Consider the following 114827-nt stretch of genomic DNA (forward strand, 5'->3'; position numbering starts at 1 on the left):
CGTCAAGGGATTCAATCCATTCCGCGGTTTCTTCCGGGTCACGGTCCGGCAGCTGGCTGGTCAGCCCGCTGAGGATGGGGGACATGTCTTCGCCTGCAGCCATCGCAGCCTCGTTTCATCGATAAAGAGTTAAAGAGCAGAAAGACTAAAGGTTGTGGCAGGGCCGCCGGAGCCGGATCTGTCCGGACCTGCAGCGGCGCATCCGCAGTGCGGCGCGTGGGCGCTGCGCGGGCGGTTTAGCTGCCCCGGTAACTGGAAAAGGAGTACGGGCTCAGCAGCAGCGGGACGTGGTAGTGGGCCTGGCCGCTGTCGACACTGAAGGTGAGCAGGACTTCGGGAAAGAACGACGGCGTTTTGTGCCGGGCGAAGTAGTCCGCAGTGGTGAACTCGAGGCGGTAGGTGCCGGAGGGCAGCGCTTCCGGTCCGAGGTTCTTGACGCGTCCGTCGGCATCCGTTTGACCGTCGGCCAGATGCGTCCAGGTGTCGTCCTGCAGGGAACTCAGACGGACGGGTACCCCGGCTGCCGGTTTCCCGGCTGCCGTGTCCAGGACGTGCGTGGTGATGTATGAGGTTGTCATTGGGAGAGTGTTCCTTCCAACCAGTGGACTGTGGTGTGGTGCAGCTGCTGCTCAGTGATGCGGCTGGCCTCATTGAAGCCGCGGAGCAGTGTTGCTGCCCTGTGGGGTTTCCGGGGTTGCGAAGGAAGTCCTGGCCACCGGTTCCATAAACTTTCACAAGGCGGAATTAAGATTCCATTGTGTGTAATAGTGAAACCTATGCCCTTGGACGTGTCAATTCTGTGAACTGCGTGGGCGTTAATGCCGCCGGTGGTCCTGAGGGGAGAGCTTCGGGCCGTAGGCCTGTTTGCGGAAACCTGTCAGCATAATCAGCCGTACTACCCGCTGACGGTGCCCGCGCCACGGTTCGAGCAGCTCCAGCATCCCGGCGTCGTCGGTCCGCTGCCCGGTGAGGGCGGCTCCCACATACGCCGCGAGGTGAAAGTCTCCAACTGACACGTCATCGGGGGAGCCGTGCGTGCGCTGCAGGATCTCGGCGGCACTCCACGGACCGATGCCGGGAAGGGACTGCAGCTTCGCGGACACCTCCGGGCCCAGCGGCTGCGCTGCCAGGCGTTCCAATCCCGAGGCCGCGGAACACGCGCGCAGCACGGTCCGGGAACGGGAGGAGTCGACGCCGGCGCGGTGCCAGTCCCAGCTGGGAATCCTGCGCCAGCCCGCGGCATCAGGCGCAATCATCAGGCCCGCAGGCGCCGGTCCCGGAGCAGGGGTGCCAAAGCGCTGAACCAGATACCGCCAGGCATGCGTGGCCTCCATGATGGTTACCTTCTGTTCCAGCACCACCGGGACCAGCGACTCGATGATCCGCCCGGTGCTGGGCAGCCTGATACCGGGGTGCCGCCGTCGTGCGTCCTGCAGCCCGTGCGGCAGGGTAGCCAGGAACCCTGGCTCGTCGAACCCGCTCCAGTCATCGAATTCCCCCAGCAGCGCGGGAACTGTTTCCAGCGCCTCGGCCGCGCCCGGACCCCAGGCCTGCGCCGCCACGCGGGCACCGGCGAGCAGGGGGCCAGGCTGCTGCGCCAGCCGCAGTGTCACCGGACCGGTTGGCATCCGGAACGCCAGCCAGGCCTCGCCCGCCGAGATGCGGACGGTCGGGTCGCCGCGGCCGTGGGCCACCACACGCAGGGTGCCGGCGAGGTCCAGCGGGCGGGAGAACTCATACTCTGCGCTCAGGGCTTTAGCCGGACCGGAGACAGGGGCCGCTCCGGGCCGGAAAGGGACGGGGCCCCTTCGGCCTGCCGAGGCAGCTGCGGTACCGGAGGACATGCAACCATGCTCGCACGGTCTGGAACCGCTTTTCTGTTCCCCGGCAACCGGCGGCGGGATGTCTGCACGCCAAGCGGCAGTTCGTTTACTACGCCGTGTTCAGCGCCACCTGATCCGGGCAGGCTTAGCCAGTAACGTGGAGCCCATGAAGTATGCCAACACTGTCCTGGACCTGATCGGCAACACCCCGCTGGTGAAACTCCACCACGTCACCGAAGGCATCGCGGCCACGGTGCTGGTGAAACTGGAGTACCTCAACCCCGGGGGGTCCATCAAGGACCGGATCGCAGTCCGGATGATTGAAGCCGCGGAAGCAGAGGGCAAACTCAAGCCCGGCGGAACCGTGATCGAACCGACCAGCGGCAACACCGGCGTCGGCCTGGCCCTGGTTGCCCAGCAAAAGGGCTACAAATGCATCTTCGTGACCCCGGACAAGGTGGGCGTGGAAAAGCGCGACGTGCTCCGGGCCTACGGCGCCGAAGTGGTGGTCACCCCCACCTCGGTCGCCCCGGACAGCCCCGATTCCTACTACGGTGTCTCCGACCGGCTGGTCCGCGAAATCGAGGGCGCCTACAAGCCGGACCAGTTCTCCAACCCGGCAGCACCGGCCAGCCACTACGAATCCACCGGCCCGGAAATCTGGAAGGACACCGATGGACAGGTCACCCACTTCGTGGCCGGAGCGGGCACCGGCGGGACCATCACCGGAACCGGCCGCTACCTGAAGGAAGTCTCCGCTGACCGTCCCACCGGTCCGGTCAAGGTCATCGCCGCGGACCCCGAAGGCTCGGTGTACTCCGGCGGCACCGGCCGTCCGTACTTCGTGGAGGGCGTCGGAGAGGACATGTGGCCGGGCAACTATGATCCGTCGGTTCCGGACGAGGTCATTGCCGTCAACGACGCCGCGTCCTTCGCCATGACCCGCCGGCTTGCCCGGGAAGAAGGCCTGCTGGTGGGCGGTTCCTCCGGCATGGCAGTGGTGGCCGCGCTGCAGGCTGCAAAGGACCTGGGACCGGACGACGTCGTCGTCGTCCTGCTGCCGGACAGCGGCCGCGGCTACATGGGCAAGATCTTCAATGACACCTGGATGAAGTCCTACGGCTTCCTTGCCGGGAACGAAGAGGAAGCTTCGGTCCGCGATGTGCTGGCCACCAAGACCGGCGGCCTGCCGGATCTGGTCCACACCCATCCGGGTGAGAGCGTGCTGGACGCCATTGGGATCCTCAATGAGTACGGAGTCTCCTACCTCCCGGTGCTGTCCCAGGAACCGCCGGTGGTCCTGGGCGAAGTTGCCGGTTCCGTGGATGAGCGTTCCCTGACCGAAAAACTGTTCCGCGGGGAGGCCAAGCCCACCGACCCCATCAGCGCGCACCTGGGGGAGAAGCTGCCGCTGATCGGCGCCGGGGAATCCGTGGCCGCCGCCAGGGAACGGCTGCAGGAAAACGATGCCCTGATGGTGACCCAGGACGGAGCTCCCGTCGGCATCCTCACCCGCCACGATCTGCTGTCCTATCTCAGCGCCTAGCGCCGCCCCACCCGACCTACACCGCCGTTAGCGGCACCAGGAGGAAAATCATGAGCACAGGCTTCAACACGCGGGCGATCCACGCCGGGCAGTCCCCGGACCCCACCACCGGGGCCGTGATCCCGGCGCTCTACCAGAGCACCACCTATGCCCAGGACGGGATCGGCGGGCTGCGGAACGGGTACGAGTACGGCCGCGGCACCAACCCGACCCGGGACGCGCTGCAGGAACAGCTGGCAGCCCTCGAGGGCGGACGCCACGCGTTCTCCTTCAGCTCCGGACTGGCTGCCGAGGATTCCCTGATCCGCGCCCTGCTGGTTCCCGGAGACCACATCGTCCTCGGTAACGACGCCTATGGCGGCACCTACCGGCTGATCAACCGGGTCCTCTCACCCTGGGGCATTACCAACGCTGCCGTGGACATGTCCGACTCCGCCGCGCTCCAGGCCGCGATCGCCGGCGGAAACACCAAAATGGTCTGGCTTGAAACGCCGTCCAACCCGATGATGAAGATTTCCGACATCGCCGCCATCGCCGAGGCCGCGCACAGCGCCGGCGCCCTGCTCGTCGTCGACAACACCTTCGCCTCGCCCTACCTGCAGCAGCCCCTGGCCCTCGGCGCCGACATCGTGGTGCATTCCACCACCAAGTACATCGGCGGACACTCCGACGCTGTGGGCGGCGCGGTGATCCTGAACGACGACGCCGCCGCGGAGAAGCTCGGATTCATCCAGTTCGCCGTCGGTGCGGTTTCGGCGCCGATGGAAGCCTGGCTGACCACGCGCGGCTTGAAGACGCTCGGTGTGCGGATGGACCGCCATTCCGCCAACGCCATGGCCGTGGCCACGTGGCTGCTGGATCAGCCCGCCGTGGAATCGGTGCTGTACCCGGGGCTCAAAGACCACCCCGGACACGACCTGGCCAAGGCCCAGATGAAGGACTTCGGCGGTATGGTCTCCGTGTCCTTCAAGGGTGGTGAAGCAGCCGCCCGCAAGGTGGCCGAGTCCACCAAGGTCTTCACCCTGGCCGAATCGCTGGGCGGAGTGGAATCGCTGATGAACTATCCGGCGGAAATGACCCACGCCTCGGTCAAGGGCACCGAGCTGGCCGTACCGGAGAACCTGCTGCGGCTTTCGGTCGGTATTGAGGACCTTGAAGACCTCATCGCTGACCTGGAGCAGGCGCTGGGCCAGCTCTAAGCACCTCAGCGCCGGCCGGTAAGCCGGCGCTTCGGGGCCTTTGGATCCCTGGCGGCGAAGTAGCGGCCGCTCGACGGCAGCCACAGCAGCGCGGCGCAGGCCAGCAGCAGGACACCCAGGGCCATCAGGGACGGGCCGCGGAAGAGCAGCGGAACTCCGGCAATCAGGCCCAGCGTGGTCAGGGTTTCCCGGCTGCTGCGCTTGCCATGGCGGAGCCGGAGCGCGTAGAACGCGGTCAGCACGCCCAGGGCGACGCCGAGGACCCCCAGGGTCAGCAGCCCCTGGCTGTCCTGCCGCTGGGTCTGGGCCGTGAAGAGAAACGAGCCGCCGGCCAGGGCCAGAACGACGGCGGATACCAGCCACGCCAGGAACGCGAGCCGCATGCTCCCGGGCATCGGCATTGTGGAACTGCTCAAGTAGGTCTCCTTATATAGCGTCGGGTCCGCTGCGCGGCACAGGTTCTGCCGGCGCATCCCGCCCGGTTCTACGCAGTTCTAACGGTAACCTCACGCAGCCTCAGGAGTGGACGGCTGGCCCGGCAGGCAGGCGAATCCCGGGAGCGGCCCGGTTAATTTGCGTCGGATCAGCGGTGCAGGCGTGTCCGCGCCGGTAGAGTGACCCTCGCTCGCATGCCCGACGGCGGCGGTGCAGGAGGGAGTGCCGATGGCCGGGTTTTGGCGTTCGCGGGTGGCCGCTGCTGCTCTGGTTCTCGGCGCGGGCGCGGCCGCCGCAGGCCTTCTGCTCCTGGCGCTGGACCTGGCCCCGCGGGACGGGCTGGACTTCACGGTTTACGTGACCGGCGGACAGAGCGTCATCGATGCCAGCGGGGAACTGTATTCGGTGAGTGTGCCGAACGGCGCCAACCCGGGCTTGATGTTCACTTATCCGCCCGCAGCGGCCCTGCTGTTTGTGCTCTTTGCGCCCTTCGGACCGAAGGCCGGTGCGGATATTTTCTTCGGGATGTCGCTGGTGCTCACGGCGCTGACCGCGTTGTGGCTGGTGAGCCACTTCAGCGGCAAACACAGTGCCCGGGCTGTCCTTCGTGATTTTTGGCTGCGCCCGGCAGCGGTGCTGGCCTTCGGGCTGGTGGCAGCACTCGGTCCCTGGCGGGAAACCCTGGCCTTTGGGCAGATCAACATTCTCCTGTTTGCCCTGGTGGTACTGGACTTCCTGGAGCGCCGGCCGGGCTGGCCGCGCGGCCTGCTCACCGGAGTGGCCGCCGGCATCAAGCTGACGCCGCTGGCGTTCGCCTTCTATTACCTGGTCCGCGGCGACTGGCGCGGACTGCGGAACATGGCCTTTGGTTTCCTGGCCACCTTCGGCCTGGGATTCCTGATTCTCCCGCGGGAGTCCAAAATCTACTGGGGAGAACTACTGCCGGACACCTCACGGGTCGGCGGAGGAGCGTACGTGGACAACCTCTCCATCCGCGGAGCACTGCTGCACTTCATGGGTCCGCAGGCCGAGGTGACGCCGTACTGGCTGCTGCTGAGCCTGGCAGCGGCTGCGGCCGCCGGCGTCGTTATCCGGCTGGCGGTCCTGAACGGATCGGACCTGCTGGCACTCGCCGCGGCGGCCCTGCTGATGCTGCTGATTTCGCCGGTCTCCTGGTCCCACCACTGGGTGTGGGTGGCCGTGTTCCTCCCGCTCCTTGGTGCCGGAGTGTTCGGCCTTCCCGCCGGCCGGCGGGGTCTGCGGATCACCGGCTGGGTACTGCTCTGTGCCTCGGTGACCATCTTCTACTTTTCTCCCAAAACACTGGCGCAGGCTTTTGGTGCACTGGACCTGAATGCGCAGGAACCCGTGCTGTGGCTGATGGTCTCCAGCGCCGGGGTGTTCTGCGCAGCCGGGATGCTCGCCTGGTGGTTTACGCTGCTTTGGCCGGGGCGGCCCAAGGGGTGGTGGCGCACCACGCATGTCGTGAACCGGGTCCTCACCCAACCGTCCTAGACTGATGCCCATGAGCACCGGAACCCTGCTGGCGGCCTGCCGGCTCCATGCACTGCTGCCCACCACTGACGCCACGGGTGTGACAGCCATTGATAAGCGTGCCGTCGAGGGCCCGGTGCAGGTGCATGCTCTGGGGCTGACTGCAGACCTGCAGGCGGACCGCAAGCACCACGGCGGTGAATCCAAGGCCCTCTACGCCTATTCGCAGGAAGACGCCGCGTACTGGGAAGCGGAACTTGGGGAAGCCGTGCCGCCGGGCCGGTTCGGTGAGAACCTGCGGATCGCCGGGCTGGACGCTTCCCGTGCGGTGGTGGGGGAGCGCTGGCAGATCGGAGCCGGCGTCGTCCTGGAGGTGACCTGCCCGCGGACGCCCTGCCGGAATTTCGCGCAGTACATGAACCAGCCCCGCTGGGTGGCCCGGTTCGCGGCCGCTGGACGGCTGGGAACCTACCTGCGGGTGATCAAGCGCGGCACCATTCAGGCAGGCGACACGATCAACGTCATCCACCGGCCCGAACATGGGGTGACCGTCGCCGACGTATTTACCGGCCCCACACCCCGGCAGCGGGAACTGCTGCAGGAAGCCGGTGCCGCGGGGGCCTATCTCTCACCGGAGATCCGGAAGGTGCTGGCACGCAAGCCGGCGGTCCCGGCCGCCGGGTAAAGGCCAGCGGGGAGCCGTGCCTGGAGGGGGCAAGCCCCGTCATTCCGGGGATTCTCCGCCCTGTGCCGGACCTCACGGTACTTCCGGCTGGTCCTGGGGCCGGGATGCCGTACACTTGAAGAGTCCCCCACTCCGGTATTCCCTGTTTTTCCTGCGGGCAAAGTTCCTGCAGGTATACGTTGTGTTGGGGCCCGCATTTCACATGCGGGCAGATTCATCTCCTGGGAGCGCCGGCAAAGAAATCGTCATACCGAGCTGAAGTCGCAATCCAGTGACACCGGCCCACAGCTGTGACGGAGAGTCCTGCCTGGGATTGCAACAGTGCCCGGACTTATGTACCCGCAGCCGCAAAGACCGGCTGCCCGGCCCCACTGATGAGGATATATTTCCCGTGCCTGAGAACGCCCAAGACACTGTAGAAGCACCCGTTGAAGCTGAAGAAGCCAACGAGGTTTTGTTCACCGATTTCAACCTTGATGCCCGCGTCCTCGCTGCCCTGACCGACGTCGGCTACAAGACGCCGTCGCCGATCCAGGCAGCCACCATTCCGGTCCTGCTTGAAGGCCGCGACGTCGTCGGCCTGGCCCAGACCGGTACCGGCAAGACCGCAGCGTTCGCTGTTCCTGCCCTCTCCCGCATGGCTGAGCTGGCCGAGGTCAACGGACCCACCAAGGACACCCAGATCTTGGTCCTGGCTCCGACCCGCGAGCTGGCCCTGCAGGTAGCCGAGGCCTTCACCTCCTACGCCGCGCACATGGACGACTTCACCGTCCTTCCCGTCTACGGCGGTTCCCCGTACGGTCCCCAGCTGGCTGGCCTGCGCCGCGGTGCCCAGGTTGTTGTCGGTACCCCGGGCCGCGTCATTGACCACATCTCCAAGGGCTCGCTGGACCTGTCCAACCTGCAGTACCTGGTCCTGGATGAAGCCGACGAGATGCTGCGCATGGGCTTCGCCGAAGACGTGGAGCAGATTCTCTCCAGCACGCCGGATGAGAAGCAGGTTGCCCTCTTCTCCGCCACCATGCCGGGAGCGATCCGCAAGATCGCCAAGAAGTACCTGAACAATCCCGCCGAAATCACGGTCAAGTCCAAGACCACCACCGGCGTCAACACCCGTCAGCGCTATGTGCAGGTCATGGGCCCGCACAAGCTCGATGCCATGTCCCGCATCCTCGAGACCGAGGACTTTGACGGCGTCATCGCCTTCGTCCGCACCAAGATGGCCACCGAGGACCTCGCCGACAAGCTGAAGTCCCGCGGCTACAAGGCTGCCGCCATTAACGGTGACATCCCGCAGCAGCAGCGTGAGCGCACTGTCGAGGCACTGCGCGACGGCAAGATCGACATCCTGGTCGCCACCGACGTCGCCGCCCGCGGCCTGGACGTCGAGCGCATCAGCCACGTCTTCAACTACGACATCCCGCACGACACCGAGTCCTACGTGCACCGCATCGGCCGCACCGGCCGTGCAGGCCGCAGCGGTGACGCGATCCTGTTCATGACCCCGCGCGAGAAGTACCTGCTGCGCGCCATCGAGAAGGCCACCCGCCAGCCCGTTGAGCACATGCAGCTGCCCGGCATTGACGTTGTCAACGCCAAGCGTCTGGCCAAGTTCTCCGACCGCATCACGGAGACCATGAAGTCTGAAGACCTCTCGGTCTTCCGCGAACTGGTCACCAAGTACATCGCGGAGCACGACGTTCCTGCCGAGGAAGTCGCCGCAGCCCTGGTTGTTATGGCCCAGGCCGGCCGCCCGCTGCTGATGGAAGAAATTCCGCAGGCACCGGCCCGCCAGCGGGAGCGCTCCGAAGGCCGGAACGACGGCTTCGGTTCCCGCGGCCCGACGCGCCCGCTGACCGAAGGCAACGCAACGTACCGCATCGCCGTCGGCCGCCGCCAGCGCGTAATGCCCGGTTCGATTGTCGGCGCCATCGCCAACGAGGGCGGCCTGTCCTCCGCGCAGATCGGCGGCATCGACATCCGCGCCGACCACACCCTGGTGGAACTGCCTGCAGATCTGTCCAAGGACCAGCTGCGTGCCCTGTCCCGCACCCGGATCGGCGGCGAGCTGATTCACCTGGAACTGGACAACGGACGCCGTCCCGCCCGTGAAGGCGGCTCCAGCGACCGCGCCGACCGTGGTTACAAGAAGGATTTCAAGAAGCGTGACGGCGAGCGGTCCTTCGGTGACCGCGGCTCCGACCGCCCGTACAAGAAGAAGTTCGACGGCGACCGCAGCTTCAGCAAGCCGGCCGGCGCCGGTGCCCGCAAGCCGCGTTTCCGCGACTAACCAGAACCGGCACGCATAGTGCCTGATAACAAGAAGGGCGCACCCCGCGGGGTGCGCCCTTCCTGTCGTTGGTGGCTCAGCCCTGCCGTTAGCGGTCGGTCCTGTCTCTACTGGCTCAGCGGCTGCTGGCTGGGGCACTGCGTGCCTGCCGGCTGACTGCCCGGCGCTGACGCCAAAGGTACAGGAACCAGGTCAGGGAGCCGGCGAGCGGGAAGCCGAGGATTCCCAGCAGGCACAGCAGCTTCACCGCCGGCTCGAGGTGCTTTTGGCGTGAGAGGGAAACGACGGCGGCCACCGCCAGGAGCGCGTAGGCCACGCCTAGAAATATCATCAGGGCCTCGTGACCGGTGGGAAGAACCGGATTGGTGCCTTCCATCGTCTGAGCCTTTCGCTGGATTCAACTGGTGGGCACCAGTCTGGCATACCCAGCGGAGGCCGTGCTCAGGCCACCGGGCCGGCTGGCCCGGCAGGGCCGTGGCGCAGGTGCAGGACATCCTGTGCCAATGCAGCCAGGTCCCTGAGGGTGGTTTCCTGCTCGCCGGTGAAACTGCGGGACTGCCGGTCCATGATGCACAGGGTGCCGATGGCCAGGCCATCGGCGTTGTGCAGCGGCACGCCGGCATAAAATCCGAACCCGGGCGAAGCGGCTACCAGGGGATTGGCAGCGGTCCGCGGGTCCTTCTTCACATCATCCACAATGAACGGTGCGTTCTGCCGCACGGTGACCGGGCACAGGGAATCCGCGAGTTTCGCCGAGCCGCGGTTTGTACCGCTGCCGGAGACGGTCCAGACCCGTTCCGCGCCCACGATGGAGACTGCCGCCACGGGGACGTTGAGCACCCGTGCGGTCAGCGCCGTCAGCCGGTCCAGCACCGGGTCCCGCACCCACCCGGCCACATCCAGTTCGTCCACGGCGCGGGCGCGTTCGGTATCCTCTGCGGTTTCGGCGCTGCGCCGTCCCCGGCCGGCTGCGGCGAGGCCCGGCATGGCTTCGGACACCTCGTGGGCGGTGGGCCGTTCCGCCGGGTCCAGTGCGGTCATCGCGCGAAGGAGCGCCACCCAGCCTGGGCCGAGCGATTCCGGAATCTCCGGACCCCGGAACAATCTCGCCAGGGCACTTTCGACGGCTATTCCGGGGAAGGCGCGCGCGCCGGTGAGGCACCGCAGCAACACCAGGCCCAGCGAATACACGTCGCTGGGCGGACCCACTGCTTCGGACCGCACCTGTTCCGGACTCATGAACCCCGCGGTGCCGGTGAACTCATCGGCTTGTGGGCGCGGGTCGCCTGCCATCTGGGCGACGCCGAAGTCGGTGAGCTTGGCCCGCAGCCTGGTTTCGTCAGCCCGGTAGTCGAACAGGAGGATATTGGCGGGCTTGATATCGCGGTGCACGATGCCGCCCTGATGCATATAGTCCAGACCGATGGCGAGGTCGTATCCCAGATTCGCCACCTGGCGCGGGGGCAGCGTCCCCTGGGAGAGCCGCCGGCTGAGGTCCGAGCCCTGCACCAGCTCCATGGCCAGCCAGACGATCGAAGTGCCGGAAGGGGAGACTTCTGTTCCGGCATCGAACAGGGTAATCAGGCTGTGATGGCTCAGGCGGGCCAGGACCTTCGCTTCGGCTTCGTTGCGCCGGCGCTCCTCCTCGGTCCGGGCCAGCGATGCGATCAGTTTGACGGCGACGTCGCGGTCCAGCAGTTCGTCGACGGCGCGGTGCACCACGCCCATGGAACCGGAGCCGATTTGTTCCTCCAGCCGGTATCTGCCGCCGACCACCGTCCCGGGCTTCATTTGCCTCGGCATCCGCGAACACGCTCCTGTGTGATTCTCATCCGTCCGGCAGGGAAGCCGCGGGCAGGAAACCCAGTTGTTTCCCGCTCTGGAGTTTATGTCCCGCACCACGCTTCATCTGCCAGGACAGGCCGCTGACCTGCGAATTCAGTGTTGTCAGTCACAATGTGGCGGTTTGGCCCGAATCGATTTCGTGATGCGGAGAAAGTGCTGGTAGAGTTTTATGTCGTTGCCCCGGTAGGGGGCGATGCCCCGATAGCTCAGTGGTAGAGCGCCATCTTGGTAAGATGGAGGTCCCGGGATCGATTCCCGGTCGGGGCTCTCAATGGGAGAGTCCGCGTTTCCAAGCCTGTTGTTCGCAAGGGCCAGGTATGCGGACTTCACTCATTTATGGCGGTGTAGCTCAGTTGGTTAGAGCGCACGACTCATAATCGTGAGGTCGGGAGATCGAGCCTCCCCACCGCTACAGATTGACCCTCGGAGTATATCTCCGAGGGTCATTTTGTTTGTTGAGCCTGGTGTGAGCTGCCGCAACACGGTCCGGACAGATGGCCAGGGGACCCGCAGCAGGCAGGACGGCTTGTAGGATCGCTTGGGAGAAGAGCACGCCGTCCCGATCAATCGCACCGAGCACGGAACGAAAGATGCAGACCCGATGACTGAAAACCTGCCCGACCCGGAGCATCCGGAGAACCTGCTCACCCGGCGCGGCCGGCGGGCAGCTCGTTTAGCCGCACAGACCGAAGATCAGGCGCCGGGCGAAGACGGGACGCGAACTGACGCGGCGGCCGCCAACGCTGCGGAGAGGCCCGAAACTATCCCGGCCGGCCATGCCGGCGGGAGGACTGCCCCGGACAGTACGGCACACGACAGCTCAGCCCGGGACGGCGCCCCCGACACTACAACCGGGGACGAGGACGGCGCAGCTGCTGCACTGCCGGCCGCAACCGGACGGCGTAGCCGGGTAATCCTGGAGCCAGCGGAAGCGGAACCTCTCCGCGAATTGCGGGAATGGACACAGGCGCCGGCAGTCGTCCAGGAAACCCGCGGGGAGACGGAGCCCGGCTCCCAGGCAGCGCAGGCCGGTGCCGGAAGGGCCGTGGCAGGCAGCGCATCAAGGACAACTGAAAGCGATACGAACATCTCTACCGAGCACCACACCCCTGCGGAAGATACCGACTCCGCGCAGACTTCCGGCGGGGAACCGCTGACCGAACAGGATTCGGGGCAACAGCCGGGGGAGCAGGACCAGGTGCCCGCACCCGAAACACGCACCAACATCTGGGATGGCCCGGAACCGGCAACGGCAGGGATGTCCCGGATCCCGCTGCTCAGCGATCTCCCGGCATCCGCTTTTCCCGCCGTGCTTCCTCAGCCGCCGGCCGATCCGCCACTGACCTCCGGCGAACTCCCGCTGATTGAGAATCCACCGTCCGGCGAAGGCCTGCGGCTGGACGCAGGGTCCGGCGATGACACTACGCTGGACGGCGGCGCCCCCGTAGCCGGTGCCGAAACCCCGGTACATGGTGTCGAGGCCCCGGCAGAGGGCGGCGAACCCCCGGCAAAGGGCGGTGAAGCTCCCACCGAGGCAGGTTCCGGGCGCAGCATGACTGGTGTTCCGGCTCTGCCTCCGGTCCCTGCGGAGATGCCGTCGGACCTGCGCGAACGCACCCGCCTCGCCGTCCGCGGCGAACCGAACGACGTCCGCCGGGCAACCTTCCTGGATACGGGGACAGCCAAGATACCTGCAGCGCGTGGTTTCCGCGGATTCCTGGCCTCCATGGGCCTGCGGATTGCCCCCTCTGCAAAGGAGCTCGCCGAACGGCGGGATATCCGGATGGTCAGCCAGCACTGGCCGGGCCCGCGGACCATCTCCGTGGTGAACGGCAAGGGCGGGGCCAACAAGACGCCAACCACGGTGATGCTTGCCGCGCTGTTTGCGCGCAACGGCGGCGGGCCGGTTCTGGCGTGGGATAACAACGAGACCCGCGGAACCCTGGGCTGGCGCACGGAACAGGCGCAGCATGATTCCACGGTCATGGACCTGCTCCCGGAAACCGGGCTGCTGCTCTCACCCGAGGCCCAGTCTGCGATGCTCGCGCGGTTTGTGCACCACCAGACCGACGATAAATATGATGTCCTCCGGTCCAATCCGAATGTCCTGGCCTCCGAGCAGAAGGTCACCCGGGCAGACTTCGATGTCCTGCACGAAGTGGCCTCGAAATATTTCCGGTTGAACATTGTGGATTCAGGCAATGATGAAAGCGCCGAGCGGTGGCTGCGGATGATCGATCACACCGATCAGCTGGTGATCGCCACGACCACCGTCGAAGAGCACGCCGAGGCCGGTGCCCTCCTGCTTGAAGCCCTCCAGGAGCGCGGTGGGCGCTCCGCCGAGCTGGCGCGCGGCGCCGTCGTTATTGTGTCCCAGGCGGACCGTAACGGTACCGAAGCCCAGGCCCGGAGGGTCGCCGAGGCGTTCAAGGTGCTGGCCCGCGCAGCGGTCACCATTCCCTACGATCCGGCGCTGGTCAAGGGGCAGATCCGCTACGCGTCGCTGCGGCCGGCTACTCAGCGGGCCTGGCTGAAGGCCGCCGCCGCCGTTGCCGGAGGGCTGTAGCAAAAGGTTAGTTCGTCAGCTTGCTTAGTATTGCCTCTTTTTCCTAGGGTAGGAATCAGCGGTGGTTCAGACCGGACCGCCAGACCCACGAACGGAGGCACAATGTCAGCTCATGATATTTCCGGCAAGAAGGTCGCTTTCCTGCTCACGGACGGCGTGGAGCAGATTGAACTTACCAGCCCCTGGGACGCGGTGAAGGATGCGGGCGGCGAACCCGTGCTCGTCTCGCCGGCCAGTGGCACCCTTCAGGGTTTCAACGGCGTGGACAAGGCAGATACGTTCACCGTTGACCTGGACGTTGCCAAGGCCAATGCAGCGGACTTCGACGCGCTGGTGCTTCCGGGTGGCGTGATTAATGCCGACTATCTGCGGGTGAACGAAGACGCCCGCCGGTTCGCACGTGACTTCTTTGCAGCGGGAAAGCCTGTCGCGGCGATCTGCCATGGACCGTGGCTGCTGATCGACGCGGGCGTGGTGAAGGGCCGGGACCTGACGTCCTTCCACACCCTGGCTACCGACCTGCGCAACGCGGGAGCGAACTGGACCGACGAGGAAGTAGTTGTGGACCAGGGTCTGGTCACCAGCCGCACCCCCGATGATCTCCCCGCCTTCAATGACAAGGTGGTCGAGGAGATTTCCGAAGGCCAGCACGCCGGCCAGCACGCCTAGCGTCCCCGCCCCTGTACCGCCCCGGCTGCCGCACGGCAGCCGGGGCGGCCTGCTGAGACGAAGGCGGATAACGAGGTGCGGCGCCGTAAGCCGAGGCGCTGATTAGCCCCGCGTCAGGACTTTGGCATGGTCCGCCCGCTCGAGCAGCCGCGACGTGGTGTAGCCGATGACGAGGCCCCAAAACGCCGGGTGGATGTTAAAAAGACTCATGCCGGAGATGGTCACGACAAATGTCACTAAGGACCCGAAGGTAAACGCCGTAGCGAAAGCAGTAATAAACGCCTGCTGCAGAGCCCGCAGCATAGCAATGCCCCCAAGGACCAGGACGAATTCCGTGGGCGTGGCGAGCATGATCCGGGTGAGGGCGGGCGCCAGAAGAGCGCAGAATATAGCCAAAACGCCAAACACTACGGCAGACGTGTACTGGCGCTCCCGGCTTCCCGAGGAGGTCATCAGGGCGTTAGTCGGGCCGGTGAGGCAGGCCGAAACGGCGCCGCAGCCGGCGTTGAACAGAGAAAATACACCGGAAACGACGGCGCAGGCATTGACCGGCGGCTTGTGTCCGGCCGCGCGGAGGACAGCAACGCCCTGGCCATTTTGAACGAACAACACGGTGACGGCCAGGGGTACAACCAGTTCGAGCTGGGCAGCCCAGGTGAATTCGGGCGCGGTGAAGACCGGGGCGGCCAGAATCGCTCCCTCTGCCAGTCGGTCAAACTGACCACTTGCCGCCACGGCTAAGCAACCAACCACAAGTGTGCCGAGTACTGGTGGAAGGATCCGGCCAAGGAAGGGCACCGCAGTGAGCACCATGAAGGCGGCCACCATAGGGCCAGCCACCCCCGGGTTGGCCTGGGCTGAGGTGATGATATCGGTGCCGAATTTCAGGAAAACAGCTGCCACCATCGCCATAACGATCGGCATAGGGACGGCTGCCATGATCCGGCGCACCACGCCGGTGGCACCCAGCGCCAGGATGAGAATGCCCGAGGTGAAAAACGCTCCGACCACCTCCGGAAAGGAGAGATGCTGCAGCGACGGGCCCAGGAGGACGGTGCCGGGAATAGACCAGGCGAAGCCTAGTGGTTGGCGGTAGAGGAGCGACATGCACAGGGTGGCGGCCCCGCCGGAGAAAAGGATGCCAAATACCCATGATGCGAGCTGACTCTGGGTGAGTCCTCCCGCTGTGCCAACGGCGAGCGTGACCGCTATGGGGCCGGAAGCGGTAAAGATAAAGCCAATCAACCCGTTGGAAACATAGGGAAGGCCCAGGTCGCGGAGGATCCGACGCACGCCCGCGCCGCGAACCTCCGGACGTTCCAGCAGTGGTTGGGAAGCGGGCCCCGCAGTGGTCCCCGGGCGGGTAATGGCTGGAGGGTCATGGTGGAATTTGTGCATTCTGGCTCCTGGCATCGGGCGCAACAACCTAGAAGCGCTCCGGAATTTGTATCCGGAGCGCCTTCGGTATCGGAGTGCAGGCTCCGGCACCGTCTCTGAGCGGTGATTCTTATTTGTGCTCGCCTTCCTTGGCGAGGACGTAGTTGTAGACCACTTCTTCGCCGGCCGGACCGTCTGTGCGGGGCAGGGGATCAAGCATGAGCTCAGGCTTGACTGCCGAGGCGATGTCGTCTGCGTTGTGGGGATCGCCGGGGAAGTACAGCTGCTGGGTTACGGGCTGGTACCCGGGCGCGGAGACCTTGATGTGGATGTGCGCGGGGCGCCAGGCATGCCACCCCGCCGCGCTGATCAGCTGGCCGCAGGCTCCGTCAGTGGGAATCTGGTAGGGCGCCGGACGCATCGTATTGATTTCGAAGCGGCCGTCGTCATCCGCCTTAACAGTGGCGCGGAAGAGCCAGTCGGGGAGCCCCGGGGCGTACTGCGAGTAGAAGCCGGCGCTGTCCGCGTGCCAGATCTCTACCTGGGCATTCTTGATCGGGTTGCCTTCTGTGTCCGTGAAGCGGCCGCTGAACAGCAAAGGGGTGCCCTCTTCACCGTCGCGCATCTCCACGGTGGCCGGTGTTTGGAGCACGGGGGAGTCCGGAACGTAGTACGGTCCTTCGATAGTGCCCACGGTTCCGGGACGGTCCTGCGAGTTGACATCCTCCACTGTGTGTTCCAGCCACACATCAAGGAACAGCGGCCACTCCCCGTCTGTCCCCACCTTGATGAGCCAGGCTTTGAGTGCGTTGTATTCCTCGTAGGTGACTTCGTGTTCTACGACGAGGTCATTAGCAGCTTTGATGAGTGCTCCCGCCAGCAGACTCACCCGCTCCTTCGGCACATCCAGCCGCGCCAGCTTGCCCGAAGCGGTGAACCGTTCAGTCGCCTTGGATCCGGCTTCGACTGCAGTGCCTTCGTTCTCGCTGCGGACGTCCGTGTGCGTCTCAGTCATGTTGATCTCCATACTCCTTATGTGAACTGGGGGTCAGGAAAAGGCCCTGTACCCGTTGCGATCCCCTGTTGACCGCCGTCGCTGCGGCACTCCGGCGGCTTGTGATGCCTGTCTCATCGTAGGGTCCGAATAAGGACGCTACAAATATCGATTAGGCCGGTTTTTTGTCACGGCGCTTACATAAAGACACCCTTGGTCAACCCTAGGGTTTTACCTGATGTGAGAGCCGTCACGATAGGGAAGAGTTGCCTGGCGAACGTCCTTCGGGGCACCGCGGGTTGGCTTGGACTTCCCGCTCATCCGTCCAGCACTCTCCAATGAAGGAGCCGCCATGACCGAGAACCTGAACCATGTCCGGGAGGTCCTTGCCGACGCAGTGGTTGACGATCGCGAGAACGGAGTCATCCGGGCTAAACGCGAGATTTTCACCGATCAAGAGATTTTCGAACTTGAGATGAAGCACATCTTCGAAGGTAACTGGGTATACCTCGCTCACGAGTCCCAGATCCCTAATGTGGGGGACTACTTCACCACCACGATCGGCCGGACTCCCGTAGTGATTACCCGTGGCAAGGACGGGAACCTCAACTGCATCGTCAATGCCTGCTCCCACCGCGGCGCGATGCTGTGCCGCCGTAAGACGGACAACCGCACGACTTTCACCTGCCCGTTTCACGGCTGGACGTTCAAGAACTCGGGCGAGCTTCTCAAGGTCAAGGACTCCCGCAACGCCGGCTATCCGGAGACCTTCAACAAGGAGGGTTCCCATGACCTCACTAAGGTTGCCCGCTTTGACTCCTACCGCGGTTTCCTCTTTGGCTCCCTGAAAGCGGAGGTCCTCCCGCTCGAGGAGCACCTGGGTGATGCCACTAAAGTGATTGACTCCATCGTGGACCAGTCTCCGGAAGGGCTCGAGGTACTGCGCGGGTCCTCCACCTACACCTACGACGGCAACTGGAAGGTACAGGCAGAGAACGGCGCGGACGGTTACCACGTGACCGCCGTGCACTGGAACTACGCTGCCACGACCGCACGCCGCGGGGCCGGCGACTCCGCCAATACGACCAAAGCCATGGATGCCGGCAAATGGGGCAAGGTGAAGGGCGGCTTCTATTCCTACGACCACGGACACCTGCTGTTGTGGCAGGAATGGACCAATCCGGAGGACCGCCCCCTGTGGGACCGCCGTGATGAGCTGGTGGCGAAGTACGGCGAGGAGATGTCCAACTTCATGATCAACATCTCTCGGAACCTCTGCCTGTATCCGAATGTCTACATCATGGACCAGTTCTCCTCGCAGATCCGTCACTTCCGCCCCATTTCCGCGGACCAGACCGAGGTAACGATCTACTGCATCGCACCCAAGGGCGAATCGCCGGAGAACCGGTCCAAGCGCATCCGCCAGTATGAGGACTTCTTCAACGCCACCGGCATGGCAACTCCCGACGACCTTGAGGAGTTCAGGTCCTGCAATAAGACCTACTGGGCAACCTCGGCGCCCTGGAACGACATGACCCGTGGCTCCACCCATGAGATTGCAGGTCCCGACGAACAGGCCCAGTCGCTGGGGATGACCAAGGTTATAGCCTCCGGCGTACGCACTGAGGACGAGGGGCTCTACCCGATCCAGCACCGGTACTGGAAGGAAGTCATGGACCAGGCACTGGCAGAGGAGCAGGCTCCGAAAGCCGTGCCCGCCACCGCCTGACCGAGACCACCTGGAACCAGAGAGAGACCACCACCAATGACCAACCTGAGAACGCCGGCGGCGGTAAAGACCGCTGATGAGATTGCCACCTTGGAAACTGTCCGGGCCTTCCTGTACAAAGAAGCCCGCCTGCTCGATGACCGCCAGTTTGATGAGTGGCTCCAGTGCTACCACCCCGATTCCGAATTCTGGATGCCTGCATGGGACGTCGACGACCGGTTGACCGAGGACCCGCAGAAAGAAATCTCACTCATCTATTACGACAACCGCGGCGGCATCGAGGACCGCGTTTTCCGGATCAAGACGGACCGCTCCTCAGCCACCTCCCTCCCGGAGCCCCGCACCGGGCACAACATCACAGACGTAGAAATTCTGGAGCACGACGGCGGCCGGGTGAAAGTTCGCTTCAACTGGTTCACCTTGTACTTCCGCTACAACACCACGGACACGTACTTCGGGAGCAGTTTCTACACGATTGATCTCACCGGCAGGGAACCGGTGATCATGCAGAAAAAGGTAGTGCTAAAGAACGACTACATCCACCACGTGGTGGACGTCTACATGGTCTGACGGCCGCACCCCGGTGCCAGGCGCATCACTGGCACCAGTCTTGACCATTTCGAATCACGTGCCCAAACGAGGCATGTCCGCATTTTTCCGGGTCGCGAAGACGCGCCCCAGCCAGGAGGAAATTATGGGCCACAAAGTAGCCCTCAGCTTTGAGGATGGCGTCACCAAAGTCATCAAGGTCGGTGACTATGAGACGGTGATGGACGCTGCGTACAAGGCACGCATCAACATTCCATCGGACTGCCGCGACGGTGCGTGCGGCACCTGCAAGGCCTTTTGCGATTCCGGCTCGTTCGATCCGGGGGACTTCATCGAGGACGCGATGACTGAGGAGGAGCTCGACAAGGGCTACATGCTCACCTGCCAGGCGGTTCCGGAGTCTGATCTGGCCATTCAGATCCCTGCCACCTCGGAATCCGCCAAAACCTCAGCCAGCGTCTTCACCGCCACCGTGAAGGAACTCACCAAACACTCGGAAACCACGGTTTCCTTCACCCTTGAGGTTGAAAACAGGGATGCGCTGGCGTTCCTTCCTGGCCAATACGTCAACCTCAAGGTTCCCGGAACCGATGCGGAACGATCATATTCGTTCAGCAGCGGCCCCGAGGTGAAGGATGCATCGTTCATGGTGCGGGTAACCCCACAGGGCGCCATGTCCGAATACTTGCGCGACCGGGCGGCTGTGGGTGACACCATCGAGTTCACGGGTCCCTACGGGTCATTCTTCCTGCGTGAGCCCAAACGTCCTCTGCTGCTCCTGGCAGGGGGAACCGGTCTCGCGCCGCTCCTGTCCATCCTCGAAAAGCTATCGGAGAACCCGCCGCCGTCACCAGTCCACCTGATCTACGGTCTGACCCGCGAGGCCGACATTGCCGGCCTTGACTGGCTGCGGGAATATGAGGCGAAGGTGCCCGGCTTTACCTGGGACTACATTGCTTCCGAACCCGGTACCTCCGCTCCCCACACGGGCTATGTCACACAGATCATTGAGCCCTCGCACCTGAACGACGGCGACGTTGACATTTATCTGTGCGGACCGCCTCCCATGGTCAACGCCGTTTCCAAATGGCTCGACGCTGAAGGCATCACGCCCGCCAACTACTACTTCGAGCGGTTCGCGCCCAAGGATGCCACGGGTGGGGACGCCGAAACCGGTGCGCCGGCACCCGTAGAGAGAATCCAGGCCGAAGGCGACACCATGAGCCGCGGTGAGGCTCTCTCTTCGCTGGAAACCGGCCGGCTGGAATTCGGCAAGGAGGACAGCTTCGCCCAGCTGGACGCCCGTATGGGCCTCGAGCTTGCAGTGAGCGAATTGATGCTGGGCCGCCTCAGCGAGGAGCAGCTGCACCAGTTCCGGCGGCTCGCCGAAGCCACCACACCATCGGTAACTTCCGGCAGCATTCAGCAACCGGATGAATTCGCACGAACCAACGAAGAGTTCCACGAATACCTCTTTACGATCTGCGAAAATCCCATGCTGCTTGAGTCCTACCGCCGGCTCGACGTCCACGCGCAGATGGCTGCCGCCCTTGAGGAGGGCAGTCCTATCTTCGAACGGGTCACCGAGGACCACCTTGCTCTCGTTGCCGGTTTTGAGCGCCTGGACAAGGAGCGGGTGAGGGAGATCATCATGGGTCACGCACGCGACGCTAAGGAAACCATGGCCGGAGCGATCGTCGCCAAGGTCGCCGGCTGATGGTGCGGCCGTACGCAGGACAGTTCCTTACTCCCGGCCGCTACGCAGGAAAAGTAGCGCTGGTGACCGGTGCCGCCCAGGGAATCGGCCGGAAGGTGGCCGAGCGGATCAGTGCCGAGGGTGGTGCCGTGGTCCTCGTGGACCGTGCGGAGCTGGTCCATGAAGTGGCGCAGGGGATCCTGGAGGCTGAGCAGGATTCCGGTTCAGGAGGCTCCGCGACCTCGGTGACTGCAGATCTGGAGACGTTTACCGGAGCCCAGCAGGCAGTTGAGGCGGCGCTGGCCGCCCACGGCCGGGTCGACGTGCTGGTCAACAACGTTGGCGGGACCATTTGGGCCCGCCCCTACGAAGAGTACGACGAGGACAAGATCGAACGCGAGATCCGCCGCTCGCTTTTTCCAACTCTGTGGATGTGCCGAGCCGTGCTGCCGGCCATGCTGCAACAGGGCTCAGGTACCATCGTCAACGTTTCCTCGGTAGCCACCCGCGGGCTGCACCGCGTGCCGTACGCGGCGGCAAAAGGAGGCGTCAACGCTTTGACTCAGTCGTTGGCGATGGAGGTGGGTGGACGCGGCATCCGTGTGGTGGCTACAGCACCCGGCGGAACCGAGGCGCCACCACGCAAGGTCAAGCGAGGGCCAGAGGCCGAATCGGCCCGGGAAAAGGCCTGGTACCAGGTGATTGTTGACCAAAGCGTTGATTCGTCCTTTTTGAAGCGCTACGCGACCTTGGACGAACAAGCCGCTCCAATCGTCTTCCTCGGATCCGACGAAGCGTCCTACCTGACCGGAAGCATTCTTCCAGTCGCTGGCGGGGACCTGGGCTGAAGGCCTCCGCTGGCGGGCACCGGGCGAGTGCGGGCAGCCGGCTCCGGTAAAGTTGCGGCCATGACAGCGGCCTCAAAACACGGTGAAGTGGAGGGGGACCTGTCTCTTGTTGGGCGGTCAGGGGTCTTTGAGAACCTCTCGGAGATTCTTCGCTCAGCCCGGAAAGGCGTGGTCCGCGCAGTTGTGATTACCGGGCCATCCGGGTCCGGGAAGACGGCAGTGCTCGAGCACTTTCTTGAGCACTGCCGCACGGCTGCCCGCGGCGTGCGCGTCTTGTCCGCCATGGGCGACGACTGGGAGGCGCAGTTTGCCCTCGCGGGCTACTCCCAGCTGATGCGCACGTTACCCTTGCGCTCGGTCAGGAATCACGACGTCGGACTGGCTTTGCGTTCCTGCCCCGTCGCCGGCCTTACTCCCGCCCAGGTGCTCAAATACGCCGCCACCCTCAGCGCCCACCTCGAAGGACTGGAGCCTCATGGCAGCGTAGTTGTGGCCGTCGATGACGTCCACAAGCTCGATGTGGAAAGCCTGCGTATCCTTACCTTCGTTATGCGCCGGCTGCACGGAAAACGGATAATGTTCGTGCTCACGCTCAACCCCCATGACGCCGGACTTGTCCCCGCGGGCGCCCTGGACTTTCTGACGAGTCACAGGGTGGACACCATCGCGCTGACTCCGCTCACCCCGGAGGAGGTGCAGGATCTAGCCCGCAGGACCGCCGGCGTTGAGCTCGGCGCGAGCGCCGCCCACAGCCTGGTCCAGCACACCGGAGGGCTTGCGCGAGCGATCGTGGAGCTGCTCCAGGAACTGCCGGCGGAAACCTGGCAGACGTGGTTTCACTCTCTGCCGCCGACGTCCCGTGTGCGTGCCCGGGTGCGCAGTCTGATGGGCGCAGCGTCTCCGGTGCTGGTTGCCGTCGCTGAGGCGGCGTCTGTGCTTGGGCCCACGGCAAGCCTGGCCGACGTCGCTCTGGTCAGCGGCGTGGAGACGGTCATTCCGGCCCTGGATGAGGGACATCGCGCTGGGCTGTTGAGTCTGGCTGTTGACCAAGCACGTTCTTCGCTCACGTTCTATGAGCCAGGCACCGCCGAGGCCATCTACGAACAAATCGTTCCCAGCCGGCGAATTGCTCTCCACCGTCTGGCCGCAAAAACCGTGCAGACCGAGGCTGAACGGTTGGGCCACCGTGCCTCCGCCACACCCGGAGCGGACGAGTCGCTGGCGAAAGAGCTGGAGGAATTCGCCCGCCGTCAGGCCTTGATCGGCGCGTGGCAGGATGCCTCGACAGCCTTGTTTGCGGCTTCGCGGCTTTCTCTGGACATCCGGTCCCGGAATGACAGGCTGCTGAGGGCGGTGGACGCGCTGGTGGGATCCGGGAACATCTCCCAGGCCCAAATGTGGGCTGCGGCAGTGGACGCCCTGGACCCTTCTCCTCTTCGCTCGTCCGTGCTGGGCTATCTTTCCACCACGTCGGGACAGAACAACAGCGCCCGGAAGCACCTTGACGTGGCCTGGCGCACTTCCAGTCTGCATCGTGATCCGACAACCGCGGCGCAGGTGGCACAGCGCTTCGTCCTGCACGGAGTAGCGTCCTGGGACGGCCCGCTGATGACCACCTGGGCAGAAAAGGCGATGGGATTAACGCAGCCGGGAACCCCCGCTCACATTGAATCAGAGGCCATTTACGGTCTGGGCTTGTATGCCCAGGGCCGGTTGGCCGATGCAGAGACCTCATACCGCCGGGCCTTCGAACATGCCGCAGAGAACGCCCAGAAGCAGCGCGTACAGATGGGAGCCGGCTGGCTGGCACTGCGCCTTGACAACGCTGAGGCAGCCCTTGCGAACTTTGAGGCAGCGGCTCCCACAGAACACCGCGGCGGATCTATGCGGATTTCCTTGTGGGCCGAGGCCTGGCTGGCGCGGACTCACCTGGTGCTGGGTAACTGGGATGCAGCAGCGGACACTGTGGCCCGGGCATCCGTGCGCCTCGAGACCTCGCGAATGCCGCTGATCCGCCCCCTGCTCTACTGGACGGCGGCCGAACTCTGGTCCATGCGGGGAGACTGGGACCGGGCACGGTACTACGTTTCCCAGGCCGCAGTGCAGCCCGGGACGTACCGCGCCATGCAGGTGCCGGCGAGCCTTGCCCTGGCACGCTTCCACGAGGCAAGAGCGGACTACGAAGGCGCTTTGGCTGTCCTCCAGCCTCTGGCGGAGTTGGACCCGTGGACCGAGAACCGGGTGTCCTTTTGGCCGTGGCAGGACACCTATATCAATGCCCTTGTGATGACGGACCAGCTCGACGCCGCCGAATCGTTCCTCACGAAGTTTGAAGCAATGCCTCGCGAGCGCGAAGTGCCCTCGGATATGGCGCGGATAGCGTGGGCGAGGGGCAGGCTTGTGGCCGCGCAGGGAGACGCTGACAGCGCCCGGGAACATTTCGAGGCGTCGCTGGGCTATTTGCGGGGACTCAATCGGCCGTACCTGCGGGCACGAGTGGGTTTTGCCTTCGGTCAAAGCATGCGCCGGGCGGGGAAACGGGGCCTGGCGTCATCGGTCCTGCGCGCCGCACGGAACCTGTACGATTCCCTGGGCGCGGCCACCTACGTGGAACGGTGCGACCGTGAGCTTAAGGCAACAGGCCTCGACGTCGGGAACGTGCGGGACGTCGCAGACCCCCTGCTCTCCGCTCTCAGCGAGCGCCACTTTCAGCTAACGGCCCAGGAAAGAGCCGTCGCCGAGCTGGTAGCGGGTGGAGCCACCAACAAGGAGGTTGCCCGGGCGCTGTTCCTTGCCGAAAAAACGGTGCAGTATCACTTGACCCGGCTCTACCGGAAGATGGGAATCCGCTCCCGGAGTGAGCTTGCGGGCGTTTATCACTCAAAGGCGTGACAGGCAGCGGCTGGTCCTCAGACCGGCTCAGCCCCGGGCGCTTACTTGATGTCAGAGGGGTGTTTGGCGAGGGGCACCACGGAAATCTGCATGTAGGGAAACAACGGCAGGTTCTGCAGGATCTCATGGAGTTCGTCGTGCGAATCGACGTCCAGTATTGAGTAGTTGGCGTACTTCCCCGCCACGCGCCAGATCTCCGGCCACTTACCCGAGCGCTGCAGTTGCTGCGAGTAGGCCTTCTCCGTGGCCTTGATCTCCGCCGCTTCGCGGGCCGGCATGTCGACGGGCAGGTTTACGTCCATGTGGACCAGGTACTTCATGAGTTCCCTTTCGGTGGATGGGGAGGGTTAGCGGTCTGTGCGGTAGTGCGAGAGTTTTTCTTCGTCAACAGCCGTACCTGCACCGGAGCCCTCAGGAACACGGATGCGTCCTCCCGTGATGACCAAAGGCTCTGCCAGCAGATCATCGGCCATGTCCAGGTAGTTGGAAAGCTCCGCTGCGCGCTTGGCTGTGTGGGCGAATGCAGCACCAAAGGTCACCGAGGCAGCGGTGCCGACCTGGGTGTCGATCTGGTTGCCGATATAAACATCGATCCCCATTCCCTCCGCCATCCCAACGATTTTGGCCGCCTCAGTGAAGCCGGAGCGGGCTGTTTTCACGGCAAGAAGATTCGCCCCGCCGGTCAGGATCTCGCGGGCAGCTTCACCGAGGTTGGCGGCGGACTCGTCGGCTGCGATGGGGATGGGAGAGTTCGCTGCCAGGCGGCGGCGGCCGAGGACCTCACGGGCATCGTCCGGCTCCTCCAGGAACTGCAACCCTAAATCCGCCGTCCGGCGAAGTACCTCGGCAGCCTCCACAGCGGACCAGCCCCGGTTGGCGTCCATGTAGAGCTCAGCTTCTTCCCCAAGGCCCTCACGCAAAACCCGGGCGGCCTCGACGTCGAGGTGAAGCGGGCGGCGGCCGGTCTTGAGTTTGAACGTGTTGATGCCGTGCTTCTCACGGAATTCCAAGGCCAGCGCCAGCAGCTCCGGCGCTGGCTTGAATCCGAGCATATGGGAGACGCGCAGAGAATCTGTGTACCCGCCCAGCAGCTTGGTCACCGGCTGTCCAAGCACTTTACCTATAACGTCCCAGAGAGCAATATCCACAGCTCCCTTGGCCGTCTGGTTGTGAACTGTCCGGTACAGAATTGCCTGGACCTTTTCGCGGTCAAAAATGTCAACGCCAATGAGCTGCGGGGCAAAAATGTCCTCCACCACCGCGATGATCGATTTCTGGGTCTCCCCGTACGTGTAGGGACGCGGTGGAGTATCTGCCGTGCCCACCAGCCCTTCGTCCGTACGGAGCCTGATGAGCACATGGTCGGCTTCGTGCACGGAGCCGGATGCGAAGTGCAGCGGGTGACGGTAGGGAATCGTATAGGGAATCGCTTCTATGGCTGCGATCTTCATGGGTGGGAAGGCCTTTCATCGTTGGAAAACGGCGCGGAGGCGGCCGGCTCCGGGGGATCGGCAGTTGCGGAAATCACAACGTCGAGAAAGTTCTGCAGCAGCGCTGACTGATGGCCGCGCAGCCAGGCGACAGCGAGTTCGACATCGGGGACGTTTTCAATCTCCCGGTAGGCCACGCCCTCAAGCTGGAAGGCTTGGACGCTGGATGGCATAACGGCCACCCCGCCCCCTGCTGCTACAAAGGCCAACATCGTTGATGTCTCACCAACCACCTGGGCGATGCGTGGTTGGAAGCCCGCCTCGCGGCAGAGGTCCGAGGTGGTGCGGTGGAGCACAGATTCCGGTCCGTAGGCGATAAAATCCTGGTCCTGCAGCTCGTTCATGGCCACCGGTCCAACCCCGGCCAGGGCACTGAGCGAAGGGATCGCGGCGACGAGCGGTTCCCTGGTCACAGTCCGGTAGTCGATGTCCGGTGAGACCACGGGGGGACGCAGCAAGGCGGCGTCCAGCGTGCCGTCCCTCAGACCCGCTTCCATGAACGGTGTGAGCATCTCGCCGTGCAGCGAAAGGGAGAGGCCGGGTAGGACCTGCTTGGCCTGTCGGACGATTCGGGGCATAACACCGTAAGTTGCCGAGCCGGAGAAACCTACCCGCAAAACGCCGGTGGCGCCCCGCCCGACCTGATAGACATCGGCCTGAAGCGTGGCTACGTCGTTTATGATCTGCCGTCCGCGGTCCAGCAGCAGCTGGCCCGCGGCTGTCAGATCCACTCTGCGGGTGGTCCGGTTCAGTAACCGGACTCCAAGCTGTTCCTCCAACTGGCGGATTTGCTGGGAGAGAGGTGGCTGTGCCATATGCAGGCGCTTGGCTGCGCGGCCGAAGTGTCTCTCCTCGGCAACCGCGATGAAATAGTTCAACTGGCGGATGTCCATCGCGGCACTATCCTTCCCTAGGTGGCCTTCTGGCCCGGCAATTGATTCGAATCCTAACCACAATAAGCCCTAATAGAACATTTCACATATCTAATAGGTCTGAGTGGTCAACCTCTGTGACTTGAGATCATGGGCCCAGTTATTCATATATTTAGAATATGAATAAGCGCGTTTAGATGCTGGCCCGCATCTGAACGCCTCGATAGGCTGGGGAGATGATAAACCGCGCACGCCTCCATTCAGATCTGTCCCGATTGAGAAGGGAAACGGACATGTTGCTGGCCACGGCGACTTCCCTGTCCGAGGACGAAATGGCCTGCCCTTCTCTCTGCGAGGGGTGGACCCGTGCAGATGTCCTGGCCCACATCGCCGGTGGCAGCCGCACCCTGACACAGCTCGTAGACGAGGCTGTTTACGGCAGGGGGAACACCGTGAGCACCCCAGGACAGGCCCAGTCCCCAGCAGCCTCTAACCTCGCTGGCCTGCCCCGGGTGGATCTTCTGGAAGAACTCCGCGGGTCCGCCGAGGCTTTCGCTCAACAGGCCGAGCGGCTGGGCGGGGAACTCGCTGCGCCGGAAGTGCGGGTGGACGGTAAATCGATTCCGTCCACGTCCATCGTGGCGCTTCGGATTTCCGAGGTGGTTGTGCATCACCACGACCTCGACACCGCCTGGACCATCGAGGAGGCCGACCCGGATTCACTATTGAACGCGCTTGAGGCCGTAGTGCGGGTGCTGCGCGCCAAGGGTGCTCCGGGGATGACATTGGTCACCGAGGAGCGCGACGAGTGGACAATCGGCAATGGCGGCCAGCGCATTCTGTCCGACCGAGAGGGCCTGCTGCAGTGGCTGGCCCGCGGGGACTCACAGCATATAGAGGTGGAAGGTCCGGTACCGGCTCTGCCATCCTGGTGATCGGCGGAAACTGAGCGGAATTCTCCAGGCACTGTGCAGGTTGTCCAAGACCCTTGGACAGGAAGTCCACACGCTTTCCCGGTCCGCTGCCTAGGGTGGAGGCAGCCTGGGAGCCAGCCTCCCAGCCATAGTGAAGGGGAGCCACCCAGTGCCCAGCGACGAACCCGGACCGCATGACTCTGTATCGGACGAGCCCGGGTTGAATCACCCCGCCTTGAACGACCCCGCCTTGCGGACCGGGCAGCGCCCCCTCGCAGGAATACTGGTAGCCGATTTCTCCCGCATCCTCGCCGGGCCGCTGTGCACCATGACCCTGGCAGACCTGGGGGCACGGGTGATCAAGGTGGAGCGTCCCGGCACCGGCGATGACACACGCAGCTGGGGCCCGCCCTGGTCCGGGGCGGGAGCAGGAGCCACGTATTTCGAATCCGTGAACCGGAATAAGGAATCAGTGTGCCTGGACCTGGGGGACGACGGCGATCTGCGCCTGGCGAAGGAACTCGCCCTCCGTGCGGATGTCCTGGTGGAGAACTTCAAGCCCGGCGGCCTCGCCCGGATGGGGCTGGGCTATCACGAACTCAGCGCCGCCAACCCCGGTTTGATCTACGTCTCCATCTCCGGTTTCGGTGCCGAAGGCGGACGGACCCTGCCCGGCTACGACTTTGTGGTCCAGGCCCTCGGCGGGCTGATGAGCATCACCGGGGAGGCCGACGGTCCTCCGATGAAGGCCGGGGTGGCCCTGGTGGACGTACTGACAGCCAAGGACGCTGCCATTGCCGTCCTGGCCGCGCTGCAGGCCCGCCGCGACTCCGGCCGTGGCAGCCACATCCAGGTGAACCTGCTCTCCAGCCTGCAGGGAGCGTTGGTGAACCAGGCCCAGGCCTACCTCGGTGCCGGGATAGTGCCCGCCAGGATGGGTAACGCACATCCCTCGATCGTGCCGTACGAGCTGCTGGGCTGCGCCGACGGGCCGCTGGCCGTCGCCTGTGGAAACGACACCCAGTTTGTCCGGCTCGCCGCGGAGCTGGGTGCTCCGGAACTGGCCGCAGACCCGCGCTTTGCCACGAACAGTGCCCGCGTGGAGCGCAGGGAGGTTTTGATTCCCCGGCTCGAGGAACTATTGGGAACCGCGCCTGCCGCGGTGTGGCAGCAGCGCCTGGCCGGCGCCGGAGTCCCTGCCGGCCGGGTCTCCAGAATCGATGAAGGCATCGACTACGCCGAGTCCCTGGGTCTGGAACCCACCATTGAAGTCCGGGATTCTTCCGGACAGTCCGCCGGACGGCAGATCCGGCATCCTGCTCTCTGGGATCCGCCCCTGGCACCCCGCGCCGAGGCGCCGCCGCGGCTCGGCGAGCACACCGGGGATGTGGTGGCCTGGCTGCAGGACGGCATGGAAGGGGCCGCGGAAGACAAGGCGGCGGAGGAGGCAGTACCGGGCTGGCACCGATAAGGAGAAGGCCCTCTACCGGCTACCGTCCGTACTGACGCAGCTCCAGCCACAGGGGTGCGGAGACATCGGGATCGTCCAGGTCCACACCCAGCAGCGACACGGCGATGCTGATGCGGTGCCGGAGCGAATTGCGGTGCACGCCCAAAGCACGCGAGGTGTTCTCCCAATGTCCCCGGTGCCGGAGGTACTCGGCCACCGTGCCCACCAAATCAGCCCGGGGGTACTGCGCCAGCTTCTGCACCCAAACCTGGGCGCCGGCATGGTGCGGATTTCCGGTGCCGGCCAGCATGCCCGGGGGTGCCTGGGTCACCGAGCGGCGCAGCCCAGGCACCAGCCCGGCCACTTCACCCAGGGAAACCGGTTCACTGACGGCGCCGGCCAGCCCGGGAACCACTTCCGCCGGCAGGACCGCGGATTCTGCGCTGTGGATGCCGGCAGCTGACGTGTCCTGGGGGAGCAGCACATAAAGCAGGCCGTCGCGCTCATGCCGCAGGAGGCTGGAGAGCAGATCGCGGGGGAGCGGGGGTACCCCGGCCTCGGGAACCAGCGCCAAGGCACCCCGAAGCAGATCCGCGGCATCGGCGTCGTCCGCCGGAAGCGCCAGGACCCGGACCCGCCCGGGCAGCTGCGCCAGCCCCACGTCCTCAGCGAGGAGACGGGCAGCTTCCGGGTGCCCGTGCAGCAGCAGCTTGGCTACCGCCGAGCCGAGGGCGGAGGTGGTGCCGGAGGCGGCTTCCCGCTGCCTGCCTTTCAACGCCAGGAGGGTGCAGGCAGTCAGGATCACCTGGCGGTCTGCCGCGGTGAGCTTCCGCCCGGGCCCGACGGCAAGGAAGCCATGAATCCGTTCGTTCCGTCCGTTCTTTCCGCCCGACGGAATCGGATATTCGACAACGGCCTGCCCGTGGATTTCAAACGTGGCCGCAGAATGCGTGCCGGTCCGGTTCAGCCGGATGGTTTCCGTCCGGAGCTGGGGCAGGAGCGCCCCGGTGCTTTCCGGCCAGTACCTGGCCGGTCCCGCGTCCGCCGGCAGGAAGGCGGCCCAGCCACCCAGCGCCTGGGCCAGGCCGCGGACGACGGCGGAGGTTCCGTCCGGACGCATGGTTGCCTGCGCGAGGGTGGTTTGTGTGCCGAGGCTGCCCAGCAGGTCGGCCTGCCCGCTGCGGGCTGTGAGGCCCCAGAAAGCGCGGGATACCTGCTGGAACGGCACGCCGTCGGGCACTGCCAGCAGATTGATTCCAGCTTCATCACAGGCCTGGATAAGCTGCGCGGGAACCTGCTCCAGCCAGGGGCCGAGTCCGATGCCCAGGGCATGGATCCCCTTGGCGTGGAGCCGGGCCACATAGCCGGCTGCCGCCGAGGATGAACCGCCAAGCGGTATACCCGTAGTTAGCAGGAGCTCGCCACCCTCCAGATAGGGTGTGGGATCTTCCAGCTCGGACACGTGGACGCCGGTGAGCTGGCGGGGCGGGAGTGCCCGCCGGCTGACCGGCACCAGGCTGGGCCCTAAGGCCGTGCTGAGCTCCGTGAGTGAAACCATAGGACAAATCATCCGTCATTGGCGTCCATCTTGGCTGGAATGTTCAATGACGCATGTCGCACGCGGACGTAGCGTATCCGCATGACCGACACTGCATCCCTCACCGGGGAAACCCTTGAACCCGCTGATCTCATCGACTTCGATTCCCTGCTCCGCGGTGAGGAACTGGTCCTCCGGTCCGCTGTCCGGGACTTCGTGGATGAGCAGATCCGTCCCCACATCGCCGGCTGGTACGAGGCCGCACACTTTCCGCTGGAAATCGTCCCCGAGCTGGGCAAGCTTGGGCTGCTGGGCATGCACCTGCACGGTTATGGCTGCGCCGGCCGCACCGCCGTGGAATACGGGGTTGCCGGTGCGGAACTGGAAGCCGGTGATTCCGGGCTGCGGACGTTCGTCTCCGTCCAGGGATCCTTGGCTATGAGTGCCATCGCCAAGTGGGGTTCCGAGGAACAGAAGACCCGCTGGCTGCCCGGAATGGCCGCAGGCGAAATCATCGGCTGTTTCGGACTCACGGAACCCACCGCCGGTTCCGACCCGTCCGCTATGAAGACCTTCGCCCGCCGGGACGGCGGCGATTGGGTGCTGAACGGAACAAAGCGCTGGATCGGACTGGCCAATGTCGCAGACGTGGCCGTGATCTGGGCGCAGACCGAGGAAGGGATCCGCGGATTCCTGGTCCCCACAGGTTCCAGAGGTTTCACCGCCACACCGATCGCGCCGAAACTCTCCATGCGGGCCAGCATCCAGTGCGAGATTGAGCTGACCGACGTCCGCGTCCCGGCCGAGGCCCGGCTGCCGGACGCGCAGGGACTGCGCGGTCCCTTCTCCTGCCTCAACGAAGCCCGCTACGGCATCATCTGGGGGGCCATGGGAGCTGCCCGGGATTCCTTCGAGGCAGCCCTGGCATATTCCAAGGCCCGGCTGCAGTTCGACAAGCCCCTGGCGGGCTATCAGCTCACTCAGCAGAAGCTGGTGGACATGGCTCTGGAGATCAATAAAGGGTTCCTGCTGGCCCTGCACCTCGGCCGGCTGAAGGACGCCGGAACACTGCAGAACCACCAGATTTCCGTTGGCAAGCTCAACAATGTTCGGGAAGCGATCGCCATCGCCCGGGAAGCCCGGACGATCCTCGGCGGCAACGGCATCACGCTGGAGTACTCGCCGCTGCGCCACGCGAACAACCTGGAATCCGTCCGCACTTATGAAGGAACCGACGAGGTGCACACCCTGATCCTGGGTCAGCGGCTCACCGGCCTTCCCGCGTTCCGCTGACAGGCGCGGCAGCCGGCGGCAGCGGGTGGGGTACCGTAAAAACACCTCCCGCCCCTGTTCCTGTCCAGGAGTCCGTGCACGTATGACCGTCCGCTTCCATGAGTGAATCCAGTTACCTCTGTTCCGGCCCAGCCTGGGACGCCGGCGGCGCGGTGCTTCGGCTCCAGGCCCCCGACGGTACGCAGCATCCGCTGCGGCTGGACGCCGGGACCGAACTGCGCTTCCGGATCCAGCCCGGGGCACCGCGGTACTGCCTGGGCTATGACCAGGTGCAGGAGACCGGCCGGGTCTCCCATCCCTGCCCGGCGCAGGCCCCGGCTGAACGCGGTTACCAGTGCGGGCGCTGCTTCGCCCGGGATGAGAGCCGCCTGGTGCACAACAGCCACCGCGGCGGGCCGCTTCCTGCCGGGCTGCGGAACTATCTTGCCCGCCCGCAGTGGCTGTACATCGCCACCTTTGCCGACGGCACCACCAAGGTGGGGACCGCCGCGGACCAGCGCCGGATCCTGCGCCTGACGGAACAGGGCGCCCTTGCAGCCCAGTATGTTGCCAGGGCCGTGGACGGGCTGCGGGTCCGTGTCCTGGAAGATGCCCTGTCTTCCGGGCTGGGCCTCACCCAGGCCGTCCGGGCCGGGGCTAAATGTGCGTCCCTGGCAGCGCCGCTTCCTGCAGCGGCCATCACTGACATCAATACCGGCCACGCGGAGGCCGCCCGCGCGCTGCTCTTCACGCTGGATCCCGCAGGCTTCGAGGTCGTCAAGGATTCCTGGTCCCGTCCAGCGGCCTTCGATGCCGTGCTGGAACAGCACGGTGCGGGGATCTACCCGCTGCCGCTGACCACCGGCGAACACGGTCTGCTGATCCGCGGCATGCTGGGGAGCACTGCACTGGTGGCGGCCGGCGATGCGGAGCTTTGTTTCCTGGCCGACCTCACCCAGCTCAAAGGCCGGCGGCTGGAACTGGGCCGGTTCAGCAGCACACTGCCGGCCCTGCAGGAGCCGCTCTTCTAAACCGGGTCCTGGCGGCATCCCCCTGCGGTGCCCGCCACGGCGTTTCGGCAGGGCCAGGGCCCCGACTGTATTCTGAAACCATGCTTAACACCCCCTGGGAAACCGGATCCCCTCTGTACCGCCGGCTGGTCGTCACCGCACTCTCCGTGACGGGCGCCGGAATCCTGATGGTCCTCCTCGGGGCTGTGACCAACCAGCAGATCATTATGTACCTCGCCCTGCCGGTGATTGTGGTGGGCATGAGCGCACACCTCAGCGGTATGGTGGTGCGAGCCCGCGACGCCAAACGCCGGATGAAGGGATCCAAATGAGCATCAACCCCGACCTGCAGGGCCGCAGCTACCCGGCGGGGGAGCCTTACCAGGTGGGGCGGGAGAAAATCCGTGAGTTTGCCCGCGCCGTGAAAGCGGTTCATCCCGCGCACTTTGAGACCGATGCTGCCCAGAAGCTCGGCTACGCGGACCTGATCGCCCCGCCGACCTTCGCGATCATCGTGGCCCAGCAGGCGGATGCCCAGCTGATCAATGACCCCGGGGCAGGCATCGATTTTTCGCGCGTGGTCCACGCCGACCAGCGCTTCACACATCTCCGGCCCATTGTGGCCGGCGATGAACTCGTGGCCGAACTGCATGTTGATTCCGTGCGTGCCATGGGTGATGGCGCCCTGATCAGCACCCGCGCTGAAATCTCCACAGTGGAGGGCGAAAAGGTCGCAACCACCGTCTCATCCATCCTCGTCCGGGGAGAAGGCCAGTAACCATGTCCATTGCACTTAGCGAACTGACAGTCGGCCAGGTCATCGGCAGCACCACCATCGAGATCAGCCGGGCGGACCTGGTCCGTTATGCCGGTGCCTCCGGCGACTTTAACCCGATCCACTGGAACGAGCGGTTCGCCCGGTCCGTGGAACTCCCCGGGGTGATTGCCCACGGTATGTTCACCATGGGTGCGGCTGTCCAGCTGGTCACCGACTGGATTGGCGATCCCGGGGCCGTACTGGATTATCAGACCCGCTTCACCCGCCCGGTCACCGTTGAGGACATCGATGGTTCCCCCGGCGCCGTCGTCGACGTCACCGGTACCATCGGTGCCGTTGACGCTGACAATTCCACTGCACGCGTGGACCTGACGGTCACCTTTAACGGGCAAAAGGTCCTGGTCAAGGCGCAGGCGGTTGTCCGGATCTGGTGAGCGCACTGACGACTTTGCAGCTGGCATCCCTGACTACTTCCCGTGTGGGCGGACCCGCACGGCGTTACCTGTTCGCCGAAACGGCTGACGAACTGATCGGCCTGGTCCGGGCAGCGGACGAGGCCTCCGAACCGCTCCTGCTGGTGGGCGGGGGCTCCAATCTGCTGATTTCCGACGCCGGCTTTGACGGAGCGGTGGTGCACGTCGGGAACCGCGGCGTGAGCATCCGGGGCGGCAGGGCCGGAACTGCAATCGTCGAGGCGCAGGCGGGCCACCCCTGGGATGAGCTCGTCGCCCAGACCGTGGCCGAAGGGTACTCCGGACTGGAAGCGCTTTCCGGCATCCCGGGCCTGGCCGGCGCGACGCCGGTGCAGAACGTGGGTGCCTACGGGGCCGACGTTTCACACAGCATCGTCTCCGTGCAGACCTGGGACCGCGAAACCCGGCAGCAGCGCCGCTTCGGAGCGGCGGAACTGGAATTTGGGTACCGCGATTCGCTCCTGAAGCGCACCACCGTGAACGGCTCCCCCCGGTATGTGGTGCTCAGCGTGGAGTTCTCCCTCACCCAGGGCAGGGCCAGTGCACCGATCCGTTACGCCGAACTGGCCCGGGCCCTGGGTGTGGACGTCGGGGACACGGCCGACGCCGCAGATGTGCGCCGTGAGGTGCTCCGGCTGCGCGCGGGCAAGGGGATGGTCCTGAACCCCGCAGATCCCGACACCTTCAGCACGGGTTCCTTCTTTACCAACCCGATCCTCCCGGCCCCGGATGCGGACAAGCTCCCCGCCGAAGCCCCGCGGTATCCCGTCGCCGAGCCAGGCATGGTCAAGCTCAGTGCCGCCTGGCTGATCGAGTACGCCGGCTTCGGCAAGGGCTTCGGCTTGCCGGGGCAGCCCGGCAGCGCGATCGCGGACGGGCGGGCCTCGCTGTCCGCCAAACACACACTCGCGGTGACCAACCGGGGGGATGCATCAGCGCAGGATCTGCTGGCGATCGCGCGGGCGGTGGCCGACGGCGTCGAGCAGGCGTTCGGTATCCGGCTGCAGCCGGAGCCGCTGCTCATCAACTGCGCCCTCTAACTTACCTGCGTCAAGCGGCCGTCCGGCTCACCGGACGGCCGCTTTTTGCTGTCCGGAACGCTGAGACAGCTGGCTCGATTTAAACTTAGACCTCAGAATAGTTAGACTTCCTAAGTATGAGCTTCGATGAATCCCTCGATCTGTCCCGGCAGCTGCGTCCCATGCTGCCCCGGCTCTACCATCTGAGCCGCCGGCGGCTTCCGGGCTGGGACATGACCGCCTCGCAGTCCTCCACGATGACCACCCTGGTGGACCGCGGACCGCTGCGGATGGGGGAGCTGGCGGGCCTGGAGGGTGTTCAGCTCCCGTCCGCCACCTCCGTAGTCAACGGCCTCGTCAAACTGGGCCTGGTGGAGCGCCGGGCTGATCCGGCAGACCGCCGGGCCGTGGTGATTGACCTGACTGAAAAGGGCCGGAAGCAGGTACAGGAACTGGTGACCCGGCGGAACCACGCCTTTGCCCTGCTGCTGGAGCGTCTGCCGGCGCCAGACCGCCGGCTGCTGGAGAGCGCTGTCCCGGCTATTGGGCGTCTGCTGGCACTGGGTCCGGGGCCGGACGGAGACAGTTCCGTGCTCCCGGATGACGAAGCGAACTAAGTACGTAACCGGAAAGGCACACAGAGACATGAGTAAAGCTGCAGCCGTGCAGGGCCAGCCGGCCCACCCCCGGCTCACAGATGCGCTGCGGGGGCAGCCGAAGACGGTCTGGGTAACTGCCTTTGCCGCCGTGATCGCGTTTATGGGCATTGGCCTGGTTGATCCGATCCTGAACACCATCACCGAAGAGCTTGGCGCATCGCCCACCCAGACCACCCTGCTCTTCGGCTCCTATCTCGGAGTCCAGGTTGTGGCCATGCTGGTCACCGGCGTGATGTCCTACCGCTTAGGCGCCAAACGGACCCTGATTACCGGCCTGGTGCTGATCGTTGTGGCCGCCGGGGCCTGCGCCCTGGTGAACAGCATCGAAGCGCTGGTCTGGCTCCGGGCCCTCTGGGGACTGGGCAACGCCTTCTTCATCGCTACCGCTCTCTCGGTCATTGTTGGTGCGGCTGCCGGCGGGCAGGCCGGGGCGATCCTGCTGTACGAGGCAGCGCTCGGCGTCGGACTCGCCGTCGGCCCGCTGCTGGGCGCAGCACTGGGCACAATTTCCTGGCGCGGCCCCTTCGCCGGCACCGCCGTCCTGATGGCCCTCGGAGTGATCCTCTGCGCCACCATGCTGGCCAAGGATCGAGGGAAGACCGAACGCCAGCGGATCCGGCTCATTGACCCCCTCCTGGCGCTGCGCAACCGCAACCTGCTCCTGACCTCGCTGGGCTCTGCCTTCTACACAGCAGCATTCTTCGCCATTATCGCGTGGGCGCCGTTCGTTCTGGAGGAAGGTGCGTTCTACGTCGGTTTCGTCTTCTTCGGCTGGGGCCTGTGCGTGGCGGTCTCCGGTGTGGTCCTGGCGCCTAAGGTGGCCCGCCGGTTCGGGGAACGCGGCGGCGCGGTTCTGGCCGTGCTGGTGTACGCCGTGGTCCTGCTCGCCATGGCGGTGGGCAACAAGACCGTGGTTGTCATCGGGATCATCGTGTCCGGCATCTTCTCCGGCATCCTGAACACCCTCTTCACCGGGACCGCCATGAGTTCGGGAACCGGCCCCCGCGCCGTTAACAGTGCCGGCTATAACTTCCTGCGCTGGTTCGGCGGTGCAGTGTCCGCCGTTCTGGTGGGGCATCTGGCCGGGTGGCTGGGTATGCGGGCACCCTTCTGGGCGGGCGCCATCTGCTGTGCCGCAGCCGCCGGACTGCTGCTCCTGCGGCAGGAAGCCGGCGACCCGGATCCGCACACCGTGCCGGAGGAAGCCGCCGCCATCGGCGCCGACTGACCACCGGCCCGCCGGGAAACACAAACGCGGCCGTTTGGAATTCCAAACGGCCGCTTTTGTATTTTGTGGAGCTAGAGGTTGCCGGTGGCGATGCGCAGCATCCGGCGCAGCGGCTCGGCCGCACCCCAGAGAAGCTGATCGCCGACCGTGAAGGCGCTGATGTACTGCGGACCCATTTCCAGCTTGCGGATCCGGCCCACCGGAATGTCCAGGGTGCCGGTGACCGCCACGGGGGTCAGCTCGGCCATGGTGGCTTCCTTGGTGTTCGGAACCACCTTCGCCCACTCGTTATCGGCGTCGATGATCCGTTCAATCTCGCCGATGGACAGGTCCTCGGTGAGCTTCAGGGTCAGTGCCTGGGAGTGGGAGCGCATGGCACCAATCCGCACACAGAGGCCGTCGAACGGAATCCGTGCGGCTTCGGCGGTGTGGCGGCCGAGGATCTTGTTGGTTTCCGCGCCGCCCTTCCACTCTTCCTTGGACTGGCCGTTGCCGAGGTCCGCGTCGATCCAGGGGATGACCGAACCGGCCAGCGGAACACCGAACTGGGAAGAATCCATCGACGGATCCTTCTGCTGGGCCAGGACCGCCCGGTCAATTTCCAGGATGGCCGACGCCGGATCGGCCAGGTTGGCTGCCACGGCGGAGTTCAGGGTGCCGAACTGGTTCAGCAGTTCCCGCATGTGGCGGGCGCCGCCGCCGGAGGCCGCCTGGTAGGTCATGGAGGTGCCCCACTCAACGAGACCGTTGCGGAACAGTCCGCCCAGGCCCATGAGCATGCAGGACACCGTGCAGTTGCCGCCCACAAAGTTCTTCACGCCGCGGGCCAGGCCCGCATCAATGACGTCGCGGTTGACCGGGTCCAGCACGATGATGGAGCTGTCGTCCATGCGCAGCGTCGAAGCGGCATCGATCCACAGCCCGTCCCAGCCGGCGTCGCGCAGCTTGGGGTAGACCTCGGCGGTGTAGTCGCCGCCCTGCGTGGTGACAATAATCGGCAGCTTGGCCAGCGTCTCAATGTCGTACGCGTCTTCCAGGGCGCCGGCACCCTGGGCGAAGGCCGGTGCCTTGCCGCCCGCGTTGGAGGTGGAGAAGAAGACGGGGTTAATCAGGTCGAAATCGCCTTCATCCTGCATGCGCTGCATAAGGACGGAACCGACCATACCCCGCCAGCCGACGAAGCCCGCGGTGGGAACAGAGGTAGCTGCTGATGTCATGGGATTCAGTCTAAGCCAGTGGCTGGCTGCTGTCCTGATCGGTTACGCCGCGGTTCCGGGTCCACAGCGCGATCCGGTACTGCAGGCCATTGGCGGAGGTATACCAGTCCTGGGCCGGGCTGACGGCGGTGAAGGTCCAGTCCGGACCCAGCCGGGGAGCATAGCTGTCCCCTTCGGTCTCCGTGTTGATCACCGTGACAATGGCAACATCGGCCAGCGGTTCAGCCGCCGCATACAGCTGCGATCCGCCCACGATCCAGATCCGGCTGCTTCCCTCACTGCCCTCGGCGGCTTCCAGTGCTGCTTCGAGCGAAGAGACGACGACGGCGCCCTGCGGGCCGAGCTCGGCTGCCAGATCCGGACGGGAGGAGATCACGATGTTGGTGCGGCCGGGCAGCGGCCTGAAGGCCGCCGGGAACGATTCCCAGGTGCGCCGGCCCATGATCACCGGATGCCCCTGGGTGGTGGCCTTGAAATGGGCCAGATCTTCGGGCAGGTGCCAGGGCATACCGCCGTCCCTGCCAATCACGCCGTCCCCGGTCTGCGCCCAGATCATGCCGACCAGCGGCACTCCGGAGGTACCGAACCCGCGGGCGGCCAGGGCCTCATCGAGGTCCAGTCCAGGCTTCCCCGGATCGCCGGCAGGGTAGTAGCGGGTGGAATCGGTGGAGTTATTCTTCTCGTTCAAGGCGAATGCCCTTTCACACGGCGATGGGTGCTTTGATACCGGGGTGGTGCTGGTAGTCCAGCACCTCGAAGTCCTCGAGCTCGTAGTCGAAAATGCTGGCCGGCTTCCGCCGCAGCCGCAGCCGGGGGTAGGGGAACGGTGCGCGGGACAGCTGCTCGGCGACCTGGTCTGTGTGGTTGTCGTAGATGTGGACGTCGCCCCCGGTCCAGACGAACTCACCGGGTTCCAGGCCGACCTGCTGCGCCACCATGAGGGTCAGCAGGGCGTAGGAGGCAATGTTGAAGGGGACGCCCAGGAAGGTGTCGGCGGAGCGCTGGTAGAGCTGGCAGGAGAGCCTGCCGTCCGCGACGTAGAACTGGAACATCGCGTGGCACGGCGGCAGCGCCATGTTCTCGACTTCGGCCGGATTCCAGGCGGTGACGATGTGCCGGCGTGAGTCCGGGTTGTTTTTGAGTCCTTCGATCAGCTTCGCGATCTGATCGATCTGTCCGCCGTCCGGAGCCGGCCAGGAGCGCCACTGGACGCCGTACACCGGCCCCAGCTCGCCGTCGTCGTCCGCCCACTCATTCCAGATGCTGACGCCGCGTTCCTGCAGCCAGCGGACGTTGGAATCCCCCCGCAGGAACCACAGCAGTTCCAGGGCAACGGACTTGAAATGCACCCGCTTGGTGGTGATCAGCGGGAAGGATTCGCTGAGGTCGAAGCGCAGCTGACGGCCGAAGACGCTGCGGGTGCCGGTGCCGGTGCGGTCGGATTTTTGGGTTCCGTTGGCCAGGATGTCACGGAGCAGATCTTCGTACGGTGTGGGAATGGTGGTCACTGCTCCAGTGTAGTGGCCGTGGGCGCTTCATCCCCGGGCGAAGAGCGCATGGCAGTCCCCATCAGGTGCAGCAATGCAGGGCCGCTGATGCCGTGCCGGCGCGCGAGTGTGACCAGATTCTCGACGGCGGCGGTGAGTTCCGGCGGTATGGCGTGCGCGGGTGCGGCGTCCGGGCGCGGCGGGGCGATGACCGTGCCCCGCCGGCGCATGGCGGTGACGGTGCCTTCGGCTTCGAGTTCTTTGTACGCCCGGGCCACGGTGCCCGGTGCGACGCCGAGGTCCGCCGCCAGCATCCGGATGGTGGGAAGGCGGTCGCCGGGGGAGAGGACGCCGGACGCAGCGAGGGCACTGACCTGCCCGCGGATCTGTTCGTACGGAGGGACGGGCGACTCCAGATCCACACTGATGCGGGCACTCATGTCCGTTGTGCCGGTGGGAGCTCCGCCCGGTCGGCATATCCGGGCAGATCCGGAAAGTGGGACGGGCCGAACTGCCGCAGCGCAATGACCAGAGCTGCCAGCAGCCACAGCCAGGCACCGGGTCCCAGCTGCTGCAGCAGCGGGCCCAGCCAGGTCAGCGGCGGCTCGAGTCCGGCATCACTCCCGAAAGTGCTGGCCCAGGGCCGGTGCGCATAGATGTTGAAGATTGAAATCCCGACGGCGGCTACGCTGACGGCCGCCGTGGTCCGGGCCGCCCGAAAGAGGGAGATCCGGCGCAGGCGCAGGTCCACAGCGTGATCGTGTGCGGGGAATGCGGGACGCTCCGCCGCACGGCGGGAGAGGAAATCGGTCAGAACCGGGAGCAGCAGCACCAGGATGGCCGCGGCCAGAGAAAAGCGCCAATCGAAAAACGGGTCGGGGGCAGGAAAATCGGCGGGTGGGGTGGACGGCGGTGTTCGTGCACCGTAGGCCTGAGCGGCGGCGTCGGCGTTGAACGCCCGTGCGGCAGCATCGACCGAAGGGCCGAGCAGTGCAGAGCCCAGCTGGATCAGCAGGACGGCGGCGGCTGCGGCCGTGCCGGTCCAGGCCAGCCAGCGCGGCGGGCGGATAAATGCCAGGTCATCAGGGTCGAGTGCGCCGGCTGTCCCGGCTGTCCCGACAGCCCCGTCAGCTCCGGCGCCGAGGCGCACCGTGCGGCGGGAAATTGAACTCTCAGCCAGGAAACACAGCAGGAGGAACACCAGCGCGGCAGCTGCGACGGCCAGCAGTGCACCGGTCCGGTCCTGCCAGTTCAGGGCGAAGATGGCTGTTCCCACCGCACCGGCCGTGATGGGGCCAGCCAGGGTAAGGCGCAGACTGGTGGCCAGGGACTTGACCGCCAGCGGGGACTGCGGCGGAGCTTCCGCGGACTCCAGCAGGTCGTCCTCTGGGACCGCGGGCAGCGGCACCCGCGGTGCGCGTTTCAACAGGGCGAGGGTGCCCAAAAAGAGAACAGGCAGGGTGATGGTTTCCAGCACACCCCCAGGAGTGTTGGGGTCGCCGGGATATGCGGAAAGAAACCTGCCTGCTGACGAGGAGAGAGCGATCAGGAGGGCAGCGGCTACCCGCATCACACGGTGGGCAGAGGCGCGGCGCAGAGCTGCATCCGCCGCCTGGGAGGTACCGGGAACCATGGGGCGCACGGAGACGAGTTTAAGGATCCCCGCAGTGGCGCCGGCAGTCAGCAGGAACCAGGGCAGCCAGCCGGCCATGAAGTCCTGGATGCGCGTGCCGGCGGGAGCCAGGGACACGACCGTGCCCAGCAGCAGGAGGTCAAGGACCAGGAAGGCCAGGGCGACGCAGGACATATACCGGGGCAGGAGGGTGCGTAGGCCGCGGTGCTGCAGGACGGCGGTGCGGACCGTGCCATGCGGGCGCGGCCAGGTCAGTTCGCCGACGGCGAGCACGGCGAGTGCGAAGACGGTGGGAGTTCCGAGCTGCAGCAGGGCCGACGCCCAGCTGAAGTGGCCGTTCCACCACAGCTCGCCGCCCACTTCTGCGAGTGCCGGTTGCAGGACGCCGGGGAGCCAGAGGGCCGTCGCCAACGCCACGATTCCGATCCGGCGGGCATACTTTTGCGCGGCCTCGGTGACCGTCCGGGCATCCGTTCCCGGTTTTGGCCGGACGGACAGCACCATCAGGGTGAGGACAACCGCCCAGAACAGCAGGCTGCCGAGCGTGGATAAAACAACCGCTGCCATAAGAGTCCCCCGGAGTTATGGATCGAATGTACCGAGTATTTTGATACATAACTCCGGGGGTCAAGGCTTTTGGGAGAACGCCTCAGAGCGCGCCGCCGGCCGCCTCCGGGGCACCGGCATCCTCGCCGCCGTCGCCCACGCGCTCGCGGGCCATGAAGTTCTCCAGATCGAACAGGTTGTCCGCCCGGCGGGCCACGGTCAGCAGCGTGCTCATCGAGGCAACTTCCTCCACCTGCTCCTTGAGGAACCACAGCATAAACTGCTCGCCGAGGGCGTCACCCTCGGCACGGGCTGCCGCGAAGAGGGCCTCGATCTGGGAGGTCACCTGCTTCTCCTGGGCCAGGGCCAGGGCGATCGGCTCCACCACGTCAGTGAAGTCGTTCTTGACCGGCTCAATCCCGGGGATCCGGACGGGCAGGTCCCGGTCCAGCATGTACTGGACCAGCATCATCGCGTGGTTCCGCTCTTCCACTGACTGCGCGTAGAAGTGGCGGGCCAGCTGCGGAAGGTCTTCGCCATCGAAGTACACGGCCATGGCCACGTACTGCTGCGAGGCATTGAATTCGTTACCGATCTGGGCTTCAAGAAGTTCAGTGAATTTGCTCATGCCGCTAACAATATGCGCGCTGACCTGCGCAGAAAAGGACGGATAGGCTTAGCTCGCCAAGGCTAGGCTAAGCATCCCCGCGCGGCATCATGACCGCCGGGCGGTGCTTGGCCGGTACCGTCTCAGTCGTCGAAGGGCCGGTACCGCTCCAGCGAGACGATGCGCCCCGGATGGCGCCGGCTGACGTGGCAGATCACGGCCTCACCCGGAACCAGATACGGATCCTTGTCCGGAAGCTGGGCGGACATTGCGTCGGCCATGTGCGAAGCAAGGACCTCGAAGACCAGGGGGAGTACCGGCCGGTGGGTGCACAGGGCCACAGGCTTGGCCTTCTCGAACAGATTGTCGACGGCGGCGCGGGCCTTGCCGGGCTTGCGCTTGGCACTGAGCTCGGTCAGGGCGTCCACCGTCTTGAACTTCGGCTTGCGCGCATTCACGTAGGGACCCATCGTCTGGACGCAGCGAAGCCAGGGGCTCGTGACCACCCGGTCAGGGCTCCAGGCCACCAGCAGCCGGGCCACTGCCTTGGCCTGGCGCTGGCCCGTGGCCGCGAGCGGACGTTCGCCTTCCGCCCTGGCCCATGAGGAACGCGGCTTGGCTTTCGCATGGCGGACCACGATCAGCGGCCAGGTAGCCAGGTCGTCCGCCTCGTACGCGGCAACCAATGATTCCAGCGGCAGCCGGTCGGTGGGGTTGGTCAGCAGCTCGGAGGCCTCGTCAGGGGTGCACCAGCGGACGCCGTCGACCTCCTTGCCGTCCGGCCGGGGCTTAGCCGACTCGACGTGGGCGGCCCAGTAGTGCACGGCTTTCAGGCCGGACGTTACTGGGTACCGGGTTTGGGGCAGGGGGATGCCCAACCGGATCTGGAGCCCGATTTCCTCCCGCACTTCCCGCACGGCGCATTCCGGAACTGTTTCTCCGGAATCGAGTTTCCCCTTCGGGAAAGACCAGTCGTCGTAGCGCGGCCGGTGGATCAGCAGGACCTCCAGCTGGTCACCCTGGATCCGCCAGCAGATCGCTCCAGCGGCCACGACCCTCGGCTCCCCGGAGAGATCCAGGGCATAGGGCGTCTCGCCCAGCAGCAGGGCAGCGGTTTCCTCCGGGGCATCCCTGCCCTCCTCTGGCAGGAAGAGCGCCGGAGGTAAGGGCGCGGACCCCTCGGTTGACCGCGCATCATCCGTGGCGCCGTGCATCAACGGCGGACCAGCGCACGCTGGCGCGAACGGGAAGCCAGCAGCCAGGACTGCACGTCCTCAAGCGGGTTACCGTCCCCGTCCTTATGGTGCCGGGTCCAGATGCCGCTGGCATCCAGATGCCAGCTGGCAGTGCCGGGATCGAGATAACGGTCCATCAGCTCGATCAGATTGGTGATGTCGTCCGGTGACCCCAGCTGCACCAGCGCTTCGACGCGGCGGTCGAGGTTGCGGTGCATCATGTCCGCGGATCCGATGAAGACCACCGGGTCCCCGCCGTTGGCAAAAGCGAACACCCGGGAATGCTCCAGGAACCGGCCCAGGACGGACCGGACCGTGATGTTCTCGCTCAGTCCCGGAACCCCCGGGCGGACGGAACAGATACCGCGGACGATCACGTCAACCTGGACACCGGCCTGGGAGGCGCGGTACAGGGAATCAATGATCGCCTCATCCACCATGGAGTTGACCTTGATGATCACCCGGCCGGGAAGACCGGCCTTCTTGTTGGCGATCTCCCGTTCGATCCGGTCGATCAGACCGGACCGGACAGACCGGGGCGCCACCAGGAGGCGCTTGAACGTGGACTTGGGTGCATAGCCGGAGAGCTGGTTGAAGAGCTTGGTCAGGTCCTCTCCCACCTGGTCATTGGCGGTAAGCAGTCCCAGATCCTCGTAATAGCGGGCGGTGCGCGGGTGGTAGTTGCCGGTGCCGATGTGGCAATAGCGGCGCAGGCCGTCCACTTCCTGGCGTACCACCAGGGAGAGCTTGCAATGCGTCTTGAGGCCCACGATGCCGTAGACCACGTGCACGCCGGCCTGTTCCAGTTTCCGCGCCCAGGAGATGTTGGCCTGCTCATCGAACCGGGCCTTGATCTCCACCAGGGCCAGGACCTGCTTGCCCGACTCCGCGGCGTCGATCAGCGCATCGACAATGGGCGAGTCGCCGGAGGTGCGGTACAGGGTCTGCTTGATGGCCTGCACCCGGGGATCAGCGGCCGCCTGCTCCAGGAAGGCCTGCACCGAGGTGGAGAAGGAATCATAGGGGTGGTGCAGCAGGATGTCGCGCCGGCGCATGGCGGCGAAGACATCGGCGGGCTTGGAGGTCTCTGATTCCTTCAGATGCAGCGAGGTATGCGGAACCTGCTTGGGATAGTGCAGATCGGGCCGGTCGATCCGGCTGATCGGGCTGAGGCCACGCAGGTCCAGCGGCGCCGGCAGGGTGTAGACCTCGTCCTCTTCGACACCAAGTTCGCGCACCAGGAGTTCGCGGACGCCCGGGTTGATGTCCGGGGTGACTTCCAACCGGACCGGCGGGCCGAACCGGCGGCGCAGGAGTTCCTTCTCCAGCGCCTGGAGCAGGTTCTCGGCGTCGTCCTCTTCAACTTCGAGGTCCTCGTTGCGGGTGACGCGGAAGGTGTAGTGCTCCACCACGTCCATGCCGGGGAAGAGCTGGTCCAGGTGCTCGGCAATCATGTCTTCCAGCGGGATGAACCTGGCCGTGCGTCCCGCAACGTTCCCGGCGCGGGGACCGTCCACGGAAATCAGCCGCGGCAGCTGGTCCGGCACCTTGACCCGGGCAAAGAAGTCCTTGCCGCTGACCGGGTTGCGGACCACCACGGCAAGATTCAGCGACAGGCCGGAGATATAGGGGAAGGGATGCGCCGGATCTACCGCCAGAGGAGTGAGGATCGGGAAGACCTTCGCCGCGAACTGCCGGTGCAGCTGGGCCTTCGAAGCGTCGTCGAGTTCCTTCCAGCTGACCAGGTGGATGTTCTCCTCCGCCAGCGCGGGGCGGATCTGCCGGGCGAAGACCTCCGCATGCCGCTGCTGCAGCCGGTAGCCGGCCTGGGTGATCTCTTCCAGCTGTTCAATGGGGCTGAGCCCGGCAGCGGAGGGTACCGCCAAACCGGTGGCGATGCGGCGCTTCAGTCCGGCCACCCGGACCATAAAGAACTCATCGAGGTTGGACGCGAAGATCGAGAGGAAGCTGACGCGCTCCAGCAGGTAGAGCTCCGGATCCTCGGCCAGTTCCAGGACCCGGGCGTTGAAGTGCAGCCAGCTGATCTCCCGGTCCAGGAAACGGTCCGGGGTGATGTCACCGCTGGGCAGCAGTGCCGGACCGAAATCGGGGATATCGATGCGGTCCTGCGTGGCCCGCGGCGCGGGCATCGCTTCGGCAGAACCGAAGGACAACCGCGTGCTGGCTACGGTTTCGGAATCCATAGTGTTTCTCCCTGGCTGTTCTGGCGGGCCGCTCCATCGTCCGGAACCGGAGTGCCGTGCGCGGCCAACATTCTCAACATTACAAGCCGCAGACCGCTATTCGGCTGCGTACATCACGTCCACGTCCCAGCGGACGAAACCGAGCCGCCGGTACAGGGCGACGGCGGGGGCGTTGTCTGCGTCCACGTAAAGCATCACGGCCCGCAGACCTGCCTGCCGGAGGTGTTCGATTCCGGCCAGGGTGAGCGCCTTGCCCAGCCCGAGGCCCTGCGCTTCGGGGGTTACGCCCACCACGTACACCTCGCCCATGGCCGGGTGGCTGCCGCTGCGGGGATGGACCTTGGTCCAGTGGAATCCCAGCAGGGCGCCGTCGGATTCGCGCACAGCCAGCAGGAACCCGGCGGGATCAAACCAGTCCTCGGCCATGCGGGCCTCCAGATCGGCGCGGGTCATTGCTCCCTGTTCCGGGTGGTGGGCGAACGCTGCGGCGTTGGCCTGCAGCCACGCATCTTCGTCGCGGCCGGGCTCGAAGGCCCGGATTACTACCCCCTCGGGCAGCGCCGGTGCAGGAAGGTCCTTTTCCAGGGCCTCGTGGGAGAGGCGCATCCGCCACAGTTCGCGGACCGGCCGGTAACCGAAGCGGGCGGCCAGCTCGACGGCGGCCTCATGGTTGCCGTGGGACCAGGCCTTGACGCCCCGGCCGGTGTCCTCCTGCACGGCCCGCGCCAGCGCGGTGCCCACGCCCTGGTTCCGGTAGTTCGGGTGGACCACGAGTTCCAGCACCCCGGCCCCGGGATCGCCCGGCGGGGAACTGAGGACGGCGACGCCGGCCAGGGCCTGGGCCGTGGAAGGATCGGAATGCTCCTCGAGGGCGAGGGTTGAATACACCCGGAGCTGGTCCGGATCAGCGTCGGGGGAGCGCAGGTCAACGAGGGTCTGCTCCGAAAGGGGAGGATTCCCGTCAGCTTCAGCGGCTGCGTCCGCCAGCTCCCGGATGCCGCGGAGCGCAGCTTGGTCCGGAGCGCCGCGGGTGGTGAGGATAGGCCATCTGGTCAGGGGGTTCTCGCTCATTGAAGAAGCCTAACCGCCAAAGGGGCCGGGCGGGGGAACGCTTCAGTTCTCCTGGCGCGCTGCGGCCGGCTGATCCTCCGGGGAACGGGTGCGGGTAAACCGATAGCCCACGTTGCGCACTGTCCCGATGAGATTTTCATGGTCCGGCCCGAGCTTCGCCCGCAGGCGCCGCACATGCACGTCAACGGTGCGTGTGCCCCCGTAGTAGTCGTACCCCCAGACTTCATGGAGGAGCTGGTCCCGGGTGAACACCCGTCCGGGGTGCTGGGCGAGGTATTTGAGGAGTTCAAACTCCTTGTACGTCAGGTTCAGTGCCGTGCCGCTGACCCGGGCGGTGTAGCTGGCCTCGTCAATCACCACACCGGAGGCATGGATCTCGGTGCTGGCCGCTCCGGACGCTGCCTGGGTGCGGGAGACGGCGAGCCGGAGGCGGGCTTCGAGTTCCGCCGGTCCGGCACTGTCCAGCACGACGTCGTCCGCGAGCCAGTTCGCTGCCACCGCGGCCATACCGCCCTCGGTCAGGACCAGGATCAGGGGGGTATCGAGTCCGGTTGCTTTCAGCAGCTGGGTGAGGGAGCGCGCGCCGATCAGGTCCTTCCGGGCATCCACCAGCACCACGTCACACGGATCAATGTCCAGCAGTGCGGTCGGTTCCGCGGGCACCACATGGACCTTGTGGTTGAGCAGTTCCAATGCGGGCAGGATCTCAACTGACGCCCCGGAGCTGTTGGTGAGAAGCAGAATGTGCGGCATAGGTCCTCCGAAAGTTGGGCGCACATCGTCGGGCACGTTATCCATCCGGTCCTCAGCGGCCGAAGAGTGGTGAAAGTATATCCACGGATTCGCGCTCAGGCCGTAGCTTTTATCAGCACCGCGTAATAAGGCAGTATGGCTAGGGTGAAACTTTGGAGCATTGCGGTGCCTGCGGCTGCTGCCCTGATCGGCATCGTGGTGGCTTCGTACATATCGGTCGAGGCCACAGCCATAGTTACCGGGGTGGCTGCGGCGCTCGCGGGATTCGGCTGGCCGTACCTGCTGGGCGTTCCGGCCCGGAAAACCCAGGGCGGTGTCCTGGCGTTTGTGGGTGCCGGCTCAGTGGCCGCCGCTTACCTGGCCCCCGCCACCTCCATGCTGACCTGGCTGCCGGCGTTCACCGCCGTCGGGGTCGGCGCCGTCTTCCTGATCCAGCTGCTGCGCGGCACCGGACAGGCTCACCGGCTGGAATCCACCATCGGCGTGATCGGCGGTGCCCTGATCTCGGGAATGGCCTCGGGTTGGGTGGCCGCTGACCGGCTGCCCGCCCCGGAAGGCTCCTACGGGCTGATTACCGCCAGCGGCGCAGCTATTTTCAGTGCCATCCTGGTTTCCCTGATCCCGCTGCCGGACCGGATCACCGCACCCTTCGCCGTCGTCGCCGGCGCTATTGCGGGCGGAGCTGCCGCGGCGCTGGTGCCCGGACTGCCGGTCATTGCCGGCGGAATTATCGGCGCCGTCTGCGCCGGAGTTATTGCTGCCGTCCGCCGGCTCGCATTGACCAGAGACAACGCTCCCGGGCTCCTGGGTGTGCTTTCGGCGGGGCTCGCTCCGGTCCTTGCGCTCGGCACGGCCGTCTACTTTGCCGGACGCCTGCTCATCCCCTAGGTATCCGGCGGGCCTGTCCCCGGCGGGCGTCACAGGAGACAAAGCGTGCGGTGAGCGGGTTAGGATGTAGGCATGTCGCTTGTAGCTCTCGAAATCTTTTTCATCGTCCTCCTGGGTATCACCGGCCTGGCAATGGCCGGCTTTGCAGGCCTCGTGGTCGCGCGCCTGTACAAAGGTCAGAAGTAACCTCTCACCGGCGTATTACCCGTAATCCAAGGGAAGGGCCCCTGCCATGCCAATGGAGATCCCCACAGATCTGACTCCCGGACTGGTTCCGCTGTCCTGGCTCCTTGGAGTCTGGGAAGGCTCCGGCCGGCTCGGCGAAGGCGAAGCCGGGTCCGAGCATTTCAAGCAGCGGGTTACGTTCACGCAGAACGGTCTGCCGTACCTGCAGTACTCGGCGGAAAGCTGGTTGACGGACGAGGAAGGCACCGTCCTGCGGCCCCTGGCTGTGGAGACCGGTTTCTGGGCCCTGGACCGGCCCCTGAACGACGCCGACGGCGGCCCCGGCCTGGTTCCCGCGGACATTGTGCCTGCCCTGCGCAGTGCCGATGAAGTCGAAGCGCTGCGCAATGCCGACGGCGGGTTCGACATCACGGTAACGATCGTGCACCCCGGCGGGATCGCCGAGCTGTACTACGGGCAGATCAAAGGCCCCCAGATCCAGCTGTCCACCGACTTGGTGATGCGCGGGGTCAACTCTAAGGAATACACCGCCGCGACGCGCATTTACGGACTCGTCAACGGTGACCTGTACTGGCGGTGGGATGTTGCCGCGGAGGGCAAAGCCCTGGAAGCGCATGCCTCAGCCATCCTGAAAAAGCAGCCTTAGCCGGCCTTCGCGCCGCCCGGGGACGGGCGGCGTGCTGCGCGCCGGAATACTCTTCGACGCTTAGGACGTTGCACCTAACATGAGCCCCAAAAGTCCCTTGCTTGCCCGCGCCGGAGCCGTTGAAGCCGGCGGACTCGATTCCGGAACCGCCGCCCACTATGGTGACCCGCTGCGGGAGCAGCGGGCGCTGGCCAGGGGAGAGGCCATAACCGACCTGTCCAGCCGCGGCGTTGTGACCGTCTCCGGCCCCGACCGCCTGAGCTGGCTCAATACGCTGTCTTCACAGAAACTCCTTTCCCTGGCGCCCGGGGAAAGCACTGAACTGCTGCTCCTGAGCGTGCAGGGCCGGATCGAGCACGACGCGCGGGTGCTCGATGACGGTGAACGCACCTGGCTCATCGTCGAAGGAACCGATGCGCCTGCCCTGGCCGCGTGGCTGACCAGCATGAAGTTCACCCTCCGCGTCGAGGTCCAGGACGTCACCGACGACTGGGCCGTCGCAGGCTCCGTCGCCCCGGTCCCGGCCTGGGCGGAATATCTGGTGTGGACGGATCCGTGGCCCCAGGTCTCTCCCGGCGGTTACTCCTACGCGGAGACCGAAACGGCAGACCACCCCGGGCTTGACCGGCCGTGGCACGAATACCTTATACTGCGCTCCAGTCTGGAACAGGCAGTGGAGGCCTCCGGCCGGGCCCTCGCCGGGGCAATGGCGGCTGAAGCCCTGCGTATCTCTGCCTGGCGGCCCCGACTGGGTGCTGAAACCGATGACAAGGTGATTCCGCATGAACTGGATCTGATCCGGACCGCCGTTCATCTGGATAAGGGCTGTTACAAGGGGCAGGAGACAATTGCCCGGGTGCATAACCTGGGCCGCCCGCCGCGCCGGCTGGTGTTCCTGCAGCTGGACGGCTCCCAGCACACCATGCCCGCCGCCGGCAGCCGGATCCTCTTCGGCGAACGCGAGGTGGGGCGGGTTACGTCCGTGGCGCAGCACTATGAGATGGGCGCGGTTGCCCTGGGCCTCCTCAAGCGCTCCGTGGACCCCACTGCTGAGCTGGTGGTGGACGACGACGGCGAGCTGTACGCCGCAGCACAGGAACTGATTGTGTCCCCCGGTGCAGGACAGGCAGTGGGCCGGCAGACCGGCTTCCTGCGGGCGCCGCGGGTGGAAAGGAAGAACTAATGACTGAATTGCCCGGCGGTACCCAGGACGCGCAGTCCGCTGCCGACCAGGAGACCCTTGAACTGGCTGAGCGGCTCTTTGACGCGGCCCGCGCCGGTGATACGGAGCTGCTCCGCACCTATGTCAGCGCAGGCGTTCCGGTGACGCTCACCAATGGTGCGGGGGATTCGCTGCTGATGCTCGCGGCCTATCACGGACATGCCGGGACCACGGCGCTGCTGGTTGAGTTGGGTGCGGACGTTAATACCCTCAACGACCGGGGGCAGTCTCCGCTGGCCGGTGCGGTGTTCAAAGGCTACGCGGACGTGGTCCGTGTCCTGGCGGCAGCGGGAGCGGATCCCGACGCCGGGAATCCCTCAGCCCGGGCCGCCGCCGCCTACTTCCAGCGCACCGAACTGCTGGACCTCTTCGCCTGATCTCAGCCTTCGAGGACGGTTGGCCGGGGCAGCCGGGCACCCCGGTTGGCGGGCTCGGCCCGTCAGGCTCTGGCGCTGCCGGCTGCGGTCCGGTGCTCGGGTGAGCAAACCGCGGGGCGGTCAGGCAGACAGGGCGACTGAGGTCCGGATTCCTGCCGGGACGAATCCCGCACCGGCTGCCGTGCGGGCAGCGCCCACATTGTTGAATGGTGCCCGCCACTGCGGAATCAGACCAGCTGCCATGGCGTCTTCAACGGCTATGGCACTGATGTAGCTGCCCAGGCCCCGCGTCCGGTGATCGGGTGCCGTGAGTGCGCCCATATCCGCCAGAATGCCGTCCCTGATGCTGTAGCCCGCACCTGCGAGCGGGGCCGGGTATTCCGGATTCGCGTCATCCATGAGCAGGAACAGTGCCTCCCGCCCGCTGAGTTTTGCTTCCAGCACATCATCCGGGGGACAGAGCCGCTCCAAGGCTTCCGCGTACCGGGGATCTTCGGCAACGGCGAGTTCACTGGCGGGCACCTCGGGATAAAAATCCGCGTAGTAAAGGTGTTCCGTGCCGGATCCGCGGCCGCCGTGGTCCGCCGAGAGCCGCATCAGTGCCGCGCCGCTGCTGAGCTCGGCAGCACTTTTGGACCTGACCTGCCGGACCGCCCAGGCGGGACCGGAGAACACCTCGCGGCCAAAGAGCCGGACAAAGGAAACTTCGCTGGCTTCCTCCTGGACATCGTAGATCCGCTCATGTCTGTCCGCGGCTGCCAGCGCGTCATCGTCAAGACCGAGCCTGCGGGACCAGGCCAGCTGGATGATGGAAATGGTGCTCGTGTCTAGCTGCATGGGCTTCAACCTACAGGGGGTGACGGAGGTCGGCGCAAGCCTCAGGGGCCATTTATTAGGCCGCCTAACCGAAAAGAATTGCTGCTTCCTCGTAGCGGCGCTCAGGAACGGTTTTGAGGTTGCCCAGTGCCTTCTCGAATCCGACCCGGACAATGTCAGTGCCGTGAAGGGAGACCATGGTGCCCCACAGACCTTCCACCACCGAATCGACGGCAGCCATTCCCAGCCGGGTGGCCAGCACCCGGTCAAACGCGGTGGGAACACCGCCGCGCTGGATATGGCCCAGGACCGTGGCCCGGGTTTCGATGCCGGTCCGTGCCTCGATTTCCGGGGCCAGCAGCTCGCCGATCCCGCCGAGCCGCGGCCGGCCGAAGGCGTCCAGCCCGCGTTCGGAATGCGGCGCTTCCATGTCGGTGGTCACGAAACCTTCCGCCACGACCACCAGGGGTGCGCGGCCACGCTCGTGTGCCTCGTTGACCCACTGGGCTATCTGGTCCAGGCTGACCGGCTTTTCCGGGATCAGGATGGCGTGCGCGCCGGCGGCCATTCCCGAGTGGAGCGCGATCCAGCCGACGTGGCGGCCCATCACTTCGGCCACCATGCACCGGTGGTGGGACTCTCCCGTGGTGCGGAGCCGGTCGATTGCCTCGGTTGCGATCTGCACGGCGGTGTCGAAGCCGAAGGTGAAGTCCGTCGCATCGAGGTCGTTGTCGACGGTCTTGGGCACGCCCACGATATGAAGTCCGGCGTCGGTCAGCCGCTGGGCGGCTGCGAGGGTGCCTTCGCCGCCGATGGCGATGACGGCGTCGATCCCCAGCCGGTCCAGGGTCGCCTTGATCTTCTCCGGCCCGCCGTTCGGTCCTTCGAACGGGTTGGTGCGGGAAGTGCCCAGGATAGTGCCGCCCTGCTTGGAGATACCGCGGACCCGGGTACGGGGCAGGTCAATGATGTCGCCGTCGACCACACCCCGCCAGCCGTCAAGAAACCCTACGAACTCCACGTCGTGCGTTTTGATGCCGTTGAGCACCGCTCCGCGGATAACCGCGTTGAGCCCGGGGCAGTCGCCCCCGCTGGTGAGAATGCCGATCTTCATAGAGTGACCCCTGGATCTGGTAGGTGAGCGGCGGCCTCCTACGATTCTAGTCACGAGTGGGCTGCGCGCCGTCACGTTCGCCGGGCCGGGAGCGCCGGGGCGGCGGAATCTGCCGGCCCCGGCACGGCATCAGCTGCCGGTGAACCGTTCCAGGACGATTTTTCCGTCCGTAGTGGGCAGCAGCAGCCAGGCGACCAGATAGGTTCCGACACCAATGAAGGGCAGCAGGAAGCTCAGCAGCACGGCAATGCGCACCAGGGACACATCCCAGCCGAACTTCTGTGCGATTCCGGCGCAGATGCCGGCGATCCAGCCGCCGCGTGCCCGCTTGATCGGTGACGAGCGGAGTGCGTTGTAGAACTTTTCCATGGGGTTACTCTGCCTGCTTTCCCTAAAGTTGGCGATAGATGAGCTGTGCTGATGGCTCAAGGGGTCCGGCTCCGGCCCCGGCCCAGGACGGAGATCAGGCCGCCAATGACCAGTGCGGCCCCGGCTCCGATCAGTACGCCCAGGAGGACCATGCCCGCATCGAGCCGGATTCCGGTGAGCTGGACGGTCAGGAACAGTCCGCCCAGGGCCGCGAGGACCAGTCCCCAGACTATGGTGCCGACCCGCAGCGGGCGGCGCTCCGGCTCCGGAACGTACACATCGTCAGAAGGCGACGGCGTGTAGCTCCCGGCCGGGTCGGCGCCGGGGCTGCGGTTATCCCTGACTTCCCAAGATTCCCTGGATTCACTCATCAGTCGAGGCTGCTTTCGTTTGTGGTGACCAGGACGTTGCTGGCGACACCCTTGATGTGGATGATGATCTGGTTTCCGGAAGCCGTCTCGTTCAGCTCCCGCTCCTGCGGGCCTACCCACAGGCCGCCGGCCGAGCGTACGCTGCCGCCGTTTTCCAGTTCGATGTTGCCGAGCGCCATTTCACTGACAACCGAGACCCGGACATTGTCCGGGACGAGGATGACGAGGTTTCCGGCGGCAATGCTCACCGGGACCACCACGTCGCGGTCCTTTACATCTGCCGCCAGGCTGCGGAGATCGAGGTTTCCGCCCGCCGCGGCCATGGAGTAGCCGTCCTCCGCGGAACCTGCCTGACCGGCGTTCCAGTCGACGTCGTTGGCAACGACCACGTTCCGGTAGGCGTAGTTTCCGCCGAAGAGCAGCGCGGCAATCAGGGAAACCACGGCGAGGCCGCCGGCGATTCCGGAGGACCGGCCCGCAGCGCCCAGGCCGACGATGCCGACCCCCAGCACCACGGCGGCGCCGGCCAGTGCGACGGCCGCGGGCGACCCGAAGTCATAGATGCCCGCGTAGTCCAGTGCGAGCAGGACTCCGGCGGTAAGCAGTGCCATGCCGCTGATGAGGGCAGACCAGGACGCCGGCGCCGAGGTTGACGGCTTGGCGGTTTTCGGTGCGGGCGGTGGGAACTGCAGATAAGCTCCGCCGAACTCGCGCTCCGGTCCCCTTGACGAAGTGCCATACGCATGGGCTCCGCCCGGCGCGGGCAGCGGCATGGTGGGAGCATCCGGACCGGGGTAGCCGGCGGCATTGAACGTGCCGGGGTGCTCCTGGGAGCCAGCGGTATGTGCATTGAAGCCGGTATTGCTTTCCCCCGGGTGTCCTCCCACCGGGGGCGGAGCCTGCTGTGATCCCGGATAGGGCTGCTGCTGGTGCGCCGCCGAACCGGCTGACCGCGTGTTGCTGCGGGTGGTCGCCCAGTAGACGCACAGAATAATGGCCGCGATCCAGAACAGTCCCCAGAAGATTCCGTTCAGCCAGCCGTCCTCGGCCCAGAACGTAAGCCCCGGGGCGCCGAAGCCGAGGATGGAAAACGTCAACGCGCCGGTCATTCCGGAACTCCAGGTGCCCCGGATCGCCTCGTCAAGGTGGATCCGGCCACCGGGCTCGGGCAGCAGTGCCCAGGCCACACCATAGAAGACAACACCCACGCCGAAGAGCGAGAGCAGGATGACCAGCCCACGGACCAGGGTGGGGTCAAGACCGGTGCGCTGGGCGATTCCGCCGGCAACGCCGCCGATCCAGCGCTGCGGTGAGCGTCGGATTCCCAGTTGGCGGACCCAGGCAAAGAATGAGTTGTCCCCGGTGTCGCGGCGGAAGGGTTCCTGGCCGTGTGGGTCCTGCGGTGGAAGGTGCTGCGTGGGTCCCGTGGTGGCGGGCTGCCCGTCTGTGGGCTCAGAAGGATGCGGGTTCATGTTTCCAGTGTTCCGCGTGGGGCCGCTCAGGCGCATCGGGGATTCCCCTGAGGGACCCCTGAACCTTCCCCTGATACCGCGTGCAGGCTTTCGCACGGGTAGCAGTTTTGCCCTCCGGCCGTGTTTGGATTGTGACATGAGACCTCCCCTGCTCCGCTCCCCGGACCGGGTGGTGGCCGGTGTCTGTTCCGGACTGGCCACCCACCTGGGTATGCCGGTGCGTACGGTCCGCGTGCTGATGGCGCTGCTGTCACTGCTCGCCGGTGCCGGCGTCCTGCTTTATGCCTGGCTCTGGATCATGGTGCCGACCACGGAGGAGGATGCGGCGTCGGGTGAACGGAATCCGCGCAGTGTTGCGGAGAACTTTGCCAGGTACCTGCAGGAGGAACAGTCCGGCCGGACTGCGCCGGGAAAACCAGCCATTGGTACGCGCGAGATCCTGATCGGACTGATGCTGCTGCTGGCGGCGGCCGCCGTCGTGGCGCAGCGGCTGGGCGCGGAAATCAACCTTGGGCTGCTCCTGCCGTTTGCGGCGATCGCGGCAGGCGCCGTCCTGGCCTGGTCCCAGCTGGACGCCACCCGGCGGGCGGGCCTGGTGGCCGGTGCCGGTGCGGACCGCAAATCCGGCCTTACCCGGCTGATCATCGGCCTGCTGCTGGTGATCGCCGGCTTCCTGCTGATTGTTTCCGGGTCCATCACCTGGGATGTCCTGATGGCCGCGGTGCTGGCCGCCCTGGCTGTCCTGGCCGGCGTCGCGCTGGTCCTGGCCCCCTGGGGCGTGAAGTACTGGCGTGCGTTCCAGGCGGAGCGGGCCGGCCGGATCCGGCAGACCGAACGGGCTGAAATTGCCGCGCACCTGCACGATTCCGTGCTCCAGACCCTGGCCCTGATCCAGAACCGTGCCGGGTCCGAGTCTGAGGTCATCAAGCTTGCCCGTGCCCAGGAACGTGAACTGCGGCAGTGGCTCTATGCGGATCCGGAGAAGGGCACCGGCACCCTGGCCGATGCGCTGAAAGGCGTGGCCGCGGAGGTCGAAGATTCATTCGGCCATCCGGTGGATTTCGTGGCCGTCGGCACGGCGGAACTGACGGTGCAGAGCTCGGCGCTGGTGCAGGCGGCCCGCGCGGCACTGTTCAACGCTGCGCAGCACGCAGGGGGCCAGATTTCCCTGTATCTGGAATGCCGCCCGGATGCCGCGGAGGTTTTTGTCCGGGACCGGGGGAGCGGATTCGATCAGGACGCTGTTCCGGAGGACCGGCTGGGACTCCGGGAATCAATCGTCGGCCGGATGCAGCGGCACGGCGGCACAGCGGGAGTAAAGAGCAGCAGTGCGGGCACCGAGATACATTTGGCGCTGCCCCTGGCCGGAGCGGACGCACAGGCACGGCCTGAACGGGAAACGGAGAACAAGTGAGCAGTGCAGTACCGCCCCTTGAGGCAGCCCAGACTATTTCGGTGGTTGTGGTTGATGACCACGCCATTTTCCGGTCGGGGCTCAAAGCGGACCTGGACGGCCGGATCAACGTCCTGGCCGAGGCGGCAGCCGTCGAAACGGCGGTTGCCGCGATCCGGCAGGCCCGCCCGCAGGTCGTCCTGCTGGACGTCCACCTGCCCGGCGGATCCGGCGGCGGGGGAGCGGAAGTAATTGCCGGCTGCGCCGACCTGCTGGGCTCGACCCGGTTCCTTGCGCTGAGCGTCTCCGACGCCGCGGAAGACGTGGTTACGGTCATCCGCGCCGGAGCCCGCGGCTACGTCACCAAAACCATCTCCGGTGCGGAGATTTCCGATGCCGTGGTCCGGGTTGCCGGAGGCGATGCGGTGTTCTCCCCGCGGCTCGCCGGATTCGTCCTCGACGCCTTTGGGGCATCCACGACGGTCAGCGTGGACGACGAACTTGACCGGCTGTCGGCCCGCGAACGCGAGGTGATGCGGCTGATCGCCCGCGGCTACAGCTACAAGGAAGTCGCGAAGGAGCTGTTTATCTCCGTCAAGACCGTGGAAACCCATGTCTCCGCGGTCCTGCGGAAGCTGCAGCTCTCCTCCCGGCACGAACTCACCAGGTGGGCTGCAGCCCGCAGGCTCCTCTAAGCGGCGCGGGTTACTTCTTCGCCTGGCCCAGGAAGTCCTTGAGCCGGTCCATGCCGGTCTTGAGGTCCTCATCACCCAGGGCATAGGACAGCCGCAGGAATCCGGACGGGCCAAAGGCTTCGCCCGGTACGACGGCGACTTCCACGGTATCCAGGATCATCGCCGCCAGCTCGGCGGACGTCTGCGGACGCAGCGGGCCGGCAGCGCCCGGGAATTCCCGCCCCAGCAGCCCGCGCACGTCGGCGTAGGCGTAGAACGCTCCCTCGGGCATGGGGCAGTTGACCCCGTCGATGGAATTCAGGGCCTCAACCATGGCCTTCCGGCGGCGGTCAAAGGCCGTTTTCATGTCGTCCACGGCCGTCAGGGGGCCGGAAACGGCGGCCAGGGCGGCCATCTGCGAGACGTTCGAAACGTTGGAGGAGAGGTGGGACTGCAGGTTGGTGGCCGCCTTGATGACGTCCGGGGCGGCGATCATCCATCCCACCCGCCAGCCGGTCATGGCGTAGGTCTTGGCCACACCGTTGAGGATGACAACCTTGTCGCCCAGTTCCGGACAGCGGGTGGCAATCGAGGTGAAGGGCACGCCGTCGTAGGTCAGGTGCTCATAGATCTCATCTGTCACGACGAACAAGCCGTGATCCGCTGCCCACATGCCGATCTCTGCGACCTCGTCCGCCGGGTAGACCGCACCGGTGGGGTTGGAAGGTGAAACGAACAGCAGCACCTTCGTCTTTTCGGTCAGCGCGGCGTCGAGCTGTGAAACGGTCACCATGTAGCCCTGCTCAGGACCGGCGAAGACCTCGACGGGAACACCGCCGGCCAGCCGGATGGCTTCGGGGTAGGTGGTCCAGTACGGGGAGGGGACGAGAACCTCGTCCCCGGGGTTGAGCAGGGTGGCGAAGGCTTCGTAGACGGCCTGCTTGCCGCCGTTGGTGACCAGCACCTGGGACGGGTCAATGCTGTAGCCGGAGTCCCGGAGCGTCTTTTCCGCGATTGCCTTCTTCAGCTCCGGCAGCCCGGCGGCGGGGGAGTACCGGTGGAACCGCGGATCCTTGGCTGCCGCGACGGCCGCGTCCACGATGTAGCCCGGCGTCGGGAAGTCAGGCTCGCCGGCGCCGAAACCGATGACCGGACGGCCGGCGGCCTTCAGGGCCTTGGCCTTCGCGTCGACGGCTAGGGTGGCGGACTCCGCAATCGAAGCAATGCGTTCTGAGATTCGGCCGTTGGAAGGCATGGCGTTCCCGTCTGATTTGGTGCGGCTGGCTTGTGGCAGCCCCGGAACGAGGCTTTTGTAAGGCAACGTTTACGTCCCTTTATGGAAGCCAAGCTTAGGCGTGCAGGAGTCACATTTCAGTCTTTTACACTCCCACAGTGCGGTGCGTCCTGCGGATACAGGCGCTCCGGAGCAGGCGCAGCGGGTGCCTCCGGCGGGCCGGTTCGACTCAGGGCAAAAGATTGCGTAGACTTGATCCTCGGTGTTGATCTCTCGATGCTGGTTTATGCCCACGTCCGGTTAGGTCGGAAGCGCAGAAGCCGGTAAAGTGGGACACTCCCAAAGGGTAGTGGCGCAATTGGTAGCGCAGCGGTCTCCAAAACCGCAGGTTGCAGGTTCGAGTCCTGTCTGCCCTGCGCATGACGTCGGTTTCGCCGTCTAACGCAGTCCTTCATGAAGCAGCAGTTCCCCGGCACGCGCTGCGGGACTGTGAACCGAACAGATGAGTGAGGCGAAAGGTGACCGAGACAGCTGCCAGCAGCTCCAAGGGACACCCCTCAGGCAAGTCGCCTAAGAAGCGCGGCTTCTTCGGCGGTATCGCCCTCTTCCTCCGTCAGGTCATTGCCGAACTGAAGAAGGTGGTGACGCCCACCCGCAAGGAGCTGCTGAGGTACACCATCGTTGTTATGGCCTTTGTGGTCGTCATGATGATCATCGTGTCGGTTCTGGACTTTGTCTTTGGTACTGGCGCACTGTGGATCTTCGGTTCGGGCAGCGGCGAAAGCTAGCCCGGCGGCGTTTCATCCGCAGCTGCGGTGGTTATGCCGAAGAACTGAGCTAGTGACAAACCCAAGAGAGCTCTGAAGAAGAAAGCAGGAATCTACGTGTCCGAGCAAGAACTCGAATCACAGATCAATGAAGAAACCGCTGATCTGGATGCCGAGGAGCAGGTTACCGAAGCAGACGCCGCGGCGGCTGACGGTGACGCATCGGCCGAAGATGCGGTAGAAGCCCCTGTCGAGGAAGCTTCAGCCGACGACGACGCGGAAGCCGCGCCTGCCGATGAGCCCGAAGAAGACCCCGTTGCAGCCTTCAAGGCAAAACTGCGCCGCCAGGAGGGTGACTGGTACGTCATCCACTCCTACGCTGGCTACGAGAACCGCGTCAAGGCGAACCTCGAGACCCGCATCCAGACCCTGGACATGGAAGAGAATATCTTCGAAATCCAGGTTCCGATGGAGGAAGTCGTCGAGATCAAGAACACCACCCGCAAGATCGTCAACCGTGTGCGCATTCCGGGCTACGTCCTGGTCCGCATGGAACTGACGGATGCTTCCTGGGGCGTTGTCCGCCACACCCCCGGTGTCACCGGCTTCGTGGGCAACGCACACAACCCGGTCCCGCTGAGCCTGGACGAGGTTTTCTCCATGCTTGAGCACACCGTGGTCTCGCCGAAGACTGCCGGCGGTGCCCCCGCCAAGGCAGCCCAGTCCGAGATTGCCGTGGACTTCGAGGTTGGCGAATCCGTCACCGTCAACGAGGGACCGTTCGAGACCCTCCCCGCGACGATCTCCGAGATCAAGCCGGAATCCCAGCAGCTCGTGGTCCTGGTGACCATCTTCGAGCGCGAGACTCCGGTAACGCTCTCCTTCGGCCAGGTCACGAAGATTCAGTAACCAAACTTCGCTGCCCCAGGACCGCTTTATCCTGGCCGGCAGCGTACGGCCGCCACGCCATGGCGGCCACCACCCGGATGGACGCTCCTGTTCTTCGGGAACATAATTTAGAGAAGGACCCTTTCATGGCCCCCAAGAAAAAGGTCACCGGCCTTATCAAGCTGCAGATCAATGCAGGTGCCGCCAACCCGGCTCCTCCGATCGGTCCTGCCCTTGGCCAGCACGGTGTCAACATCATGGAATTCTGCAAGGCGTACAACGCTGCAACAGAATCCCAGCGCGGCAACGTTATCCCGGTCGAAATCACGGTCTACGAAGACCGCTCCTTCACCTTCATCACCAAGACGCCTCCGGCTGCTGAGCTGATCAAGAAGGCTGCCGGCGTCGCCAAGGGCTCGGGCACCCCGCACACCGTCAAGGTTGCGAAGCTGACCCAGGCACAGGTGGAAGAGATCGCCACCCAGAAGATGGACGACCTGAACGCCAATGACGTGCAGGCTGCAGCGAAGATCATCGCCGGCACCGCCCGCTCCATGGGCATCACTGTCGAAGGCTAATCAAGCACCACCCGCACGGGTCCGCCCGGGCAAAACCAAAACATCATCGCTGTACCATCCCGACGGGACGGACAGCACGTGGCAGGGCCGAGCGCGGTCCGACAGACCACAACTGCACAAGGAGAAAAAGCAGATGGCAAAGCGCAGCAAAGCATATGAAGCCGCTGTAGCTAAGATCGACGCGGACAAGCTGTACGCGCCGGTTGAAGCTGTAGCACTGGCGAAGGAAACCAACCCGTCCAAGACGGATGCGACCGTTGAGGTTGCCTTCCGCCTCGGCGTTGACCCCCGCAAGGCTGATCAGATGATCCGCGGCACGGTCAACCTTCCCAACGGCACGGGCAAGACCGCCCGCGTCCTCGTCTTCGCCACCGGTGAGAAGGCTGAAGCAGCCATCGCTGCCGGCGCCGACTTCGTTGGTTCTGACGACATGATCGAAAAGGTCGCAGCAGGCTGGACCGACTTCGACGCAGCCGTGGCTACGCCGGACCTCATGGGCAAGGTCGGCCGCCTGGGCCGCGTGCTCGGCCCGCGTAACCTCATGCCGAACCCGAAGACCGGTACGGTTACCCCGAACGTTGCCAAGGCAGTGTCCGACATCAAGGGTGGCAAGATCGACTTCCGCGTCGACAAGCACTCCAACCTGCACTTCATCATCGGTAAGACCTCCTTCGATGCGCAGAAGCTGGCCGAAAACTACGCCGCTGCCCTCGAAGAGGTTCTCCGCCTGAAGCCGTCCGCTGCCAAGGGCCGCTACATCCAGAAGGCCACCGTGACCACGACCTTCGGCCCCGGCATCGCCGTGGACCCGAACGTCACCAAGGTCCTCGCCGACGCATAGCATTTCTTTCAGGCCCAGGCCTGGATAAAAAGCGGCCGCAGCATTTGCTGCGGCCGCTTTCGCATGCCCGGAACGAGCGGAACGCAGGCGTGGAACGCATGGAACGAAGGCTCGGAACGCGGGCGCCGTGAAGCGCCGGAGCTGCCGGGGGGCTTCGGACACGTGACAGGGCGGGGGCGCCGGCAGCAGGATTGGTTCATGGATTTCCAGCCGCATCCAGTGCGCCAGAGCCCCGTCCCCCGCCACCTGGGAGAGGAGGGCACCGAGGGGTTCCTCGCCGTCGCCCGGCTGGTGAACGAACGAAACCGCCGGTTCTGGGGCAATTCGGACTTTGAGGAATCCCCCGAGGCTCAGCTGGCGGTGATGCAGCCCCGAAAAGCGGGCCGGAGGGTGATCCTGCTCCCGGAAGGACCGGACCCAGCTGGCGCAGCAGTGCTCATTGTTCCGCTCACGGATAACACCCATGCGGTGTGGGTGGACGTGATGGTGGACCCGGCGGCCCGCGGTGCCGGGCTGGGCCGCAGCCTGCTCCGGGCCGCTGAAGAGTATGCCGCCGCACTGGGCCGCAGGGTACTGGATGGCGAAACGGAGCACCGGTTTGCCGGCCCCGGTGCGGGAGCGGACGCCAGCGGTGAAACGGGTGCTGAACCAGCCGGCGGAACCGGCGGCGAAGTGCTTCGTCCGGCCACGGGGACGGGGCAGATCCCGGCAGACGCCCCGGCCCGGTTTGCCCGGGCTGCCGGGTTTGTGCTGGAGCAGGTGGAGCGGATCAGCCTCCTCCCGCTGGCCGGCGGTACGGACTTCACCGCACAGCTGGCCCAGGCGGCGGCCGCGGCCGGGGACGGCTATGGACTGGAAACCTGGACCGGGCGGTGCCCGGATGCTCTTGTCAGCGACTATGCGATTCTCAAACAGCGCATGAGCACCGATGCGCCCATGGGGGACCTGGAGTGGGAAGAGGAAGCGTGGGACGTGGCGCGCGTACGCGAAAGCGAGGCCACCCAGGCAGCGGCCGGAGTGGATCTGCTCTGCTGTGCGGTCCGGGACCTTTCCACCGGCGCCCTGGCAGGCCACACCGTGCTCTGGGTGCAGCGGGAGCAGCCCGGGGCAGCCATGCAGGATGACACGCTGGTCCTCCGCCCGCACCGCGGGCACAGGCTTGGCATGCTGCTCAAGGCAGCCAACCTGCAGCGGCTGCAGCGGGAACGGCCGCAGGTTCGGCGTATCTACACCTGGAACGCCGAGGAGAACACGCACATGCTCCGTATTAACGAAGCCCTGGGATTCCGCGCCACGGCCTGGGGCGGGCAGTGGCAGCGGCGCCTGGCTCCGGCGAACTGAGGCGAACTAACCGGAGAGCGCACTTGAGGGGAGCCTGGAACGCACGACGTTGGTGGATACCGCCGCGGACCAGGGGCTGCGCCGGCGATTTGGTCTCCGGGGGATTCTCCCCTAAGCTTGAACTACCAAAGACCGTCGGTCGATGTGCATTCAATCCCACCGTTTGGCTGAACCATCAGTCTTCCACGTGTGGAACCCGGTTGGAGAATCATCCGAAAGTCCCTTTATTGGGCGGCCTGCGCAGGTGAACGAACTGAACTCCGGACCATGGTCCGTTGAGTAAAGCCCCGTGCATCTGCCCGGGGCGTTTTTTATGTTCGGGACCCGATCCACCGGCACTATTTCCCCGGAAGGAGGGTTATGGCAACGCCAACAAAGGTGTCAGCAGTCGAAGAGATCGCCAATGATTTCAAGGAATCGACCGCTGCTGTCCTAACCGAATACCGCGGGCTCACCGTTGCACAGCTCAAGGAGCTGCGCCGTTCGCTCGGCCAGGACACCAAGTACTCGGTCGTCAAGAACACCCTGACGGGCATTGCAGCTAAGGAAGCCGGCATCGATGCATTCGATGGCCAGCTCTCCGGCCCCACTGCAATTGCCTTCATCAAGGGTGACGCAGTTGCGGCTGCAAAGAGCCTGACGGATTTTGCCAAGACCAACCCGCAGCTTGTCATCAAGACCGGTGTCTTCGAGGGCAACAACCTCGATGCAGCCGGTGTTGCTGCCCTTGCTGCGCTTGAATCCCGTGAGTTCCAGCTTGCACGTGTCGCCGGTGTCCTCAAGGCTCCGATGTCCATGCTGGCCCGCACGGCAGATGCACTGCGTATGAAGCTCGAAGAGGAGAGCGGCGCTCCCGCTGCTCCCGCTGCAGAAGAGGCCCCGGCCGCTGCAGAAGAAGCTCCTGCCGCAGAAGCAGCCACCGAAGAGTAGAACCTCTTCTCATCCAATCTCCGGTGCCTGCGAGCACCAACTATAGGAAGGACGCCACATCATGGCGAAGCTCACCAACGAAGAGCTCATTGAGGCTTTCAAGGAACTGTCCATCATCGAGCTCTCCGACTTCGTGAAGCTCTTCGAAGAGACGTTCGACGTCACCGCTGCTGCTGTTGCAGTTGCCGGTCCGGCTGGCGGCGGCGCTGCTGAAGCTGCAGAAGAGCAGAGCGAATTCGATGTTGTTCTCGAATCCGCTGGCGAAAAGAAGATCGCAGTGATCAAGGAAGTCCGCGCGCTGACTTCCCTGGGCCTGAAGGAAGCCAAGGACCTGGTTGACAGTGCTCCGAAGGCCATCCTCGAAGGTGCCAACAAGGAGACCGCCGAAAAGGCAAAGGAAGCCCTCGAGGCTGCCGGCGCAACGGTTACCCTCAAGTAGCATTGCCTTGCGGCCCAGCCGCATTGCTTCAAAAGCCCCCGCCCCCGTTCAGGGAGCGGGGGCTTTTGCCGTGCCGGGAAGGTCTTGGGCGTCCAGCCTGCGCCGGTCACCCGTGGAGCAGCTGCGGCCTAGGGGAGCGGGTCGGTGATGTCGGCGACGCGCGCGTCCAGTGCGTCGAGCAGGGCGTCACCGTCCACGAAAAGGCTTGCCCCGTGCTCGCCGGCGCCCATTGACACCCGTTTGCCGCGGATGGCCGGCGCGGCAAAAACCGGCCAGCTGACGCTGCTGCCCAGCGGGGTGATCGTGCCCCGGGCATAACCCGTGGCTTCAAAGGCTTCCCCGGCCGGCGGCAGGGTGAGCTTGTTTGCCCCCGCTGCCGCCCGCAGCTTTGGCCAGGAAATCTGCGCATCGCCGGGGACCAGCACAAACAGGTACTCTCCGGCTTTCCGCCGGACCACCAAGGACTTTACGATCTCCCCAGGGCTGATGCCCAGGGCGGCAGCCGCTTCAGCCAGGGAGGATGCGTCCGGCCGGTCCACAATCCGGACGTCCAGGCCAAGCTCCCGGGCAGCAGCCTGCACCCGGTCACGTCCCCGGACGTGGTCAGCGTCCACTAGCCGCGGTACAGCAGCAGGGCCTCACCCTGGCCGCCGCCTCCACAGAGCCCGACGGCGGCACGCCCCGAACCCCGCCGGTTGAGTTCGTGCGCCGCGTGGAGCGCCAGCCGGGCCCCCGAGGCTCCGATCGGGTGGCCCAGGGCAATGGCACCGCCGTGGATGTTGCAGTCGGCCAGGTCCACGCCGAGCTCCTGCAGCGACTGCACGGCAACGGAGCCAAAGGCCTCATTGATCTCCACAAAATCCAGGTCTCCGGCAGTCCAGCCGGCCCGTTTGAGTGCCTGCGCTATGGCATTGGCGGGCTGGGAATGCAGGCTGTTGTCCGGTCCTGCGACCTGCCCGGGCATGCCCACCACCGCGAGGATCTCCAGTCCCTGTTCCTCGGCGAACGCGCGGGAGGTCAGCACGACGGCGGCGGCTCCGTCGGAGAGCGGGGAGGAGTTGCCGGCCGTGATCGTACCGTCCGCGGCGAACGCCGGACGCAGGCCGGCGAGTGTTTCCACGGTGGTGGCCGGGCGGATGCCCTCATCCGCGGTGAGCACCAGCGGATCGCCCTTGCGCTGCGGTACGCTCACCGGAGCAATTTCGACGTCGAAGATCCCCGCTGCTGCCGCGGCGGCGGCCCGTTGGTGCGAAGCCGCGGCGACCTCGTCCTGGGCGCTGCGGCTGATACCCAGTGCGGTGTTGCCCCGTTCGGTGGAAACACCCATCGATTCGTTGTCGAAGGCATCGGTGAGGCCATCGTGGGCCACGGAGTCCAGCACCGGCATGGTGCCGTAGTTCCAGCCCTGCCGGGAGCCAGGCAGCACGTGCGGCCCGCGCGTCATGGATTCCTGGCCGCCGGCCACTGCCACGGTGGCTTCCCCGCTGCGGATAAGGCGTGCTGCATCGGTAATCGCGGCCAGGCCGGAGAGGCAGACCTTGTTGATGGTCACCGTTGGCACGTCCCAGCCCAGCCCGGCCTTGATGGCCGCCTGCCGCGCCGAGTTCTGCCCGCAGCCGGCCTGGACAACGTGGCCCATGATCAAGGTGTCCACCTGGGACGGATCAACACCGGAGCGCTCCAGTGCGCCGGCGATGGCGAAGGCACCCAGCTCGACGGCGGTGAACGGGGCGAGCTGGCCGTTCAGCCGGCCCTGCGGTGTGCGGGCTCCGCCCACGATCACCACATCGGCGGCTTGGTTTGTTCCGGGTTCTGCAGGTGCGGAGGTGCTCATGCGGCCAGTCCACTCTCATCGAAGGGAATCAGTTCCTAAAGGAAACAGCTGCCCCTAGGCTACCTTCGGAACGTGGCGCGGGACACACTCGGCGGATGCCCGCCCGGGAGGCCGTCCGGCGGCCCGCGCTCGCACCGCCGGGGCATCAGGTGGTTCAGCCTGGGGCGGGCCTGGCGGCGATACGGGGGAGGCGGTGCTCTGGAGGAACAGCACAGGAACAATGCAGGCGCAGCACCGGAACATCACAGGGGCAGCACCGGAACATCGCAGGCGCAGCACAGGGAAATCGCGCACTCGCGGCGGACTTGGGGTACGCTTATTCCTAGCCAGCCTCAAATCGGTACGCTGGCACCGCGCCCGTAGCTCCCCGACAGGAAGCCGCAGCCAGAAACCTCAGGGTTCGCAGCTGCTGGATCCGGGGTAGAGCTGGCAGGGGTTTCGATTACCGGGTAGACTTCTGTGTCCCCAATGCCATATAGTAGATATTTGCTTCCCTCTCTTAACCTTCAGCCTTCATATAGCGGTGGGCTGTGTCACGGGCCAGGCGGCGTCCGGATCGTTCAAATGCAGTGTCAGCTGCACAGTTTTGAACCGTCTCGGCGCGCTGTGCACCCGGGAGGACGCACGCGGACCAGGTCCGTCAGTGCAGAGGGGGAGCGTGAAACACGCCTGAAGGTCTGTGGAAGGATCCCTCTTGGTCGCCTCGAGCACCTCTAATAATGCAACCGCTACCAATCCGGAGAACGCAGCGTCCCGGATTTCATTCGCAAAGATTCACGAACCGCTGGATGTTCCCAATCTTCTTGCCCTGCAGACGGACAGCTTTGACTGGCTCGTCGGCAACGAACGCTGGAAAGAACGCGTAAGGAAGGCGCAGGAAGCGGGCGAGGCAGGTTTCGCCACCACCTCCGGCCTCTCCGACATCTTCGAAGAGATCTCCCCGATCGAAGACTTCCAGGGCACCATGTCCCTGAGCTTCTCCGAACCGGAATTCGCCGACCCGAAGTACACCATGGCCGAGTGCAAGGACCGGGACGCAACGTACTCGGCTCCGCTGTACGTCAAGGCCGAGTTCATGAACAACAACACGGGTGAAATCAAGCAGCAGACCGTGTTCATGGGCGACTTCCCGCTGATGACCGACAAGGGCACCTTTGTCATCAACGGCACCGAGCGCGTCGTCGTCTCCCAGCTGGTCCGTTCCCCGGGCGCCTACTTTGAGCGCACGGCCGACAAGACCAGTGACAAAGACATTTACACCGCGAAGATCATCCCTTCCCGCGGTGCCTGGTTCGAACTCGAAATCGACAAGCGCGACCAGGTTGGCGTTCGCCTGGACCGCAAGCGCAAGCAGTCCGTGACCATCCTGCTGAAGGCACTGGGCTGGACCGAAGGCCAGATCCTGGAAACCTTCGGCGAATACGATTCGATCCGCGCCACCCTGGAGAAGGACCCCACGGAGACCCAGGAAGATGCCCTGCTGGACATCTACCGCAAGCTCCGTCCGGGAGAGCCGCCCACGGTCGAGGCAGCAAAGACCCTGCTGGAGAACCTGTACTTCAACCCGAAGCGCTACGATCTGGCCAAGGTTGGCCGCTACAAGATCAACCGCAAGCTCGGCGTCGAGAAGGCCATCGGTGATCCGGACGCATCGGTCCTGAACATTGACGACATCGTCGCCATGATCAAGTTCCTGGTTGCCCTGCACGCCGGCGAGAAGACCGTCCCGGGCAAGCGCAACGGTGAAGACGTGGACATCCGCGTTGAGGTCGATGACATCGACCACTTCGGCAACCGCCGCATCCGCGCCGTCGGCGAACTGATTGAAAACCAGATCCGCACCGGTCTTTCCCGCATGGAGCGCGTTGTCCGCGAACGGATGACCACCCAGGACGTCGAGGCAATCACGCCGCAGACCCTGATCAACATCCGTCCGGTCGTTGCTGCGATCAAGGAGTTCTTCGGAACCTCCCAGCTCTCGCAGTTCATGGACCAGAACAACCCGCTGGCCGGCCTGACCCACAAGCGCCGCCTTTCCGCGCTTGGCCCGGGTGGTCTGTCCCGTGACCGCGCAGGCATGGAAGTCCGAGACGTCCACCCCTCGCACTACGGCCGTATGTGCCCCATCGAAACCCCTGAAGGCCCGAACATCGGCCTGATCGGTTCGCTGGCGTCCTACGCCCGGATCAACGCCTTCGGCTTCATCGAGACCCCGTACCGCAAGGTAGTGGACGGCGTCGTCACCGACCAGGTTGATTACCTGACCGCCGATGACGAAGTTGAGCGCACGATCGCACAGGCAAACGCCCCGCTGCGTGCCGACAACCACTTCGAAGAGGACCTGGTCCTCGTCCGTGCCCGCGGCGGATCCGGCGAGCCCGTGCTCGTGGAGCCCACCGAGGTGGAGTACATGGACGTTTCCCCGCGCCAGATGGTGTCGGTGGCAACCGCCCTGATTCCGTTCCTCGAGCATGACGATGCCAACCGTGCCCTCATGGGTGCGAACATGCAGCGCCAGGCTGTGCCGCTGCTCCGTTCCGAGCGTCCCGTGGTGGGCACCGGCATGGAGAAGTACGCAGCCATCGACGCCGGTGACTCCGTCACCGCCGCCAAGGCCGGCGTCGTCACCGAGGTGTCCGCTGACCTCGTCACCGTCATGAACGACGACGGCACCGAGACCAGCTACCCGATCATGAAGTTCGCGCGCTCCAACCAGGGCAACGCCTACAACCAGCGCGTAATCGTCTCCGAAGGCACCCGCGTTGAGGTCAACGACGTCATCGCCGACGGTCCCTCCACGGACCAGGGCGAACTGGCACTGGGCAAGAACCTGCTCGTTGCGTTCATGTCCTGGGAAGGCCACAACTACGAGGATGCGATCATCCTCTCGCAGCGCATGGTCTCCGACGATGTCCTGACCTCGATCCACATCGAGGAGCACGAAGTTGATGCCCGCGACACCAAGCTTGGTGCTGAGGAAATCACGCGTGACATCCCGAACGTGTCCGAGGAAGTGCTCTCGCAGCTCGACGAGCGCGGCATCATCCACATCGGTGCTGAGGTTGAAGCAGGAGACATCCTGGTTGGCCGCGTGACGCCGAAGGGCGAAACGGAACTGACCCCCGAAGAGCGCCTGCTGCGCGCCATCTTCGGTGAGAAGAGCCGCGAAGTCCGCGACACCTCCCTGAAGGTTCCCCACGGCGAGTCCGGAACCGTCATCGGCGTGCGCATCTTCGACCGCGACAACGACGACGAGCTGCCCCCGGGCGTCAACCAGCTGGTGCGCGTCTACGTTGCCCACAAGCGCAAGATCACGGACGGCGACAAGCTGGCCGGCCGCCACGGCAACAAGGGCGTTATCTCCAAGATCCTGCCGATCGAGGATATGCCGTTCCTGGAAGACGGCACCCCCGTCGACATCGTCCTGAACCCGCTGGGTGTTCCGGGCCGAATGAACGTCGGACAGGTCCTGGAAATCCACCTGGGCTGGGCTGCCAAGCAGGGCTGGAAGATCGAAGGCGAGCCGGAGTGGGTCAAGGACCTGCCCGCACTGCCGCGTGAATCCGGTCCCACCACCGTTGCCACTCCGGTGTTCGACGGCGCCAGCGAGGACGAGATCACCAACCTCCTGGATTCCACGAACGTCACCCGGGACGGCAACCGCCTGATCGGCGCCTCCGGAAAGGCCCGTCTGTTCGACGGCCGCTCCGGCCAGCCGTTCCCGGATCCGATCTCCGTTGGCTACATGTACATCCTGAAGCTGCACCACCTTGTCGATGACAAGATCCACGCACGCTCCACGGGTCCGTACTCCATGATCACGCAGCAGCCGCTGGGTGGTAAGGCACAGTTCGGCGGCCAGCGCTTCGGTGAAATGGAAGTCTGGGCCCTGGAAGCCTACGGTGCCGCGTACACCCTGCAGGAACTGCTCACCATCAAGTCCGATGACATCCACGGCCGCGTCAAGGTCTACGAAGCCATCGTGAAGGGTGAGAACATCCCGGAGCCCGGCGTTCCGGAATCGTTCAAGGTGCTCATCAAGGAAATGCAGTCGCTTTGCCTGAACGTGGAAGTCCTTTCCACCGAAGGCAACACGATTGAAATGCGTGACTCGGATGAAGAAGTCTTCCGGGCCGCGGAAGAGCTGGGTATTGATCTGTCCCGCGCAGAGCCGAGCTCAGTAGAAGAGGTTTAGTGGATTGGTCCTGGCTCCCCCGGGAACCAGGACCGGCCCCCAAAGGGCCTGGAGGAGGCGGCTTTAATATTCCTTGCGAGCTCTGCGAGCCAGGAATTTCGTTGCCGCCGATCCAGGCCCGGCGGGGCCACACACCTTCTTCCCGTACCCGAGACATTCAGATTTAGAGAACAAGAGAGAACAGGGACCCATGTCCAACGATTCCACGTTCGGCCTCATGCGAATCGGCCTTGCCACTGCGGACGAAATCCGCAACTGGTCTTACGGCGAGGTCAAAAAGCCGGAAACCATTAACTACCGAACCCTGAAGCCGGAGAAGGACGGTCTTTTCTGCGAAAAGATCTTCGGTCCGTCCCGCGACTGGGAATGCTACTGCGGCAAGTACAAGCGCGTGCGCTTCAAGGGCATCATCTGTGAGCGCTGTGGTGTTGAAGTAACCCGTGCCAAGGTCCGCCGCGAGCGGATGGGCCACATCGAGCTCGCCGCTCCGGTTACCCACATCTGGTACTTCAAGGGTGTTCCGTCCCGCCTGGGCTACCTGCTGGACCTGGCACCGAAGGACCTCGAAAAGGTCATCTACTTCGCTGCCTACATGATCACCTCGGTGGATGAAGAGAACCGCCACGCCGAGCTGCCGAACCTGCAGGCCGAGCACGACCTTGAGCGCAAGCACCTGGTTGACCAGCGCGACTCCGACATCGCAGCGATCGCCAAGGACCTCGAAGATGAGCTTGCTCGTCTCGAAGGTGAAGGCGCCAAGGCAGCTGACAAGAAGAAGGCCCGCGACTCCGCCGACCGCCAGATGGCAAAGGTGCGCCGCGACGCCGACAACAACATCGAACGCCTCGAGCAGGTCTGGGAGCGCTTCAAGAACCTCAAGGTCGGCGACCTCGAAGGCGACGAAGGCCTCTATCGCGAACTGCGCGACCGTTACGGCCTGTACTTCGAAGGCTCCATGGGTGCCGAAGCCATCAAGAAGCGTCTTGAAGACTTCGACATGCAGGCAGAGTCCGAGAACCTGCGCGAGATCATCCAGAACGGCAAGGGCCAGCGCAAGACGCGTGCCCTGAAGCGCCTGAAGGTTGTCAACGCGTTCCTCACGACCTCCAACAGCCCCATGGGTATGGTCCTCGACGCCGTCCCGGTGATCCCGCCGGAACTGCGCCCGATGGTTCAGCTCGACGGCGGACGTTTCGCGACGTCCGACCTCAACGACCTGTACCGCCGTGTGATCAACCGCAACAACCGCCTGAAGCGTCTGCTGGACCTCGGTGCTCCCGAGATCATCGTGAACAACGAAAAGCGCATGCTCCAGGAAGCTGTTGACTCCCTGTTCGACAACGGCCGCCGCGGCCGTCCGGTCACCGGACCGGGCAACCGCCCGCTGAAGTCGCTCTCGGACATGCTCAAGGGCAAGCAGGGCCGGTTCCGCCAGAACCTGCTCGGCAAGCGCGTTGACTACTCCGGCCGTTCCGTGATCGTTGTTGGTCCGCAGCTGAAGCTGCACCAGTGCGGCCTGCCCAAGCAGATGGCGCTGGAGCTCTTCAAGCCGTTCGTGATGAAGCGCCTGGTTGACCTCAACCACGCCCAGAACATCAAGAGCGCCAAGCGCATGGTCGAGCGTTTCCGTCCGCAGGTCTGGGACGTGCTGGAAGAGATCATCACCGAACACCCGGTGCTGCTCAACCGTGCACCTACCCTGCACCGCCTCGGTATCCAGGCCTTCGAGCCGCAGCTGGTTGAGGGCAAGGCCCTGCAGCTGCACCCGCTGGTCTGTGGCGCCTTCAACGCTGACTTCGACGGCGACCAGATGGCAGTCCACCTGCCGCTGAGCCCCGAGGCACAGGCTGAAGCCCGCATCCTGATGCTGTCCTCGAACAACATCCTGAAGCCGTCCGACGGCCGTCCGGTGACCCTGCCTTCGCAGGATATGATCATCGGCCTGCACCACCTGACCACCAAGCGCGAAGGCGCCGCAGGCGAAGGCCGCGTGTTCTCCTCCATGGCGGAAGCCGTGATGGCACACGACCTTGGCGAGCTACACCTGAACGCTCCGGTTCGGATCCGCGTCGACGGGTTCGTGCCGAGCGACGAGCAGCCCGCTCCGGAAGGCTGGGAAGAAGGCACTCCTGCCCTCATCCCCACCTCCCTGGGCCAGGTCCTGTTCAACCAGACCCTGCCTGCGGACTACCCGTGGGTTGAGTCGGTTGCTGACAAGGGCCAGCTCTCCAAGATCGTCAACGATCTGGCCGAGCGGTACCCGAAGGTAGTCACCGCGGCAACGCTGGACAACCTGAAGGACTCCGGTTTCTACTGGGCCACCCGCTCGGGCGTTACCGTTGCCATCTCGGATATCGCTGCTCCGATCGACAAGCCTGCCATCATGGAGGTTTACGAAGCACGCGCCGCCAAGGTTGAAAGCCAGTACGGCAAGGGCCTGATCGCGGAAGACGAGCGCCGCCAGGAACTGATCGACATCTGGAACCAGGCAACGAACGAAGTTGCCAAGGCTATGCGTGACAACATGCCGATCCAGAACAACATCAACCGTATGGTGTCCTCCGGTGCACGAGGCAACTGGCTGCAGGTCCGGCAGATCGCCGGTATCCGTGGCCTGGTGGCCAACCCGAAGGGCGAGATCATCCCGCGCCCGATCAAGTCCTCCTACCGTGAGGGCCTGTCGGTGCTGGAATACTTCATCGCCACCCACGGTGCCCGTAAGGGTCTGGCCGATACCGCCCTGCGTACCGCCAACTCGGGTTACCTGACCCGTCGTCTGGTGGACGTTTCGCAGGACGTTATTGTCCGCGAAGAGGACTGCGGCACCGAGCGCGGCCTGAACGTCACGATTGCTGTTCCGGATCACAACGGCGAGCTGCAGCTGCACGAAGAGGTCGAGAACTCGGCGTACGCACGTACGCTGGCCACCGACGTCTCCGATGCGGAAGGCAACGTCCTGGCCAAGGGCGGCGACGACGTCGGCGATGTGCTGATCGAGAAGCTGTTCAACGCCGGCGTCACGGACATCAAGGTCCGCTCCGTGCTGACCTGTGAGTCCGCCGTTGGTACCTGTGCGCTCTGCTACGGCCGTTCGCTGGCCACGGGCAAGACCGTTGACATCGGTGAGGCTGTCGGCATCATCGCCGCACAGTCCATCGGTGAGCCCGGTACCCAGCTGACCATGCGTACCTTCCACACCGGTGGTGTTGCTTCCGCGGAAGACATCACCCAGGGTCTGCCCCGTATCCAGGAGCTCTTCGAAGCACGTACCCCCAAGGGTGTTGCTCCGATCTCCGAGACGGCCGGACGGGTCACCATCGAAGAGACCGACCGCCAGATGCGTCTGGTTGTCACTCCCGATGACGGCTCCGAGGAAATCGCTTACCCGGTTCTGCGCCGTGCCCGCCTGCTGGTTGCCGACGGCGACCACGTTGAGGTTGGCCAGCAGCTGGTTGCAGGTGCAGTGGATCCCAAGCAGATCCTCCGCATCCTCGGCCCGCGCAAGGCACAGGAATTCCTGGTGGACGAGGTCCAGCGCGTGTACCGCAGCCAGGGTGTTGGCATCCACGACAAGCACGTGGAAGTCATCGTCCGGCAGATGCTGCGCCGCGTGACCGTGATCGAATCCGGCGATTCCGACCTGCTCCCGGGTGAGCTGGCCGAGCGCCGCCGGTTCGAGAACGAGAACCGCCGCGTGGTCTCCGAAGGCCGCCGTCCGGCAGCCGGACGTCCGGAGCTGATGGGTATCACCAAGGCATCGCTGGCAACCGAGTCCTGGCTGTCCGCTGCTTCCTTCCAGGAAACCACCCGCGTCCTGACGCAGGCGGCCATGGAAGGCAAGAGCGACCCGCTGCTCGGCCTGAAGGAAAACGTCATCATCGGTAAGCTGATCCCGGCCGGAACGGGCCTGCCCCGTTACACCGAGGTCACTGTCGAACCGACGGAGGAAGCAAAGGCCAATCTCTTCACCGGCCCGAGCGCCTTCAGCGATTTCGACTATGCCGGAGTTGACGGTGGCCTGAGCCCTGAGTTCCACGCCATCCCGCTGGATGACTACGACATGGGCAGCGAGTTCCGCTAAAGCTGAAAAGCTGCAACGGACCGCACACCGCGAAGGAAGGACCCTGCCGAAAGGCGGGGTCCTTCCCCGTTTAAGCCCCTTTTCTGTTTACGGTTCGCGCAGGTCAGTGAGGGGCCGCAAGGAGAGGGTGCCGCCGTCGTATGCCAAAGTACTTGTATGGCCAATTCCCCCTCCGGCGACTCCATGGCCGAGCGCATCCTGCGGCTGATCTCCGCGTTCGACGCCGAGCATCCCGCCATGCCGGCAGCAACCCTGGCCCGCCGGGCCGGGCTCCCGCTGTCCACCACCCACCGCCTGGCCGGCGAACTGGTGTCCCTGCAGGTCCTGCAGCGCGGGGAACGGGGCGAACTCCGCCTGGGCCTGCGGCTCTGGGAACTGGCCAACCGGAGCTCTGCCGCACTGGACCTGCGGCAGATCGCGATGCCCTTTATGGAGGACATCCAGGCTGTCATCCGCCAGCACACCCAGCTCTCCGTGCTGCAGGAGGACGAAGTGCTCTTCATTGAACGGCTCTCCAGCCGCGGCTCGGTCTCCAACTTCGCCAAGGTAGCCGGCAGGCTTCCGCTGCAGATCTCCTCATCCGGCATGGTGATGATGGCTTATTCGCCGCGGCACGTCCAGGAAGCATTCCTGGACCGTCACCGCGGGGATCCGGCGCCGTTTCCACGCCCGGAGGCCCTGCGGCGGCAATGGGCGGCCATCCGGCGGGAAGGCAGCGCCACCCTGCCCGGCGTCGTCGACCCCCAAACCACGGGCATCGCGGTGCCGGTGTTCGGTCCGCTGGGGACGGCTGTGGCGGCGCTGGGGGTAGTGGTGCCGCTGGGCCGGGAGAACACGGCAGCAACAGTGCCGGCGCTGATGACAGCGGCCCGGGGCATTTCCCGCGGGCTGGGCACCACGGCAGCCGCTGCCGGTCCGCGGCACGGTCTGGCGGAACCGGCCGGGTCCTCAACCGGGGCCTGAGGCTGACCCGGCCCGGGCGCTCGGTGATGCAACATCCCGCGCGCATTCTCATTGAATGAGAATCGCCTCGCAGTGGAGATGTGCGTGTCCTCACACTTGAGTCAGGGGCATCCGTTCCCGGTGTTTTAGCTTGTCCACAAAGGAGTACAGCGTTGGCTGCAGACCGTACCGTCATCAAGACCCAAGTCGGAATCGTTGGAGGCGGTCCCGCTGGCCTGATGCTTTCCCACATGCTGGCGAAGTCCGGCGTGGAGAACATCGTTGTGGAAAAGCGGGACCATGAGACCATCCGCACCACGCACCGCGCCGGAATCCTGGAACACGGCAGCGTCCGGATGCTCACCGAGGGCGGGGTCAGCGACCGGGTCCTGACCGAAGGCTACAAACACGACGGCATCGACCTTCGCTTTGGCGGCGTGAGCCACCGGATCGACTTCGAAGAACTGGTGGGGGAGTCTGTCTGGCTCTACCCGCAGAATGAGGTCTTCGTCGACCTGGCCGCAGCCCGCGAGCGGGACAACGGCGACGTGCGCTATGCCGTCACGGACACCGAGGTGCTGGATCAGACAACATCCGTTCCCAAGATCCGCTTCACGGATGCAGAAGGCACCGACTTCGAAATCCACTGCGACATCCTGGTCGGTGCCGACGGCTCCCAGGGCATCTGCAAGCGCTCCATCCCCAAGGAACTGCGGACAGATAACTTCATCGAATACCCGTTTGCCTGGTTCGGCATCCTCACCGAAGCACCGCCGAGCGCCCCGGAACTGATCTACGCCAACTCGGAGCACGGCTTCGCGCTGATCAGCCAGCGCAATGACAACGTCCAGCGCATGTACTTCCAGTGCGATCCGAATGAGGACGCAGACGCCTGGAGTGACGAGCAGATCTGGGCCGAACTGCAGCGCCGGGTGGACGGGCCGGACGGATTCCAGCTCAAGCGCGGCCCGATCTTCGAAAAGACGGTTCTGAAGTTCCGCAGCTATGTCTGTGAACCGATGCGCTACGGCAATATGTTCCTCGCCGGCGACGCCGGCCACACCGTTCCGCCGACCGGCGCCAAGGGCCTGAACCTGGCCCTGGCGGACGTGAAGGTGCTCTTCGAAGCCATCGACTCCTTCTACGCAACGAAGTCCGCGGAGCTGCTGGACGGCTACAGCGACAAGGCGCTCCAGCGCGTCTGGCGGGCCCAGAACTTCTCCTACTGGATGACCTCCATGCTGCACACCCGGAAGGACGCCACTCCGTTCGAGCGCAAGCGGGCGCTGGGAGAACTCAACGGTGTGGTTTCTTCCCGCCATGGCCAGGCATACCTGGCCGAGGCATACACCGGCTGGCCGGAAAAGTAAGACCGCCAGGCACCATCCGCGTTCGTATTGTGAACGCACGTCCACAAAGTGAACAAGCGTGTAATGTGGTAGAAACCACTGGGATGCTTGGACGATGACGAGGACGCGTCGTGTACGCATCCTTTTGAAAGGAAAAAACATGGAGACGGAAAACGGTCTGTTCCCCCAGGACCAGCCAGATCAGGGCCCGGACTCGGCGCAGAGCTCGCAGGACGAGATCACCGCGGAGATCCAGGACGTGCACGCTGCATACCGGAAGGGCCTGGAAAACGGCGACGCCGAAGAGACCCAGCCCCGCCTGGACTTCCGCCCGTACCGCAGTTCCATCCTGCGCCACCCCACTAAGGATCCGCACCACACGGACCCGGAGACCATCGAACTCTGGTCCCCGGCCTTCGGCCACCAGGATGTCCACACCCTGGAATCGGACCTGACCATCCAGCACAACGGAGAGCCCCTCGGCGAGCGGATTGTTGTTGCCGGCCGCATTCTCGACGGCGACGGCCGCCCGGTGCGCAACCAGCTGGTGGAGATCTGGCAGGCAAACTCCGCCGGCCGCTACATCCACAAGCGCGACCAGCACCCGGCACCGATCGATCCCAACTTCACCGGCGTGGGCCGCTGCATCACGGATGACGACGGCAACTACCGCTTCACCACCATCAAGCCCGGACCGTACCCGTGGAAGAACCACTACAACGCCTGGCGCCCGGCGCACATCCACTTCTCGCTCTTCGGCACCGACTTCACCCAGCGCATGATCACCCAGATGTACTTCCCGGGCGATCCGCTGTTCTCCCTGGATCCGATCTACCAGTCGATTACCGACCAGAAGGCCAGGGACCGGCTTGTGGCCACGTATGACCACAACCTCACCCAGCACGAATGGAGCACCGGCTACAACTGGGACATCGTGCTGACCGGCAGCAACCGCACCTGGATGGAAGACGAGGACGCAGAGTAATGAGCGAGCAGAAACTCACCGCAACCCCCGGACAGACGGTTGGACCGTTCTACGGCTACGCGCTGCCTTTCGAAAAGGACAACGAACTGGTCCACCCCGGCGCCAAGGGCGCCATCCGGGTCCAGGGCACGGTCCGCGACGGCGCCGGCGACGTCATTCCGGACGCCCTGCTGGAAATCTGGCAGGCAGACGAAGACGGCAACATCCCGCAGAAGACCGGTTCGCTGGTGCGCGATGGCTACACCTTCACCGGATGGGGCCGGGGCGCCGTCGACAACGTGGGTAACTACACGTTCACCACGGTGAACCCGGGGCCGACCGAGGAAGGCTCCGCGCCGTTCATTTCGGTGGTCATCTTCGCCCGCGGCCTGCTGAACAAGCTGCACACCCGCATGTACCTGCCGGACGACGAAGCGGCCCTGACCAAGGATCCGCTGCTCTCCTCCCTTCCGGAGGACCGCCGCCGCACCCTGATCGCGACGCGCGAGGCCGACGGCGGCCTGCGCTGGGACATCAAGCTGCAGGGCGAAGACGAAACCGTCTTCCTGGCCTACCCGGGAGCGTAATTCATTGGGCTCCGCGGAAACTGCCGACTACGGACTATTGTCGCCGGCATGGGCCGGCACCCGCGCCGCAGCACTGACCTCTGACGAGGCACTGCTGCAGGCCATGCTCGACGTCGAACTCGAGTGGCTGCGGGTGCTTGCCTCCGCGGGCCTGATCAACTCCGGGATCCCGGACGCCGTTGCTCCCGCCTGCCAGGCTTCGCGGTATAACACTGCGGACCTGGCAGCGCGGGCGCAGGGCGGCGGGAATCCCGTGATTCCCCTGCTGGCCGATCTGAGGGCACTGGTCCGGAAAGAGGCTCCGGAAGCTGTTGGCCCCATCCACAAGGCCGCCACCAGCCAGGACATCCTGGACTCCGCCCTGATGCTCATGGCATCCCGCACTCTGGAAACCATCCTGGCTGACGCGCGCCGGGTGGAAACGGCCCTCGGGGACCTGGCCCGCAGGCATGCTGACACTGTCAGCGTGGCCCGCACCCTCACCCAGCATTCGCTGCCCTCTACTTTTGGCTTGAAGGCCGCACAGTGGCTCCACGGAGTGGGGCAGGCCACCGCCGCCCTGGATACCGTGGCCTCAGCCCTGCCCCTGCAGTGGGGTGGCGCCTCCGGCACCATGGCAGCACTCACCACTGCCGCCGATGCAGCTGACCACAGCCCGCTGACCCTGGCGGCGGACCTGGCGGACCGGCTCGGCCTCGTCGATCCGGTGGCGCCCTGGCAGACCAACCGGATCCCGGTCACCCGGCTGGGGGCCTCACTGGCGGACCTGCTGGCCGCGGCGGGAAAAATCTCCAACGATGTGCTGCTGCTCAGCCGCCCGGAAATCGGGGAAGTCAGCGAACCCCGCGAAGCGGGCCGCGGCGGCTCCTCTGCCATGCCGCAGAAACAGAACCCCGTGCTCTCTGTCCTGATCCGCAGCGCCGCTCTGGCGGCACCGGGCTACACCGCGATGCTGCAGGCTGCAGCCGGAGCGGCGGATGATGAACGTCCCGGCGGATCCTGGCATGTCGAGTGGCAGGCCCTGCGCCAGCTGCTGCGGCTGGCCGGGGGAGCTATGGCCAAACTGGCCGAACTCACGGAAGGGCTGACGGTGAATACCGGTGCCGTCGCCCGGAATCTGGAACTCGCCGGCCCGCTGGTTGTCAGCGAGAAAGTCATGGCGCGCATCGCCCCGCTGCTCGAGGGTGGCGTGCCCGGCCAAGGCAAGAAACGCGTGCAGGAACTCGTTGCCCGCTCGCTCGCCGGGGAAGACTTCACTGAACTTCTGCGCGGAGCCGTACCTGCCGAACAGCTGGCTGACCAGGAACTTACCGAGCTCCTGAATCCGGCCAACTACCTGGGCCAATCACAGGCCCTGATCAACCGAATTATCTCTGCTTACCCCGGAAGGACAAACGCGTGAGCGTCCCGCAGATCAAAGCAACACAACTCTCCAACGCCGGGCCCGGGGCTCCTGTCCTGATCGCCGGTCCGTCACTTGGCACCTCCGGCACCGCCCTGTGGAGCAGCACCGCAGCGCAGCTGGACGGCTACACGGTGATCGCCTGGGATCTGCCCGGTCACGGCAACAGCCCGGCGGCAGCGGAAGGATTCAGCCTGGAGGACCTGGCAGCGGCTGTTCATGGCCTCGTGGACAGTGCGCTGTCCGCCGGGGATCTCTCCGCCTCGCAGGAACTTTATTACGCCGGGGTCTCCCTAGGCGGAGCCGTTGGCCTGCAGCTGGGACTCGACTACCCGCAGGCGTTCCGGAAACTGGCCATCCTCTGCTCGGGAGCCAAGATCGGCGACGCCGAAGGCTGGGAAGCCCGCGCCGAGACAGTGCGCGGACAGGGAACACCGGCCGTCCTGATCGGCTCCGCGCAGCGCTGGTTTGCCGAAGGCTTCATCGAACGGGACAAGGAAACCTCAGCCGCGCTGCTCCATTCCCTGCAGGATGCCGATCGCTTCTCCTACGCCTACTGCTGCCAGGCCCTGGCTGGCTTCGACGTCCGGGAGCGCCTGGACGGGATTTCCGCTCCGGTGCTGGCGGTGGCGGGCGCAGAGGACGTTGTCACCCCGCCGTCCTTCGCCGAGCTGATCGCAGCCGGCGTTCCCGACGGACGGTCCGCCGTCGTTTCCCATGCCGCGCACCTGGCGCCGGCTGAACAGCCTGCGGAAACCGCGAAACTGCTCAGCAGTTTCTTCGGCACCGCCAACTAAACCCGGCTACGTAAAAGAGAAAGCGATTCAGTGAGCGAGAACAGCGCCAAGACCCAGCAGGACATCTACGACGAAGGCATGGCGGTCCGCCGCCAGGTGCTCGGAGATGCGCATGTCGACCGGGCCAACGCGGCAAAAGACGAGTTCACCTCCGATTTCCAGGACATGATCACCCGCTATGCCTGGGGCACCATCTGGACCCGGCCGGGCCTGGACCGGACCATGCGCAGCGCCATCACGCTCACCGCCCTGATCGCCCACGGGCACCTGGAGGAACTCGCGATGCATGTGCGCGCCGCGCTGCGCAACGGCCTGACGCGCGATGAAATCAAGGAAGTTATTCTCCAGTCGGCCATTTACTGCAGCGTCCCCTCCGCCAATTCGGCGTTCAAGGTCGCCCAGGGGGTTTTCGCCGAGCTGGACAGTTCAGAGAAGCTGAACGGCTCAGAGGCCGACGGCGCCTGACTTCGGAGGCCACCAGGAGGCGGCGGCGGCCGTCTTAAACCGCCATGTCCCCAGAGGGCTGGCCTATTGGCGCATTCTTCGATAAATTCGCATCTTGTACGCATGTTCGGTCCACGAACAAATCCGCGGACCTGCGGCATGCAGCACCCAGCAAAGGAGCCATGGTGAACCAGGCCTACATTTACGACGCCGTCCGGACGCCGTTCGGACGTTTCGGCGGAGCCCTCGCAGCAGTGCGCCCCGATGATCTTGCAGCCCAGGTGGTTAAGGCCGCCGTCTCACGGGCCCCGGGGCTCGATCCCGAGCGGATCGATGAGGTGATCTTCGGAAACGCCAACGGCGCCGGTGAAGAAAACCGCAACGTAGCGCGCATGGCAAGCCTGCTGGCAGGCCTTCCGGTGTCCATTCCCGGCACCACCGTCAACCGTCTCTGCGGGTCCTCCCTGGACGCGGCGATGATCGCTTCGCGGCAGATCAACGCGGGAGATGCTGACCTGATGCTGGTGGGCGGCGCCGAATCCATGAGCCGTGCCCCCTGGGTGCTGCCGAAGAACGAGAAGCCCTACCCGGCCGGGGATCAGACCCTGGCCTCCACCACACTGGGCTGGCGGCTGGTCAACCCGAAGATGCCCAAGGAATGGACGGTGTCCCTCGGTGAGGCCACCGAACAGCTCCGCGAAAAGTACGGCATCACCCGGGAACGCCAGGATGCCTTCGCCGCGCGCTCCCACGAGCTGGCAGCCCAAGCCTGGGACGAAGGACGCTACGAGAACCTGACCGTCGCCGTCGACGGCGTGGACCTTTCCCGCGACGAGAGCATCCGTGCCGGGTCCACCGTGGAAAAGCTGGCCACGCTCAAGACCGTCTTCCGGCCCGTTTCGGATGAGCCCTCCGGCGGCACCGTCACCGCGGGCAACGCCTCACCCCTGAACGACGGCGCTTCCGCAGCCTGGCTGGGCAGCGAAGCCGCGTCGCAGCTGCTCGGACTTGATCCCCTTGCCCGCATTGCCGGCAGGGGAGCGGCCGCAAACGAGCCGCAGTACTTTGGCTATGCCCCGGTCGAAGCCGCCAACACCGCATTGAAGCGGGCCGGTATCTCTTGGAGCGACGTCGGCGCGGTCGAACTCAATGAAGCCTTCGCGGCCCAGTCGCTGGCCTGCATGGACGCCTGGGACATTGATCCCGGCATCGTCAACGCCTGGGGCGGTGCCGTGTCCATCGGCCACCCGCTCGGTGCCTCCGGCACCCGGATCCTTGGCACGCTCGCCCGCCGCCTGGAAGCCTCCGGGACACGCTGGGGCGTCGCAGCCATCTGCATCGGCGTCGGCCAGGGCCTCGCCGTCGTACTCGAAAACACCAAAGCCTAACTTCCCAGGGAGAACCGTGCTGAATATTCTGCAGGACGTCGACGAAGCAGTCGCGCCGATCTATGACGGGGCCACCGTGATGATCGGGGGCTTCGGCAAGGCCGGGCAGCCCGTCGAGCTGATTGAAGCCTTGCTGCGCCAGGGCGCCAAGGACCTGACCGTCGTGAACAACAACGCCGGAAACGGTGAGGAGGGGCTCGCAGCGCTCATCGGCGCCGGCCGGGTCAGCAAGATCATTTGCTCGTTCCCGCGCCAGTCCGATTCGCACGTCTTCGACGCCAAGTTCCGTGCCGGGGAAATCGAACTGGAACTGGTGCCGCAGGGCAACCTCGCCGAGCGGATCCGGGCCGCCGGCGCCGGGATCGGCGGTTTCTTCACCCCCACCGCCTACGGCACACCGCTGGCAGAGGGCAAGGAAACCCGCATGATCGACGGCCGGGGATACGTCTTCGAGACGCCTATCCACGCTGATTTCGCCCTGGTGAAGGCTCTGAAGGCGGACCGGACCGGGAACCTGATCTACCGCAAGACCGCCCGGAACTTCGGGCCGATCATGGCAGCGGCTGCAAAGAATGCCATTGTCCAGGTCCGCGAAATCGTCGAAACCGGAGAACTCGATCCGGAAATCATTGTGACCCCCGGAATCTACGTGAACTCCCTGGTCCAGGTATCCCGCGAGAAAGCACCGGCAGCAGCATGAGTGAGAAGGCAGAGAACACCATCGTGAGCGAAAAACTGGACCGCAACTCACTGGCCGAACTGGTAGCCCGGGACATTGCCCCGGGATCGTTCGTGAACCTGGGCATCGGCCAGCCGACCCTCGTCTCGAACTACCTCAAGCCCGAGCAGCACGTCACCCTGCACACCGAAAACGGCATGCTGGGCATGGGTCCCGAAGCCCAGGGCAGCGAAATCGACGGAGACCTGATCAACGCCGGTAAGATTCCGGTCACCGAACTGCCGGGTGCCTCCTACTTCCACCACGCTGATTCCTTTGCGATCATGCGCGGAGGGCACCTGGACGTCTGCGTGCTGGGTGCCTTCCAGGTTTCCGCCACCGGTGACCTGGCGAACTGGCACACCGGAGCGCCGGATGCGATCCCCGCTGTCGGCGGCGCCATGGACCTGGCCACCGGTGCCAAGGACGTGTACGTGATGATGTCGCTGTTCACCCGCGAAGGCCTCAGCAAGCTGGTTGCCGAATGCTCCTACCCGCTGACGGGAGTGGGATGCGTGACGCGCGTCTACACTAATGAAGCGGTGTTCCTCATCAAGGAGGACGGCGTCCATGTCCGCGAGACCTTTGGGATCAGCTTCGAGGAGCTTGCCGCCAAGATGGATGTGCCGCTGACCGCACCTTCCGCGGACGCAGCCTAAGACCTTCAATGGGGGATCAATGAGCGAAACCATCGCGGCCAGCGACCAGTTTGTCCAGTCGCTGGCCCGTGGGCTGTCCGTCATCCGGGCGTTCGACGCCGAGTACGTACAGATGACGCTCAGCGATGTCTCCCGCCGCACCGGACTGACCAGGGCCACGGCCCGGCGGTTCCTGCTCACACTGGTGGAACTCGGGTATGTCCGTACCGACGGGCGGAGCTTCGAGCTGACCGCACTGGTCCTGCAGCTCGGCTACTCCTACCTCGCCGGGCAGACCCTCCCGCAGCTTGCTCAGCCGCTGCTCGAGGATCTGTCCCGGGAAATCCATGAATCGACGTCGGCTTCCGTCCTGGACGGCAACGAAATTGTCTATGTGGCCAGAATCCATACCCGCCGCCTGATGACGGTGGGAATCACGGTCGGGACGCGGTTCCCTGCCTACGCCACCTCCATGGGCCGGGTCCTGCTGGCCGGACTGCCGGAGGACCGGCTGGCGGCGTACCTCGCGGAGGTGGAACTCAAGCCGCTGACCGAGCGGACGCTGACCACCGAGGCCGCACTCCGGGCCGAAGTCCAGCGGGTCCGCGAGCAGGGCTGGGCTGTGGTGGATCAGGAACTTGAACGTGGACTGCGGTCCGTGGCGGTTCCGATTTTCAGTCCGTCGGGTGAAGTGATCGCTGCGCTGAATACCTCCATGCAGGCCACGCTCGGGCTGGATGGCCCTACACTGGAGGAAGCGGCGGCCTCGGTGCTGCCGCATCTGCAGGAGGCTTCACGGAAGATCACGCAGGCCCTGGCGGCCCGGAGCTGACTTCCCGGCAGATCTGGGCTGGCTCAGCTCCGTCCCGGTCCGGGTGTGGAGTCTGCTAGACTTATTACAATTGTTTGTGTGGCAGTGGATGAAGGCCGCTCGCATGTTCTCCGGATATCTCTCCGAAGTGCGGGTGGGGGCCTGTTTCCGGGTTGCAGGGTTCTTGTGCAACGAATGCCACACTTTTGCACGCCTACGGTCGCTTTCGGTTCAACGGAACGTCTCGGGGGCACTGCGGCAACAAACTTTGAAAAGCGTCGCCTGAGGCTGCAGACAGCCGGCAGCCCGGCGTTGCAACCAGAGAATCTATCTCGAGATAAACGGAGAACTGATAAGTGCCTACGATTCAGCAGCTGGTCCGGAAGGGCCGCTCACCCAAGGTCTCCAAGACCAAGGCTCCCGCCCTTAAGGGCAGCCCGATGCGCCGTGGTGTGTGCACCCGTGTTTACACCACCACCCCCAAGAAGCCGAACTCGGCTCTGCGTAAGGTAGCCCGCGTCCGCCTCAACGGCGGCGTTGAAGTTACCGCCTACATCCCCGGTGTGGGTCACAACCTGCAGGAACACTCCATCGTGCTGGTCCGCGGTGGCCGTGTGAAGGACCTGCCCGGTGTCCGTTACAAGATCGTTCGCGGCGCACTTGACACCCAGGGTGTTAAGAACCGCAAGCAGGCTCGCAGCCGCTACGGCGCGAAGATGGAGAAGAAGTAATATGCCCCGCAAGGGTCCGGCCCCCAAGCGGCCGCTCGCAGTTGATCCCGTCTACGGCTCCCCGCTGGTCACGCAGCTGATCAACAAGGTCCTCGTCGACGGCAAGAAGTCCACCGCCGAGCGCATCGTTTACGGTGCACTCGCCGGAGCACAGGAGAAGACCGGACAGGATCCGGTTGCAGCCCTGAAGAAGGCCATGGACAACATCAAGCCGAGCCTTGAGGTTAAGTCCCGCCGCGTTGGCGGCGCCACCTACCAGGTGCCGGTTGAGGTCAAGCCGGGCCGTGCAACTGCACTGGCCCTGCGCTGGCTGGTGGGCTACTCCAAGGCCCGCCGCGAAAAGACGATGACCGAGCGCCTGCGCAACGAGATCCTCGATGCCTCCAACGGCCTTGGTGCTGCTGTCAAGCGTCGCGAAGATACCCACAAGATGGCCGAGTCCAACAAGGCCTTCGCCCACTACCGCTGGTAATAAGCCTTCACCAGATTCTGTTCAGCCCAGGCCCTGCGGCCCGCTTCGGCGGGCCTCGGGGCCGAAGGCCGAATGGATGACCGGCAGGGCCAGAACCAAAACTAGGGAGAAACCGTGGCACTCGACGTGCTTACCGACCTCAACAAGGTCCGCAACATCGGCATCATGGCCCACATTGATGCCGGCAAGACCACAACCACCGAGCGCATCCTGTTCTACACCGGTGTCAACCACAAGATTGGCGAGACGCACGACGGCGCCTCGACCATGGACTGGATGGCACAGGAGCAGGAGCGGGGTATCACCATTACCTCCGCAGCTACCACGTGCTACTGGGACAACAACCAGATCAACATCATCGACACGCCGGGTCACGTTGACTTCACTGTCGAGGTTGAGCGGTCCCTGCGCGTGCTCGACGGCGCCGTAGCCGTCTTCGACGGCAAGGAAGGCGTGGAGCCGCAGTCCGAGACTGTCTGGCGCCAGGCTGACAAGTACAACGTTCCGCGTATCTGCTTCGTCAACAAGATGGACAAGCTGGGCGCTGACTTCTACTTCACCGTCGACACCATCATCAACCGCCTCGGCGCCAAGCCGCTGGTCCTCCAGCTGCCGATCGGTTCCGAGAGCGAATTCGAGGGCGTCGTTGACCTCCTCGAAATGCGTGCACTCACCTGGCGCGGCGACGCCAAGGGTGACGTGACCATGGGCGCCAAGTACGAAGTTGAGCCGATCCCCGCAGACCTGCAGGAAAAGGCTGAAGAGTACCGCGCCAAGCTGGTTGAGACCGTTGCTGAAGCCAGCGACGAGCTGATGGACAAGTACCTCGAAGGTGAAGAACTCACCCTTGAGGAACTGAAGGCCGGCATCCGCAAGCTGACCGTCAACTCCGAGGTCTACCCGGTGCTGTGCGGCTCCGCGTTCAAGAACCGCGGCGTACAGCCGATGCTTGACGCCGTCGTCGCTTACCTGCCGAGCCCGCTTGACGTCCCGAACATCAAGGGCCACGACATCCGCGACGAAGAGGTCATCCTCGAACGCGCCGCTGATTCCGAAGCTCCGTTCGCGGCACTGGCGTTCAAGGTTGTCACGCACCCGTTCTTCGGTCGTCTGACCTACATCCGCGTGTACTCCGGTCACGCTGCTTCCGGCACGCAGGTCATGAACTCGACCAAGCAGAAGAAGGAGCGCATCGGAAAGCTCTTCCAGATGCACGCCAACAAGGAAAACCCGGTCGACGAGATCACGACCGGCCACATCTACGCCGCTATCGGCCTGAAGGACACCACCACGGGCGACACCCTGTGCGACCTTCAGAACCCGATCGTGCTGGAATCCATGAGCTTCCCGGAGCCCGTGATTTCCGTGGCCATCGAACCGAAGACCAAGGGTGACCAGGAGAAGCTCTCCACGGCTATCCAGAAGCTCTCCGAAGAGGATCCGACCTTCCAGGTCTCCCTCGACGAGGACACCGGCCAGACGATCATCGCCGGCATGGGCGAGCTCCACCTGGACATCCTGGTGGACCGCATGCGCCGCGAGTTCCGCGTTGAAGCCAACGTGGGCAAGCCCCAGGTTGCTTACCGCGAAACGATCCGCCGTACGGTCGAGCGTTACGACTACACGCACAAGAAGCAGACCGGTGGTTCCGGCCAGTTCGCTAAGATCCAGATCGCGATCGAGCCGCTGGATACTGCTGAAGGCGCAATGTACGAGTTCGAGAACAAGGTCACCGGTGGCCGTGTTCCGCGCGAATACATCCCCAGCGTCGACCAGGGCATCCAGAGCGCCCTCACCGACGGCATCCTTGCCGGTTACCCGGTTGTCGGCATCAAGGCAACGCTTATCGACGGCGCTTACCACGACGTCGACTCCTCGGAAATGGCGTTCAAGATCGCCGGCCGCCAGGCTTTCAAGGAAGCTGCACGGCAGGCAAGCCCGGTTCTGCTTGAACCGATCATGGATGTTGAAGTCCGCACCCCTGAGGAATACATGGGTGAGGTCATCGGCGACATCAACTCGCGCCGCGGGCAGATGCAGTCGATGGAAGACGCCAGCGGCGTAAAGGTCATTCGTGCCCTTGTCCCGCTGTCCGGCATGTTTGGGTACATCGGCGACCTGCGGTCCAAGACCCAGGGCCGCGCCGTTTACTCGATGTCGTTCAACAGCTACGCAGAGGTCCCGAAGGCAGTAGCCGACGAGATCATCCAGAAGACGCGCGGCGAGTAAAACCCTGGCCGGTGTCCGGAGCACTTCGGACACCGGCCGTGCGCAGCCTGGTCCAGGGATTAATAATCCGGAAGACCAGGTTGCGCGGCCAGACTGAGCGGAACCTGTAAGGAACCGCAGCACAAGGCAATTTCATCAAAATAACAGCCCCCCAGTAGACTTGTATCGGATCAGTTGCGAGAAGCGCGGCTGGTGATTGAAGTCTTCTAACCTTTCTAGGAGGAACCCGTGGCGAAGGCAAAGTTCGAGCGGACTAAGCCGCACGTCAACATCGGCACCATTGGTCACGTTGACCATGGAAAGACGACGTTGACCGCTGCCATTTCAAAGGTGCTTGCTGACAAGTACCCTGACCTGAACGAGCAGCGCGACTTCGCTGCTATTGACTCCGCGCCGGAAGAGCGTCAGCGCGGTATCACCATCAACATCTCGCACATTGAGTACCAGACCGAGAAGCGTCACTACGCACACGTTGACGCCCCGGGCCACGCTGACTACATCAAGAACATGATCACCGGCGCAGCTCAGATGGACGGCGCAATCCTCGTGGTTGCCGCTACTGACGGCCCGATGGCTCAGACCCGCGAGCACGTTCTGCTCGCCCGCCAGGTTGGTGTTCCCTACCTGCTGGTCGCTCTGAACAAGTCCGACATGGTTGAGGACGAGGAACTTCTCGACCTCGTGGAAATGGAAGTTCGCGAACTGCTGAGCTCCCAGGAGTTCGACGGCGACAACGCTCCCGTCGTTCGCGTTTCCGGCCTGAAGGCACTGGAAGGCGACCCCAAGTGGGTTGCGTCCGTCGAAGAACTCATGGAAGCCGTTGACAACAACGTTCCGGACCCCGTTCGCGACAAGGACAAGCCGTTCCTGATGCCGATCGAGGACGTCTTCACCATCACCGGTCGTGGCACCGTTGTTACGGGCCGCGCCGAGCGCGGTACCCTCGCTATCAACTCCGAGGTCGAGATCGTCGGCATCCGTCCGGTCCAGAAGACCACGGTTACCGGTATCGAGATGTTCCACAAGCAGCTTGACGAAGCATGGGCCGGCGAGAACTGTGGCCTGCTGCTCCGCGGTATCAAGCGCGAAGACGTAGAGCGTGGCCAGGTTGTCGTCAAGCCGGGTTCCATCACCCCGCACACCGACTTCGAGGCCAACGTCTACATCCTGTCCAAGGATGAAGGCGGCCGCCACAACCCGTTCTACTCGAACTACCGCCCGCAGTTCTACTTCCGCACCACCGACGTCACGGGTGTTATCACCCTGCCCGAGGGTACGGAAATGGTTATGCCCGGTGACAACACCGAAATGACCGTTGAACTGATCCAGCCGATCGCAATGGAAGAGGGCCTCGGCTTCGCTATCCGCGAAGGCGGCCGCACCGTTGGATCCGGCCGCGTCACCAAGATCATCAAGTAATTTGATGCTCTGACGCTCGGACCGTTCGGTTCAGCATTGAGAAGGCCCCGCCGCTACGGCAGCGGGGCCTTCTTGCGTTCCGCCGGAGGGCTGTCCCGGTGAGTGCCCAGTGCCGCAGCCAGCGCAGTACCGCATTCCAGGCCCTCGGCGAAGGCACGCACCGCATTCAGCCCGGCGGCCGAGGCAGCGCCGCCAATGACCGAGAACGCCGTGCCCTGCGCCTGGAGTCCGCGGGCCAGTTCGGTGTTTTCCACCTGCCCGGCGGCTACTACGACGGCGTCGGCTGGGATCAGCAGGTCCCCGCCCTCCGGTCCGCTCACCAGCAGACCCGCGTCCGTCAGGTACCGGACGGTTACTCCGGTCAGCATGCGCACACCCGCGCTGCGCAGGGCCTGGAGCGCCGCCCAGCGGGTAGAGGGTCCGATCCCTGCCCCGATGCGCCCGCCCCGGCGCAGCAGGGTGATCCCGGCGTGGTCCGTTCCAGGGGGACCGGAGAATTCACGGGCAAAGCGTTCGGCTGCCTGCTGCGCGGTCTCCGGCCGTCCCGGAGTTGGAGAAATCAGCAGGTGGGCGAGGTCCACCGCGATCCCCCCTGCGCCCACGACGGCGACGCCGGGTAGGGCGCGCAGCGCCGCCGGAGCCGCGAATGCCGCGCGGTAGTCCAGGACGGGGAGCATTTCCCGCCCGGGCAGTGTGACGGTGCGGGGGAGTACGCCGGTGGCCACCACCACGTGGCTGAAGCCGGTCAGCTCGGCCGCCTGCACCCGCACGCCCGTCCGGATCCGGACACCCAGCCGGGGGAGTTCGTGTTCGAAGTACCTGATGGTCTCCAGGAAGTCCGCTTTGCCCGGCACCTTGCCGGCCAGCAGGAACTGCCCTCCGATGCCCGGTTCGGCTTCGAAGAGAACCACGGGCACACCGTGGGAGGCCAGGGTTGCGGCTGCCTGGAGGCCCGCCGGGCCTGCACCCGCCACCGCCACCGCCGGGCGTGCCGCAAACCGGCTCAACGCGGGGCCGGAGCCGGCCGGCGCGGAGCGTGAGGAGCCCTCGGCCGGCCCGGACCTCATCCCCGCAGGCTGCACTTCGAGCGGATAGGCGGCTTCCCGTCCGGCCCGCGGGTTGACCAGGCAGGAGACCGGTTCGGTCCCGAGCGAGCGGTCGATGCAGGCTTCGTTGCAGGCAATGCAGGTGTTCACCAGTTCCGGCCGTCCGGCGGAGCTCTTGGCGACGATGCGCGGATCGGCCAGGAACGGGCGGGCCATGGACACAAAATCCACCTGCCCGGCAGCCAGCGCGGCCTCCGCCTGGCCCAGGGAATTGATCCGGTTCGAACCGATGACCGGGACCGGGCAGGCGTGCTCGGCCAGCACAGCCTTGATCCGGGCCGCAACGGGAAGCCAGTGGCCGTGCGGCACCAGCGCTTGGACCGTGGGGATCTGTGATTCATGCCAGCCGATTCCGATATTGAGGGCGTCTGCCCCGGCCGCCGCGAGGGCGGTGGCCAGAGCAGCGTATTCCGCCGGCGGGCTGGAACCGGGAACCAGATCGTCACCGGAGAGCCGGAAGATTACCGGGAATCCGGGACCGGCGGCGTCCCGGACCGCTGCCAGCACCGCAAGGGGAAACGCCCGCCGCCGGACGGCATCTCCACCCCAGTCGTCATCACGCAGATTGGTGGCCGCTGAAGCGAACTGATTCACCAGGTATCCCTCGGATCCCATGATTTCCACGGCATCGAAGCCAAGCTCCCGGGCCAGGCGGGCAGCGCCGGCAAAGTCTTCCAGCGTCTGCGCTATCTGCTCCGGGTTCATGGCAGCCGGTGTGCTCCGGGAGTACGCGGACCACACCGGGGAGGGGGCAAGCGGACGCAGCCCATAGGTTTCTTCAAAGGCGTACCGGCCCGCGTGGAAGAGCTGGAGCGCCAGCCGCCCGCCGGCGTCGTGCACTGCCTCCAGCGCCGCGCCGGCCGCCTCCTGGAAAGCGCCGCTGCCGCTCACCAGGTAGGTCCGGCCACCGGAGCCTTCCCGGTTGACGGCGGTGCCTCCGGTGACGATCAGGGCCGCGCCCCCGGCTGCCCGTTCGGCATAAAATGCCCCCAGGGCACGGGGGTCCGACTCGAAGTTCAGGTGCATGGAGCCCATGACTATCCGGTGCGGCAGGTTCAGGGTGCCGATGGCGCCGGGGGTGAACACGGACGGGAAGCTGCGGGTTCCGGGGCGGGGATCGGTAGACACGGGCTGGGTGCTATCCGCCCGCGCGGCCCAGGAGGTCCCGGGCAATCACGGCCTTCTGGATTTCGTTGGTGCCTTCTTCGAAGCGCTGCGCCCTGGCATCCCGGTACACCCGTTCGATCGGCTGGCTCTGCCAGTAACCGATGCCGCCGTGCACCTGCAGCGCCTTGTCCGTGACGCGGGTGAGCATGTCGACGGCGGTCAGCTTGGCCATCGAGGACAGTGCAGGCGCACCCGGGTCCGAATCCTGCCAGGCGGCGGCCGCTGTCAGGGTGAGTGCCCTGGCGGCGGCAATGTCGGCGGCGTTTTCGGCCAGCATAAAGGCGATGGCCTGCCGGGAAGCGAGCGGTTTCCCGAAGGTTGTGCGCTCCAGTGCGTAGGCGACGGCCAGCTGCTGGGCGCGCTGGGCCAGCCCCACACAGCTCATGGCCACGGAAATCCGGCTGGGTGTCAGGAACCCGCCCAGCGCGACCAGCAGGCCCTCGCCCTCCGCGCCCAGCCGGTTCGCCACCGGAACCGGTGCGTCCGTGAAGGACAGCGATGCGTGGTCGGTGCCGCGCACGCCCATGGTGTTTGAAGTATCTTCGACCTCTGCCCCCGGGACAGTGCGGTCAACCAGCAGTGCCACGGTTCCGTCCCGGCCGGTGCTGCCTTCCAGCCGGGCGAACAACAGCCAGTAATCGCAGCGGACCCCGAAGGTGATCAGGTGCTTGCGGCCGGTGAGGTAGTAGGTGTCCCCGTCGCGGCGGACGGTCGAGGTGATGTCCACGCCGGTGCCGTTGCCCGGTTCCGTCAGGGTGAACGCCACCGTCAGGTCCCCGGCCACGGCCGGGCGGATGACGTCCCGGCGCTGGCGTTCGTCCGCGAACGGGTTCATGGCCCGCCAGGTTCCGTTCAGGACGTGCACGATCATGCGGATGGACGCGTGCGAGCGGGAGAACACCTCCATCAGTCCCATCCATTGCACAAAGCTCAGCCCGGCGCCGCCGAGGTCCCGTGGCGCAGCCAGGGACAGGAAGCCTTCGGTCCGCAGCTGTTTCCACAGTGCATCGGGGGTGGAACCTGCCGCTTCGATTTCCTCCGCCCAGGCCTCGCCGGGTCCCTCGACCCAGTCCGTGACCCTTGCAAGCAGGCCCTGGTACTCGGAATCCGGGATGGAGCTGCCCCGCCCGTCCGCCGTAATGCTGCTGTTCTTCACGCCTGGCTCCTGTCCTTGCCCGGTGGATCTCCTGCCAGTTCACGCGCCCGTTCACGCAGCAGGAACTTTTGTACTTTGCCGACTGGATTGCGGGGAATGGCCTGGACCAGTTCAAGATGCTCGGGCCAGTAGTGTTTCGAGACCTGGTAACTGTCCAGATAACCGATGAGCTCAGCAAGGGTCAGGTCCGTTCCGGTGGCGGGGACCACGAAAGCACACGCCCGTTCGCCCAGCCGTGGATCGGGCATGGCAGCCAGCGCCACGTCCTCCACCCCCGGGTGGCGGTAGAGCAGCTGCTCAATCTCCGCCACGGGAATCTTCTCGCCCCCGCGGTTAATCACGTCCCGCACTCGTCCGGTGATCCGCAGGTACCCGGCGTCGTCGAGCGTGGCCAGGTCGCCGGTGCGGTACCAGCCATCGTCGGTGAAGGCTTCTTTGGTCAGGTCCGGCCGGTCCAGATAGCCCTCGAACAGGGTGGGGCTCAGCAGCTCGAAGTTGCCCTCGATCCCTGCTGGGAGCAGCTGCCCCTCGTCACTGACAATGCGGGCCCGGACGCCGGGGAGCAGCCGTCCGTCCGTTCCCCAGACCAGGGCCGGATCGTCGCCGGGGGAGGAGACGGACCCCAGACAGGTTTCCGTGGTGCCGAAGGCACCGCAGACGGCGGTATCCAGGACTCGGGTTGCGCGTTCGGCCAGGTGCCGTGGCACGGCCGCGCCGGTATTCACGAAGATCCGCAGGCTGGCGGGGGCCGCGGCGCCGGCTTCCACGGCTTTGACCAGATCGGTCAGGAAAGGGGTGGCGGCCTGGACGAAGGTACCCTTCCATCCGCGGAGCATGGTCAGGGCGCGCTCGGGTTCCCAGACTGACTGCAGGATCTGCGGCGCTCCCAGCACGAAGGACAGCCACATTCCGTAGAGAAAGCCCGTCTGGTGGGCCAGCGGAGAGGGGACGAAAACTGCGTCCGAACCGTCCAGCTCCAGCTGCTGGGCTTCCATGGCGGCGGCCCGGCTTAGCGTGCTGTGCCGGTGGAGGACTCCCTTGGGTTCTCCGGTGGTTCCGGAGGTGAACAGCAGCTGGGCCGGCGCATCGGGAGCCGGGGCAGCTGCGTCAATCAGGTCCCGGTCCACCTCGGTCTCAGCCAGTTCCTGTTCCCAGCCGTGCCAGATGACGCCCCGCTCGCGGACCGGAAGCGGGGGAGCCGCCGCGCCGATGACCACCACGTGCCGGACCGCCAGGTCGTAGCCGGGATCGGTGCCCGTACCCGCGGCCAGGATGCCGGAGAGTTCCGCGGCATAGTGCCTGCCGCGGAACTCTTCGGGGACCACAACGACGGCGGCCCGCGAGCGGTGCAAGGCAAACGCGACCTCACGTTCACGGAAAATCGGCATCAGGGGAGCGGCCACGGCCCCGATCCGCAGGGCCGCAACGGTCAGCAGGACGAATTCGCTCCAGTTCGGCAGCTGGAAAGCCACCCGGTCTCCGGGCTGGACCCCCAAGCTCAGCAGCATCGCCGCGATCCGGTCCGCGCCGGAATCCAGTTCAGCCCAGGTCAGGTGTCCGGTGTCCCGCGGCCGTCCGTCGACGACGGCGGTTTCCGCAGGGCGTTCCCTGGCCCACCGGCGGACCCACCCGGGACCGGTGAGCGCTGCGCTTTCTTCGATGCTGCGCGCTGTGAGCTGGGCCGGCCGGTGTCCGCGCCGGGTCCCCGGGGATTTGCGGCGCAGCGCCCTGCCCTCCTCAACCTGCATGGATAACCCAAAGGAGTTCATTGCCTCCAGAAACTCCGGGTAGGAGATCCGGTACGCGTTTGGGTAGGTCAGCGTGGAGCGGCCCTCCGCCGCCGATGCCGCGACGGCCAGGGACATCAGTACCCGGTGGTCGTTGAAGGAGGAAAGGTCCGCACCGGCCAGGCGTGCCGGGCCCCGGACACGCAGTTCACTGCCGCTGATCCGTACGTCCGCGCCCATGGAGTTCAGCTGCAGCATCGCGGCGACCCGGTCCGACTCCTTCAGCCGCACGTGCTCCACATTGCGGAACACACTTTCGCCGTCCGCGCAGGCCGCCATGACGGAGAGGATCGGCAGCATATCGGGAACGAGGCGGCAGTCGATGTCCGCCGGGCCCAGGCGCACGCCGTCGTGCCGGACCCGGACCGCGTCCGACCCGGCGTCGTAGACCATCGGCAGGCCCATGTCCGCTGCTATGTCCAGGAAATCCGCCTCCGGGTGATCGGCGCCCCCGGCCGTGACGGAGGTCAGCCCGCGCAGCAGCAGATCAGCGGGATGCAGTGCGGCGGCTGCCAGTCCGAAGGCCGCGGAACCGATGTCGGGCGGCATCCTCACATCGGTGGGCACGGCCTGCTGCCCCGGCGGGATTTCGAACCTGTGCCAGTCCTGATGCACCTCAACCTGCAGCCCGAACTGCCGCATCATCTGGACGGTCAGTTCAAGGTAGGTGCGTTCGTTCAGCGTTCCGTCCACCACCACCGTGGTGGGCCCCGTTGCAAACGGTGCCAGCAGCAGCAGACCGGAGATCCACTGTGAAAGTGTTCCGGCAATATGCACCTCTCCGCCGGTGGGGGCGTGGGCGCGGACCCGCAGCGGCGGGCAGTCGGTGGGGGAGTCGACGTCGACACCCATCTGCCGCAGCGCGGTCAGCAGCGGACCGATGGGCCGGCGCTGGAAGTACTTCTGGCCCGTGACTGTGACGTCCCGGGACCCCAGTGCCGCGAGGCCGGCCATGAAGTAGAGCGTTGTACCGGAACTGCCCGCGGAGATGCTGTCCGCGGTGGGGACGTAGGGGCCGCCGCGGACAACGTAGGTGCCGCCGTCGACGTCTATCCGGGTGCCGAGGCGGCGCAGCATGGCCACCGTGTAATGCACATGGCGGGCGTCTGTCAGCCCGGTAATGCGGCTGGTTCCGGGAGCGAGTGAGGCGAGGATCAACGCCCGGTGGGCGTGGTATTTCGAGTTGGGCACCTGTGCTTCCCCACAGATGCGCTGCTGTGTTCCCAGGACCGAAAGATGCATGGCGTTTCTTGCCCTTCCACCGGCTGCTGTGCGCGTCCAGGCGGCCACCCCGGAGCCGAGGCTATCAGCTGGGAATGACCCCCGGAACAGGCTGCGCATCCAGTGCCGGGGAAGGTCCGTATTTTTGTTCCCGGGCGAAGTCCGCGGCGGCTTTGTCCACAGGGTGGAAGCGGCAGCCCGCGGAGCGCGCCTGCACGCCTAGGATGGTGAGCAGATCCGACGGGTAGAGGGGAAAACGGCAGGTCATGGGGGAATTCATCTTTATTCTGGCTGTCGCAGCGGCCGCGTTCACGGTGGGGCGCTTTTCCACGCGGAAGGCGAAGGCTTCAGCCCCCTGGGACAGCTCAGGCTATGGCGGCAGTTTGCCTCACCCCGCCCAGATCTTCGAAGAGGGCTATCAGGCAGGACTGCAGGACGCCGCCTCCCTCCAGCACAGCAGCCCCGCCCAGCACAGTAATGCTGCTCAGCACAGTCATGCCGCTGCCGGGGCGGGGTACACCATGACGCAGGGGCAGACCAAGCCGCAAATCCCTGCTCAAGCGCAGCCCTCTGCTCCACTGCAGTCTCCTGTTCAAGGGCTGCCCTCTGTGCAAGCGACCCCTGTACAAGCGCAAACCCCTGCTCAAGCGCTGCCCTCTGTGCAAGCGCAAACCCCTGCTCAAGCGCTGCCCTCTGTGCAAGCGCAAACCCCTGCTCAAGCGCTGCCCCCTGTGCAAGCGACTCCTGCCCAGGCGCAGGCCGACAGCGGCCGGCAGCACGCGCCGTCTTCCGCTTCCTCTCCCTGGGCGCCGGCTCCCGCTGCACCCGCTGCAGGCACACCGGCTGCCACGCCTTCGGCGTGGGCACCGCAGCGGCAGTCCGCTCCACCCCACGCACCCGCCCGGCCTCCCGCTCAGGTCCCGCCGGCCGCACACCCGGCTTATGCTCCTTTCCAGGCACAAACCCCCGGCGTTGGCCGCCGGCAGCATGGGGTGCAGCCGGTCTTAGCCGGGCCTGCCAGTCCCGGCGGTCCTGCCGGTCCCGGCGGTCCTGCCTGGCCTGCCGCTCCCCGGCTGCAGCCGGGGAACGGGCCACAGCATCCGGAGCCGCCACGGCCCAAGACCGACGCCGAGCTGGCAGCTGACAAACGGCGCCGGGACCTGCGCAACATCAATATCACCCTGTACTCCGCGAGCCTCCTGCTCGTGGCGGCGGCGGCGCTGTTTATTGGCATCGCGATCCCCGAAGAGGCCCGGTTTGCCGGGATTGTGCTCCTGACTGGACTGTTTTATTCCTCCGGTCTGGTGATCCATTCACGCCGGAAGAATCTGCGGCCCGCGGCCGTTGCGTTCACCGGCACCGGATTGGCATTGATACCGGTTGTTGGTCTGGCGCTCCACAATTTCATCCTCCACGATGCCGTCTTGGCCTGGCTGGTGACCTCACTGCTGGGAACGGCTGCCTTCGCCTACGCCGCTGCCCGGCTGGACAGCCGCGTTGTCAGCTATCTGGCCCTGACCTTCCTGCTGTCCACAGCGGTCGCCTCCGGGGCAGCGGTCCGCTCGGGAATCGTCTGGTACTTCGTCTTTACCGTTCTCCTGGCCACACTGGTGAGCCTTGCCGCGGTCCGCAGGCCAGGCTGGCTGAAGAACGTCTATCTCGACGCATTTGTGCAGGCTCACCGGTACCTCGTCCCAGCCACCGCTGTGGCTGCAGTCATCACTTCCCCGGAACTTGGACCGGGCTCATTGGCTGTCCTGTTCCTGGCCATAGCCGGGTACTACGCCGTGCTGCTCTGGCAGGGCTCCGCTGCCCAGGCGCTGGTCCACAGCTACGGGGTCCGCGCTGGAGCCACCACCGCGCTGGTGGCAGCAGCCCACTACTTCTTCGAGTCAGTGCCGGTAACGCTTTTCGCTGCGGTGGCATTGCTCGGTGTGCAGGCCGCAGGGCTCTTCGCGCTGGAGCGCCGGTATGCCGCAGCCGTCTCCGCGGCCACGCGCCAGGACGTTCCCCGCCGCGGTACTCCCGCAGGTGACCAGGCAGCTGCAGCCGCTGGTTCAGCTGCAGGCCTCATCCCACCGGCGGGCGCCGGCGGCCCCACTCCAACGCCTGCGCCTGGCGGTCCCGCCTCGACGCCTGCGCCTGCGCCTGGCGGCCCCGCCCCTACGTCTGCGCCTGCATCTGGCGGCCCTGCGCCTTTGCCGGCACCTGCTGGTCTAGCTGGCGGCCCCGGGGCTGCATCCGGCGGAATCCGTTCCGCCGTCCCAACGGCGCCGTCGGCCGGCCGCTGGTTCCTCGCGGACACTGCCACTGTGCTGGGACTCCAGTTCCTGGCGGGCTTCGGTGCAGCCCTGGTGTTCGGCTTCGACCTTCGGGGCGGGAACGGCAACCTGCCGGGCTACGCCGCTTCCGTGATCCTCATACATCTCACGCTCTGCTTTGCCGCCTGGAAGTTCCGCGGTGCCGTGGAGACCGCGGCAGCCGCTGCCCTGTTGCTCGGTATCCTTCCCCGTCTGTTGAGCGGGCAGGCACCGCTGTGGCCGCTGGTGCTCCTTCTGGGGATACTCACCGGGTACCTGGTGGTCCGCGCCGTCCGCGCCACCGGAGAGGACCAGAAATCATTCGTCCTGGCGGCGCGCTGGGCAGGGATCGTACTGGTCCCACTCGTCCTCTACACCGTCCTGGAGACACGGGCCTCCGCGGAGGCGTGGACCTGGACGCTGGCCGGCGGATTTGCGGCAGCCGCGGGGAACCAGGCCGTTTCTGCCCTGTTCCGGGCAGCGGCGCGGAAAGAGAAATTCCCGAACGGAGAGCTGGCCTTTTCAATCAGTGCCAGCGTTGTGCTGGCACTTGCCCTGCGCCTGGCGGAAGCACCTGCAACCGTCCTGACCGTGACTGCTCTGTGGATCCTGGTCAGCGTCAACGTCCTGTCCTCCCTGCTGCGCCGCCCGGAAGCGGCCGCAGCCGCACCTGCAGGTTTCGTCGCTGCGGCCCTGCTCGGAGCCGGCACTCTGGGGCTGACGGGATATGAACTGCTTGCGGCAGTGGCGCTGGGTTATTGCGCCCTCCAGGTGCTGCGGTTCGCACCGCACTCAGTGCGCGCGTTGTACCTGGCGGCGGGTCAGGTCCTGCTCACACTGCTCACCGCGCTCGTGGCGGCCGATCTGGACCTCAGCGTGCATGGAATCTTCATCGCCACAGCGCTTTCGCTGGCAGCACAGCATGTTTTGCGCATCGTGTTCCGCCGCCGGCTCACAGCTATAGGCCTGGGAAAGACGCTGAACTGGGGAACCCTGCTGGCGCAGGCAATCCTTCCGCTGGCCTATTACGCGCTACTCGGCATGGACGCCGCTGCGGATACCGGAACAGTGCTGCTGCTCATTGCTGCCGGCAGTGCTGTCACCACACAGACAGTCACGGCCTTCGCGCTCAAACGGACCGCCGCGCCCGGACCGGTGCTTATCCGCGGTATAACCGAAGCCGCGGCTCTGGTGCTGCTGCTCATGCTGGGAATTCGCCTGGCAGATGCACCGGGGACGGAGCTGGCGCTGGCCGGACTGTGGGCTGCCTTTGGAGCGAATTTACTGACTGCGGTCCTGCACCGCGGAACCCGGCTGGCGCTGGCAGCTCCGGCCGGTTTCGCTGCGGCCGCCCTGATCGGTGCGGGCCTGCTGGGACTGCGCGGCTACCAGCTCCTCTTTGCTGCCGCCCTTGCCTACTGTGTGGTGCTGATCCGGGACCACGGCAACGCGTTCCGCGGCGCGTATCTGGCGGGGGCGCAGGGGCTGGCCGCCCTCCTCGCAGCGCTGTTGGCCGCAGACCTGACGGGGCAGGTCAACGGGTTCTTCGTTGCCCTGGCAGCAGCCCTCACAGCCGCGCAGGTTCTGCGGACGGTGTTCCACCGGCAGCTGGAACCATTGGGTCTGGCGGAACCTTCCCGGTGGGGAGGGCTGCTGGTACTCGCGCTCCTTCCCGTCCTCTACCCGGCGGCCTCCGGTCCGGTGGATACTGGTGTGCTTCTTTTCCTTGTTCTGATGGCAGCCGCAACCGCCTTGTTCACCCAGCTGTCCACCGCGGCCGGTATTCGGACGGGAACGCCGCTGCCCAACGCGGCCGCCCTGACGGTCACCACTGCCGTGGCGGTGCTGGCAGCGGTGTTTGCTGCCCGGTATGTGGAACACCCGCAGAGCGGCTGGACGCTGGCGCTGATCTGGGCCGCACTCGGCGTAAACGTGGCCACCTCGCTGCTGCTGCGTCCGGGCCGGTGGGAAGCAGCCGCGGCTGCGGGATTTGCGGCGGCTGCCCTCGCCGGAGCCGGTGTTTTGGGGCTGCGGGGCTATGAAATCCTGCTCCTGCTGGCGGCGGCCTACGGCGGATACCTGGTGACGCGGCGCAACCAGCCGAACCGTGGACACTATCTGCTGGGTGTGCAGGTTCTGGCCGCCTTCCTGGCCAGCGTTATCGCCGCAGACGCCGGAGCCGGGGTGCACGGCGTGTTCACTGCCGGGGCGTCGGTCCTGGCCCTGGCCCAGGGAGCGCGCGCCGGTCTGGAACCCCGGCTGGCGGGCATCGGCTCCGCCGCCGCTGCCCAATGGACAACCATGGCTGCGCTGGCACTCTGCCCGGTTTTCTACACGGGGTACGCATGGGTCACCGGGCCGGGGGCACAGCGGGACGTTATGGCACTGCTGCTGGTGCTGCTCCTGGCTGTGGCAGTAGCCGGATTCGCCCGCTGGCGCGCAGCCCCCTTCCTCTACCCGGCTGTCTACGCACTCGGAGTCCTGCCCCTGCTCCTGACCGCTCTGGTGCGCTTCAGCGGCGGGGGTGTGCTGCCGGGCCCGGTCCTGGGAATCCCGGCGGCCGGTCTCCTGCTGATAGCCCTCGGGGCCGCAGCCCTCACCGGCGAAGCACGGCCAGCGGTTGCCCGGCCGGTCCGCACCGCACTTCTCAGCGCTGCCGCGGCCTACCCGGCAGCTGCGCTGCTCACGGCAACCGCTAAAGACAGCCTGGTGCTGACGGCGCTCTCACTCGCCGCGCTCGCAGCCGTCTTCCTGACCGTTTCCTACACCCGCGCGCGGACCTGGCTGGCGGCCGGTGTGCCGCCGCTGCTCTGCCTGGCGGCGCTGGCTGCGGTCGGGGAATTCCAGCGCTCACTTCTGAGCACTCCGATGCCGCACGGCTACGGATACTTGTGGCCCGTCTGGACCGCTGCGCTCCTGCTGCAGGCACTGCGTATGTTCATGTCCCTGGCTGACGGTGTGCCCGGGACGCAGCTGCGCTCCCGGATTATGGGTGTGGCTTCTTCCTTCGTGCTGGTTGCCGGTGCTGTACCGGCGATGGGGGAGTGGAACCATGCCGGCCTCGCCGGATCGCTGACGCTGCTGGCCGCCCTCGGACTCGCCGTCCGGGAAGCCCCGGCCGGGCTGCGGGAGGCGGCGGCGCAGGCAGCTGTTCTGCCGGCCGCCCTCGCCGTTCAGCGGATGGGCTGGTACTTCTTCCCCGTCGATGCCTTCTGGTCGGTCCAGTACTGGGCGGTCATCCTCGCCGGTCTGGCCGCGTGGGAGTATCTGCGTAAGCGGGACTCCCGGGGGACCGTCCTGCTCGGCGCCTCGGCTGTGATTCTTTCCGGCAGCGGCCTGACAACCATCGGGTCCGGAGGCGCCGGGGATCAGCTGTGGGCGCTGGTGGCACATGCCGGACTGCTCGCCTTCGGCCTTCTCGCCAGCCGCAGGCTCTTCACCATCTGGGGTGCCGCGGGTGTTGCGCTGGCGGTGCTCTGGTACCTGCGCGGGTACACATTTTTGCTTCTGGCGCTCCTGGCAGCCGGATTGATTGCACTGGCCATCTGGAGGCTGGCACGTGTCCGGAGCGAACCGGAGGAAGCCCGCGAAAAGGAGGAGATCCGCTCCTGACACCGGCTGAGGTCCTCCGCTAGGCTCGATGCATGGAAATCCTCATCCTGCTGGTTATTGCCGCCGCCATCGCCGGTGGCTTCATATGGAGCCGCCGGCACTTTTCCCATGAGATAGACCGGGCAAAGCGGATCCGGCGGGCCAACCGGGAAGACCGCCCCTGACGGGTCGCCGCGCCGGCCGGTACCAGCCCTTGACCGGTGCCCTCCCCGCCAAACCGGTCTTCCCGGAACTGCCCTTTTTCGGCACACGCCGGTGGCTGGGCTAGAATGAAGGAAATGACGCGCCATGCCCGCAGACATCCCGCAGGCATGAGCGGTCATCTGCTAGCCATCGGGCGCGGACGCCGGGTTGATTCGCGTTCTTACGTCCGATCTGGCAGACTAGAGAAGTTGTTCAAGCGCTTTTGTGCCCGCACGCGCTGAGCAGGCCGCTGTAAACGGCACTGCGTGCGTGTTGAGATTGCGTCCCGGCCAGGATAATGCCTGGCGCAGGGTCCGGTCCTTCAGGGGAAAAGCCCATATATGACCCGCCCCCATTCTTGTACGGGTGTTGCCAGTTTCGAATCTGCGACACGCCCGAGCGCGGGGGTCGGAGCCTCGGCAGGTTGAGGAACCCGGAGCTTCCGGATTCAGCTTGTTGGAGGAGCGCCGGGGCCAACATGGCCGCCAGGGGCAAAAACTGTACAGAGAGCAATACTCGAAGAAAGAGGCACGACGCCATGGCGGGACAAAAAATCCGCATCCGGCTGAAGTCGTATGACCACGAGGTCATTGACGTATCAGCACGGAAGATCGTTGAGACGGTCACGCGTGCAGGCGCAACGGTAGTAGGCCCCGTGCCGCTGCCCACGGAAAAGAACGTGTACTGCGTTATCCGTTCGCCGCACAAGTACAAGGACAGCCGCGAGCACTTTGAAATGCGCACGCACAAGCGTCTGATCGACATCATTGACCCCACGCCTAAGGCCGTTGACTCGCTGATGCGTCTTGACCTGCCTGCAGACGTGAACATCGAAATCAAGCTGTAGGGGGGAGCAGATACTTATGTCTTCTTCACTTACCCGCCAGGTTAAGGGCCTCCTGGGCACCAAGCTGGGCATGACCCAGGTCTGGGACGAGAACAACAAGCTCATCCCCGTCACCGTGGTCCAGGCTGATTCCAACGTCATCACCCAGGTGCGCGACGCGGCGAAGGACGGCTACACCGCTGTCCAGATCGGCTACGGCCAGATCGATCCCCGCAAGGTCACCAAGCCGCTGGCAGGACACTTCGAGAAGGCCGGCGTTACGCCGCGCCGCCACGTTGTTGAACTGCGTACCGCTGACGCCGACACCTACGAGCTGGGCCAGGAACTCTCCGTTGAGATGTTCGAAGCCGGCCAGAAGGTCGACATCACCGGCACCTCCAAGGGCAAGGGCTTCGCCGGTGTTATGAAGCGTCACGGCTTCCACGGCGTCGGCGCTTCCCACGGTGCTCACAAGAACCACCGCAAGCCCGGCTCGATCGGTGGCGCATCCACCCCCGGCCGCGTCTTCAAGGGTCTTCGGATGGCCGGCCGCATGGGCGCCGTCCGTCACACCACGATGAACCTCACCATCCACGCCGTGGATGCTGAGAAGTCGCTGCTGCTGATCAAGGGTGCCGTCCCCGGCGCCCGCGGCCAGGTCGTCCTCGTACGCACCGCCGTGAAGGGAGCTTAGTCTCATGGCTAACGAAACCACTGTTGAATTCCCCGCAGCGATCTTCGACGTTCAGACGAACGTACCGCTGCTGCACCAGGTTGTTGTGGCACAGCTTGCCGCCGCACGCCAGGGCACGCACAAGACGAAGACCCGCGCAGAGGTAAGCGGCGCAGGCCGCAAGCCGTTCAAGCAGAAGGGTACCGGCCGCGCCCGTCAGGGCTCGATCCGTGCACCTCACATGACCGGTGGCGGCGTTGTCCACGGACCGACGCCCCGCGACTACAGCCAGCGCACCCCCAAGAAGATGATTGCCGCCGCCCTGCGCGGAGCACTCTCTGACCGGGCACGCAACGGCCGCATCCATGTGCTGGAATCCCTGGTTGCCGGCGACACGCCGTCGACCAAGGCCGCACGCGAAGCGCTGCGTTCACTTTCCGACCGCAAGAACATGCTCGTTGTTATCGAGCGCGCCAACGATGTTGCTGCACTCTCGGTGCGTAACCTCTCTGCTGTTCACGTGATCTATGTAGATCAGCTGAACACCTACGACGTGCTCGTTGCCGACGACGTGGTCTTCACCAAGGCTGCCTACGACGAGTTCGTTGGCAAGAACACTGTCAAGGAGGACGCCAAGTGAGCGCGACCACCGCTAAGGATCCGCGCGACGTTGTGCTTGCACCCGTCGTCTCGGAAAAGAGCTACGGCCTGATCGACGAAGGTAAGTACACCTTCCTGGTCGACCCCCGCTCGAACAAGACCGAGATCAAGCTGGCCGTGGAGAAGATTTTCTCCGTCAAGGTCGACTCGATCAACACCATCAACCGTGCCGGTAAGCGCAAGCGGACCAAGTTCGGATGGGGCCAGCGCAAGAGCACCAAGCGTGCGATTGTCACCCTGAAGGACGGCACAATCGACATCTTCGGCGGTCCGCTCAGCTAGAGCGGAGACCACTTTAACGAGGAATAAATAATGGGAATCCGTAAATACAAGCCGACTACACCGGGCCGCCGCGGCTCGAGCGTAGCCGACTTCACCGAAATCACGCGGTCAACGCCGGAAAAGTCGTTGGTTCGCCCGCTCCCGAAAAAGGGCGGCCGTAACAACACCGGTAAGATCACGACCAGGCACAAGGGTGGCGGACACAAGCGCCAGTACCGCCTGATCGACTTCCGCCGGCATGACAAGGACGGCGTCGACGCCCGCGTTGCTGAGATCGAATACGATCCGAACCGCACCGCCCGCATCGCGCTCCTGCACTATGTTGATGGCACCAAGCGCTACATCATTGCGCCGAACAAGCTCAAGCAGGGCGACTTCGTAGAGGCCGGCGCCGGGGCTGACATCAAGCCCGGCAACAACCTGCCGCTGCGCAACATCCCCGTGGGTACCACCATCCACGCCGTTGAACTGCGCCCGGGCGGCGGTGCCAAGATGGCCCGCTCCGCCGGTGCTTCGGTTCAGCTGGTTGCCAAGGAAGGCCGCTTCGCACAGCTGCGTCTGCCTTCCGGCGAAATCCGCAACGTTGACGTGCGCTGCCGCGCCACGATCGGCGAGGTCGGCAACGCCGAGCAGTCCAACATCAACTGGGGCAAGGCCGGCCGTATGCGCTGGAAGGGCGTTCGCCCGACCGTCCGCGGCGTCGCCATGAACCCGGTTGACCACCCGCATGGTGGTGGTGAAGGTAAGACCTCCGGTGGACGCCACCCGGTCAACCCGAACGGTAAGCGCGAAGGCCGTACCCGCCGCCCCAATAAAGAGAGCGACAAGCTTATTGTGCGTCGCCGTCGTTCCGGCAAGAACAAGCGATAGGAGCCTGGAAACATGCCACGCAGCCTGAAGAAAGGCCCCTTCGTCGACCAGCACCTGTTCCTTAAGGTGCAGGCCGAAAACGAAAAGGGCACCAAGAACGTCATCAAGACGTGGTCCCGCCGCTCGATGATCGTCCCCGACATGCTCGGCCACACGATCGCCGTGCACGACGGACGTAAGCACATTCCGGTGTTTGTCACCGAGTCGATGGTCGGGCACAAGCTCGGCGAATTCGCTCTGACGCGGACATTCCGCGGCCATGTGAAGGACGACCGCAAGGGCAAGCGCCGCTAGGCGCTGCTCTTTCGGCAGAAGACGAGAGAAGGAAAGCAATGGAAGCCAAGGCAATTGCGCGTCATATCCGCGTAACGCCTATGAAGGCCCGGCGCGTCGTCAACCTTGTTCGTGGCAAGCAAGCGAATGAGGCTCTGGCAATTCTGAAGTTTGCCCCCCAGGCAGCTTCGGAGCCGGTATTCAAGGTAGTTCAGTCGGCAATGGCCAACGCACGTGTCCTCGCGGACCGCGACGGCGTGGCCTTCGACGAAGGTGACCTCTACATCAGCGAAGCATTCGTTGACGAAGGACCCACCATGAAGCGGTTCCAGCCGCGGGCCCAGGGCCGCGCCTACCGCATCAACAAGCGCACCAGCCACGTCACCGTGGTAGTCGCAACCCCGAAGAACGAGGAGGACCGTTAAGTGGGACAGAAGGTAAACCCGCACGGGTTCCGACTCGGCATCACCACTGATCACGTTTCGCACTGGTTTGCTGACAGCAACAAGCCGGGCCAGCGTTACAAGGACTTTGTCCGCGAGGACATCAAGATCCGTCAGCTGATGTCCACCGGCATGGACCGCGCCGGCATCGCCAAGGTTGAGATCGAGCGCACCCGCGACCGTGTCCGTGTGGATATCCACACCGCACGGCCGGGCATCGTGATCGGCCGCCGCGGCGCCGAAGCAGACCGCATCCGCGGCGAGCTCGAAAAGCTCACCGGCAAGCAGGTTCAGCTGAACATCCTCGAGGTCAAGAACCCCGAGATGGAAGCACAGCTTGTTGCCCAGGGTGTTGCTGAGCAGCTCTCTTCCCGCGTGGCTTTCCGCCGTGCGATGAAGAAGGCTATCCAGTCCGCACAGCGTGCAGGTGCAAAGGGTATCCGTATCCAGTGCTCCGGCCGCCTGGGTGGCGCTGAAATGAGCCGTTCCGAGTTCTACCGCGAAGGCCGTGTGCCCCTGCACACCCTCCGTGCGAACATCGACTACGGCTTCTTCGAAGCAAAGACCACCTTCGGCCGCATCGGCGTGAAGGTATGGATCTACAAGGGCGACGTCACTTCCAAGGAACTGGCTGCACAGCAGGCTGCTGCACCGTCCCGCGGACGCTCCAACGACCGTCCGGGCCGCGGCCCGGCCGACCGTGGGGACCGTCGTCGTCGTAACGACCGCGGCGACAAGGCCGCCGCGCCTGCTGCAGAGGCTCCGGCCGCTGAGGCAGCTGCCCCCGCAGCAGAAGGAGGACAGGCTTAAATGCTTATCCCACGTCGAGTCAAGTACCGCAAGCAGCACCACCCGGGTCGCTCCGGCGCTGCAACCGGTGGCACCGCAGTCAGCTTTGGTGAATGGGGTATCCAGGCGCTTACGCCTGCTTACGTAACCAACCGCCAGATTGAAGCTGCACGTATTGCCATGACGCGCCACATCAAGCGCGGCGGCAAGGTCTGGATCAACATTTACCCGGACCGTCCGCTGACGAAGAAGCCTGCCGAAACCCGCATGGGTTCCGGTAAGGGTTCGCCGGAGTGGTGGGTTGCAAACGTCAAGCCGGGGCGGGTTCTGTTCGAACTCTCCGGTGTTTCCGAAGAGGTAGCTCGCGAGGCCCTGCGCCTGGCGATCCATAAGCTGCCGTTGAAGGCACGCATTGTGCGTCGCGAGGGTGGTGAATAGCAATGGCTATCGGTTCAAAGGAACTTGCAACTGATCAGCTGGACGGGTTCGACAACGAGCGTCTCGTTGAAGAACTGCGCAAGGCTAAGGAGGAGCTGTTCAACCTCCGTTTCCAGTCCGCCACCGGGCAGCTGGAAAACAACGGCCGCCTCCGCGCCGTAAAGCGCGACATCGCACGCATCTACACGGTGCTGCGTGAGCGTGAACTGGGAATTCGTCCCGAGGCAGCAGCTCCCGTTGAGGAAGCAGCCCCCGAGAAGAAGAAGTCCAAGAAGAAGGCTGCGGAGTCCGAAGCTGCGGTTGCCGAGGATGATGCCAAATGAGCGAAAACAAGAATGAGGCAGCAGTGACAACTGACGCAAACGGAGCCGATGCCCGCGGGTACCGGAAGACCGCTCGCGGCTACGTGGTCTCGGACAAGATGGATAAGACCATCGTTGTTGAGGTCGAAGACCGCGTGAAGCACGCACTGTACGGCAAGGTTCTCCGCCGCACCGAGAAGCGCAAGGCCCATGACGAGCAGAACGCTGCCGGCATTGGTGACCTCGTGCTGATCGCCGAGACCCGGCCGCTGTCCGCTACCAAGCGGTGGCGCCTGGTCGAGATCATCGAAAAGGCCAAGTAGCTACAAGCCGTAAGGCACAGTAGCTGCAAAGCACATAACAGGCCGGAGCGTGTGCCGGGGGAGAGGCTGCAAAGCAGCTCCTCCGGCACGCAGGCGCCGTCCACAGCGTCAGGGCCCCGGCCGCGATATCATCCGATTTCGTTTCCGGGGCCTTTTCGCGATAAACTTGAAATCTTGTCTGTGCGGTGCGGAAGCATGTCCTCTTTCGGACGCCCTTCCTCACCGCCGAATAAGACAAAAGCCCGATAATCTTGTTCAGCATGGTGCTGCGGCTTGCGCTGCAGAGCGGCCCGTCTTGGGGCCGGTGCTGAGTACCAGTATTACGGGGTCCACCCATATCCGTTCCGCAAGGCTCAATAACTGAGAACCGGCGCGACGACAGGAGTACTAAGTGATTCAGCAGGAGTCGCGACTGAAGGTCGCCGACAACACGGGTGCCAAGGAAATCTTGACCATCCGCGTTCTCGGTGGATCCGGCCGTCGCTACGCAGGCATTGGCGACACCATTGTTGCCACCGTCAAGGACGCAATTCCCGGCGGCAACGTCAAGAAGGGCGATGTGGTCAAGGCCGTCATCGTCCGCACCAAGAAGGAACGCCGCCGCCAGGACGGTTCCTACATCAAGTTCGATGAGAACGCTGCAGTGATCTTGAAGAACGACGGAGACCCCCGCGGTACCCGTATCTTCGGCCCGGTCGGCCGCGAGCTTCGCGACAAGAAGTTCATGAAGATCATTTCGCTTGCTCCGGAGGTGCTGTAGACCATGGCAAAGATCAAGAAGGGTGACCTGGTTCAGGTCATCACCGGTGCCAAGGCTGAGCGCGGCGGAGACCGCGGTAAGCAGGGCAAGGTCCTGAAGGTTTTCCCCGAGACCAACCGTGTCCTCGTCGAGGGCATCAACCGCGTCACCAAGCACACCAAGGTTGGCCAGTCCTCCCGCGGTTCCAAGACCGGCGGCATCGAGGTTGTTGAAGCCCCGATCCACGTTTCCAACGTGGCCGTTGTGGATCCCGAGACGAAGAAGCCCACCCGCGTTGGCTACCGCACCGAAACCGTCGAAAAGGACGGCCGGACCCGCACAGTGCGCATCCGCGTCGCCAAGGGCTCTGGGAAGGACCTCTAATGACTGAGACCGTCACCAAGATCGTTCCCCGTCTGAAGACCCGCTATGCAGCGGAGATCAAGAAGACTCTGCAGGACGAGTTCAACTACGCAAACGTCAACCAGGTTCCGCGCCTCGTCAAGGTCGTTGTGAACATGGGTGTTGGAGATGCCGCCAAGGACTCCAAGCTCATTGACGGTGCTGTGCGCGATCTGACCGCGATCACCGGCCAGAAGCCGCAGATCACCAAGGCACGCAAGTCCATCGCACAGTTCAAGCTGCGTGAAGGCATGCCGATCGGTGCGCACGCAACTCTGCGCGGCGACCGCATGTGGGAATTCGTGGACCGCCTGGTCACCCTGGCGCTTCCGCGTATCCGCGACTTCCGCGGCCTGAGCGGCAAGCAGTTCGACGGCAACGGCAACTACACGTTCGGTCTGACCGAACAGTCGATGTTCCACGAAATCGATCAGGACAAGATCGACCGCGTACGCGGCATGGACATCACCGTGGTCACCACCGCCAAGACCGATGACGAGGGACGCGCGCTGCTCAAGGCGCTCGGCTTCCCGTTCAAATCCGAAGATTAATTACTACGTAAAAGGTCTGCTGTGCGCCACCGGGAAAGCCGCGGCTGCAGCAGAAACCGTTACGAGGGAGGGCTAGAGCCCACATGACAATGACAGATCCTGTCGCAGACATGCTCACGCGTCTGCGCAATGCAAACTCGGCATACCACGATTCCGTGTCCATGCCTTACAGCAAGCTCAAGGCACGCGTTGCCGACATCCTGAAGGCCGAAGGCTACATCGCCGGCTGGAAGGAAGAAGAGGCTGAGGTTGGCAAGACGCTGACCCTGGACCTCAAGTTCGGTCCGAACCGTGAGCGCTCCATCGCCGGCATCCGCCGCATCTCCAAGCCCGGTCTGCGTGTATACGCAAAGTCCACCAACCTGCCGCGCGTGCTCGGTGGCCTGGGTATCGCCATCCTGTCGACGTCGTCAGGTCTCCTGACTGACCGCCAGGCCGCCAAGAAGGGTGTGGGTGGGGAAGTCCTCGCCTACGTCTGGTAGCAGGGAAGGGAAAGAATAATGTCACGTATTGGACGTCTGCCCATCTCTGTCCCCGCCGGAGTCGACGTTGCCGTTGATGGCAACAACGTAACGGTCAAGGGTGCCAAGGGAGAGCTGAGCCACGTTGTGCCCAGCCCGATCACGGTTTCCCTGGACGAGAACACCATCACCGTCGCCCGCCCCAATGACGAGCGCGAATCCCGTTCCCTCCACGGCCTGACCCGCACCCTGATCAGCAACATGATCACCGGTGTGACTGAGGGCTACAAGAAGGACCTGGAAATCGTTGGCACCGGTTACCGTGTGCAGGCCAAGGGCTCGGACCTCGAGTTCGCCCTGGGCTACAGCCACCCGGTATCCGTGAAGGCTCCGGAGGGCATCACGCTCACCGTCACGGGCCCCACCAAGCTCACCGTTTCCGGCATTGACAAGCAGCAGGTGGGCGAGGTTTCCGCCAACATCCGCAAGCTGCGCAAGCCTGACCCCTACAAGGGCAAGGGCATTCGTTACGCCGGCGAGATTGTCCGCCGCAAGGTCGGAAAGGCTGGTAAGTAATCATGGCCATCAGCATCAATAAGAAGCGCAATTCCAAGAGCAAGTCCGCTTCCCGGAGCCGCCGCCAGCTGCGGATCCGCAAGCGCATTGCCGGCACCGCGGCCCGCCCGCGCCTGGTCGTCAACCGCTCTGCCCGCCACGTATTCGTCCAGGTTGTCGATGACAGCCGCGGCGTAACCGTTGCATCCGCGTCCACCATGGAAGCAGACCTGCGTTCCATGGAGGGCGACAAGACTGCCAAGTCCAAGCGCGTCGGCGAGCTCGTTGCCGAACGTGCCAAGGCTGCCGGCGTCGAAGCCGTGGTGTTTGACCGCGGCGGCAACCGCTACCACGGCCGCATCGCGGCTGTCGCAGACGGCGCACGCGAAGGTGGGCTGGCACTGTGACCGAGGCAAACAAGGAAAAGGAAAATCAGGTGACTGAAGCTACATCTGCTGAGGCAACTGAGACCAAGGAAACCGCTGCCGCAGGCACCGACGACCGCCGCGGCGGACGCCGGGGCGAGCAGCGCTCCGACCGTGGAGGCCGTGACCGCGGCGGACGCGGCGGACGCGACGGCGGACGTAATGATGACAAGGACAAGTTCATTGAACGCGTCGTGACCATCAACCGCGTCGCCAAGGTTGTCAAGGGTGGTCGGCGCTTCAGCTTCACCGCTCTGGTTGTTGTCGGCGACGGCAACGGCATGGTCGGCGTTGGCTACGGCAAGGCAAAGGAAGTTCCTTCGGCTATCGCCAAGGCAGTCGAGGAAGCGAAGAAGTCCTTCTTCCGCGTTCCCCGCATTGCCGGCACCGTCCCGCACCTGGTGCAGGGCGAGGCAGCCGCAGGCGTTGTCCTGCTGCGTCCGGCTTCCCCGGGTACCGGCGTTATCGCCGGTGGTCCGGTCCGAGCCATCCTCGAGTGCGCCGGTATCCACGACGTGCTTTCCAAGTCGCTGGGTTCCTCCAACGCGATCAACATCGTGCACGCCACGGTTGACGCGCTGAAGCGCCTCGAAGAGCCTCAGGCAGTGGCAGCCCGCCGCGGCCTGCCGCTGGACGAAGTTGCTCCGGCAGCGATGATCCGCAACATGCAGAAGGCAGGTGCCTGATGACTACTCCGAAGCGCGTTGCCGTCAGCTCGGCACAGCTGGAAATCACTCAGATTAAGTCCACCATCGGTGGTAAGCAGAATCAGCGCGACACGCTGCGTTCACTCGGTCTCAAGCGCATCGGCCACACGGTCGTCCGCAGCGCTGATGCCGTGACCGTTGGCATGCTCAACACGGTTCCGCACCTCGTGAAGGTTGAGGAGGCGAAGTAACATGGCCGAAGAAAACAAAGCTCTGAAGGTCCACCACCTGCGTCCCGCACCGGGTGCCAAGACGGCTAAAACCCGTGTTGGCCGCGGTGAAGGTTCCAAGGGTAAGACGGCAGGCCGCGGTACCAAGGGTACGGCTGCCCGCTACCAGGTCAAGGCCGGTTTCGCAGGCGGGCAGCTTCCGCTGCACATGCGTCTGCCGAAGCTGCGCGGCTTCAAGAACCCGTTCAAGGTTGAATTCCAGGTTGTAAACCTGGACAAGATCTCCGAACTGTTCCCCGAAGGCGGTGAGGTCACCGTTGAGGCCCTCGTTGCCAAGGGTGCCGTGCGCAAGAACCAGCCTGTCAAGGTCCTGGGCACCGGCGACATCACCGTCAAGGTCGATGTGAAGGCCGATGCCTTCTCCGCCAGCGCCGCAGAAAAGATCGCTGCAGCAGGCGGATCGGTTACGGCGCTCTAAAGCACTGTGACCGGAACGCACACATTCCGCAACCGGTGCCCGGTACTTCCGGGCACCGGGGCGGGGTATGCATTCCATCTGCTGATCACTTAGCTCCCGGTGGGCCGCGCGAGCGGCGCGCCGGGAGCTAAGTGTTTTTAACACGTCGGCAATCCCCGGTAACAGCTGTTGGTGGCGATAACACAACAGCGGGTTTGAGCGGATAGACTCAGTTTCTGTCAGCAGTCCCGCCGGGACTCATTCACACTTCAGGATTACTTCAGGAGGACGCTTGCTTAGCGCTATTGGCCGGGCTTTCCGGACGCCAGACCTGCGACGCAAGCTGTTGTTTACGCTGGGAATCATCACTATCTTCCGCATGGGTGCGTTTATCCCGGCCCCTGGTGTTGACTACGGCAATGTACAGCAGTGCTTGGCTCTTGGTGCCACCACAGGTGGCCTGTATGAGTTCGTGAACCTCTTCAGCGGCGGTGCCCTGCTGCAGGTCTCAGTCTTTGCCCTCGGCATCATGCCGTACATCACCGCGAGCATTATCGTGCAGCTGCTCCGCGTCGTGATCCCGCACTTCCAGGCACTTCATGAAGAAGGCCAGCAGGGGCAGTCCACGCTGACGCAGTACACGCGTTACCTCACCATTGCCCTGGGACTGCTGAACGCGACAACCGTTGTGTCGCTGGCCCGCTCGGGCGCACTGTTCAACAACATGTGCTCCGTCCCGATCATCCCCGATGACAGCATCATCACCATCCTCCTGCTTATCATCACCCTGACGGCCGGTACCGGCCTGATCATGTGGATGGGCGAGCTGGTGACGGAAAAGGGTGTCGGCAACGGCATGTCCCTGCTCATCTTCACCTCGATCGTGGCGAGCTTCCCCAGCGCCCTGGGTGCCATCCTCTCCGCACAGGGCTGGACCATCTTCCTTGGCGTGATTGCGATCGGCATCGTCACCGTTGCCCTGGTGATTTTCGTCGAACAGTCCCAGCGGCGTGTTCCGGTCCAGTACGCCAAGCGCATGGTCGGACGGCGCACCGTTGGCGGAACCAACACGTACATCCCGATCAAGGTCAACATGGCTGGCGTGATCCCCGTGATCTTCGCATCCTCCATGCTCTACCTCCCCTCGCTGCTGGCCCAGTTCAACACCCCCTCTGACGGATCTGCTCCGCCTGAATGGGTGGTCTGGATCAACAACTACCTGACGTCGGGCGATCACCCGCTCTACATGGCCGTGTACTTCCTGATGATCGTGTTCTTCACGTACTTCTACGTCTCGATCACGTTCAACCCCGAAGAAGTCTCGGAGAACATGAAGAAGTACGGCGGATTCATTCCCGGCATCCGTGCCGGCCGCCCCACCGCCGAATACCTGCAGTACGTGCTTTCCCGCATTACCCTGCCCGGCGCCCTCTATTTGGGCCTCGTTGCCCTTATTCCGCTGATTGCCCTGGTGCTGGTCGGGGCAAACCAGAACTTCCCGTTCGGCGGAACCTCGATCCTCATCATGGTTGGTGTGGGCCTCGAGACGGTCAAACAAATTGACGCACAGCTTCAGCAACGTCACTACGAAGGGTTATTGCGATGACACGACTGCTCATTATCGGGCCTCCCGGCGCCGGCAAGGGAACACAGGCCGCGCGGATCTCGGACCGTCTGGGAATCGCAGCCATCTCCACGGGTGACATCTTCCGCTCCAACGTGAAGAACCTGACCCCGCTGGGCGTCGAGGCCAAGAAGTACATCGACGCCGGCAACTTCGTTCCTGACGAGGTTACGAACAACATGGTCCGGTCACGCCTCAAGGAAGACGACGTGACCGGTGGATTCCTGCTCGACGGTTACCCGCGCACCACCGCACAGGTGGAGGAACTCGATGACATCCTTGCCTCCGGCAACCAGAAGCTCGACGCTGTCCTGCTGCTGACTGCAGACGACGAGGAACTTGTGTCGCGCCTGCTGAAGCGGGCGGAAATCGAAGGCCGCGCGGACGACAATGAGGAAGTCATCCGCCACCGCCTCGAGCTCTACAAGCAGCAGACGGCCGACGTCGTCGCCCGGTATGAGGAGCGCGGCATTGTCACCCGCGTCAACGGCCTGGGAGACATCGACGAAGTCACCGAGCGTGTGATGCAGGCGCTCAAGGACCACAGCTAAAGATAGAAGGCGAGACGTTGGCCCAGCCACGGATCCAGTACAAAACCAACGCACAGATGCGCACCATGCGGGAAGCCGGCCTGGTGCTGATCAAGGCCCTCGACGCCGCGGTGGAAGCCGTTCGTCCGGGTATCA

Annotated in this window: 110 protein-coding genes and 3 tRNA genes (1 of these 113 running past the window's edge); 80 read left to right on the plus strand and 33 right to left on the minus strand. The window is 65.0% G+C overall.

Features of this window, described 5'->3' with window-relative positions; all coding sequences use genetic code 11:
* Positions 1–236: 236 nt before the first annotated feature.
* Positions 237–578: a hydroxyisourate hydrolase gene (gene uraH, locus H9639_RS07200; RefSeq protein WP_191807456.1), complete on the minus strand. Its 342-nt coding sequence runs from the start codon at positions 576–578 to the stop codon at positions 237–239.
* A 237-nt stretch (positions 579–815) separates the two neighbouring features.
* Positions 816–1844, minus strand: coding sequence for a DNA-3-methyladenine glycosylase family protein (locus tag H9639_RS07205; RefSeq protein WP_191807457.1), 1029 nt, complete (start codon positions 1842–1844; stop codon positions 816–818).
* A gap of 145 nt (positions 1845–1989) precedes the next feature.
* Between H9639_RS07205 and H9639_RS07210 the strand changes: the two genes are divergently transcribed.
* A complete protein-coding gene (locus H9639_RS07210) occupies positions 1990–3369 on the plus strand; it encodes a cystathionine beta-synthase (protein WP_191807458.1) in 1380 nt (459 codons plus the stop codon).
* A gap of 50 nt (positions 3370–3419) precedes the next feature.
* Positions 3420–4568 carry a cystathionine gamma-synthase gene (locus H9639_RS07215; RefSeq protein ID WP_191807459.1) on the plus strand — a complete coding sequence of 383 codons (1149 nt, stop codon included), beginning with the start codon at positions 3420–3422 and terminating at the stop codon, positions 4566–4568.
* Positions 4569–4573: 5 nt separating this feature from the next.
* On the opposite strand, the gene H9639_RS07220 is transcribed toward H9639_RS07215, so the two are convergent.
* Positions 4574–4984: a hypothetical protein gene (locus H9639_RS07220; RefSeq protein WP_191807460.1), complete on the minus strand. Its 411-nt coding sequence runs from the start codon at positions 4982–4984 to the stop codon at positions 4574–4576.
* 247 nt (positions 4985–5231) lie between these two features.
* Between H9639_RS07220 and H9639_RS07225 the strand changes: the two genes are divergently transcribed.
* The 3 genes from H9639_RS07225 (at position 5232) to H9639_RS07235 (ending at position 9472) form a co-directional block, all read left to right on the plus strand.
* A complete protein-coding gene (locus H9639_RS07225; RefSeq protein WP_191807461.1) occupies positions 5232–6518 on the plus strand; it encodes a glycosyltransferase 87 family protein in 1287 nt (428 codons plus the stop codon).
* Between the two features lie 10 nt (positions 6519–6528).
* Complete coding sequence (locus tag H9639_RS07230; protein ID WP_191807462.1) at positions 6529–7182, plus strand: MOSC domain-containing protein; 654 nt, start codon at positions 6529–6531, stop codon at positions 7180–7182.
* Positions 7183–7573: 391 nt separating this feature from the next.
* Positions 7574–9472, plus strand: coding sequence for a DEAD/DEAH box helicase (locus H9639_RS07235; RefSeq protein ID WP_318242019.1), 1899 nt, complete (start codon positions 7574–7576; stop codon positions 9470–9472).
* Positions 9473–9587: 115 nt separating this feature from the next.
* Here H9639_RS07235 and H9639_RS07240 read toward each other — a convergent pair whose 3' ends face one another.
* Both H9639_RS07240 and H9639_RS07245 read right to left on the minus strand, forming a co-directional pair.
* Positions 9588–9848: a PLDc N-terminal domain-containing protein gene (locus tag H9639_RS07240; protein WP_191807463.1), complete on the minus strand. Its 261-nt coding sequence runs from the start codon at positions 9846–9848 to the stop codon at positions 9588–9590.
* A gap of 65 nt (positions 9849–9913) precedes the next feature.
* Positions 9914–11275, minus strand: a complete 1362-nt coding sequence (locus tag H9639_RS07245) for a protein kinase domain-containing protein (RefSeq protein ID WP_191807464.1) — start codon at positions 11273–11275, stop codon at positions 9914–9916.
* Between the two features lie 237 nt (positions 11276–11512).
* Between H9639_RS07245 and H9639_RS07250 the strand changes: the two genes are divergently transcribed.
* From H9639_RS07250 to H9639_RS07265, 4 genes are all read left to right on the plus strand, one after another.
* Positions 11513–11584 (plus strand) — tRNA-Thr (locus H9639_RS07250).
* A 71-nt stretch (positions 11585–11655) separates the two neighbouring features.
* Positions 11656–11729: transfer RNA gene (locus H9639_RS07255), tRNA-Met, on the plus strand.
* Between the two features lie 189 nt (positions 11730–11918).
* Complete coding sequence (locus tag H9639_RS07260; protein WP_191807465.1) at positions 11919–13883, plus strand: AAA family ATPase; 1965 nt, start codon at positions 11919–11921, stop codon at positions 13881–13883.
* A 102-nt stretch (positions 13884–13985) separates the two neighbouring features.
* Complete coding sequence (locus tag H9639_RS07265; protein WP_191807466.1) at positions 13986–14552, plus strand: type 1 glutamine amidotransferase domain-containing protein; 567 nt, start codon at positions 13986–13988, stop codon at positions 14550–14552.
* Positions 14553–14654: 102 nt separating this feature from the next.
* On the opposite strand, the gene H9639_RS07270 is transcribed toward H9639_RS07265, so the two are convergent.
* Both H9639_RS07270 and catA read right to left on the minus strand, forming a co-directional pair.
* Positions 14655–15950, minus strand: coding sequence for a benzoate/H(+) symporter BenE family transporter (locus tag H9639_RS07270; protein WP_191807467.1), 1296 nt, complete (start codon positions 15948–15950; stop codon positions 14655–14657).
* Positions 15951–16059: 109 nt separating this feature from the next.
* The gene (gene catA, locus H9639_RS07275; RefSeq protein ID WP_191807468.1) at positions 16060–16956 is read right to left on the minus strand and encodes a catechol 1,2-dioxygenase; all 897 of its coding nucleotides are present in this window, start codon (positions 16954–16956) and stop codon (positions 16060–16062) included.
* 319 nt (positions 16957–17275) lie between these two features.
* Between catA and benA the strand changes: the two genes are divergently transcribed.
* The 5 genes from benA to H9639_RS07300 all read left to right on the plus strand — a co-directional run bounded on the left by benA (position 17276) and on the right by H9639_RS07300 (position 24637).
* Positions 17276–18652: a benzoate 1,2-dioxygenase large subunit gene (benA, locus tag H9639_RS07280; protein WP_191807469.1), complete on the plus strand. Its 1377-nt coding sequence runs from the start codon at positions 17276–17278 to the stop codon at positions 18650–18652.
* A gap of 36 nt (positions 18653–18688) precedes the next feature.
* The gene (gene benB, locus H9639_RS07285; RefSeq protein ID WP_191807470.1) at positions 18689–19222 is read left to right on the plus strand and encodes a benzoate 1,2-dioxygenase small subunit; all 534 of its coding nucleotides are present in this window, start codon (positions 18689–18691) and stop codon (positions 19220–19222) included.
* 124 nt (positions 19223–19346) lie between these two features.
* Positions 19347–20918: a benzoate 1,2-dioxygenase electron transfer component BenC gene (benC, locus tag H9639_RS07290; protein ID WP_191807471.1), complete on the plus strand. Its 1572-nt coding sequence runs from the start codon at positions 19347–19349 to the stop codon at positions 20916–20918.
* Positions 20918–21745 (plus strand): 1,6-dihydroxycyclohexa-2,4-diene-1-carboxylate dehydrogenase, encoded by an 828-nt coding sequence (locus tag H9639_RS07295; protein ID WP_191807472.1) that lies wholly within the window; start codon positions 20918–20920, stop codon positions 21743–21745. The genes benC and H9639_RS07295 overlap by 1 nt, the downstream gene beginning before the upstream one ends.
* Positions 21746–21805: 60 nt before the next feature.
* On the plus strand, positions 21806–24637 hold the full coding sequence (locus H9639_RS07300) for an ATP-binding protein (protein WP_191807473.1): 2832 nt from the start codon (positions 21806–21808) through the stop codon (positions 24635–24637).
* Between the two features lie 41 nt (positions 24638–24678).
* On the opposite strand, the gene catC is transcribed toward H9639_RS07300, so the two are convergent.
* From catC to H9639_RS07315, 3 genes are read right to left on the minus strand one after another with little or no spacing between them, the layout of a single operon-like run.
* Positions 24679–24957, minus strand: coding sequence for a muconolactone Delta-isomerase (gene catC / locus H9639_RS07305; RefSeq protein ID WP_191807474.1), 279 nt, complete (start codon positions 24955–24957; stop codon positions 24679–24681).
* A gap of 27 nt (positions 24958–24984) precedes the next feature.
* Positions 24985–26088 carry a mandelate racemase/muconate lactonizing enzyme family protein gene (locus tag H9639_RS07310; protein WP_191807475.1) on the minus strand — a complete coding sequence of 368 codons (1104 nt, stop codon included), beginning with the start codon at positions 26086–26088 and terminating at the stop codon, positions 24985–24987.
* On the minus strand, positions 26085–27020 hold the full coding sequence (locus H9639_RS07315) for a LysR substrate-binding domain-containing protein (protein WP_191807476.1): 936 nt from the start codon (positions 27018–27020) through the stop codon (positions 26085–26087). The genes H9639_RS07310 and H9639_RS07315 overlap by 4 nt, the downstream gene beginning before the upstream one ends.
* A 272-nt stretch (positions 27021–27292) precedes the next feature.
* On the opposite strand from H9639_RS07315, the gene H9639_RS07320 reads away from it, so the two are divergent.
* The gene (locus tag H9639_RS07320) at positions 27293–27934 is read left to right on the plus strand and encodes a maleylpyruvate isomerase family mycothiol-dependent enzyme (RefSeq protein WP_263598541.1); all 642 of its coding nucleotides are present in this window, start codon (positions 27293–27295) and stop codon (positions 27932–27934) included.
* A gap of 214 nt (positions 27935–28148) precedes the next feature.
* A complete protein-coding gene (locus H9639_RS07325; RefSeq protein ID WP_225219377.1) occupies positions 28149–29384 on the plus strand; it encodes a CaiB/BaiF CoA transferase family protein in 1236 nt (411 codons plus the stop codon).
* A gap of 19 nt (positions 29385–29403) precedes the next feature.
* Here H9639_RS07325 and H9639_RS07330 read toward each other — a convergent pair whose 3' ends face one another.
* Complete coding sequence (locus H9639_RS07330) at positions 29404–30921, minus strand: PucR family transcriptional regulator (RefSeq protein ID WP_191807478.1); 1518 nt, start codon at positions 30919–30921, stop codon at positions 29404–29406.
* Positions 30922–31002: 81 nt separating this feature from the next.
* Between H9639_RS07330 and H9639_RS07335 the strand changes: the two genes are divergently transcribed.
* The 8 genes from H9639_RS07335 to H9639_RS07370 all read left to right on the plus strand — a co-directional run bounded on the left by H9639_RS07335 (position 31003) and on the right by H9639_RS07370 (position 37339).
* A complete protein-coding gene (locus tag H9639_RS07335) occupies positions 31003–32193 on the plus strand; it encodes an acyl-CoA dehydrogenase family protein (RefSeq protein WP_191807479.1) in 1191 nt (396 codons plus the stop codon).
* 98 nt (positions 32194–32291) lie between these two features.
* Positions 32292–33203, plus strand: coding sequence for a DUF2797 domain-containing protein (locus H9639_RS07340; protein WP_191807480.1), 912 nt, complete (start codon positions 32292–32294; stop codon positions 33201–33203).
* Between the two features lie 80 nt (positions 33204–33283).
* Complete coding sequence (locus tag H9639_RS07345; protein ID WP_191807481.1) at positions 33284–33514, plus strand: hypothetical protein; 231 nt, start codon at positions 33284–33286, stop codon at positions 33512–33514.
* A complete protein-coding gene (locus H9639_RS07350; protein WP_191807482.1) occupies positions 33511–33960 on the plus strand; it encodes an FAS1-like dehydratase domain-containing protein in 450 nt (149 codons plus the stop codon). The genes H9639_RS07345 and H9639_RS07350 overlap by 4 nt, the downstream gene beginning before the upstream one ends.
* Before the next feature lie 2 nt (positions 33961–33962).
* Positions 33963–34394 (plus strand): MaoC family dehydratase, encoded by a 432-nt coding sequence (locus H9639_RS07355; RefSeq protein ID WP_191807483.1) that lies wholly within the window; start codon positions 33963–33965, stop codon positions 34392–34394.
* A 5-nt stretch (positions 34395–34399) separates the two neighbouring features.
* Positions 34400–35473, plus strand: a complete 1074-nt coding sequence (locus H9639_RS07360) for a UDP-N-acetylmuramate dehydrogenase (RefSeq protein WP_191807813.1) — start codon at positions 34400–34402, stop codon at positions 35471–35473.
* Between the two features lie 116 nt (positions 35474–35589).
* Positions 35590–36069 (plus strand): MarR family winged helix-turn-helix transcriptional regulator, encoded by a 480-nt coding sequence (locus H9639_RS07365; protein ID WP_191807484.1) that lies wholly within the window; start codon positions 35590–35592, stop codon positions 36067–36069.
* A gap of 28 nt (positions 36070–36097) precedes the next feature.
* Positions 36098–37339 carry an MFS transporter gene (locus H9639_RS07370; RefSeq protein ID WP_191807485.1) on the plus strand — a complete coding sequence of 414 codons (1242 nt, stop codon included), beginning with the start codon at positions 36098–36100 and terminating at the stop codon, positions 37337–37339.
* Positions 37340–37410: 71 nt separating this feature from the next.
* Here H9639_RS07370 and asd read toward each other — a convergent pair whose 3' ends face one another.
* From asd to H9639_RS07420, 10 genes are all read right to left on the minus strand, one after another.
* Entirely contained in the window at positions 37411–38556 is a 1146-nt protein-coding gene (asd, locus tag H9639_RS07375; RefSeq protein WP_191807486.1) for an aspartate-semialdehyde dehydrogenase, read from the minus strand.
* 10 nt (positions 38557–38566) lie between these two features.
* Positions 38567–39244, minus strand: coding sequence for a dihydrofolate reductase (locus H9639_RS07380; protein ID WP_225219349.1), 678 nt, complete (start codon positions 39242–39244; stop codon positions 38567–38569).
* A gap of 13 nt (positions 39245–39257) precedes the next feature.
* Positions 39258–40064: a thymidylate synthase gene (locus H9639_RS07385; protein WP_191807487.1), complete on the minus strand. Its 807-nt coding sequence runs from the start codon at positions 40062–40064 to the stop codon at positions 39258–39260.
* On the minus strand, positions 40061–40483 hold the full coding sequence (locus H9639_RS07390) for a GntR family transcriptional regulator (protein WP_191807488.1): 423 nt from the start codon (positions 40481–40483) through the stop codon (positions 40061–40063). The genes H9639_RS07385 and H9639_RS07390 overlap by 4 nt, the downstream gene beginning before the upstream one ends.
* The gene (locus H9639_RS07395; protein WP_191807489.1) at positions 40480–42243 is read right to left on the minus strand and encodes a hypothetical protein; all 1764 of its coding nucleotides are present in this window, start codon (positions 42241–42243) and stop codon (positions 40480–40482) included. The genes H9639_RS07390 and H9639_RS07395 overlap by 4 nt, the downstream gene beginning before the upstream one ends.
* 82 nt (positions 42244–42325) lie before the next feature.
* Entirely contained in the window at positions 42326–42850 is a 525-nt protein-coding gene (locus H9639_RS07400) for a ferritin (RefSeq protein WP_191746879.1), read from the minus strand.
* 122 nt (positions 42851–42972) lie between these two features.
* Positions 42973–44043 carry an NUDIX hydrolase gene (locus H9639_RS07405; RefSeq protein WP_191807490.1) on the minus strand — a complete coding sequence of 357 codons (1071 nt, stop codon included), beginning with the start codon at positions 44041–44043 and terminating at the stop codon, positions 42973–42975.
* A complete protein-coding gene (locus H9639_RS07410; RefSeq protein WP_191807491.1) occupies positions 44043–46268 on the minus strand; it encodes an RNA degradosome polyphosphate kinase in 2226 nt (741 codons plus the stop codon). The genes H9639_RS07405 and H9639_RS07410 overlap by 1 nt, the downstream gene beginning before the upstream one ends.
* A gap of 96 nt (positions 46269–46364) precedes the next feature.
* The gene (mshD, locus tag H9639_RS07415; protein WP_191807492.1) at positions 46365–47339 is read right to left on the minus strand and encodes a mycothiol synthase; all 975 of its coding nucleotides are present in this window, start codon (positions 47337–47339) and stop codon (positions 46365–46367) included.
* Positions 47340–47381: 42 nt separating this feature from the next.
* Positions 47382–48092, minus strand: coding sequence for a winged helix-turn-helix transcriptional regulator (locus tag H9639_RS07420; RefSeq protein WP_191807493.1), 711 nt, complete (start codon positions 48090–48092; stop codon positions 47382–47384).
* A gap of 135 nt (positions 48093–48227) precedes the next feature.
* Between H9639_RS07420 and H9639_RS07425 the strand changes: the two genes are divergently transcribed.
* The 4 genes from H9639_RS07425 (at position 48228) to H9639_RS07440 (ending at position 51411) form a co-directional block, all read left to right on the plus strand.
* The gene (locus H9639_RS07425; RefSeq protein ID WP_191807494.1) at positions 48228–48980 is read left to right on the plus strand and encodes a hypothetical protein; all 753 of its coding nucleotides are present in this window, start codon (positions 48228–48230) and stop codon (positions 48978–48980) included.
* Positions 48981–49212: 232 nt separating this feature from the next.
* Positions 49213–49812 carry a nitrobindin family protein gene (locus H9639_RS07430; RefSeq protein ID WP_191807495.1) on the plus strand — a complete coding sequence of 200 codons (600 nt, stop codon included), beginning with the start codon at positions 49213–49215 and terminating at the stop codon, positions 49810–49812.
* Between the two features lie 79 nt (positions 49813–49891).
* Positions 49892–50995: a CAF17-like 4Fe-4S cluster assembly/insertion protein YgfZ gene (ygfZ, locus tag H9639_RS07435; RefSeq protein WP_191807496.1), complete on the plus strand. Its 1104-nt coding sequence runs from the start codon at positions 49892–49894 to the stop codon at positions 50993–50995.
* Complete coding sequence (locus H9639_RS07440; RefSeq protein ID WP_191807497.1) at positions 50995–51411, plus strand: ankyrin repeat domain-containing protein; 417 nt, start codon at positions 50995–50997, stop codon at positions 51409–51411. Before ygfZ ends, H9639_RS07440 begins: the two co-directional genes overlap by 1 nt.
* A gap of 120 nt (positions 51412–51531) precedes the next feature.
* On the opposite strand, the gene H9639_RS07445 is transcribed toward H9639_RS07440, so the two are convergent.
* The 5 genes from H9639_RS07445 to H9639_RS07465 all read right to left on the minus strand — a co-directional run bounded on the left by H9639_RS07445 (position 51532) and on the right by H9639_RS07465 (position 55553).
* Entirely contained in the window at positions 51532–52248 is a 717-nt protein-coding gene (locus H9639_RS07445; protein ID WP_191807498.1) for a GNAT family N-acetyltransferase, read from the minus strand.
* 64 nt (positions 52249–52312) lie between these two features.
* Complete coding sequence (locus H9639_RS07450; RefSeq protein ID WP_191807499.1) at positions 52313–53341, minus strand: 6-phosphofructokinase; 1029 nt, start codon at positions 53339–53341, stop codon at positions 52313–52315.
* A 129-nt stretch (positions 53342–53470) separates the two neighbouring features.
* Entirely contained in the window at positions 53471–53710 is a 240-nt protein-coding gene (locus H9639_RS07455; RefSeq protein WP_191807500.1) for a PspC domain-containing protein, read from the minus strand.
* 56 nt (positions 53711–53766) lie between these two features.
* Positions 53767–54081, minus strand: a complete 315-nt coding sequence (locus H9639_RS07460; RefSeq protein ID WP_225219350.1) for a hypothetical protein — start codon at positions 54079–54081, stop codon at positions 53767–53769.
* Positions 54081–55553 (minus strand): PspC domain-containing protein, encoded by a 1473-nt coding sequence (locus H9639_RS07465; protein ID WP_191807501.1) that lies wholly within the window; start codon positions 55551–55553, stop codon positions 54081–54083. Before H9639_RS07465 ends, H9639_RS07460 begins: the two co-directional genes overlap by 1 nt.
* Positions 55554–55689: 136 nt before the next feature.
* On the opposite strand from H9639_RS07465, the gene H9639_RS07470 reads away from it, so the two are divergent.
* On the plus strand, positions 55690–56967 hold the full coding sequence (locus H9639_RS07470; RefSeq protein ID WP_191807502.1) for an ATP-binding protein: 1278 nt from the start codon (positions 55690–55692) through the stop codon (positions 56965–56967).
* Positions 56964–57641, plus strand: coding sequence for a LuxR C-terminal-related transcriptional regulator (locus H9639_RS07475; protein ID WP_191807503.1), 678 nt, complete (start codon positions 56964–56966; stop codon positions 57639–57641). The genes H9639_RS07470 and H9639_RS07475 overlap by 4 nt, the downstream gene beginning before the upstream one ends.
* A gap of 10 nt (positions 57642–57651) precedes the next feature.
* On the opposite strand, the gene H9639_RS07480 is transcribed toward H9639_RS07475, so the two are convergent.
* Positions 57652–58875 carry a pyridoxal phosphate-dependent aminotransferase gene (locus H9639_RS07480; RefSeq protein ID WP_191807504.1) on the minus strand — a complete coding sequence of 408 codons (1224 nt, stop codon included), beginning with the start codon at positions 58873–58875 and terminating at the stop codon, positions 57652–57654.
* Between the two features lie 322 nt (positions 58876–59197).
* Here H9639_RS07480 and H9639_RS07485 point away from each other — a divergent pair.
* The 8 genes from H9639_RS07485 (at position 59198) to rplL (ending at position 64638) form a co-directional block, all read left to right on the plus strand.
* Positions 59198–59270, plus strand: a tRNA-Trp gene (locus tag H9639_RS07485).
* Positions 59271–59372: 102 nt separating this feature from the next.
* The gene (secE, locus tag H9639_RS07490) at positions 59373–59642 is read left to right on the plus strand and encodes a preprotein translocase subunit SecE (RefSeq protein ID WP_083521368.1); all 270 of its coding nucleotides are present in this window, start codon (positions 59373–59375) and stop codon (positions 59640–59642) included.
* A gap of 96 nt (positions 59643–59738) precedes the next feature.
* A complete protein-coding gene (nusG, locus tag H9639_RS07495) occupies positions 59739–60530 on the plus strand; it encodes a transcription termination/antitermination protein NusG (RefSeq protein WP_191807505.1) in 792 nt (263 codons plus the stop codon).
* A 125-nt stretch (positions 60531–60655) separates the two neighbouring features.
* Complete coding sequence (gene rplK, locus H9639_RS07500; RefSeq protein ID WP_066296034.1) at positions 60656–61087, plus strand: 50S ribosomal protein L11; 432 nt, start codon at positions 60656–60658, stop codon at positions 61085–61087.
* 133 nt (positions 61088–61220) lie between these two features.
* A complete protein-coding gene (gene rplA / locus H9639_RS07505; protein ID WP_066296030.1) occupies positions 61221–61928 on the plus strand; it encodes a 50S ribosomal protein L1 in 708 nt (235 codons plus the stop codon).
* A gap of 198 nt (positions 61929–62126) precedes the next feature.
* Entirely contained in the window at positions 62127–63269 is a 1143-nt protein-coding gene (locus H9639_RS07510) for a GNAT family N-acetyltransferase (RefSeq protein ID WP_191807506.1), read from the plus strand.
* Positions 63270–63629: 360 nt separating this feature from the next.
* On the plus strand, positions 63630–64199 hold the full coding sequence (gene rplJ / locus H9639_RS07515) for a 50S ribosomal protein L10 (protein ID WP_191807507.1): 570 nt from the start codon (positions 63630–63632) through the stop codon (positions 64197–64199).
* 61 nt (positions 64200–64260) lie between these two features.
* Complete coding sequence (gene rplL / locus H9639_RS07520; protein WP_066296012.1) at positions 64261–64638, plus strand: 50S ribosomal protein L7/L12; 378 nt, start codon at positions 64261–64263, stop codon at positions 64636–64638.
* A 128-nt stretch (positions 64639–64766) separates the two neighbouring features.
* Here rplL and H9639_RS07525 read toward each other — a convergent pair whose 3' ends face one another.
* Together H9639_RS07525 and H9639_RS07530 are read right to left on the minus strand one after the other, a co-directional pair.
* The gene (locus H9639_RS07525) at positions 64767–65252 is read right to left on the minus strand and encodes an aminoacyl-tRNA deacylase (protein ID WP_191807508.1); all 486 of its coding nucleotides are present in this window, start codon (positions 65250–65252) and stop codon (positions 64767–64769) included.
* Positions 65252–66472, minus strand: coding sequence for an acetyl-CoA C-acetyltransferase (locus tag H9639_RS07530; protein WP_191807509.1), 1221 nt, complete (start codon positions 66470–66472; stop codon positions 65252–65254). Before H9639_RS07530 ends, H9639_RS07525 begins: the two co-directional genes overlap by 1 nt.
* A gap of 694 nt (positions 66473–67166) precedes the next feature.
* Here H9639_RS07530 and rpoB point away from each other — a divergent pair.
* The 17 genes from rpoB (at position 67167) to tuf (ending at position 89639) form a co-directional block, all read left to right on the plus strand.
* Positions 67167–70667, plus strand: a complete 3501-nt coding sequence (gene rpoB / locus H9639_RS07535; protein ID WP_191807510.1) for a DNA-directed RNA polymerase subunit beta — start codon at positions 67167–67169, stop codon at positions 70665–70667.
* A 190-nt stretch (positions 70668–70857) separates the two neighbouring features.
* Positions 70858–74748: a DNA-directed RNA polymerase subunit beta' gene (locus tag H9639_RS07540; protein WP_191807511.1), complete on the plus strand. Its 3891-nt coding sequence runs from the start codon at positions 70858–70860 to the stop codon at positions 74746–74748.
* A gap of 156 nt (positions 74749–74904) precedes the next feature.
* The gene (locus H9639_RS07545; protein WP_191807512.1) at positions 74905–75711 is read left to right on the plus strand and encodes an IclR family transcriptional regulator; all 807 of its coding nucleotides are present in this window, start codon (positions 74905–74907) and stop codon (positions 75709–75711) included.
* A gap of 152 nt (positions 75712–75863) precedes the next feature.
* The gene (locus H9639_RS07550) at positions 75864–77060 is read left to right on the plus strand and encodes a 4-hydroxybenzoate 3-monooxygenase (protein WP_191807513.1); all 1197 of its coding nucleotides are present in this window, start codon (positions 75864–75866) and stop codon (positions 77058–77060) included.
* 139 nt (positions 77061–77199) lie between these two features.
* Positions 77200–78024 carry a protocatechuate 3,4-dioxygenase subunit beta gene (gene pcaH / locus H9639_RS07555; RefSeq protein ID WP_191807514.1) on the plus strand — a complete coding sequence of 275 codons (825 nt, stop codon included), beginning with the start codon at positions 77200–77202 and terminating at the stop codon, positions 78022–78024.
* Positions 78024–78590, plus strand: coding sequence for a protocatechuate 3,4-dioxygenase subunit alpha (gene pcaG, locus H9639_RS07560; protein WP_191807515.1), 567 nt, complete (start codon positions 78024–78026; stop codon positions 78588–78590). Before pcaH ends, pcaG begins: the two co-directional genes overlap by 1 nt.
* Before the next feature lie 4 nt (positions 78591–78594).
* Positions 78595–79992 carry a lyase family protein gene (locus tag H9639_RS07565; protein ID WP_225219351.1) on the plus strand — a complete coding sequence of 466 codons (1398 nt, stop codon included), beginning with the start codon at positions 78595–78597 and terminating at the stop codon, positions 79990–79992.
* Positions 79989–80789: an alpha/beta fold hydrolase gene (locus H9639_RS07570; protein WP_191807516.1), complete on the plus strand. Its 801-nt coding sequence runs from the start codon at positions 79989–79991 to the stop codon at positions 80787–80789. The genes H9639_RS07565 and H9639_RS07570 overlap by 4 nt, the downstream gene beginning before the upstream one ends.
* Positions 80790–80819: 30 nt before the next feature.
* A complete protein-coding gene (pcaC, locus tag H9639_RS07575) occupies positions 80820–81254 on the plus strand; it encodes a 4-carboxymuconolactone decarboxylase (protein ID WP_318242020.1) in 435 nt (144 codons plus the stop codon).
* A 164-nt stretch (positions 81255–81418) separates the two neighbouring features.
* The gene (locus tag H9639_RS07580; protein WP_191807818.1) at positions 81419–82621 is read left to right on the plus strand and encodes a thiolase family protein; all 1203 of its coding nucleotides are present in this window, start codon (positions 81419–81421) and stop codon (positions 82619–82621) included.
* A 16-nt stretch (positions 82622–82637) separates the two neighbouring features.
* Positions 82638–83321 (plus strand): 3-oxoacid CoA-transferase subunit A, encoded by a 684-nt coding sequence (locus H9639_RS07585; protein WP_191807517.1) that lies wholly within the window; start codon positions 82638–82640, stop codon positions 83319–83321.
* A complete protein-coding gene (locus H9639_RS07590; RefSeq protein WP_225219353.1) occupies positions 83318–83998 on the plus strand; it encodes a 3-oxoacid CoA-transferase subunit B in 681 nt (226 codons plus the stop codon). The genes H9639_RS07585 and H9639_RS07590 overlap by 4 nt, the downstream gene beginning before the upstream one ends.
* Before the next feature lie 19 nt (positions 83999–84017).
* Positions 84018–84809 carry an IclR family transcriptional regulator domain-containing protein gene (locus tag H9639_RS07595; protein ID WP_191807518.1) on the plus strand — a complete coding sequence of 264 codons (792 nt, stop codon included), beginning with the start codon at positions 84018–84020 and terminating at the stop codon, positions 84807–84809.
* Positions 84810–85144: 335 nt separating this feature from the next.
* The gene (rpsL, locus tag H9639_RS07600; protein ID WP_055239341.1) at positions 85145–85519 is read left to right on the plus strand and encodes a 30S ribosomal protein S12; all 375 of its coding nucleotides are present in this window, start codon (positions 85145–85147) and stop codon (positions 85517–85519) included.
* Position 85520: 1 nt separating this feature from the next.
* A complete protein-coding gene (rpsG, locus tag H9639_RS07605; protein WP_055239342.1) occupies positions 85521–85991 on the plus strand; it encodes a 30S ribosomal protein S7 in 471 nt (156 codons plus the stop codon).
* Positions 85992–86105: 114 nt separating this feature from the next.
* The gene (gene fusA, locus H9639_RS07610) at positions 86106–88220 is read left to right on the plus strand and encodes an elongation factor G (RefSeq protein ID WP_191807519.1); all 2115 of its coding nucleotides are present in this window, start codon (positions 86106–86108) and stop codon (positions 88218–88220) included.
* Between the two features lie 228 nt (positions 88221–88448).
* Positions 88449–89639 (plus strand): elongation factor Tu, encoded by a 1191-nt coding sequence (gene tuf / locus H9639_RS07615; protein ID WP_066295960.1) that lies wholly within the window; start codon positions 88449–88451, stop codon positions 89637–89639.
* A gap of 53 nt (positions 89640–89692) precedes the next feature.
* Here the strand turns inward: tuf and H9639_RS07620 are convergent, their stop codons facing one another.
* From H9639_RS07620 to H9639_RS07635, 4 genes are all read right to left on the minus strand, one after another.
* Entirely contained in the window at positions 89693–91873 is a 2181-nt protein-coding gene (locus tag H9639_RS07620; protein WP_318242021.1) for an oxidoreductase, read from the minus strand.
* 10 nt (positions 91874–91883) lie between these two features.
* Positions 91884–93068 (minus strand): acyl-CoA dehydrogenase family protein, encoded by a 1185-nt coding sequence (locus H9639_RS07625; protein ID WP_318242022.1) that lies wholly within the window; start codon positions 93066–93068, stop codon positions 91884–91886.
* Entirely contained in the window at positions 93065–96097 is a 3033-nt protein-coding gene (gene aroA, locus H9639_RS07630) for a 3-phosphoshikimate 1-carboxyvinyltransferase (RefSeq protein ID WP_191807520.1), read from the minus strand. The genes H9639_RS07625 and aroA overlap by 4 nt, the downstream gene beginning before the upstream one ends.
* A gap of 344 nt (positions 96098–96441) precedes the next feature.
* On the minus strand, positions 96442–96636 hold the full coding sequence (locus H9639_RS07635; protein WP_191807521.1) for a hypothetical protein: 195 nt from the start codon (positions 96634–96636) through the stop codon (positions 96442–96444).
* 432 nt (positions 96637–97068) lie between these two features.
* Between H9639_RS07635 and H9639_RS07640 the strand changes: the two genes are divergently transcribed.
* The 25 genes from H9639_RS07640 to map form a co-directional block, all read left to right on the plus strand.
* On the plus strand, positions 97069–101988 hold the full coding sequence (locus tag H9639_RS07640; protein ID WP_191807522.1) for a hypothetical protein: 4920 nt from the start codon (positions 97069–97071) through the stop codon (positions 101986–101988).
* A 32-nt stretch (positions 101989–102020) separates the two neighbouring features.
* The gene (locus tag H9639_RS17035; RefSeq protein WP_263598542.1) at positions 102021–102152 is read left to right on the plus strand and encodes a hypothetical protein; all 132 of its coding nucleotides are present in this window, start codon (positions 102021–102023) and stop codon (positions 102150–102152) included.
* A 557-nt stretch (positions 102153–102709) separates the two neighbouring features.
* On the plus strand, positions 102710–103018 hold the full coding sequence (rpsJ, locus tag H9639_RS07645) for a 30S ribosomal protein S10 (protein WP_003803825.1): 309 nt from the start codon (positions 102710–102712) through the stop codon (positions 103016–103018).
* A gap of 16 nt (positions 103019–103034) precedes the next feature.
* Positions 103035–103691 (plus strand): 50S ribosomal protein L3, encoded by a 657-nt coding sequence (rplC, locus tag H9639_RS07650; protein WP_191807523.1) that lies wholly within the window; start codon positions 103035–103037, stop codon positions 103689–103691.
* Between the two features lie 4 nt (positions 103692–103695).
* Positions 103696–104310 (plus strand): 50S ribosomal protein L4, encoded by a 615-nt coding sequence (gene rplD / locus H9639_RS07655; protein ID WP_191746918.1) that lies wholly within the window; start codon positions 103696–103698, stop codon positions 104308–104310.
* Positions 104307–104612, plus strand: coding sequence for a 50S ribosomal protein L23 (rplW, locus tag H9639_RS07660; RefSeq protein ID WP_066295939.1), 306 nt, complete (start codon positions 104307–104309; stop codon positions 104610–104612). Before rplD ends, rplW begins: the two co-directional genes overlap by 4 nt.
* Positions 104613–104642: 30 nt before the next feature.
* Entirely contained in the window at positions 104643–105482 is an 840-nt protein-coding gene (gene rplB / locus H9639_RS07665; RefSeq protein ID WP_191807524.1) for a 50S ribosomal protein L2, read from the plus strand.
* A gap of 12 nt (positions 105483–105494) precedes the next feature.
* On the plus strand, positions 105495–105776 hold the full coding sequence (gene rpsS, locus H9639_RS07670) for a 30S ribosomal protein S19 (RefSeq protein ID WP_191746919.1): 282 nt from the start codon (positions 105495–105497) through the stop codon (positions 105774–105776).
* A 38-nt stretch (positions 105777–105814) separates the two neighbouring features.
* Positions 105815–106180, plus strand: a complete 366-nt coding sequence (gene rplV / locus H9639_RS07675; protein ID WP_066295929.1) for a 50S ribosomal protein L22 — start codon at positions 105815–105817, stop codon at positions 106178–106180.
* On the plus strand, positions 106181–107008 hold the full coding sequence (gene rpsC / locus H9639_RS07680; RefSeq protein ID WP_055239352.1) for a 30S ribosomal protein S3: 828 nt from the start codon (positions 106181–106183) through the stop codon (positions 107006–107008).
* Complete coding sequence (gene rplP / locus H9639_RS07685) at positions 107009–107425, plus strand: 50S ribosomal protein L16 (RefSeq protein ID WP_055239353.1); 417 nt, start codon at positions 107009–107011, stop codon at positions 107423–107425.
* 2 nt (positions 107426–107427) lie between these two features.
* Positions 107428–107748, plus strand: coding sequence for a 50S ribosomal protein L29 (gene rpmC / locus H9639_RS07690; RefSeq protein ID WP_191807525.1), 321 nt, complete (start codon positions 107428–107430; stop codon positions 107746–107748).
* Positions 107745–108050: a 30S ribosomal protein S17 gene (gene rpsQ / locus H9639_RS07695; protein WP_055239355.1), complete on the plus strand. Its 306-nt coding sequence runs from the start codon at positions 107745–107747 to the stop codon at positions 108048–108050. The genes rpmC and rpsQ overlap by 4 nt, the downstream gene beginning before the upstream one ends.
* A 391-nt stretch (positions 108051–108441) precedes the next feature.
* On the plus strand, positions 108442–108810 hold the full coding sequence (rplN, locus tag H9639_RS07700) for a 50S ribosomal protein L14 (RefSeq protein ID WP_055239356.1): 369 nt from the start codon (positions 108442–108444) through the stop codon (positions 108808–108810).
* Between the two features lie 3 nt (positions 108811–108813).
* A complete protein-coding gene (gene rplX, locus H9639_RS07705; RefSeq protein ID WP_191807526.1) occupies positions 108814–109173 on the plus strand; it encodes a 50S ribosomal protein L24 in 360 nt (119 codons plus the stop codon).
* Positions 109173–109742, plus strand: a complete 570-nt coding sequence (gene rplE, locus H9639_RS07710; protein WP_066295909.1) for a 50S ribosomal protein L5 — start codon at positions 109173–109175, stop codon at positions 109740–109742. Before rplX ends, rplE begins: the two co-directional genes overlap by 1 nt.
* 83 nt (positions 109743–109825) lie before the next feature.
* The gene (rpsH, locus tag H9639_RS07715; RefSeq protein WP_066295906.1) at positions 109826–110224 is read left to right on the plus strand and encodes a 30S ribosomal protein S8; all 399 of its coding nucleotides are present in this window, start codon (positions 109826–109828) and stop codon (positions 110222–110224) included.
* Positions 110225–110242: 18 nt separating this feature from the next.
* The gene (gene rplF / locus H9639_RS07720; protein ID WP_191746923.1) at positions 110243–110779 is read left to right on the plus strand and encodes a 50S ribosomal protein L6; all 537 of its coding nucleotides are present in this window, start codon (positions 110243–110245) and stop codon (positions 110777–110779) included.
* A gap of 2 nt (positions 110780–110781) precedes the next feature.
* Positions 110782–111165: a 50S ribosomal protein L18 gene (gene rplR / locus H9639_RS07725; protein ID WP_091602676.1), complete on the plus strand. Its 384-nt coding sequence runs from the start codon at positions 110782–110784 to the stop codon at positions 111163–111165.
* Positions 111166–111194: 29 nt separating this feature from the next.
* Positions 111195–111869: a 30S ribosomal protein S5 gene (gene rpsE, locus H9639_RS07730; RefSeq protein ID WP_191746925.1), complete on the plus strand. Its 675-nt coding sequence runs from the start codon at positions 111195–111197 to the stop codon at positions 111867–111869.
* A complete protein-coding gene (gene rpmD / locus H9639_RS07735) occupies positions 111869–112081 on the plus strand; it encodes a 50S ribosomal protein L30 (protein ID WP_191807527.1) in 213 nt (70 codons plus the stop codon). The genes rpsE and rpmD overlap by 1 nt, the downstream gene beginning before the upstream one ends.
* 1 nt (position 112082) lies before the next feature.
* On the plus strand, positions 112083–112538 hold the full coding sequence (gene rplO, locus H9639_RS07740; protein ID WP_191746927.1) for a 50S ribosomal protein L15: 456 nt from the start codon (positions 112083–112085) through the stop codon (positions 112536–112538).
* 271 nt (positions 112539–112809) lie between these two features.
* On the plus strand, positions 112810–114123 hold the full coding sequence (gene secY / locus H9639_RS07745) for a preprotein translocase subunit SecY (protein ID WP_191807528.1): 1314 nt from the start codon (positions 112810–112812) through the stop codon (positions 114121–114123).
* Entirely contained in the window at positions 114120–114692 is a 573-nt protein-coding gene (locus tag H9639_RS07750; protein WP_191807529.1) for an adenylate kinase, read from the plus strand. The genes secY and H9639_RS07750 overlap by 4 nt, the downstream gene beginning before the upstream one ends.
* 17 nt (positions 114693–114709) lie before the next feature.
* Positions 114710–114827: the beginning of a type I methionyl aminopeptidase gene (gene map, locus H9639_RS07755; protein WP_225219355.1), read on the plus strand. The gene runs 704 nt beyond the window's last position; the window shows 118 of its 822 coding nt (coding positions 1–118); it begins with the start codon at positions 114710–114712; the stop codon falls past the right edge of the window.

It is taken from the genome of Arthrobacter gallicola (assembly GCF_014836775.1).
In the GTDB taxonomy this organism is placed as follows: domain Bacteria; phylum Actinomycetota; class Actinomycetes; order Actinomycetales; family Micrococcaceae; genus Arthrobacter_B; species Arthrobacter_B gallicola.

Bases quoted from the DNA above. Each gene is read 5' to 3' on its own strand.
- uraH (WP_191807456.1), bottom strand. From the start codon at position 578: ATGACAACCTCATACATCACCACGCACGTCCTGGACACGGCAGCCGGG.
- H9639_RS07420 (WP_191807493.1), bottom strand. From the start codon at position 48,092: ATGCCGCACATTCTGCTTCTCACCAACAGCTCCGGGGCGTCAGTTGAG.
- H9639_RS07335 (WP_191807479.1), top strand. From the start codon at position 31,003: ATGACCGACACTGCATCCCTCACCGGGGAAACCCTTGAACCCGCTGAT.
- H9639_RS07270 (WP_191807467.1), bottom strand. From the start codon at position 15,950: ATGCACAAATTCCACCATGACCCTCCAGCCATTACCCGCCCGGGGACC.
- H9639_RS07395 (WP_191807489.1), bottom strand. From the start codon at position 42,243: ATGGCAGCGGTTGTTTTATCCACGCTCGGCAGCCTGCTGTTCTGGGCG.
- rpsS (WP_191746919.1), top strand. From the start codon at position 105,495: ATGCCACGCAGCCTGAAGAAAGGCCCCTTCGTCGACCAGCACCTGTTC.
- H9639_RS07405 (WP_191807490.1), bottom strand. From the start codon at position 44,043: ATGCACGGCGCCACGGATGATGCGCGGTCAACCGAGGGGTCCGCGCCC.
- H9639_RS07440 (WP_191807497.1), top strand. From the start codon at position 50,995: ATGACTGAATTGCCCGGCGGTACCCAGGACGCGCAGTCCGCTGCCGAC.
- H9639_RS07295 (WP_191807472.1), top strand. From the start codon at position 20,918: ATGGTGCGGCCGTACGCAGGACAGTTCCTTACTCCCGGCCGCTACGCA.
- H9639_RS07530 (WP_191807509.1), bottom strand. From the start codon at position 66,472: ATGAGCACCTCCGCACCTGCAGAACCCGGAACAAACCAAGCCGCCGAT.
- rplA (WP_066296030.1), top strand. From the start codon at position 61,221: ATGGCAAAGCGCAGCAAAGCATATGAAGCCGCTGTAGCTAAGATCGAC.
- H9639_RS07370 (WP_191807485.1), top strand. From the start codon at position 36,098: ATGAGTAAAGCTGCAGCCGTGCAGGGCCAGCCGGCCCACCCCCGGCTC.
- H9639_RS07595 (WP_191807518.1), top strand. From the start codon at position 84,018: ATGAGCGAAACCATCGCGGCCAGCGACCAGTTTGTCCAGTCGCTGGCC.
- rplR (WP_091602676.1), top strand. From the start codon at position 110,782: ATGGCCATCAGCATCAATAAGAAGCGCAATTCCAAGAGCAAGTCCGCT.
- asd (WP_191807486.1), bottom strand. From the start codon at position 38,556: ATGACATCAGCAGCTACCTCTGTTCCCACCGCGGGCTTCGTCGGCTGG.
- catC (WP_191807474.1), bottom strand. From the start codon at position 24,957: ATGAAGTACCTGGTCCACATGGACGTAAACCTGCCCGTCGACATGCCG.
- rplC (WP_191807523.1), top strand. From the start codon at position 103,035: ATGTCTTCTTCACTTACCCGCCAGGTTAAGGGCCTCCTGGGCACCAAG.
- rplX (WP_191807526.1), top strand. From the start codon at position 108,814: ATGGCAAAGATCAAGAAGGGTGACCTGGTTCAGGTCATCACCGGTGCC.
- H9639_RS07330 (WP_191807478.1), bottom strand. From the start codon at position 30,921: ATGGTTTCACTCACGGAGCTCAGCACGGCCTTAGGGCCCAGCCTGGTG.
- rpmD (WP_191807527.1), top strand. From the start codon at position 111,869: ATGACTACTCCGAAGCGCGTTGCCGTCAGCTCGGCACAGCTGGAAATC.
- H9639_RS07410 (WP_191807491.1), bottom strand. From the start codon at position 46,268: ATGGATTCCGAAACCGTAGCCAGCACGCGGTTGTCCTTCGGTTCTGCC.
- H9639_RS07340 (WP_191807480.1), top strand. From the start codon at position 32,292: ATGAGTGAATCCAGTTACCTCTGTTCCGGCCCAGCCTGGGACGCCGGC.
- H9639_RS07210 (WP_191807458.1), top strand. From the start codon at position 1,990: ATGAAGTATGCCAACACTGTCCTGGACCTGATCGGCAACACCCCGCTG.
- rplJ (WP_191807507.1), top strand. From the start codon at position 63,630: ATGGCAACGCCAACAAAGGTGTCAGCAGTCGAAGAGATCGCCAATGAT.
- rplV (WP_066295929.1), top strand. From the start codon at position 105,815: ATGGAAGCCAAGGCAATTGCGCGTCATATCCGCGTAACGCCTATGAAG.
- H9639_RS07510 (WP_191807506.1), top strand. From the start codon at position 62,127: ATGGATTTCCAGCCGCATCCAGTGCGCCAGAGCCCCGTCCCCCGCCAC.
- H9639_RS07300 (WP_191807473.1), top strand. From the start codon at position 21,806: ATGACAGCGGCCTCAAAACACGGTGAAGTGGAGGGGGACCTGTCTCTT.
- rplF (WP_191746923.1), top strand. From the start codon at position 110,243: ATGTCACGTATTGGACGTCTGCCCATCTCTGTCCCCGCCGGAGTCGAC.
- H9639_RS07450 (WP_191807499.1), bottom strand. From the start codon at position 53,341: ATGAAGATCGGCATTCTCACCAGCGGGGGCGACTGCCCCGGGCTCAAC.
- rplL (WP_066296012.1), top strand. From the start codon at position 64,261: ATGGCGAAGCTCACCAACGAAGAGCTCATTGAGGCTTTCAAGGAACTG.
- H9639_RS07465 (WP_191807501.1), bottom strand. From the start codon at position 55,553: ATGAACCCGCATCCTTCTGAGCCCACAGACGGGCAGCCCGCCACCACG.
- ygfZ (WP_191807496.1), top strand. From the start codon at position 49,892: ATGAGCCCCAAAAGTCCCTTGCTTGCCCGCGCCGGAGCCGTTGAAGCC.
- H9639_RS07265 (WP_191807466.1), top strand. From the start codon at position 13,986: ATGTCAGCTCATGATATTTCCGGCAAGAAGGTCGCTTTCCTGCTCACG.
- rplP (WP_055239353.1), top strand. From the start codon at position 107,009: ATGCTTATCCCACGTCGAGTCAAGTACCGCAAGCAGCACCACCCGGGT.
- rplB (WP_191807524.1), top strand. From the start codon at position 104,643: ATGGGAATCCGTAAATACAAGCCGACTACACCGGGCCGCCGCGGCTCG.
- H9639_RS07230 (WP_191807462.1), top strand. From the start codon at position 6,529: ATGAGCACCGGAACCCTGCTGGCGGCCTGCCGGCTCCATGCACTGCTG.
- H9639_RS07315 (WP_191807476.1), bottom strand. From the start codon at position 27,020: ATGGACATCCGCCAGTTGAACTATTTCATCGCGGTTGCCGAGGAGAGA.
- rplE (WP_066295909.1), top strand. From the start codon at position 109,173: ATGACTGAGACCGTCACCAAGATCGTTCCCCGTCTGAAGACCCGCTAT.
- pcaG (WP_191807515.1), top strand. From the start codon at position 78,024: ATGAGCGAGCAGAAACTCACCGCAACCCCCGGACAGACGGTTGGACCG.
- catA (WP_191807468.1), bottom strand. From the start codon at position 16,956: ATGGAGATCAACATGACTGAGACGCACACGGACGTCCGCAGCGAGAAC.
- H9639_RS07480 (WP_191807504.1), bottom strand. From the start codon at position 58,875: ATGCCTTCCAACGGCCGAATCTCAGAACGCATTGCTTCGATTGCGGAG.
- rpsG (WP_055239342.1), top strand. From the start codon at position 85,521: ATGCCCCGCAAGGGTCCGGCCCCCAAGCGGCCGCTCGCAGTTGATCCC.
- H9639_RS07225 (WP_191807461.1), top strand. From the start codon at position 5,232: ATGGCCGGGTTTTGGCGTTCGCGGGTGGCCGCTGCTGCTCTGGTTCTC.
- H9639_RS07260 (WP_191807465.1), top strand. From the start codon at position 11,919: ATGACTGAAAACCTGCCCGACCCGGAGCATCCGGAGAACCTGCTCACC.
- H9639_RS07590 (WP_225219353.1), top strand. From the start codon at position 83,318: ATGAGTGAGAAGGCAGAGAACACCATCGTGAGCGAAAAACTGGACCGC.
- H9639_RS07215 (WP_191807459.1), top strand. From the start codon at position 3,420: ATGAGCACAGGCTTCAACACGCGGGCGATCCACGCCGGGCAGTCCCCG.
- rplO (WP_191746927.1), top strand. From the start codon at position 112,083: ATGGCCGAAGAAAACAAAGCTCTGAAGGTCCACCACCTGCGTCCCGCA.
- rpsJ (WP_003803825.1), top strand. From the start codon at position 102,710: ATGGCGGGACAAAAAATCCGCATCCGGCTGAAGTCGTATGACCACGAG.
- H9639_RS07470 (WP_191807502.1), top strand. From the start codon at position 55,690: ATGAGACCTCCCCTGCTCCGCTCCCCGGACCGGGTGGTGGCCGGTGTC.
- H9639_RS07320 (WP_263598541.1), top strand. From the start codon at position 27,293: ATGTTGCTGGCCACGGCGACTTCCCTGTCCGAGGACGAAATGGCCTGC.
- rplK (WP_066296034.1), top strand. From the start codon at position 60,656: ATGGCCCCCAAGAAAAAGGTCACCGGCCTTATCAAGCTGCAGATCAAT.
- aroA (WP_191807520.1), bottom strand. From the start codon at position 96,097: ATGCATCTTTCGGTCCTGGGAACACAGCAGCGCATCTGTGGGGAAGCA.
- H9639_RS07205 (WP_191807457.1), bottom strand. From the start codon at position 1,844: ATGTCCTCCGGTACCGCAGCTGCCTCGGCAGGCCGAAGGGGCCCCGTC.
- H9639_RS07240 (WP_191807463.1), bottom strand. From the start codon at position 9,848: ATGGAAGGCACCAATCCGGTTCTTCCCACCGGTCACGAGGCCCTGATG.
- H9639_RS07400 (WP_191746879.1), bottom strand. From the start codon at position 42,850: ATGAGCAAATTCACTGAACTTCTTGAAGCCCAGATCGGTAACGAATTC.
- H9639_RS07365 (WP_191807484.1), top strand. From the start codon at position 35,590: ATGAGCTTCGATGAATCCCTCGATCTGTCCCGGCAGCTGCGTCCCATG.
- rpsQ (WP_055239355.1), top strand. From the start codon at position 107,745: ATGAGCGAAAACAAGAATGAGGCAGCAGTGACAACTGACGCAAACGGA.
- benB (WP_191807470.1), top strand. From the start codon at position 18,689: ATGACCAACCTGAGAACGCCGGCGGCGGTAAAGACCGCTGATGAGATT.
- rplD (WP_191746918.1), top strand. From the start codon at position 103,696: ATGGCTAACGAAACCACTGTTGAATTCCCCGCAGCGATCTTCGACGTT.
- H9639_RS07355 (WP_191807483.1), top strand. From the start codon at position 33,963: ATGTCCATTGCACTTAGCGAACTGACAGTCGGCCAGGTCATCGGCAGC.
- benC (WP_191807471.1), top strand. From the start codon at position 19,347: ATGGGCCACAAAGTAGCCCTCAGCTTTGAGGATGGCGTCACCAAAGTC.
- H9639_RS07750 (WP_191807529.1), top strand. From the start codon at position 114,120: ATGACACGACTGCTCATTATCGGGCCTCCCGGCGCCGGCAAGGGAACA.
- H9639_RS07455 (WP_191807500.1), bottom strand. From the start codon at position 53,710: ATGGAAAAGTTCTACAACGCACTCCGCTCGTCACCGATCAAGCGGGCA.
- H9639_RS07310 (WP_191807475.1), bottom strand. From the start codon at position 26,088: ATGAAGATCGCAGCCATAGAAGCGATTCCCTATACGATTCCCTACCGT.
- H9639_RS07445 (WP_191807498.1), bottom strand. From the start codon at position 52,248: ATGCAGCTAGACACGAGCACCATTTCCATCATCCAGCTGGCCTGGTCC.
- benA (WP_191807469.1), top strand. From the start codon at position 17,276: ATGACCGAGAACCTGAACCATGTCCGGGAGGTCCTTGCCGACGCAGTG.
- H9639_RS07245 (WP_191807464.1), bottom strand. From the start codon at position 11,275: ATGCCGAGGCAAATGAAGCCCGGGACGGTGGTCGGCGGCAGATACCGG.
- pcaH (WP_191807514.1), top strand. From the start codon at position 77,200: ATGGAGACGGAAAACGGTCTGTTCCCCCAGGACCAGCCAGATCAGGGC.
- rpmC (WP_191807525.1), top strand. From the start codon at position 107,428: ATGGCTATCGGTTCAAAGGAACTTGCAACTGATCAGCTGGACGGGTTC.
- H9639_RS07390 (WP_191807488.1), bottom strand. From the start codon at position 40,483: ATGAGTGCCCGCATCAGTGTGGATCTGGAGTCGCCCGTCCCTCCGTAC.
- H9639_RS07425 (WP_191807494.1), top strand. From the start codon at position 48,228: ATGGCTAGGGTGAAACTTTGGAGCATTGCGGTGCCTGCGGCTGCTGCC.
- H9639_RS07345 (WP_191807481.1), top strand. From the start codon at position 33,284: ATGCTTAACACCCCCTGGGAAACCGGATCCCCTCTGTACCGCCGGCTG.
- H9639_RS17035 (WP_263598542.1), top strand. From the start codon at position 102,021: ATGGAAATCCTCATCCTGCTGGTTATTGCCGCCGCCATCGCCGGTGGC.
- rpsH (WP_066295906.1), top strand. From the start codon at position 109,826: ATGACAATGACAGATCCTGTCGCAGACATGCTCACGCGTCTGCGCAAT.
- H9639_RS07460 (WP_225219350.1), bottom strand. From the start codon at position 54,081: ATGAGTGAATCCAGGGAATCTTGGGAAGTCAGGGATAACCGCAGCCCC.
- H9639_RS07350 (WP_191807482.1), top strand. From the start codon at position 33,511: ATGAGCATCAACCCCGACCTGCAGGGCCGCAGCTACCCGGCGGGGGAG.
- H9639_RS07540 (WP_191807511.1), top strand. From the start codon at position 70,858: ATGTCCAACGATTCCACGTTCGGCCTCATGCGAATCGGCCTTGCCACT.
- H9639_RS07430 (WP_191807495.1), top strand. From the start codon at position 49,213: ATGCCAATGGAGATCCCCACAGATCTGACTCCCGGACTGGTTCCGCTG.
- mshD (WP_191807492.1), bottom strand. From the start codon at position 47,339: ATGAGCGAGAACCCCCTGACCAGATGGCCTATCCTCACCACCCGCGGC.
- H9639_RS07545 (WP_191807512.1), top strand. From the start codon at position 74,905: ATGGCCAATTCCCCCTCCGGCGACTCCATGGCCGAGCGCATCCTGCGG.